The organism is Bradyrhizobium sp. JYMT SZCCT0428, assembly GCF_018131075.1.
Lineage (GTDB): Bacteria > Pseudomonadota > Alphaproteobacteria > Rhizobiales > Xanthobacteraceae > Bradyrhizobium.
On the sequence record NZ_JAFCLS010000036.1, the window covers coordinates 1 to 85,965 of the forward strand.

Here is an 85,965-nt window from a genome sequence, read left to right on the forward strand (position 1 = left end):
CGGTGGACGCTGGTTCACGTCTGACGACGGCGTGGGTTAAGCGTACGGCAAAACCGTGTGGTCCTGGCGCCCGTTGCAGGCGTCAAGCTGTCGGAGAAGCGCAAGCGGGAACGGCGGCGACGGAGTCAACCAAGAACTCGTCTCCGGGGAGATCACGGCATAAGCCGTAAAGCCATTGCGCAGGGAAGGCCGGGTGTTCTCCGCTGCCCTGTATGCTCGTGTGCAGCCTACTTAGTGCAAACCGCACACGAGACCGCGGGTGCAGCGCGCACCCGGTCTTCCCTGCGCCCTCTCATTTGGAGGGCAAGGAATTTCTGGCAAAGCTCGGGCGCAACGCGTCGCGAGAATAATTTTCGTCGTCCCGGCCTTGAGCCGGGACCCATACGCCGCGGCCCATCCGTTAGAGCGCCGACGTTCGATACCTTCCTAAACAACATCCGCCGCGGAGTATGGGTCCCGGCGTTCGCCGGGACGACGTCGAGTGAAATCATCCTCCCTTCACAAACCGCGCAAACGCCTCCGCGTAATCCTTATGCCAGCGCGACAGCGCCGGGCGGTTCTCGACGATATCGCCGGCGGCCCACAGCATGCGCCGCTCGTCGAGTTGCCGCGGCACGTCGTTGTCAGGGCACAGGATATAGAAATCGCCGGCATCGATGCGTTCAATCATGAAGTCGACGGTCTGCTCGGGCGTCCAGGCACCGTCAGGTTTCTCGGTGCGGCCGCGGGAGGTGAGGGCGGTGAAGACGTGACCGGGGATCATCAGGTGCGCGCTGATCCGGCAGCCTTCGGTGTTGCGCAGCTCATGCTGCAGCGCCTCGGTCAGCGCTTTCACCCCCGCTTTGGAGACATTGTAAGCGGGATTGCCGGGTGGCGTTGTAATGCCTTGCTTGGAGCCGGTGTTGATGATCAGCCCGGGCCGTCCGCGTTCGATCATGTGCGGCGCGAAAACCTGGGTGCCGTGGATGATGCCCCAGAGGTTGACATTGAGAATGCGCTGCCAGTTCTCCAGCGGCCCAAAGCTGTTGCTGTCGGGGCCGATGCCGGCATTGTTCATCAGGATGTCGGTGCCGCCGAACCGCTTCTGTACCGCAGCTTCGAGCCTGGCGACGTCCTCGAACCGGCTGACATCGACCTCGGCGGTCATCACATCGGCGTCGCCGCCCTTGGCGGCAGACGACAGTTTTGTGGCAGCCTCCGCCAGCCGCGCGGCGCCGATATCGGCGATACAAACCTTCATGCCGAGGCCGGCGAACCGCATCCCGGCCGCAAGCCCGATGCCGGACGCGCCCCCGGTGATCACGGCGACATGATTGGCGGACATGGCAGGGTGGGGCATGCAGACTTCCTCCGGACACAAATCGGGTTACACTACTTATCGGCCCAAATCTTCATCAGGACAATATCGGCACGTACGAACCGGCATGGCAGGTCTTCATTTCCCGTCCCGCTTCCGGCGGCTTATTCCGCTTTACGGTTCGGAGCCCAACGATATAGTTACTCAGATATAACGATCTTCATCACAATAACGGCTATCGATCCAAGGGAGTAAATACATGGCTGTATCACAGGCAATTCCGATCACGCGCCACCCTTATGCGGATGGTTCCTACAAAAAGATGCTGATCGACGGCCAATGGGTCGATGCGGCCTCCGGCAAGAAGTTCGAGACCCATAACCCGGCAACCGGCGAGTTGCTCGCTACGGTAGCCGAGGGCGATGCCGAGGACATCAACCGCGCGGTGGCGGCCGCACGCCGCGCTTTCGAGGGCCCGTGGAGCAAGGTCAAGCCGTTCGAACGGCAGAACCTGCTGCTGAAGCTCGCCGATCTCGTCGAGAAGAATTTCGAGGAGCTGTCGCAGCTCGATACGCTCGACATGGGCGCGCCGATCAGCCGCACCCGCGGTACGCGGCTGCGCGTGCTCGGCATGCTCAGGTATTATGCGGGTCAGGCCACCGCGCTGCATGGCGAGACCATCGAAAACTCGCTGCCCGGCGAGATCTTCTCCTACACGTTGAAGGAGCCGGTCGGCGTCGTCGGCGCCATCATCCCCTGGAACAGCCCGCTCACCGCCAGCGTCTGGAAGATCGGCCCGGCGATCGCGACCGGCTGCACCGTGGTGCTGAAGCCGGCCGAGGAGGCACCGCTGCGGCTGGCCGAACTCTGCATGGAAGCCGGCATTCCGCCCGGCGTCGTCAATGTGGTGCCGGGTTACGGCGAGACCGCGGGCGCGGCACTGTCCTCGCATTCCGGCGTCGACAAGGTCGCCTTCACCGGCTCGCATGTGACCGGGCAAGCCATCGTCAGGGCCTCCGCCGGCAACCTCAAGCGCGTGTCGCTGGAACTCGGCGGCAAATCGCCGGACATCGTGTTCGCCGACGCCGACCTCGATGCGGCGGTGCCGGGGGCGGCGATGGCGGTGTTCGCCAATTCCGGCCAGATCTGCAGCGCGGGGACGCGGCTGTTCGTCGAACACAAGATCTATGACGAGTTCGTCGGCCGCGTCGCCGAATTCGGCAAGAAGCTGCAGGTCGGCAACGGCCTCGATCCCAACACCCAGATCGGGCCGCTGGTGTCGGCGGAGCAGATGAAGCGCGTCTCCGGCTATCTCTCGATCGGTCAGCAGGAAGGTGCCAAGGCGCTGACCGGTGGTACGCCGCTGACCGAAGGCGCGCTGTCAAAGGGCTATTTCGTGGCGCCGACGGTGTTCGCCAACGTGCAGGACAATATGCGGATCGCGCAGGAGGAAATCTTCGGCCCGGTGATCTCGGCGATCTCGTTCAAGGACACTGATGAGCTGATCGCACGCGCCAACGCCACCACGTTCGGATTGGGCAGCGGCGTCTGGACCACCAATGTCAGCAAGGCGCACCAGGTGGCAAAATCGCTGCGCGCCGGCTCGGTCTGGGTCAATTGCTACCAGGCGATGGACCCGGCGGTGCCGTTCGGCGGCTACAAGATGAGCGGCTACGGCCGCGAGTCAGGCAAGCAGCACCTCGAGGAGTATCTCAACGTCAAGGCGGTCTGGATCAAGACGGGTTAGGACACTCGTCATGCCCGGGCTTGACCCGGGCATCCATCCAGCTTCGCAAGAAGATTTCTCGAAGGAGATGGATTGCCGGGTCGAGCCCGGCAATGACAGATCGGGCGCCTCACCCCGCCCGCTTCTTCCGGCCGATATCGCTGCGCAGCGCCTGCAACTCCTTGCGCGCCGCGCTCGCGGCGTTGCGTTCGATCTTGCGGTAGCGCTTAACCAGCGAGATGCCGAACGACGTCAGCACCGCGCCGCCGCCGTTCTTGCCGCCGGTCTGACGCTCGACGGCGGCCTGCCGGCAGATGCGGTTGATCTCGTCGACCAGATCCCATGCCCGCTTGTACGACATCTCCATCGCGCGGCCGGCGGCCGAAATCGAGCCGCATGTGTGGATGTTCTCCAGCAGCTGGATCTTGCCCGGCCCGATCCGGGCGTTGGCATCCAGATCGATGCGAACGCTGAGCGAAGGAAGCGATTTGGCACTCGATTTCGGCATGAAAATACTTGCTCACTACATCGGTTCGAGCGGGCTACCGCTTCGCTTTCAAAACAAAAGCTGCTCCAGTCTTTTACGGGCAAGCGGAACCGGTTACATACTCGTATGAATACGGATAAGTTGGAGTTCCACACCGGCATGAATTACCCATCATTGTTTTCCCCGCTGCAGATCGGTCCCTACCAGCTCAAACATCGTCTCGCTTTGGCGCCGCTGACGCGGATGCGGGCGGAAAAGCCCAGCCTCGCGCCGCGGCCGCTGAACGCGGAATATTACGCCCAGCGCGCGACGCCGGGCGGATTGCTGATTGCCGAAGCCTCGCCCGTGATGGCGACGGGTTTCGGCAGCCCCGGCGTCCCCGGAATTTATACCGAGCAGCAGATCGCGGGTTGGCGAGAGGTCGTCGATGCCGTTCACGCCAAGGGCGGCGTGATCTTCCTGCAGCTCTGGCATGTCGGCCGCGTTTCGCATTCCTCGTTCCAGCCCGGCGGCGTGCTGCCGGTGGCGCCCTCGGCGGTTGCGATCGCCGATCTGAAAACCGGGACGGCCGATGGCAAGGCGGTGCCTTACGAGACGCCGCGCGCGCTCGAAACATCCGAAATCCCTGAAGTGGTCGATGCCTACCGGCAGGCGGCGAAGAATGCGCTTACCGCCGGCTTCGACGGCGTCGAGATCCACGGCGCCAACGGCTATCTGATCGAGCAGTTCCTGCAGTCGCATACCAATCTGCGCACCGATCAATATGGCGGCTCCATCGAAAACCGCACGCGCTTTCTGATGGAAGTGACAGAGGCCGTGGCCGAGGTCTGGGGCGCGAGCCGCGTCGGCCTGCGGCTGTCGCCGTACGGCATCGCCAACGGCAGCGGCGAGCCCGACCCGATGCCGCTCTATAGCCATGTCGTGCAATCGCTCAATCCGCTCGGGCTCGCCTATCTGCATTTCATCGAACCGCGCTCCAGCGGCGCCGGCCGCGCCGAGGTCAACCATCAGAACGTGCCGTCGGCGATGGTGCTGTTCCGCCCCATCTGGAAAGGCGTGCTGATCACGGCCGGCGGCTTCACCGGCGAGACGGCGAATGCCGCGATCGCGGCCGGCCATGCCGATGCGATCGCGTTCGGACGGATCTTCATCTCCAATCCGGATCTGCCGCGCCGCCTGCAACGCGGCTTCCCGCTGACGCCCTATAACCGCGCGACGTTCTATGGCGGCGACGTCGCCGGCTACACCGATTACCCCGCGCACGACGAGTTGGCGCAGGCATAATACTCCACCGTCATTGCGAGCGAAGCGAAGCAATCCATGGAGTCACAAAGAAAGAATGGATTGCTTCGCTCTGCTCGCAATGACGAAACGTGAGGACCGAGCATGTTTCCCGAGCTCGAAGAAATCGAAAAGAAGAAAACCAAACCGGTGGCGGTGGGCAAACCCGCCGCCGGCCAATGCCTGTGCGGCAAAGTCTGCTTCGAGATCGATGTGCCCGCGCGCTGGGCCTGGCATGATCATACACCGTCGAGCCGGCGCGCGCACGGCGCGGCCTACGCGACCTATGTCGGAAGCTGGCGCAAGCGCTTCCGCATTACCAAGGGCAAGACCTCCATCACGCGCTATGAAGACAAGGCGACCAAGACCGCGCGCAGCTTCTGCAGCAGCTGCGGCACGCCGATCGCCTACGAGCGCCCGCGTTCGCCGCACATGGTCAACATTCCGCGCGCGCTGTTCACCGGCCGCACCGGCCGCCAGCCGCTCTACCACATCGCGATCGAGGAATTGCAGGAATGGGCCTACACCGGCGAACCGCTGGTGCCGCTGAAGGGTTATCCCGGCGTGGTCTGGCAGCGCTCGAAGAAGAAGAAACGCACTGACCGCGAGGGGATGTTCTGATCGCACGCTCTCCGACGCAGGGCAGCCATGACCGCGCTCCATTTGATCTCACCATTGCCGATCGTCATGATGGCGTGATCCCGAAAGGCCAACGAGCCGCGGGCAGGAGGAAATATGAAAAATCGCATTACCGGGCGCTCGGCCTTTCTCGCGCTGCTGAAGGATGAAGGCATCACGCATCTGTTCGGCAATCCCGGCACCACCGAACTGCCGATCATGCACGCCCTGAAGGATCATCCTGATCTTACCTATGTGATGGCGATGCAGGAGAGCCTGGTGGTCGCGATCGCCGACGGTTACAGCCGCGCCTCGGGCAAGCTCGTCGCCTGCAACGTCCACGTCGCGCCCGGGCTCGGCAATGCGATGGGTTCGCTGTTCAACGCGGCCTTCACCGGCACGCCGATGATCCTGACCGCGGGCCAGCAGGAGCAGGGCCACGGTCTGATGGAGCCGGTGCTGTATGGCCCGCTGGTGCAGATGGCGGAGCCCTTGGTGAAATGGGCCGTCGAGGTAACGCGGCTGGAGGATCTGCCGCGGATCGTGCGCCGCGCCGCCAAGATTGCGACCACGCCGCCGACCGGGCCGGTGTTCATCTCGCTGCCGGGCGACATCCTCAACGCCGAAGCCGGCATCGAACTCGGCCGCTCCACCCGCGTCGACACCCGCGTCAAACCATCGGACGAAGCGCTCGGGGCGTTGGTCGCGCGCATCCTGAAAGCCGAGCGGCCGGTCATCATCACCGGCGATGAGATCGTCAAGAGCGACGCGCTGAAGGAAGCCGCGCAGTTCGCGGAGGCGATCGGCGCGCCTGCTTATCAATGTTCGACGCCTTACGGCGCGCACTTCCTGTCGGAAAGCCCGTGCTTCATGGGCGCGCTGTCGCGCCTGCAAAAGCAGGTTCGCGAGGTGCTGTCGCCTTACGATCTGATGATCGTGCTCGGCGCCGATCCGCTGCGGATGTCGGTCTACAGCGAAGTCGACCCGCTGCCCGATGGGCTCGGGATCGTGCAGATCGGCCTGGTCGACTCGGATCTCGCCAAGAATTACGGCGCCGAGATCGCGCTCAAGGCCGACGTGAAGGAAACCCTGCGCGCGCTGGTGCCGGCGCTGAAAGCGGCTGGTGGAGGCGCGCTCGAGACACGTGCGAAACAGGGCGTGGCCGCGCTGGCCTCAAAGAACTGGACTGCGAAGCGCAAACCGCTGATCGAACAGATCTCGAAGGCCATCACCAAATCGCCGATCGATCCGGACTGGCTGGCGCTGCAGCTGGTCGAGGCGATGCCTGACAATGCGATCCTGGTCGACGAAGGCCTGACGTCGTCGCGGCAAATCCTGGCGCTGCGGCCGCACCGCGACCGCTACGGCTATCACGCGCTGGCCTCGGGCGGCATCGGCTGGGGATTGCCGGCTTCCGTCGGCGTCAGCCTCGCCAATCCCGAGCGGCCGGTGGTGTGCTATTCCGGCGACGGCAGCTCGATGTATTCGATCCAGTCGCTGTGGACCGCGGCCAACCACAAGCTGCCGCTGACCTTCGTGATCGTCAACAATGGCGGCTACCGCATCATCAAGCAGCGCCTGCTCGCCTTCCACGGCGACGATCATTATGTCGGCATGGACTTCGTCGATCCACCGGTGGATTTCACCGGGCTCGCCAAATCACTCGGGCTGGAAGCGATCAAGGTCACCGATCCCGGTGAGTTGAAGTCCGTGCTGGCGTCGGCGATTGGTCGCCCCGGCACCAAGCTGATCGAGGTGGTGGTGAGTAATTCGGTGAATTGACGTCGTTCGTCATTGCGAGCGAAGCGAAGCAATCCATCGTGCGGCAAAGGAAGTATGGATTGCTTCGCTACGCTCGCAATGACGGCGATAGAGCGTCGCTTCTACTCCGCCGCCGTCACCCGCACACCCGGCCGATACCGGCTCGCCGGATGCTGCGCCGTCAGCCGTGCGCGGCCCTCGCCGAACAGCTTCTCGCGCAGCGTGCCCTCGGCATACGCGCTCTTGTATCGTCCGCGCCGCGTCAATTCGGGCACCAGCATGTCGGCGATATCCTCGAAATCGCCGGGCGAGGTCGCGAACGCGACGTTGAGGCCGTCGACGTCGGTCTGCTCGAACCAGGCCTCGATATCGTCGGCGACCTTCTCGGGCGTGCCGACCACGACGGGCCCGGCGCCGCCGATGCCGACATGTTCGATGACTTCGCGCACCGTCCACACGCGATCCGAATCGGCGCGGGTGACGTTGTCGAGCGCGGTGCGGCCGGCGTCGTTCTGGACGTGGCGGACCTGCTGGTCGAGGTCGTAGCCGGAGAAATCGACGCCGGTCCAGCCCGACATCAGCGCCAGCGCGCCCTCGGGATTGATGTGCTTGCGATAGTCGGCGTATTTCGCCTTCGCCTCGGCCTCGGTGCTGCCGAGGATGATTGTCATCATCGAGAACATCAGGATCTCGGCCGGGTTGCGCCCGATCGCCTTGGCCTCAGCGCGGATCGCGGCGACACGCGGCCCGATGATCTTGGCCGACGGCCCCGACATGAATACGCATTCGGCGTGCCGGGCCGCGAACTGGCGGCCGCGCGGCGAGGTGCCGGCCTGGTACAGCACCGGCGTGCGCTGCGGCGATGGCTCGCTCAGATGAATGGCATTGAGCCGGTAATGATTGCCCTCATGCGAGATCGGATGCACCTTCGCAGGGTCTGCGAAGATGCCGCGCGCACGGTCGCGCAACACCGCGGCGTCCTCCCAGCTGCCTTCCCAGAGCTTGTAGACCAGCTCCATATATTCATCCGCGATCTCATAGCGGTCGTCATGCGCGGTCTGCTTGTCCTTGCCGGCGCCGCGCGCGGCGCTGTCGAGATAACCGGTCACCACGTTCCAGCCGACCCGCCCTTCGGTGAGGTGATCGAGCGTCGACATCCGCCGCGCGAACGGATAGGGCGGCTCGAACGACAGATTGCTGGTAACGCCGAAGCCGAGATGTTTCGTCACCGCCGCCATCGCCGGGATCAGCATCAGGGGTTCATTCGCGGGGGTCTGCGTGGCGTTGCGCAGCGCCGCATCGGGGCTGGAGCCAAACACGTCATAGACGCCGAGCACGTCGGCGAGAAACAGGCCGTCGAAACGCCCGCGTTCCAGCGTCCTGGCGAGATCCAGCCAATAGGGCAGGCGGTTATAGTCAAGGGTGCGGTCGCGCGGATGGGTCCACAGCCCGGGCGATTGATGCGCCACGCAGTTCATGGCAAAGGCGTTGAGCCGGATCTGTTTCTTCATGATGGTGGAACCTTGGGTATTCCCGGATACGCTGTCCGGTCGGGTGCCGGCTGTTGGCGGAAATTGTTGCATTCCGTGAGGCTTAGCAAGGCCTTATTCGGCCCGACGCATGCTACTTCCAGTAGATGAATTGTCTGGCTACACTAACCAGTGATACGTTCGCGAACGCAAAAGGAGAGAGCATGACGACGAGAGCCGACGCGATTGAAAATGTCCGTCAGCAGTTTCACTCCGGCGAGTTTCTCGCCGAGCTCAACCGCCGGGTCGGTTTCCCTACGCAGAGCCAGGAGCCGCTGCCGGGCGATCCCCTGCGCGCCTATCTCGTGGAAGGACTGCAGCCTGCCTTTGAAGAGCTCGGGTTCTCGACCCGGCTGATCGAGTCGCCGATCGGCAAGGGCCCGTATCTGCTGGCGGACTATCGGGAGGATCCGTCATTGTTGACGGTGCTCTCCTACGGCCATGGCGACGTCGTGGGTGGCATGGTCGGTGAATGGCGCGACAATCTCAATCCGTGGCAAACCACGACCAAGGGCGATCGCGTTTACGGCCGCGGCACCGCCGACAACAAGGGGCAGCACAGCATCAACATGGCGGCGCTGCGCGCCGTCCGCGAAGCCCGCGGCGGCAAGCTCGGCTTCAATGCCAAGTTCATCATCGAGACCAGCGAGGAGATCGGCTCGCCGGATCTGGCCGAAGTCTGCCAGTCGCTGCATCAGGAACTCAAGGCCGACCTGTTGCTCGCTTCCGACGGCCCGCGGCTTTCGGCGGATCGTCCGACCATCTTCCTCGGTTGCCGCGGCGGCGTTCGCATCCATCTCGACGTCAACCTGCGCGAAGGCGGCAATCATTCCGGCAATTGGGGCGGCCTGCTCGCCAACCCCGCGACCATCCTGGCCAATGCCATCGCCGCGCTGGTCGATCACCGGGGGCGAATGAAGCTCGACATCATGAAGCCGCCGCGCATCACGAACCAGATCCGCGCAGCACTGGCCGATGTCGAGGTCGAGCCGATGGCGGATGAGCCGCAGGTTTCCGAGAATTGGGGCGAGGATGGCTTATCAGCCGCCGAACGCGTCTATGCCTGGAACACGCTGGAAGTGCTGGCGATGTCATCGGGCAATATCGAGCAGCCGGCGAACGCGATTCCAGGCGCGGCTCGCGCCGTGCTGCAGCTTCGCTTCGTGGTCGGCACCGAATACGAAAAGGTGGTCGACGCTGTCAGGACCTATCTGCACGCCAATGGCTTTGCGATGGTTGATGTCAGCGGGCAGCAGAGGTTTGGCGCGTCGCGTACCGATCTGGACAGCCCCTGGGTCAACTGGGCGGCGAACTCGATCCGGCAGACCACCGGAAAGGCGCCGGCGATCCTGCCGAATATCGGCGGCTCGCTGCCCAACGGCGTCTTTGCCGAAGGGCTCGGTCTGCCGACGATCTGGATTCCGCATTCCTATCCCGGCTGCTCGCAGCACGCGCCGGATGAACACATCCTGCTGCCGGTCACCGAGGAGGCGCTCGCCATCATGGCAGGCCTGTTCTGGGATCTCGGCGAGATGCCGCGTAAATCGTGATGCCGTAATGGTTCGTGTGACGGAATAAGAACGATGCTGCGGCGCGAAATGGCAGTTTTCACGTATAAAATTTAGCTCAGCGTATCGTCAGGTGAAATATTGCTCTGTCGCCCGCGCGCAGCGCTCTCTAGGATCAGGGAAGCGCGATGCGGGGAAGGGCGGCATGAACGCGACGTCACCTAAGAAGAAGCCAACGCTGTCCGTCGTCGGGCAGCCGGCCAATTTCAACGCCATCCAGAAGGTCTGCGCGATCCTGCGTGTGCTGGCGCAGAACTCGCCGCTGCGGCTCACCGAGATCGCCGACGCCACCTCGCTGAACAAGGCGACGGCGCTGCGCATCCTCGGCTCGCTGATCGAGGAGGGCTTCGTCACCCGCGTGACCGGCGCAAAAACCTACGAGCTCGGCCAGGAGGCGAGGGTGATGGCGGTCAGCGCGCGCCGCACCGTCGACATCGCCGAGCTGGCGCAGCCGAGCCTGCTGCGGCTTTCGGAGCGGTCCGCCGATACCGCGCTGTTGTCGGTGCGCAGCGGCGTCGAGGCGCTGTATCTGGCGCGCTCCGTCGGCAGCCATCCGTTGCAGCCCAATTACCTGCAGATCGGCAGCCGCCGGCCGCTCGGCGTCGGCGCCGGCAGCCTTGCGCTGATGGTGTGGCTGCCGGATGCCGAGATCGACGCCATCATCGAGGTCATCATGCCGCGGCTGGCGAAATCGCCGCGCATCACATCGAAATATCTGCGCGAGCGGATCATAGCTGCCCGCAAGCATGGCCATACCGTGCAGATCGACGCCGCCCTTCCCGGCATGGGCGGGGTCGGCGTGCCGATCCGCGACGATGCCGGGCAGGTGATTGCGGCGCTGAGCGTCGGCGCCTCCAGCGACCGGATCAGGCGGCGCGAAACCGAGCTTGCGGAGATGCTGAAGAAGGAAGCGCTGATCCTGACACGGGCAATGGCGCAGCCGGCGAAGCCGGGCGCGCTGAAGGTGATCAAGCCGAGCTAGGGATCAAACCCCTTCATCCAGCGCGACCAGCTCGCGCTTCTTGCGCAGCGAGGGCAGCAGCGGTCCGACCAGCAGCACCACCGCAAGCGCCAGGCAGGTGGCCGAAATCGGCCGCGTCACGAAGGTCATCAGGTCGCCCTGGGAGAGGATCAGCGATTTGCGCAGGTTGTTCTCCAGCATCGGCCCGAGCACGAAAGCCAGCACCAGCGGCGCCGGCTCGTAGCCGAGCTTGCGCATGAAATAGCCGATCACGCCGAACGCGATCATGACGTAGACGTCGAACACGTTGTTGCTGGAGCAATAGACGCCGATGATCGTGAAAAGGACGATCAGCGGAAACAGAATGTTGTACGGCAGCTTCAGCAGTTGAACCCACATCCCGATCAGCGGCAGGTTGAGCACCAGCAGCATCACATTGCCGATATACATGCTGGCGACGATGCCCCAGAACAGGCCCGGGTTCTGGGTGATCAGCAGCGGGCCGGGCTGCAGCCCGTGGATCACGAACGCCCCCAACAATAACGCCATGACCACGTTCGGCGGGATGCCCAGCGTCATCAGCGGAATGAAGGCACCGCCAGCCGCGGCATTGTTGGCGGCTTCAGGTCCCGCCACGCCTTCGATCGCGCCATTGCCAAAACGCTCCGGCGTTTTCGACAGCCGCTTCTCCAGCGCGTAGGACGCAAATGACGAGATCACAGCGCCGCCGCCCGGCAGGATGCCGAGGAAGAATCCGAGAATGGTTCCGCGTGCGACCGGCCCGGTACTGGCCTTCCAGTCTTCCTTGCTCGGAAACAGCTGCGTGATCTTGGCGTTGATGATGTCGCGCTTGATGATCTGCTCGGTATTGAGCAGCACCTCGGCGACGCCGAACAGGCCCATCACCACGGGAACGAGGCCGATGCCGTCAATCAATTCAATCCGGCCGAAAGTCAGGCGCGGCTGGGCGGTGATGCTGTCCAGCCCGATCAGGCCAAGCACGATGCCGATGCAGGCCATCAGCAGCGCCTTCGCCATCGATCCCTGCGTGAGGAAGGTCAGCACCACGAGGCCCAGCGCCATCAGGCTGAAATAGTCAGCCGGCCCGAACGCAATCGCGACGCTGGCCAGTGACGGCGCCACCAGCATCAAGGCGACCAGCGCGAAGGTACCGGCGATGAAGGAGCCGAACGCCGAGATGCCGAGCGCCGGCCCGGCGCGGCCTTGTTTCGCCATCTGGTGGCCGTCGATGCAGGTGACGACGGAAGCAGCTTCGCCGGGGATGTTGACCAGGATCGACGTGGTCGAGCCGCCATACATCGAGCCGTAATAGATCCCGGCCATCATGATGATGCCGGATTCCGGCGTTCCCGACAGCGTGACCGGCAACAACAGCGACATCGCCGAGATCGGCCCGATGCCGGGGAGCACGCCGACCAGCGTGCCGATGAAGACGCCGATGAAGCAATAGACCAGGTTGACCGGCAACAGAGCGATGCCGAAACCGTGCGCGACGTTGATGAGCGTGTCCATATCGCGGTCAACCGATTTCAAAGATGCCCGAAGGCAGCTGGATCAACAGGAGGCGTTTGAGGACCCACCACATGCCGAGCGGGGCGATGACGGCGATCGGGATCGCCAGCGACCAGCGCACCGGATCGATCAGCCGCAACAGCAGCACCATCAACGGGATCGACGACAGCAGAAAGCCGAACGTATCAAGCGAGAAGGCGAATGCGGTGAGGCAGGCGATGACGATCAGCGGCTTGGTCCAGCGCGCATTCTCCCAGCGCGAACCGAAAGTCGGTCCGCCCTCGGTGAGCGACGCAACGATGATCGATGCCGCGAACAGACACATCAGGATGCCGGTGTAGAACAGCACGTAGCCGGAGCCGGGATCGTTGATGGTGCCCAGTTTCAGCTTGAGCCCGGACCGGATGACGAAAAGGCCGAGCCCGAGTCCGATCAACCCGCCCCACAATTCGGAATTGTTGAAGCGAAATTTGACGTTGCTGTTATTGCTCATGCTCGTGCTTTCAGATACGCGCTGTTGGTATCGTCACCCTGAGGTGGCGTAGCGCAGCGAAGCCCTCGAAGGGCGACGGTGCCCGAAACCATCCTTCGAGGCTCGCCGCAAGCGCGGCGAGCACCTCAGGATGACGATTATCCCTGCGGCGAGACCGATGCTACTTCTTCGCCAGCCCGAGCGAGTCGATCACCTTGCGTTCGGAATCGGTGACCTCGACGACGAACTTCTTGTAGTCCTCGGTGTTCTTGTAATTCGGCACCATATCGTATTTCGCGAGCGTCGCGATCACGGCCGGGTCCTCGATGGCTTTCTTGAAGGCGTCGTGCAGCTTGGCGACGATCTTCGGGTCCATGCCCTTCGGTCCGGCGATTCCGAACGGCGAGTCATAGACCATGGGATAGCCGAGTTCCTTCAGCGTCGGCACGTCGGGAAAGTTCGGCGAGCGCGCCGAGGTCCAGACCATCAGCAGCCGCAACTTGCCGGCGTCGACCAGCGGTCGCCATCCGGTCGAATCCGCCTGCAGCATGGTGTGCTGGCCGAGCACCGCGGCGTTGGTCTCCGCGCCGCCCTTGAACGGCACCTGCGTCAGCTTGATGCCGGCCAGGGTTGCGATCTGTTCCATGCCGATATGCAGCGACGTTCCGGCGCCCGGGGTCGCATAGGTCACCTTGCCGGGATTCTGCTTGGCGAAGTCGACGACGTCCTTCCAGGTCTTGAACTGCGATTCGGCATTGGTGGTGACACCGAAGGTATAGCCGGTGAGGTGGATGATGTAGGAGAAATCCTTGGACGGATCCCAGGATACTTCCTGCATCAACGGCAGACGGAACACGGTGATCGGTAGCTGTGCGATGGTGTAGCCATCGGGCTTGGCGGCGGCCGCCATGGTGGCCGGACCGACGGTGCCCCCGCCGCCCGCCTTGTTGTCGATCGCGATTGGCTGGCCGAGAATCTTGGAGGCGCTTTCGGCGATTGCGCGCATCGTGAGGTCGGTCGATCCGCCCGCCGGCCACGGCACGATCAGGGTGATCGGCTTGGTAGGATATTCCTGCGCGCCGGCGGCGGCGGAAATCAGCATGCCGACGGCGGCGACAGCGGACATCAAACGGCTTGGTCTCGACATCTCAAACTCTCCCTTGCGGCCCCTTTAAACAACGAGACCTCCTTGTTTTCTTTCATGCCCGCAATCTTCCCTGAAAACGCAGGAGAAGAAAAGCGTATTGGCAAGCTAACGTACGCAATTAGCTCAACAATTGGCTGGAATCGACATCTGCGACAATTAGCCTGTCGCAGCGTCCCGAGATACGGAATTTGATCGCAGTGGGTTGGCGGACGAAACCGGGAAACATCGCGCCGCGACCGGCCGTTTGAGCCATGGCGCAATCCGAGCGTTCGGCAGATCCTGGCCTACGATCAAGGTGGGAGTCGCTGTGTCTTGCGAAGGCCCAGGCTTTCAGGCCATCATAGGCTTGGTCGGACGGGGTGGTTCCGTTCAGTTTGCCAATGTGGGCATTGCAGGGAATCCTGCCTGGAGCGCATGAGTTCAGCTTCGAACGCAACCGACGCCGCGGTTATCAAGGCATTCGCCGCAATTCCTGCGCTTCTCGAACAGACGCCGGCGCTGATCGTTCGCGGCCGGTTTCTCGATTGCGAATGCCTGCTCGGGCCGACCGGCCATCCCTTTCACGCCTCGATCCGTGCCGGCCGGATCGTCGATCTGACGCCGGCGCCGGTGCTGATGCGGTCGTGGCGGTTTTCCTATCGGGCCTCGCCTGCGGCCTGGGCGGCGTACTGGCAATCCGAGCCGCGGCCGGGCTGGCATGACCTGCTCGCTTTGACCAAGCGCGGCGAAGCGGCACTTGAGGGCGATCTGCATCCCTTCATGGCGCATCTGCAGTATTTCAAGGACGTGCTGGCTTTGCCGCGGCATCATTTCGCGGTGGCTGCCTGATGAGCGGTTACGTTGAGCCGATGGTCGGCCGCTATGTCCATGTCGACATCGGCGGCGAAATGCATCGGATCTATTTCGAGGAGAACGGCGCCGGCATTCCGCTGGTGTGCCTGCACACCGCGGGCTCCGATGCGCGGCAATGGCGGTATCTGCTCGCCGACGAAGAGTTTGCGAAGAACTTCCGTATCATCGCCTTCGACATGCCCTGGCATGGCAAATCGAATCCGCCGGCCAGCTGGAACGGTGACGAATATCAGCTCACCACCGCGCGCTACACCGAAACCATCCGCGCCTTCTGCAAGGCGCTGCGACTGGAAAAACCCGTGGTGATGGGCTGCTCGATCGGCGGCCGTATCGTGCTCAATCTCGCGATCGACCATGCCGCCGAATTCCGCGCGCTGATCGGGCTGGAGGCGGCGGATTTCCAGGCGCCGTGGTATGACACCACATGGCTCAACCGCCCCGACGTCCATGGCGGCGAGGTCTGTGCGGCGCTGGTGTCGGGTCTCATCGCGCCGCAGAGCCCGCAAGCCTCGCGAGCCGAAACGCTATGGGGGTACAAGCAGGGCGGTCCGGGGATTTTCAAGGGCGATCTTTATTTTTATCGGGTCGATGGCGACTTGCGCGGCCGGGTGGAGAAGATCGATACTAAAGTATGCCCGCTGTTTCTGCTCACGGGCGAGTATGATTTCTCCTGTACGCCGGAAGACACGACGAGGACTGCTGCCGCTATCGGGGGCGCCAGTGTTACGATAATGGAGCAGCTTGGTCATTTTCCGATGAGCGAGAACCCCGAACAGTTTCGCCGCTACATTTCGCCGGTGCTCGGCGAAATCCTCGAACGATCGACTTAAACCACACAAGGAGTATTAAGTATGAACCGCAATTACATGATTGGTTACGCGCTGGCCGGCGCGTTGTGCGCCACGCCGGCGATGGCGCAGGAACTCACCGGAACGTTGAAGAACATCAAGGATACCGGGGCCATCACGCTCGGCTTCCGGGATTCGTCGATTCCCTTTTCGTATCTCGATGACAGCCAGAAGCCGGTCGGCTACGCCATGGACATCTGCTACAAGATCGTCGATGCCGTGAAGAAGGAGCTCAAGCTCGACAAGCTCGAGGTCAAGCTCAATCCGGTGACGTCGTCGACCCGGATTCCACTGCTGGCCAACGGCACCATCGATCTGGAATGCGGCTCGACCACCAACAACGCCGAGCGCCAGAAGCAGATCGCCTACACCAACACCCACTTCCTGACCGCGAGCCGCTACGTCTCGAAGAAGTCGAGCAAGATCAACTCGATCGACGATCTGAAGGGCAAAGCGGTGGTTTCGACATCGGGCACCACCAACATCAAGCAGCTGACCGAAGCCAATGCGGAGAAAAAGCTCGGCGCCAACATCATTCCGGCCAAGGACCACGCCGAAGCCTTCCTGATGGTCGAGACCGACCGCGCGGTAGCGTTCGTGATGGACGACATCCTGCTGGCGAGCCTGGTTGCCGGCTCGAAGGCGCCGGATGACTACGTGATCTCCAAGGACGCGTTCTCCAAGCCGGAGCCCTATGGCATCATGCTGCGCAAGGACGACCCGGCCTTCAAGAAGGTGGTCGATGCCGCCACGTCAGCGCTCTATACGGGCGGCGAGGGCCAGAAGATCTACGACAAGTGGTTCACCCAGAAGATCCCGCCGAAGGGTCTGAACCTGAATTCGCCGATGAGCTCGGAACTGAAGAACCAGTACGCCAAGCCGTCGGACTCGCCGGATCCGGACGCCTACAAATAAGCAAATAGATGCTTCTGCCCATGCAATGGCCCAACCATTGCATGGGTACGTTTCGGTAGCGCAGCGGACGGTAGGCCTTCGTGAATTATAATTGGAACTGGAGCATCTTCTTCGAGCCGGCCCCGGGCGGGACCGGCACCTATTTCCATATGCTGCTGACGGGACTGTGGCTGACCATCCAGACCGGAATCTTCGCCTGGATCATCGCGTTGATATTCGGCTCGATTGTCGGCGTGTTGCGCACGCTGCCGTCGAAGACCGCCTACTGGATCGGCTTCGCCTGGGTCGAGTTCTTCCGCAACATGCCGCTTCTGGTGCAGCTGTTCCTCTGGTTCTTCGTGCTGCCCGAATTGCTGCCGCGCAGCTGGGGACTGTGGCTGAAACAGATGCCCAATGCGCCGTTCTATACCGCGGCGATCGGGATCGGCCTGTTCATGTCGGCGCGCGTCGCCGTGCAATTGGGCGCCGGCATCGCCTCGCTGCCGCGCGGGCAAAAACAGGCCGCGACCGCGCTCGGGCTGACGACGTTGCAGGGTTATCGCTACGTGCTGCTGCCGATTGCGTTCCGAATCATCATGCCGCCGTTGACCTCGGAGTTCCTCAACACCATCAAGAACACGGCGGTCGCGATCACGATCGGCTTGATCGAACTGACCGGCCAGGCGCGGTCGATGCAGGAGTTCTCGTTCCAGGTGTTCGAGGCTTTCACCGCCGCGACCGTGATGTATCTTTTGATCAACATCATCGTCGTCACCGGCATGCGCTTCCTCGAACGCAGCCTGGCGATCCCCGGCTACATCACGGGGAAATAACCACATGTTCGCCAATTTCGATTTCGACGTCATCCGCCGTTCGCTCGGCTACCTGTTTCTCGACGGCATGGCGTTTACGCTGACGCTGACCGGGCTCTCGGCGCTCGGCGGGATCATCTTCGGCACGCTGATCGCGCTGATGCGGCTATCCGGTTTCAAAGTGCTTGGCCGGATCGCCGGGCTTTACGTCGACTTCATGCGGTCGCTGCCGCTGGTGCTGGTGATCTTCTGGTTCTATTTCCTGGTGCCTTATGTCGGGCAATGGCTGACCGGCGCGTCGCGCCCGATCAGCGTCGGCGCCTTCACCTCCGCGCTCGTCACCTTCATCATGTTCGAGGCGGCGTATTTTTCCGAGATCATGCGCGCCGGCATCCAGTCGATCTCCAAGGGCCAGCCTGCCGCGGCCAATGCGCTCGGCATGACCTACGCCCAGACCATGCGCTACGTCGTGCTGCCGCAGGCGTTCCGTAACATGTTGCCGGTGCTGCTGACCCAGACCATCGTGCTGTTCCAGGACACTTCGCTGGTCTATGTGCTGTCGATGCCGGATTTCCTCGGCGCCGCCAGCAAGGTTGCGCAGCGCGACGGCCGGCTGGTCGAGATGTACCTGTTCGCGGCGGTGGTCTATTTCACGATTTCCTGTGCCGCCTCGTTCGGCGTCCGGCGCCTGCAGGCGCGTATCAGTATTGTCCGTTAGGGAACGCGCATGATCGAAATCAATCACGTCAATAAATGGTATGGGCCGACCTTCCAGGCGTTGAAGGATTGCACGACCAAGGTCGCCAAGGGCGAAGTGGTTGTCGTGTGCGGTCCGTCAGGCTCGGGCAAGTCGACGCTGATCAAATGCGTCAACGCGCTGGAGCCGATCCAGGAAGGCGAGATCATCCTCGACGGCATCAAGGTCAATGATCCCAAGACCGACCTGCCGAAGCTGCGCGCCCGCGTCGGCATGGTGTTCCAGCATTTTGAGCTGTTCCCGCACCTGAAGATCATCGAGAATCTGTGCCTGGGGCAGGAGAAGGTACTGGGCCGGTCTCACGACGAGGCGATGGCCAAGGGCGCCAAGCTGCTCGACCGCGTCGGATTGAAGGATCATGCCAACAAATACCCGGCCGAACTGTCCGGCGGACAGCAGCAGCGTGTGGCGATTGCACGCGCGCTGGCGATGGATCCGATCGCCATGCTGTTCGACGAGCCGACCTCGGCGCTCGATCCCGAAATGATCAGCGAAGTGCTCGACGTGATGGTCGATCTGGCCCGCGAGGGCATGACCATGATGGTCGTGACCCACGAAATGGGCTTTGCCCGCAAGGTGGCGCATCGTGTTATCTTCATGGACCAGGGCGAGATCGTCGAGGATGCGCAGAAGGACGACTTCTTCGGCAAGCCGCGCAGCGACCGCGCGCAGAAATTTTTGTCGAAGATTCTGTCGCATTAAGCCCGACTGTCGGTCCCGTCATTGCGAGCGCAGCGAAGCAATCCATAGCGCCGCAACGGAGGGATGGATTGCTTCGTCGCTGCGCTCCTCGCAATGACGAAGATATGCAGTTGCGCTTGGTAGTTCCAAAATCATCGATCAAGCGCTAAGGATTCGCTTTATACTGTCCGCCGCACTCACGTCATCGCCCTCAGGAGACTTCGCTTGGAACAGATTGCTTACGTCAACGGTTCATTCGTGCCCATGGCCGACGCCAAGGTGTCGATTCTCGACCGCGGATTCCTGTTTGCCGACGGCATCTATGAGGTCGCGGCCGTGCTGGACGGCAAGCTGATCGACAATGCCTCGCATCTGGCGCGGCTGGAGCGTTCGGTCGGCGAGATCGAGCTGGCACTGCCCGAGACCATCGAGCGGATTCAGGAAATCCAGAAGGAGCTGGTGACGCGCAACAACCTCGTCAACGGCATGGTCTATCTGGAAGTGACGCGTGGCGCCGACACCGGGCGCGATTTTGCGTTTCCAAAGGACGTCAAGCCGACGCTGATCATGTTTACCTCCGTGAAAGACATCATCAACGCGCCGTCGGCCAAAACCGGCATCGCCGTGATCACGGTGCCCGATCTGCGCTGGACCCGCCGCGACATCAAGAGCGTGGCGCTGCTGGCGCAAGTGCTGGCGAAGCAGGCCGCAGCCGTGGCCGGCGCCGGCGAGGCCTGGATGATCGAGGACGGCAAGATCACCGAGGGCGGTTCGTCCTCAGCCTTCATCCTGACGCAGGACGACGTGCTGGTGACGCGGCAGAACGGCAGCGAGATCTTGCCGGGCTGCACCCGCAAGGCGGTGGTCAAGCTGGCCGAAGAGCGCCAGCTCCGGATCGAAGAGCGCGCGTTTACGGTGGACGAGGCGCTCGCCGCAAAGGAAGCCTTCATCACCAGCGCCACCGTGTTCGTTCAGGCGGTGGTATCGATCGACGGCAAGAAAGTCGCGACCGGCAAGCCCGGCCCGATGACCGATCGCCTGCGCGAAATCTATGTCGAGTTCGCCAAGGCGACCGCGGTTTAGGCGGCGCCACGCCGCCGCAGCCTTCGTTTTCACCGGGGTAAATGGCGCGGAGGCCGATGGCGATCAGCCTCACCGCCTCAGCTCTTCGAATTGTAGGACGACGCCCTGCGCCAGGCTGACGACGGCGATTGCCGCGATCAGCCGCTGCGACCATTGCCGGAAACTGGCGTCGTCGATGGCCTCGAGCAGGATTCGCGACAGCTGCGTTCCGAGCAGCGCCGCCACAATGGCGAGCACGATCGCGACCGGTGAAATCGTGCCGCCTCCGGCGAAAAGCGCGTGACCGAAATAGACCAGCTTGACCAAATGTCCGCCGGTGTTGATCGCGGCCTTGGTCGCGACGATCTGTCTGGTGCCGAGGTCGGAGCGCACGAAGAACAGGTCGAGCATCGGACCTGAGACGCCGCAGGTCAGGTGCAGCGCCGTGCAGAGGGTGCCGCAGCCGACGGCCTGCCGGGGGTCCATGACGTTGGGCGTCCATCGGGCCGGCAGTGCAAGCCCGACCAGGCTCACCAGGCCAATGAAAATTAGGGCCATTGGCTTGGTGGGCGTGACCGGCCCGAACGCGATGGCAAGTGCTGCTATCAGTGCGCCGGCGGCGTAGCGCGCCACGATCGGCCAGCAGATGTGCTGCCGCCAGAGCCAGGCGCGGGCGGCGTTGGAGGCGATCTGGGTGATGGCGTGCAGCGCCATTGCGGGCGCCAAAGGCATGAATGCCAGCAGCAAACCCATCAGGATCATGCCGCCGGCCATGCCGAACACCCCCGAAATGAACGAGGTGGACAGCACGGACGTGGCGAGCGCTGCGGCGAAAGGCACACTGATCATGGCGACCTCCATGAAATTCGATGGGCCTTCATCGCGGATTTGACAGCCGCCGCGCAAACGGGTTTATCTGACCCATAGGCTTAGGAAAACTTGGTCAGTCCGATGCGACGCCTGCCTTCGCTGAATGGATTGCGCGCCTTCGAGGCGGCTGCCCGCCATGGCAGCTTCGTCGGCGCCGCCGCCGAGTTGAACGTGACGCAGGCGGCTGTCAGCCGCATGGTGCGGCTGCTCGAGGAGCGGTTCGGCTTTCAACTGTTCGAGCGCCGGGCCAACGGCCTCGACCTGACGCCGCAAGGCAAGGCGCTGCAGCCTGGCCTGACTTCGGCCTTTGACGCCATCGCCGGCATTGCCGAGCAGGTCACGGCGATGCGCACCACGCCGGTGCTGACGCTTGGCGTCGGCCCCTCGTTTGCGGTCCGCTGGCTGATCCCGCGGCTGCGCGGCTTTTACGAACAGCATCCCGAAATCGACGTCCGGCTCTCGACCGGCGGCGCGATCAATCCGTTTCGCGACGACTGGACCTGCGGAATCCTGCTCGGCGACGGCAACTGGGCAGGCTACGAATCCGAATTGCTGTTTACGACAGATCTCTTTCCGGTTTGCAGCAAAGCGGTCGCGGCGCGCCTCACCAGTCCCTCGAAGCTGACCCGCCAAGACATGCTGCAGGTGTCGCACTCGCCGGAAGACTGGAGCCTGTGGCTCGCGGCGGCCGGGGTGAAGCCGCGCGGCAAGGTGCACGGGCCGAGCTTCGGCAATTACGCGATGGCGCTGCAGGCAGCGGTGGACGGGATCGGCGTGGCGATCGGGTTGCGCCCCTATGTCGAGGACGACATGGCGAGGGGGCGCCTGGTGGCGCCGTTTTCGATCACCATACCGAAGAAGCGGGCCTGGTATCTGGTCTATCGCCCCTTCCGCCGCGACGATCCCGGTCTGGCGGTACTGCGCGCCTGGTTGCTCGAATCATTGGGATCGAAACCAACATCTGCTTGATGGTGGTTTGTGGTATGTTCAAACATGCAATTCGCGCGCGATACAAAGATCCTGTCCGCCCTGCTGGCGCTTGCCGCATGCCTCGCTTTGTCGAGCCTGCCCGCCTTCGCGGGTTATCCCGACCGGACCATCAGGATCGTTGTGCCGTTCGCGCCGGGCGGCGGCACCGACGTGATCGCGCGGACGCTGGCGCAGGAGATGGCAAAAGATCTCGGCGCCTCCATCATCATCGAGAACAAGCCCGGCGCGGGCACCATCCTCGGCACGCAGTCGGTCGCGGCCAGCGCGCCTGACGGCTACACGCTGTTGATGGGGACCTTTGCCAACGCGGTCAATCCAAGCCTGAACGCGAAGCTGCCTTACGATGCGCATAGGGATTTTGCGGCGGTGGCGTTGATCGCGCGCTCCTTCAACCTCGTCGTGGTCAATCCGGCTTCGCCGATCAAATCGATCGGCGATTTGATTGCGGTGGCCAAGGCCGAGCCGAATAAATTGTCGTACGGCACCTATGGCACCGGCACCTCGGCGCATCTGGCCGGCGAACTGTTCAAGCACATGGCCAGGGTCAACCTGACCACCGTGCCGTACAAGGGCGCGGCGCCCGCGATCACCGACCTGCTCGGCGGACAGATCCAGGTGATCTTCACCACCGTTGCCAGCGCCGCTTCGCTGGTCGCCGCCGGCCAGTTGCGCGCGATCGCGGTGACGTCGGCCGAGCGCTCGCCGGCCTTCCCGGAATTGCCGACGGTGTCGGAAGCCGGTGTCGCCGGCTATGCGGCCGAAGCCTGGTACGGCCTGTACACGCCCGCCAAAACTCCGCGTGACATCATCGACCTCCTGAACAAGTCGGCCGCCAAGGCCGTCCAGTCGGAAGCGTTCAGGAAACTCGGCGTCAACGAAGGCCTCGTGATGGTGGCAGAGCCGCCCGAAGCGCTCGACCGCTACTTCAGCGTCGAGGAAACGCGCTGGCGCAAGGTGATCCAGGACGCCGGGATCAAGATCGAGTAGGTGTCCTACCGCTTGTCCGCCACGAACCGGTTACGCAGGGTGCCGATGCCGGTGATGTCGATCTCGACCACGTCGCCGGCCTTCAGATCCGGCGAGGCGCCGTCGGTGCCCATCCAGATCACGTCGCCCGGCCACAGCGTGAAATATTTCGTCAGCTCGACGATGAACGGCACGATGCCGAAGATCATCTCGTTGGTACGGAAGCGGCCGGTCTCCTTGCCATTGACGCGGATCGCGGTTTCCATCCGGTCGAGGTCGACATCGGTTTCGATCCAGGGCCCCATCGGCTTGAACGTGTCGGCGTTCTTGGATCGCCACAGCGAGCGATCGGCCTTCTGCCAGGTGCGTTCGCTGACGTCGTTGCCGATAGTGTAGCCGAACACGCAGGACATCGCGTTGGCTTCGGTCAGGTGTTTTGCCTTCTTGCCGATCACGACGACGAGTTCGCCCTCGTAATGGATTTTCTCGGTCGCAGTCGCCGGGATCACCACATCTTCATCATGGGCGATCAGCGCGTTCTGCGCGCGGTAGCCGATCTCGGGACGATCAGGCACGTTCGGAACCGTGCCGGCCTTGTCGGCGGCTTCCTTCAGATGCTTCAGATAGTTCAGCCCGACGCAATAGAACGTGCGCGGGATCAGCGGCAGTTCGATCTTCACGTCCTTGAGTGCATGGGTTTGCGCGCCGCGCTGCCATTCGCCGAACGGATCGCCGCTGACTGACATGACCTTGTCGCCCTCGACGAGGCCCCAGGATGTGTTGCCGGCGGCGGTGAATTTGAGCCAACGCATGAAATATCCTTTGCTTTATTCGGCTGCGGCCTGCGGCTTGGTTTTCCAGGCGCCGGCTTTGGTGCGCGGCAGACCGAGATTTTCGCGCAACGTCTTGCTGGCATAATCCTTGTGAAACAGGCCGCGCCGCTGCAGTTCCGGCACGACATGCTTGACGAAATCGGCATAGGAGCCGGGCACGATGGTGGCCGCGATGACAAAGCCGTCGCAGCCTCGCTCGACAAACATCTCCTCTAGCTTATCCGAAATCTCCTTCGGCCCGCCGACGATCGCGTCCTGCACCTGGCCGCGGCCGGAGAACGTGACGAAGTCGCGCGCACTGGGATTGGTCTTGCCTGAATTCTTGAGCACGCCGTCGCGAATGCCGAGGATGCCCTGCATGCTCTTGAGCTCTTCTGTTGTCAGGGGCTCATCGAGCGGCTTCGAGGCGAAGTCGTAGTTCAGCGCTTCGGCGAGCAGCGACAGCGCATCGATCTGCAGCGGCAGCTTGTTGATCACGGCCATCTTGTCCTCGGCCTCACTCTTGGTCGCGCCGCAGACGGGTGTGGTGAGGTTGCAGAGGAACATCTGGTCGGGATCGCGGCCGGCTTTCGCCGCTTCGTTGCGGACCGCGGCATAGCCCTCCTTGGCGGCGGCCACGTTGCGCGCGGCGGTGAAAATCACCTCGCCCCATCGTCCCGCAAAGCGCTGGCCGCGGCCGGACGCGCCGGCCTGGATGATGACGGGATGGCCCTGCGCCGAGCGCGGCACGGTGAATGGCCCGCGCGACTTGAAGAACTGGCCCTTGTGGTCCAGCCGCCTGACCTTGGCCGGATCGGCGAAGCGGCCGCTCGTCTTGTCCATGATCAGCGAGCCGTCTTCCCAGGTGTCCCAATGGCCGAGCACGACTTCCATGAATTCGTCGGCCCGGTCGTAGCGGAAGTCATGCTCGAGATGGGCATCCTTGCCCATGTTGTGGGCTTCGCCGTCATTGAGCGAGGTGACGACGTTCCACCCGGCGCGTCCGCCTGTCATCAAATCGAGGGTGGCGAAGCGGCGCGCAACGTCGAACGGCTCGAAATAGGTGGTGGAGCAGGTCGAGGCCAACCCAAGTTTCTCGGTGACCATGCCCATCGTGGTCAGCACCACGATCGGATCCATCTTCACGCAGCGGATGCCGTACTCGACCGTGTGGGCGTGGTCATTGCCGTAGCGGTCGGGCATCGCCAGCCGGTCGTCGAAGAACGCCATGTGGAATTTGCCGGCTTCGAGGATCCGGGCGATTTCCTGGTAGTAATCGGCCGACATCGAATCGTCGCGCGATTCCGGGTGCCGCCATGAACTCGGCAGATTGGTGCAGTTCTGCGCCTGCAGGAAGCCGACCATCGCCATTTGCCGTGTCATATCGTTCTCCCCAAATCGGCCAAGCGCGGCTTCACGTCAGATCGAGTTCGGCCGCGAGCTTGTACTCGCCGGCCAGCGCCCGCAATTTGTCCCAGGTCGCGTCCTCGATTTCGATGCCGGAAACCTTGCGCTGCTGCTCGCGGATATATTCGACCTCGCCCGGATAGAACACGCCGGTGGAACCTTCGGACGTTGGCGTCTCTTTCAGATAGCGCGCGAATTCGGCGACTTCCTTCTTGAAATCCTTCAGCGGCCGGAACGCCGCGACATTGAACACCGCCATGAAGCATCCGTCATTGTGGCGGCCGGTCGGCTCGACGCCGAAGCCCAGCCCGGTGAGCAGCCCGCACAACACCTCGACCATCGCGGCAAGGCCGCTGCCCTTGTAGCCCTCGCTGCCGCCGAGCGGCAGCAGGGCGCCGCCCTTCTTGTATTCCCTGGGGTCGGTGGTGTGCCGTCCCTCGGCATCGACGATCCATCCCTTCGGGATTTCCTCGTTGCGCGACACGGCCAGCGCAATCTTGCCTGCGGCGACGGCTGAGGTTGCCATGTCAAGATAAAACGGCGCGTCGAGGTCGGAGGGAACGGCGATCGAGATCGGGTTGGTGCCGAGCCGTGCCTCGCGGCCGCCGAACGGCGCCACGATCTTCGGCGAGCGGCCGGAGTCGGCAGTGGCAATGCCGATCATGCCCTCCTGCATCGCCATCAACGGATAGGCGGCGAGCCGACCGACATGGCTTTGGCGAAACACCGTGCAGGCGGCAACGTTGGCGGTCTTCGCCTTCTCGATCGTCAGCGCCATCGCCTTGGCGTTGACGTGAAACCCAAAACCCCAATGGCCGTCGATCACGGTCGTGGTCGGCGATTCCTGCACGATGGTCCACTTCGCCCCGGGCACGATATGGCCGGCCTTGACGCGGTCGATATAGGTCGGGATCGCGATGATGCCGTGGGAATCGTGACCGGCGAGGTTGGCGTTGACGCAGCCGACCGCGACCGCGTTGGCTTCCTCGTCCGATGCGCCGGCGGCCCTGAGCAGTGCCGCGCCGATGCGTGTGAGACGGTCGGCCTGAGCGATCGGCATGGGTTTCCTCATCGAATGCCCGCGAGCAGCGGGTCTTGCTTGTTGTTGTCGAAGCATGGTCTCAAAGCGGCGGCGGGAGAGCAAGGGCAGAATATCCGTACCGGGCATGCCCGTGAGGCGGGCTCGGCGGTTCGGATTTCATCTGACGAGAATTGGCAACCGCGCCGCCAGGGTCTTGGCCGCCGGAGGCACCGCGCCGCTGCCATGGCTGATAAATCGTGAACGGAACCGTAGTTCTTCGGAGGACGGCCTTGCGATGTTGGGCAGGTATTTACTCTGAATCGCATCTTCCGGCCGCCAATAACGACCGTTTAGGCCTCTCCCGCGCATAAAATTCCGTGGGGCAGCAGGCCCGCATTGTCTGCTGGGAGCTCGAGAGCCGTGAAGACCAGTATCGCGCGTACATTTGCAGCGTTGAATGCGACCAACGAAGCGATCCTGTACGCGAAATCGCCGGAAGAACTGTACGAAAAGGTCTGTGAAGCCGCTTTCTCCAGCGGGGACTTCCTGGCGACGGCCGTCTTTTTGCTCGACCCGGACACCAATCTGCTTCGGTTTGCCGCCGGCTTCGGCGAAGACACCGCAAGGCTGCCCAGCATCGACATCTCGATCCTGGCCGATACCCCGGAGGGCTCGGGGGTTTGCGGTCAGGCCTTTCGCGATCAGAAGCTCTGCATCAGCAACGATTATCTCAACGACGCGCATTCGCTGGCCTGGCGCCAGGGCGCCACTGCCGGACAGGTCGGCGCCGCCGCCGGGCTGCCGTTGACCTGCAACGGCCGCAGCATCGGCGTCTTCCTCGTCACGCGGCGCGAAGTCGGATCGATCGACGCCCCGGTCGTCGCATTGCTCGAGCGCATGTCGGCGAACATTTCATTCGCCCTCGACAATTTCGATCATGAAGCTGCGCGCAAGGATGGCGAGCGGACGATGCGGCGGCTGAATCGGATGTTCGGCGCCATCAGCGCGACCAACGAAGCGATTCTGCGCGCCAAGACCGAACAGGAGCTCTACCAGCGCGTTTGCGATGCCGCCGTTTACAGCGGAAAGTCGGTCGCGACGGTGGTCCTGCTGTCAGAGCCGGATTCGATCTGGCTGAAGTCTGCGGCCGGCACCGGCGAGAGCCTCGATCTGCTGACCCGGACGCGTTTCTCGATCGATGCCGACAATGACTACGGCAAGGGGGTTGCCGGCCAGGCGTTCCGGACCCAGCGGCTTTGCGTCAACCACGATATCACGTTGAGCCAAGTATGGCAGCAGGTCGGACGCGAGGCCGGCGTCGTTGCCTGCGTCGCCGTGCCCCTGATCAAGGCGGGGCAAAGCGTCGGCGTCGTGATGTTCTTTGTCGGCAAGGCATGGGCGGCGGATGAGGAGATCATCGCGCTGCTGGCGCGGATCGGGGAAAACGTCTCGTTCGCCCTCGAAAACTTTGAACGCGCCAACGCCAAGGCGAAAGCCGACGAACAGAAGGAGCGGTTGACGCGGATGTTCGCGGCGCTCAGCGCGACCAATGAAGCGATCATGCGGGCTAGGTCGCGCACCGAGATGTTCGAACTGGTATGCGCTGCCGCCGCACAGGGTGGACGCTTCAATTCGACCAGCATCCTCCTCGTCAGGTCAGACAGCGATTCCTTCAACATGGTTGCCTCGGCCGGGCCGACGGCGGAAAACGCCCGCCGTCTGAAGGTCTCGATCAGCGCGGCTGTTCCGGAAGGCCGCGGGGTTTGCGGGACGGCGTTCCGTTCCCGGCAGGCCTGCATCAACAACGATTTCCTGGCAGGCCCGCAAAACAATGCGTTCGATCAGGTGATCAACAACGATGGCGCAAGGTCAGGCGCCGCATTTCCGCTGCTGGTCGAGGAACGGATCGTCGGCGTGATGCTGTTCATTTCCTCCCAGGCGGACACGTTTACCGCGGAGTTTGCCGAGCTACTGCAACGGCTGGCAGACAATGTGTCTTTTGCGCTCGAAAGTTTCGATCGTGCCGACGAGAAGGCGAAGACCGAGCGCCAGAAGGAGAGCCTGACGCGCATGCTCGCGGCGCTCAGCGCGACCAATGAGGCGATCGTTCGGGCGGGATCACGCGACGAATTGTATCAACTGGTTTGCGAGGCGGCGGCGACCGGCGGCAGGTTCACCTCCACCACCATCGCGCTGGCAAAGCCCGGCAGCGATTTCATGGAAATCGCGGCCGGCGCGGGTCCGACCGGCCAGAGCGCGCGGCAGGTCACCCTGTCGATCAATGAAGCGCATCCGGAAGGCCGCGGTGTTTGCGGGATAACGTTCCGCTCGGGCCAGGCCTGTATCTTCAACGACTATCTTACCGATCCGCGCGCCGCGGCATTTCACGCCAAGGCCCGCGAACTCGGCTCCAGATCAGCCGCCGGCTTTCCGCTCTTCGTGCGCGGGCAGGTGGTCGGCGTCATGCTCTACGTCTCCTTGCAAAGGGACGCGTTCACGCCTGAATTCACCGAACTCCTGCAACGGCTCGCCGACAACGTGTCGTTCTCGCTGGAGACGTTCGAGCGCGCCGACGAGAAGGCGAAGACCGAGGAGCAGAAAGAACGTTTGACGCGCATGCTGGCGGCGCTCAGCGCGACCAATGAAGCGATCGTGCGGGCGACGACCCGCGCTGAGTTGTTCGATCTGGTGTGCCAGGCCACCGCAAACGGCGGCAAGTTTACCGCCACTTCCATTGCACTGACGAGAATCGACAGCGACTATCTGGACATTGTCGCGGCGGCCGGACCGACCGCTGCCAGTTCGCGCGAGGTGCGGGTGTCCGCCAATAAGGCCCATCCGGAGGGACGCGGGTCCACCGGCATGGCGATCCGCTCGGGCAAGCCCTGCATCATCAACGACTACCTCGCCGACCCGCGTAGCCAGGTGTTCCATGCGCGCGCCCGCAGGGATGGGACCCGTGCGAGCGCAGCCTATCCGCTGCTGGTGCGCGGGCGGGTCGTCGGCGTCATGATCTTCGTTGCGATCGAGAAGGATACGTTCACGCCGGAATTCTCCGAACTGCTGCAGCGGCTCATCGACAATGTATCGCTGGCGCTGGAGAACTTTGACCGTGCCGACGAGAAGATGCGGGCCGACGAGCGGATCGAATATCTGGCCTCGCATGACAGCCTGACCAACCTTCCCAACCGCGAGATGTTCAACGGGATGCTGCGCCGGACGATCGATGCCGCGGAGCGCCATCAGCGGTCGTTTGCGGTGCTATTCGTCGATCTCGACCGGTTCAAGGTCATCAACGACTCGCTGGGCCATGACGCCGGTGACATGCTGCTGGTGGAAATCGGAGGCAGGCTGCGTAGTGCGCTGCGTTCGAGCGACGTGGTGGCACGGCTCGGCGGCGACGAATTCGTCGTGATCCTGGAAGAGGCCGCCGAACCGCACGAGGTCGAACGCATCGCCGGCGGGCTCTTGTCCGTGTTAAGCCAGCCCTTGCAGCTCAGCGGCCATGAGTGCCACACTACGGCCTCGATCGGCATCGCGATGTATCCGTCTGACGGCGCCGACATGCAGACGCTGACCAAGAACGCCGACATGGCGATGTACCTTGCCAAGGAGGACGGCAAGAACAGCTTCCGCTTCTTCACCAGGGAGATCAAGGCGCAGTCGATCGAGCGTCTGACGCTGGAGAGCGCCCTGCGCCGTGCGCTGGAGCGCGACCAGTTCTCGCTGCACTACCAGCCGAAGGTCGATATGGCGAGCGGTCAGATCACCGGCGTCGAGGCGCTGTTGCGCTGGAACCATCCCGAACTCGGACTGGTATCGCCGGGGCAATTCATTCCTCTGGCGGAAGAAACTGGGCTGATCGTGCCGATCGGCCGCTGGGTTCTAACGGAGGCCTGTGCGCAGAACATGGCCTGGCAACGCCGCGGCCTGCGGCCGGTGACGATGGCCGTCAACCTGTCGCCGCGACAGTTCGCCGACGCCAATTTGCTGCATGACGTCGACGAGGCGTTGCTGGCAAGCGGCATGTCGCCGGTGCTGCTGCAGCTCGAAGTCGCCGAAAGCATGGTGATGCGCAACGTGTCGCGGGCGATCAAGGTGCTCGACGCGATCCAGAACCGCGGCATCCGGCTTGCAATCGACGATTTCGGCACCGGCTATTCGTCGATGTCGCTGATGAAGCAATTCCCGATCGACACCATCAAGATCGACCGTTCCTTCGTCCGCGATCTGCCTGTTGATTCAGAGGACCAGGCCATCACGCAGGCGATCATCAGCATGGGCAAGGCGTTGGGGATGACCGTCATCGCCGAGGGCGTCGAGACCATCGAGCAGCAGACGTTCCTGCGCAATCATGCCTGCGATGAAATGCAAGGCTTCCTGTTCAGCAAACCGCTGCCGCCGCAGCAGATGGCGGATATGCTTCGAACCGGGCCGCTGCTGGCCTCGCCGCCGCTGCAACCCGACGCCGGCGATGCGCGTGAATCGGCTTCGCCTTCAGGGCTGGAAAGCGCTGTCGTCTGACGGCTGCGCATGCAAATCACGCACGTCCGAATCCGTCGACCTCACCTTGCGCGAAAAGTCATAGGACCAGGGCTGGATCACCTGGCCAGCCAGGGAATGGAAGAGGATATCAGCGCCGTCGGCGTAAGTCGCGCCATCGGGCAAACCCAATCTGGCGCTCCAACGTGCCGGTAGCGCCTGGGCGATCTCCCGCACCTCGACCGCCGGCCCCCACCACCAAGCCGGAGCGGGGGGCCGGTCATCCTCGGCGAGCGCCCGCCACCGCCCAAATTCGACGACAACGCGCTCAAATTGCAGTTTTGCCGCCGGATGCATCGGAAGGTCCTGTTACCTTGCCAATGATAACTTCATCCGCAGCCGGCGCAATACGTGTCGGGGGTCACTGCCTGCCGTGTTGCCAGTGTGACGTCACATCCGCACCCGATTTATTGAGGTGAACGTGCTGGTCGACATGATCGACCCAATCCACCGGAATGAAGTGATGGTGCTGGCCGTCCGGCGAACTCTGTTTGGTCAGCTTGATCTTGTCGGATCCCTCAAGGTGATCGACCTTGCCGACCGTCTTCTTGTCGGACGAGATGACATCCATATGTTCCTTGATCTGCGAAGCGACGGCCATGTTGTGTCTCCGTTGAATGAACAGGCATTTGAAACGCGCCAATACCGGAAAGGTTGCTGAAGCCCATGGTTGTTGAACAAAATGTGCCCATGGGATTTTAACCGTTCGGTAACCATAGCTTCTCATAGCCCTGGTTCCGCGGGAAACGGGCGTCATTTCCTCGAAATTGATCGCTGCAATGCCGCTGCCGCTTCACTGCTTCGTCGCAGGATTCGATCGCCGGTTTGATCAGGCACTGTTTATCTTAACGGTGAAGCGTTGTTTAAAGCGCTAGAGCGATCATCTATTATATCATCCAGTCGGGATCGATCTCTATCGCCGGACCCACAGTACATCATGACAGGAAGTGGCGTGCTCAAAAACGTGGCCTTGATGACCCCGACCTATCGCGGCGACCTCGAGCGTTTCGAGTTGCTGTGCGAGAGCATCGATCGGTTCGTCAGCGGATACGAACGGCATTACGTTATCGTCAATGACGATGACGTGCCGTACTTCGCCCGGTTCGAGAATAGCCGTCGCACCGTGCTGCCGAGTTCGCGGTTCTTGCCGTCCTGGCTGCGGGCGTTGCCGCCGTTTGTCTCGCGCTCGGGGCGCAGAACGTGGTGGTCGTTCCGGTCGGGTCCGCTCCACGGCTGGCATATCCAGCAGCTTCTCAAGATCGCGGGCGCCCTGCACTTGCCCCATCAGCGTTACTGCATCGTCGATTCCGATAACACGTTCTTTCGTTTGTTCGATGTGGCCGCCTATGCCGGCGCGGATTTAACCCCGCTCTATGTCGACCGTCTGGCGATTCCGGCGGATAAGCCGTTGCATCCCGTCTGGGTCCGAAACAGCGATCGCCTGTTGGGCGGCAGCACCACCGCGTTCCCGGCCGACGACTATATCGGCAATGTGCTCGTCTGGGACAAGTCGACTTTGCGCGACATGACCGCCACGATCGAAGCCGTCACTGGAATGCCTTGGGCGGTGGCGCTCGGCAAGGCGCGCTCGTTTTCCGAATACATCCTCTATGGGTACTTTGTGAACCAGTCGCCGACCCACAGGGCGACGCACCGGCTGACCACGCAAAGCCTCGCGACTTCCTACTGGGAGCCGGATCAATTGGACGAAAAGGCTGTGATCGCCATGGTCGACAGCTCACCGCCCGAGGTCGTCGCACTCTGCATCGAGTCGTTCTCGGCCACCCCGGTATCGCTTATCCGCAAGGTCGCGGGTTTGTCGAACAACGACGCGCCGCTGCAGCCGCAAGGTCCCGCTTCGGCGCAAGGCGGGAACGCGGTCATGACCAGGGAAGCCGTCTGAGGCGATCGTTTTCGTTTACAACGCCGGACAGGTCCGTGAACGAAGTTAGTCGCCGGAATGGATGCACTGCGGCTATTTCTCTTCCGCTCCCGTCGAGGTCGCCGGACCTTCGCCCATGATCAGGAGAACGGCATCTTCATCCTTGGCGCCGTCCCAGTGCACTTGTTTGGCGAAATGCGTGACGAAACTGCCGGCCGGCATCGGCGTCGTGTTGGCGGGATCGAATTTCGGGCCTGAACCGACCCACCAGGTACCCTGCAGCACGACGATGTAGCGGTCGTTGGGATGGAAATGCGGGCGGCTGAAATGATTGCCCTTGGTCCATTTATTGTAGACCATATAGAAGCCCGGCTTGCTCGGATCGCCAACGACGACGGCACTTTGCGCGCCCGCGGCGTTGACCGGGCCCCAGGGAATCTGGTCCGGCAATTTGTAAGTGACGGCGGCAGGATTGAGTTCAGCCGCGGAGGAGATGCTGAGCATCCCGGCGAGAGCAAGGGGCGTCACGAGGTATCGCCAAAGCCGGTTGGTTGCCGTCATGGTTTGCTCCCTTCTGTCATGCGTGAGCTGAAATGCGCTCATCTGTGTTGCCGTGGATGTTAGCCGGTCTCGTTCCCACGGGGCAAGCCGCGGGCCTGCATGCGTGGCAGGCGAGAGACGATGATCCCGGATATACAGGGCAGCAGGGGCAATGCGGCTTGGACCGAGTGCACACTCACCCGTTTTTGAGTGGGTGAGCCTTCCTGTGCCAGGCCCAGGCGGTGCGGATGATGGTCGCTAGATCCGAATAAGCAGGGCGGAAGTGCAATGTCGCGCGGGCAGCGGAAGCGTCCGCGACCAGATAGGTCGGGTCGCCGGCGCGGCGTGGCTTGACGACGTGCGGCACTTCGCGTCCGGTCTCGCTCGCGATCGCTGCGAGAATCTCCCGCACCGAAAAACCCTTACCGGTGCCGAGATTGAAGACGCCGCCGGAATGCCCTTCCAGCAGGAGCTTCAGCGCCAGCACATGGGCGGCGGCAAGGTCGGTGACATGGATGTAGTCGCGGATCGCGGTGCCGTCCGGCGTCGCGTAATCGTCGCCGAATACCGCGAAATCCGGCACGTGACCCTGCAGCGCCATCATCGCGCGGGGAATGAGATGGGTTTCCACATCGCGCTGCTCGCCGATGCCGCCGGCGGGATCGGCGCCGCTGGCGTTGAAATAGCGCAGCGCGAACGATCCGAGCCCATAGGCTCCGCGATAATCCGAAAGCACGCGCTCGATCATCCATTTCGAGGCGCCGTAGGGATTGATCGGCACGCAGGGATAGTTTTCGGGCAGCGCCTTGCTGTCGGCATTGCCATAGACCGCGCCGGTCGACGAGAACACCAGACGGCTGCAGCCGGCCTCGCGCATCGCATCCAGCAGCGCCAGCGTGCCGGCGAGGTTGTTGACGTAGTATTTCTGCGGGTCGACCACGGATTCGCCGACCAGGCTCGACGCGGCGAAATGCATGACCGCGACGATGTCGTGCTCGGCGAAGGCGCGCGCCAGCGTGACCTTGTCGGCGATGTCGCCGGTAACCAGCGCGCCGGCGACGAAGCTGTGGTGGCCGGTCGAAAAATTGTCGTAGCAAACGGGAAGATAACCGGCCGCATCCAGCGCCCGGCAGCAATGCGAGCCGATATAGCCCGCGCCGCCCGTGACCAGGATGGCCGGACGATCGCTCGCCAGACCGGCGCCCATCAGTCCCGGGCCCGCTCGATGGCCGAAGGCCGGCTCTTGTTGAACAGCAGATAGAGCGCGCGCGGATTGGTGGTGAAATAGCGCCAGAACAGCCGGCGCGGTTCCAGCCAGATGCGCCAGGCCCATTCGAGTCCGACCGCCTGCATCCAAGAGGGTGCGCGGGCCCGACTGCCCGACAGGAAGTTGAACAGTCCACCGGAGGTCTTGATCACGCCGACCTTGAACAGGCGCGAGGTGTATTCCTCGACAAAGGCCTGCTCATAGGGAACGCCAAGCGCGAGCCAGAGGTAATCGGGCGCCAGCGCGTTGATTTCGTCGACCTTGGCCCGCAGCGCATCGCCGCGGAGGAAGCCGTGCGAATGTCCGATGATCTTCAGGTCCGGATAGAGCCTGCGAACGTTGGCGACGGCGGCGGCGTTCTCCGCCTCATCGGCGCCGAACATGTAGAAGGTCAATCCGGCCGCCTGCGCCTTGCGGGCGACGACGTGGAACAGGTCGGTGGTCGCGACGCGCTCGGGCAGCGGCGTCGACGATTTCAACCGCGACACCGTCACGAGCGGCTGGCCGTCGGCATTGATCAGGTCGGCGGAGCGAAACAGCCGGTCGGTCATCGGTTCGGTGGAGCAGCGCGCCAGCACCTCGCCATTGGCCGAGGTCAGATAGAGCGGGCGAGCGAGCCGGCGTTGCGGGAACACCATCTCGATCATGAAGTCCGCGGTCTGCTCGAGGTCGAGCACGGCAAGCCGCAGCCCGCCCAGTGTGATTCGGGGAACGCCGGCAGTAACGGCTCTCCCGAGGGGGTTTAAGCGACGCTCACGCATACTGTTTGTCTCGCTGACGGTTGACGGCCGTGGGGGTGAGTTCGTTGATGACGACACCGACCAACTTGCGCTCGGTCTCGCCGAGCGCGGTGATGATGTCTTCCATGCTCTCGTTGATGTCGAGCTTGACCGGCAGGATTGCGACCAGCCCATCGGTGGCGTCGAACAGCGCGTGGTCGGCCGGGCTCCACGGCATGGCGGGTCCGTCGAGGACCACCAGATCGTAGTCGCCGCCGATGCGCGCCTGCGCAATCGCCTTGCGGATGGTGTCGCTTGCCTTGGTATCCGAGGCCCTGAGGGCCGGCAGGATCGAAATCCCGTTCGCGCTCCTGATGGCGCGCGCAGCCTTGGCGCCGATATTGAGCCAGCCGAGACGGCCGGCCTCTTCCTTAGCCAGGTGGGCGACCTTGTTCGACAGCGTATAGGTCTTTTGATCGGCGTCGATCAGCAGCACCCTGGCGCCATCGCGGGCGGCCGAGAGCGCGACGTTAAGGGCTGCAATGCTGCGGTCCTCGCCATTGCCGGCGCCGATCACGGACATGACCGGCGCGCTGTCCTTGACCGCGCGCGTCGCCAGCGCGGTCCGGATTTCGCGCATGGTGTTGAGGAACGTCATCAGCGGGAAACCGGCGCGCAGCGTCGGCCAGCCGAGGCGGGCGACATCGAGGGTGCCGCCCGTCGCCAGGATTCCGCCGAGGGTGCGCACCACGTCCGATTCCTGCAGCCGGGTAATCGACGGCTTCGCGATCAGGCTGACGGCGGGCTGCGGTGTGCCCGACGGTTGCCTCGTGGCCGCAGGCGTCCGATTTTCCGCGGCTGATGAGGCCGATGTCCTGACCGGCGTGTTGGGTCGAACCGGGTTGGCGCCAGGCGTCAACCGCTCGACAGCGATGATCCAGGCGGCCGAGGCGAGCCCGCCCAGCATAAAGCCGATCATGGCGAACAAGGCCATCCCTGGCGGGAAGGTGCGCCGCTGCGGCACGGTGGCGTCGCCGATGATGCGGGCGCTCGAGGTGTTCAGGGTCTCCTGCTCCTCGGTCTCGCGCGAGCGCTTGAGGAACGACTGGTAGACGTCGCGGCTGGCTTCCACGTCGCGCTCGAGCTCGCGCAGCCGGACCGCGGCCTGGCTCATCTGGACGCTCTGGCGCTTCTGGGTTTCGAGCGCCTTGTTCAGGGAAGCTTCGTAATCCCGGGCGCGGGTCAGGTCATTCTTCGCCGCCTGCAGAAAACGATCGGTTTCCTCGCCGATGGTCCGGCGCAGATCCTCGACCTGCTTCTCCATCTGGCGCAAGGCGGGATGACGCGGCCCCAACTCGCTCTGCAATTCGGCCTGGCGCTTCCTGGCTTCGGCATATTGCGAACGCAGATTGGCGATGGTTGGCGATTGCAGCGCCTCGGGAATGGCGCCGGCGTCGGCCGATGTCTTGCGGCTGGCTGCGATCTGATCGTATTTGGCCTGCGCGTCGAGCGTCAGCGCCCGCGCCGCGGCAAGCCGCTGGTTGCTGGCGGAGAGCTGCTGATCGCTGATCAGCGTGTCCTGCGTGCCGACGAAGTTGTTCTGCGCCTTGTAGACCGCGAGCGTGTTCTCGGCGTTGCGAAGCCGTTCCTGCAATTCCGTCAGCCGGCTGGAAAGGTCGCTGGTGGCGCGACGGACCCTCGCGGCCTGCGATTGCGTGGATTCGGTCAAATAGGCCTTGGCGATCGCATTTGAGAGCATCGCCGCCTTCACCGGGTCGATCGACCAGACGTCGATGTCGACGATGAATGTCTTGTCGGTCTTTTTCACGTTGATGTGGCGGATCAGGTTTTCCAGCGCCGCCATCTCAACGAGCTTGCGCTGCTCGGCGGTCGGGCGCAGATCGATCCCGAACAGGCCGAGCAGCGTTCCGAACAGGCTTTTGCCGTCGCCGCCGCCGAATTCAGGGTCCTTCTCGAGATGGGTCTCGCGGATCACCTGCAACAGCACGTTGTTCGAGGTGATCACGCGCCCCTGGCTCTCGACCACCATCGCAAGGCCGGAAAGGTCCGGGGCGCGCGGCGTGAGTTCGCGATCGACCAGCTGCAATTCGCGGGGATCGACGTAGAGCTGGGCCGTTGCGGTGTATTTCGGTGTCAGGCTCTTGCCGATCGCCACTGCGATGCAGGCGCAGAGCAGCGCGGCCGAGGCGATCGCGATCTTCCGCCGCCACAGCAGTTGAACCAGATCGAGCACGCTGAAGCCGCCCAATGCCGACATTGCGGCGTGCCGGGGGTCAGGCTTGGCCTGGTTTATCGGCTCGTCATAGATAAGCATCGACCCCAGCTTCCATTCCAACTGCCGCACACATCGGCTGAGGGGTTACTCTTCGCCTTACGCCACGCGCGCGGGACTTCAACGCGCCAAAAACGCAACAGGGAAAATTAACCATACTCATTGAGGGACTATTCACCGAAATGGCAAACAAAGCGTTTATGCGCGGGCGCATCGCAATGCCTCCGCCATGGTCATAGCTGGGATTTTCCGGCGCGCGGCCGCCTCGAGGGCATGGTTGAGCAGTGCTGGCGAGCAGCCCCAGGGGCTCGGCTGTTCAGCGACGTCGTGGCCGTAGAAAATTAACCATCCGTTATTGGTTTCGGCATCGTCGAACAGACGTTCGATCCCGGCGCGGTCCATCTGGCCGTCGGTCAGCGGCACGGCGCGAAGAAGCTGCAAATCGACTGTGCCGCTGTTGATGCCAGGTTCGATGCTGCGGCAGGTCTGGAACTGGTCCTTGAGCTGGTTCTTCCGTCCAACCGATCCCAATCCGTAAGGATAGGCAAAAGTCTCGGTTTCGATCGAGGCGTCCAGCGCGCGGAGGTAGCTGCGGTTTCGCATGATTTCGTTGGCAAGGGCGGCCACGTCGAGATCGCTGGCGCGCCGGTGCGAGAATGTATGACAGCCGATTTCGTGGCCACGGCGATGCAGGGAAAGCAGGTCGTCGGCGTCGCCGGTTGGCCATTCCCGGGTTTCGCCGCCAATCAGGCCTCCCGATACATAGAAGGTGCCTCGCGCGCCGTGTGTTTCGAGCAGATCCGCACCGGTCGTAGCGGCGCTTTTCGGCAGATCGTCAAAGGTAAAGCTGACCATCGGCGTGGTGTTACGCATCTGGAAGGAATTGGCGTGCAGGTGCATCGCCAGCCGGTGGCTGACCTTCGCTTTCGCCTCTGAGAACATCGCGTTCATTCTCAGCGCTTCCTCAAGATCACGTGGTAGTCGCCGTGCCGCACGTCGGTCTTGCCGGGCAGGAAGACGTTCAACACCCTGGCGGCCGCGTCGATCAGGCTCGCGAACAGCGGCTTGCGCCGGCGCATCTCCGGATAGCGCGGGCTCTCATACTGCTTGCAATAGATCATCTGCAGCCCGTGCCTGTCGGCGAAGGTTTCCAGGTTCGCCAGCGTGACAAGCGGATGAAAGTGAGTCGGGAACGGCGCGCAGCCGGGCAGGCCGGCGTTCTCATCGCCGCGGATATGGCGGTAGAACCAGACGTGGAACCAGTGCGGCGAATATTTGGTGACGACGCCGGACAGCGACCCTGGATTCGGCGCGCCGATCAGGACCAATCCGTTTTTCTTTAGCGACTGGCAGAAGCCAAGCAGCGCCGCTTCCACATTGGGCACATGCTCGATCACGTTGTAGCAGATCACGAGATCGAAACTGTCGGGCGCGAAGCGATGGGTCTGGATGTCGCCGAGGATCGTCTCCTGTGCGTAATCATTGTTGCGGATCTGGTCTTCGTCGATATCGACCACGGTGACGTGGGCGCGCTTCAGCACGCTAAGCGGCAGGAAGCTGGTCGAGCCGCCGCCGGCCTCATAGATCTTGAGATCGGTCGCGGGCAGTTTGGCCTCGAGAATGCTGTGAACCGTGAGCAGGCTCTGCCGGGCCTCGCCGGGCGGCAGGTCGAGCAGCGACTGCGGATGCTGCGCGGCCGGCCGGTCGGCGGCGTCAGTGAAAGCCGATTGAAGGGGATTGAGGGCAAATGTCTTGGTCATTTGTTCTTATCCGTTGATGTTTGCGAATTTGGCCCGGAACATCGCGAAGCCGGTTTTCAGGCGGCCGCGAATCCGGGAGATGTCGAACAACCAGCACAGGGCCGCGTAAGTGATCAGTCCGGCGCTGGCCAGTACGGCGCAGGCGGTCAGATCAGCGACATGCAGGTTTCTGTCGAGTGCAGCGACGGCTAGCGCCATCACCAGTCCGGCGATCATGATCAGCGCCAGCCGGCCGAGCGGCAGCGGGACCTTGAACGCAAAGCGGCTGAGGATCAGCGCGCAGGAAAATCCGACCACGTCGGCGCCGAGCCGCGCCCAGGCCGCGCCGACCGTGCCGTAATGGCTGACCAGGACGTAGGACAGGATCACATTGGCCGCGATGATCGAGGCCGTGTTGATCAGATAAAACGAGTTGCGCCCGGAGAGCAGGAAGCTGGCGTGCAGGTATTGCTGGGTCAGGATCTGGAACACCACAGCCACCGCGATGATTGGCATGGTCTGCGCCGCCAGTTCGCGGAAGTCCGGCCCGAGAATGATATTGGCGACATGGGCGGAAATGACCGCAAAGCCCAGGCAGGCTGGCAGCGTGATGCTGAGCAGCAACTCGACACAGTCGGACAGATGCGATCGCACCGCCGCGTCGCCCTTGCTGGCATGAATCTGCACCGCCATCGGAAAGAATGCCGCGGCGGCGCTCATGGCCGGCATCATCAGGGTCTGCCGGACCAGATCGAGCGCGGCGACATATTTGCCGGCGTCCGCCGCGCCAACCAGATTGGCGATCATGAAGCGATCGGTGACGCTGGAAATCGCGAGCAGGGTAAGTGAAAGGGTGAGGGGCAGGCCGGTCTTCGCCAGCGCCACAAGGCCGGTGCCGTCGAATTTGACCTTGGTGCCGCGCCAGGCGGTGCGCGACTGCACCAGCACCGCAAGCAGGTAGGCGAGCGCGGACGACAGCAGCAGCAGGAAGCCGCTCGGGCTGACAAATGCCACGATAGCACCGAGGCCGAGCACAGCGACGGCGCGGACCAGCGTGGCCTTCATGACCGAAAGTGCCATCAGGCGGGCGCGAACCAGATCCTGGGTCAGTTCGAACAGCCCGATCGCGACGGAAAGCACCACCGCCGCCAGCGCCGCATTCGTATCCAGTCCAACCAGCCGTCCCAGGACATAGGCGATCGGCGCGGTGAGGCAGCAGATCAGGTAACCCGAGATCACGCGGCCGCGCACGTCGGCGCCGTCGTCACGGGCGTGTCCGCTCAGAATGAGATTACGGAACCAGCCGACGAGGAAAACGCTGATGACGGACGCAAAACCGATGCCGAGCAGATAGACGCCATAATCATGCGGCGAGAACAGCCGCGTGAAAATGAACACGCTCAATAGGCCCAGCAATGCCGAGAGGATATTGGCGGTCAGATTGATGCTGGCTTGCCCGATCAGCATGGCGCTGCGAGCCCCGCGGGATTGCCCGTGACTCCGCGCCCGAGCATGGCGTCGCACGACGCTATTCGGTTGACGTCGGAAATCTCGCTGGTGATGACGTTCAAGGCGGGCGCTTTCTGGACTCGGAATCCCTTTGCCAGACCATTGAGCAAGATCGGTGCCGGATGGTTCCGCCGGCGGTCGCGGCGATCCGGTGTGGTTAATTCTGCGTTTGGTTCACCGTCGAAAGCGGGTTAACCGCGCGCGGTAACCACGATGCCAGCGCAATTCGCGCGCGAAGCGGCGCTTTTGCGGAGTTGCCCGGATATTGCAGAGCGCGATCTCGCTTCGCCGATGTTCATCGCCATGAGTGCTCCCCATGACAGATTGCCCGCCATTCCAATCCAATTCTGCTGCGCCCGGTGAGGTCGCGGTGGCTTCAACCCGTTTCGGCACACCTTTGCTGTCCAGAGTGTCCGCTTTTGAAACGGTGAAGACCGGTCACGGTTACGGCAGTGTCGCGAGGGCTTAGCAGTGAAGTACCGCGCGGATATCGACGGGCTGCGGGCCCTCGCTGTGGTTCCCGTGGTTCTTTACCATGTCGGCGTACCCGGCTTCGCGGGCGGCTTCGTCGGCGTCGACATCTTCTTTGTCATCTCGGGTTATCTGATCTGCGGCATGATCGATGCGGATATCCGCAACGGATCGTTCTCGCTCGGAAATTTCTACAAGCGCCGGATCCTGCGAATCCTCCCCGCGCTGTTTGTGATGTTCCTGGTGACGAGCGTCTTCGCCTATATCTATTTCCTGCCGGCCGAATTGATTGGCTATGCAAAGAGCCTTGCCAGCGCCATCGGCTCGGTTTCCAACGCCTATTTTGCCCAGACCGCCGGATATTTCGATGCGCCGGCCGAAACAAAGCCTCTGCTGCACACATGGTCGCTTAGCGTGGAGGAGCAGTTCTACTTCATCGCGCCGTTGTTGATGCTTTTTGTCTATCGCTGGGTGCCGAAGCACGCCAAATTCTTGTTCGCGGTTGTCGCTGCGCTCTCGTTTGCGGCCGCCATCGCCATGAGCACGAGAAATCTCACCTTCACATTCTATCTCACGCCTTTCCGCGCCTGGGAGTTGGCACTGGGTGCGATGCTGGCGGTCAGATTCATTCCGGTGCCGGTAACCACATTCTGGAAGAACATTTGCGGCGGAGCCGGGATGCTGCTGCTGATCGGCGTGATCCTGCTTGGATCGGCGTCAGTGCCGCTTCTCTTGATGACGTCACTCGCCTGCCTCGGCGCAGCGCTGGTAATAGCTTCCAGCGAGAGCGGGGTATCGATGGCCGGACGATTGCTGTCGCTGCCGCCATTCGTCGCCATCGGGCTGATATCCTATTCGCTCTACTTGTGGCATTGGCCGCTGATCGTGTTCCAGCGCACCGACATGGTGTTCGGCGCGGAATCGGCGGCATCGACCACGCTGACGTTGATCACGCTGTCGGTGGGGCTCGCCTATCTGTCGTGGAAGTTGGTCGAGCTGCCGTTCCGTTCGATGGCGCGGGAGACATCGAAGGGTGCCGTCTTCGGCGCCGCGTCAGCGGCGATCGGCTCGACATTCGCGCTGTGCGCGCTGGTGTTCGTCGCGAGCGGCGCGCCATACCGCTTTCCGCAACGCGTCGTCGATATCGGTGCCTATCTTGCCTACGATTCGTCCGCCGCGTTCCGGACCGGGCGCTGCTTCATCTCGGCCAACCGCCAGCGGTTCGACGCGGAAACCTGCCTGAAACTGGATCCGATGCGGCCGAACTATCTGCTCATTGGCGACAGCCATGCCGCGCACCTCTGGTCCGGGCTGTCGGTCGCCATGCCGCAGGTGAACATCATGCAGGCAACTGTCAGCCAATGCCGTCCGGCTGTTCCAGCGGGGGCCCTGGTCGAAATGAAAGCCTGTCGCGATTTGATGGAATTCGCGTTCAACGATTTCCTCGTCAACAACCGTGTCGACAAAGTCCTTCTCTCCGCGTCATGGAAGGATGAGGATCTGCCTCACCTGTCGGCCACGCTGGATACCCTGAAATCCAGAGGGATCGATGTCATCGTGCTTGGACCGATCGTCGAATATGACGCCCCGCTGCCGCGGCTCCTGATCGACGGGATTCTCCGCGACCATCCTTCCCTTGCCAGCACAAAACGCACACCCGGAATTCGGGAGCGCGATCTTGCCATGAGCGCCTTGGTAAAGGCGCGCGGCGCGACTTATTCATCCGTCTACGATGCGGTCTGCCGGGATGGTCGTTGCGACGAGTTCGTCGAAGCCGATATTCCGATGCAGTTCGACGCCGGTCATCTCACCGACAAAGGCGCAGCCGAGGTCGGCCGCCGGCTGTCTGCTGTCTTCGGCAACAAATTGACAAGGACGTCTCATGTTTCGAACTGACCGCCCCGCGCCTCGCCGCCGGGTGGGCCTCAGGCGCCTGGTATTTTTCCTGGTGGCCTTTGTCTTGAGCCTGCTGTTGCTGGCCCGCGTCGACAGCAACGCCGCCCCGCGCGTCAATTCCAGCCAGGTCAATTCAAGTCCTGCGAAATTCGCCGGCGCCTTCGTTGATTGGGGTCCCGTTGGACGCGAGCATACCCTGCAGTCCTGGGAAAAATGGCTGAAACAGCCGCCATCGTCGGTGGTGGGCGTCGATTTCTACGGCCAGGCGAACTGGGAAGATTTCCACAAGCTGACCTGGGTTCCCGGCATCTGGAAGAAGCTCAACCCGTCGCGGAATGTCGTCTGGTCGGTGCCGCTGACCGTTCCGGGAACGCCGCTCGCCGACGTCGCTAATGGTCTGCACGACGGTGAGTTCGAGGCGGCGGCGCGTGCGATCGCCGATGCGCAGCCAAGGGCGATCATCCGTCTCGGCTGGGAGATGAACCTGTCGCAGATGGCGTGGTTCGCCAAGGATCACGAGGCCGATTATATCGCCGCGTTCCGGCGCGTGGTCGGGATCTTCCGGCGCCATTCCGACGCATTCAAGTATGATTGGTGTCCGGGATGGGGAACGCAGGACACGCCGGCCGACCTAGCCTATCCCGGTGACGATGTCGTCGACTACATCGGTCTGGATATCTACGATTTCAAGCATGAGGGCTCGCCGGAAGAGCGTTGGAACGCCTTCTATCTCAAGGCGCCGTTCGGCCTGGAATGGCACCGCGACTTTGCCGCTAGGCATGGCAAGCAGATGAGCTATCCCGAATGGGGCGTCGGTAATTTCGGCGACAATCCGTACTTCATTCAGCAGATGCATGACTGGTTCGTGAAGAACAGGAACAATATCGCTTACGCCGCCTATTTCGACGTCGACGGATTGTGGCCCACGCGGATCTCCAACGGGCAGTTTCCCAAATCCCAGAAGCTGTTCGGCAAGCTGTTCAGCCGCTGAGTCCGGCGCGTGAACCTGATTTAATTCAAACTTAACCCCGTCCATTAACCGTCGGGAACAATTCGCCACCACCAGGCATCCTGTCGGACCGGATATTGCAGCAATGCTCTTGTATCGTCTGGACCCATAGCAAACGTCATGCGCCAGAGTTTGAACGGATTGCCCGCCGATGGAAACCGCTTACACCATGCCGAACGCCGCCCGCGCCCTGGCGGCGATATCGCCGGCCCTCGATCCCTCATCGATCGGGATCGTCGTCTGCATTCCCTGCTTTCGCCGGCCGCAGCATCTGCGGCAGACGCTGGAATCGCTGGCCCGCCAGCGCACCGGTCACCGCTTTGCGGTTGTCATGGTCGAGAACGATGCGCTGCGGAACGAGAGCGTTCCGGTTGCGACCGAGTTCCTGGCATCGAACAAGTTTCCTGGTCTTTGCGTGGTCGAGCCGCGCCAGGGCAATTGCCATGCGATCAACGCGGCATTCGAGACGGCGCTGGCAACCTTCCCGGCAGCGTCGTGTTTCCTGATGATCGACGATGACGAAATTGCCTCGCCGGACTGGCTGGAGCGCATGATCTTGACGGCCGAGGCTACCGGGGCCGACATCGTCGGCGGGCCGGTGATGCCTGACTTCGATGACGCGCGAAAGCGCGGGCTGCGTCGTCACCCGGCCTTCGCCCCGGCCTACGACACGTCAGGACCGGTTCCGGTGATCTATGGTTGCGGCAACTGCCTGATCCGGCGCTCGGTGTTCGAGCGCGTCGACGCCCCGGCGTTCGATCTGCGTTTCAATTTTCTCGGCGGCGGCGACACCGATTTCTTCTACCGCTGCCTGCGCCTGGGCATGCGCTTTCACTGGGTGGCGGAAGCCACGATCAGCGAGACGGTGCCGCCGAGCCGGACCAAGCTGAGCTGGCTGATCAGCCGCGGCCTGCGGATCGGCGCGATCAATTATCACGTCCAGCGCAAGGCGACGCCGACACTCTGGCCGCGCGCCAGGCTGACGCTGAAATTGCTGGCGGCGTTTCCGCTGTCGTTTCTCCACGCCGCGCGAGCGGCCCTGACGGAGCGCGACCGCATCATTGCGATGCATCCGATGACGGTAGCGATCGGTAGCGTGCTGGCCGCAATCGGCATCGAACCTCAACCCTACAAGGCCTCGAAGATCACGTGAGCCAACTCGTCATCACGTCTCAGCTTCGTATCGTCGCAGGAGGGGTTTGGCGGCAGCAAGTGCTGGATGTCGTTCGCTGCGCCGCGTTCGTCGGAACGCTGGTGCTGGCATGGATTTCCTTGCGGCCGTTCGCCGATCTCGGCGACATACAAATCGGTGAAGTCAGTACCGGCAATGAGGCGCCGACCTATCTGGTGTTCGGCGGCCTTGCGGTGCTGATGATTACCCTCGCGGCGCGCAACAACATGCGCGGGCTCGCCACTTTGCTGACGCCGTCGTTCCTGCTGTTTGCCGGATGGATCTGTGTGACGGTGGTTTTGTCGGTCGATCCTGCCACGTCGATGCGGCGGTTCGTTTTGACGGCGTGCGTTATCGCCGTGACGTCGACCATGCTGCTGTTGCCGAAATCGCAAAGCGAACTGATGCGTTTGCTCAGCATCGCGGCGCTGATCCTGCTCGCGGTCTGTTACCTCGGAATCCTGCTGGCGCCGCAATTTGCGATCCATCAGGCAACTGACCCGCAGGAGCCGCTTCTTGCCGGCGACTGGCGTGGCGCCTTCGGTCACAAGAACGTGGCCGCGGGCGTGATGGCGATGCTGCTGTTCCTGGGGATCTACATCGCGCGTTCCGGCGCCCTTCTGTCCGGCGCGGTTATTATCGGCCTTAGTTCCTTGTTTCTATTTCATGCCGCCGGCAAGAGTTCGCTGACGCTGTGCTTCGCGGTGCTGCTTTTGACCTCGCTTACATCTGTGTTTCGCTCGTTCTGGGTGCGGGCGATCCTGCTCCTGACGCCGCTGCTGTTGCTGAACATGCTCAGCGTCGGCACCGTCATGAGTGACGGCCTGGCCGCGGTCGCCAAGCTGCTGCCGCTGGATTCGACCTTCACCGGCCGTACCGACATCTGGAATTTTGCGCTGGACGCGCTGCGGCAGCGGCTGGCAACCGGCTATGGCTTCGTGGCGTTTTGGGGCAGCAAGGCGTTCGAGGATTTGCCGGCGGGCAAGGAATGGGCCGCGTTCGCGGCGCACAGCCATAATGGTTATCTCGATACCGCGCTCGGCATGGGCCTGCCCGGCCTTACTCTGCTCATCGTGGTGCTGGTGATCTCGCCGCTCCGGAATTTCCAGCAGGCCGATCAGGGCGGCAATAACGGTCCGCTGGCGATGGCGCTGTTGCGCATCTGGCTGTTCGGACTTTATCTGTCGGCGATGGAGAGCTTCTTCCTCGACCGCGCCGATCCCCTGTGGTTCACCTTCCTGGTGGCGGTGTTCGGCTTGCACTTTCTGGCGCGTTTTCGCGTCAGGGAGTGAGGCTCAAAGCTGCGCGCGAACCGCGTTCGCGACGTCCTGCCACCACCCATCGAAATCGAACGCGGCCTGCACCGGCGGCCGATTCAGCGCGGCAACGATGCCATCGGCGTAGGCGTCCGCGCTCGATCCACGCGGCACGAGCACAATGGCGCCGCGATCGATCAATTCCTTGAAGCGCAGATGATGGTCGAATTCGTCAGGCAGCGCAGGGCCGGTCACGATCAGCGGCCGGCCGGCCTGCACGCAGGCAAGAACGCTGGAGCGGCGCGCGGTGAGCCCTTCATCGAGCGGATAACAGAACCCGTCGACCGCGCCGAACAGCCCGAACACTTCGTGATCGGAGGCGACGAAGCCGGATACGATCACATCATCGGCGATTCCGAGCTCGGTGGCGCGGGCATGGAATTCCTCCTCGACATTGTCGGTGCCGCGGATAAAGGAGCCGACATAGACGATCAGTGGCCGCAGCCCACGCTGCTTCAGGATCGCGCCGATCTCCAGCAGCGCATTGGGTTGCTTGGCCGGATAGATCGAACCGAAATGACCGATCACCAGCCGGCCGTCCTGCCTTGCCGCAACGAGACGCCGGCGCAACTCCGAATCCGCCATCCCTGCAGGCGCCTCTATGTTCGGCGGCAGCGGGGCCAGCACGCATTTTTTCGCGGTCCAGCCCACCAGGGAATCCTCGGCGAGTTCCCGCCGCACCAGCGGCGAGAACATGACGATGGTATTGGCGAGCAGGAGAGCCGGGATATAGGTGATCCGGCGCAGCCAATGCAGCCCGGCCCATTCGTGCTGAATCAGGACAGTTTTGCGCCGCCGCAGCCGCGCCATCGCCATCGCCAGCAGCGGTGTGAACATCACGCGCTTCCAGGCCACGATCGGAAAATTGCAGACCACGCTTTGGGCTGAGCCGACGGCGTGCCAGATATCGGTGAATGACCCTTCCGATCGCGTCAGGGTTAACGTCGTGCAGCTGCCGGGTTCGGCCTTTTCGATCCACTCGCCCAGCAATCGCGTGAATTGCCCGACGCCGCACTGCATTTGCGGTCCCGCGCCGAGAAACAGCGCCCGATATTGCGGTTCTGAAGCCATCGTGGGGGTCGCCGGCGCTCTCTCGGTTATGCCAGCGTTAGCCATACATCCCAGACCTTATCGTCCGGTAAGTGGGTGCGACACCCCTGCGGCATCCTTCTTGCCAGTTAGAGCGTGAAGGTTGTCCGGCCGTCTCATAACGGGACATCGGATGACCGACGGCGTGGCAGCCATCTGAGATTTCGGGACAGCGTGCAGGACGCAGCCGAAATCGGTCGTCATCCGGGCAAAAAATAATTTGGTCAAAAGGAGTTGGACGATGGCGGCAGATCGCATTTTCAGTAATTGGGACGAGACCCATTCGGTGCTGTGGGGACACGCGCCAATCCGGCTTGCGCACAACATGCACAAGTCGCCGTTGTTCTCGATGGATCATCTTGCCGCACTGATCGAGAATTATCCGCGCGAGCACTACAGCCTGATGCAGACCGGCGTGAAGGGCGACAAGCGCATCTGGCGGCACGGCGATATCGGCAATTTCAGCGGCCATCAGGTCATCGACGCGATTTCCAGGGGCGACCTCTGGCTCAACCTGCGCATGGTTTCGGATATCGACCAGCGCTACAGCGACCTGCTGGCCCAGATGTTCGCCGAAATTGGCGAGAAGGTCCCGCACTTCGCGCTGCCGCACCAATACAACGCCGGCATTCTGCTCTCGGCGCCAAAGGCGCAGGTTCACTACCACGCCGATCTTCCCGGCCAGAGCCTGATTCAAATCGCCGGCCGCAAGCGCGTCCATATCTATCCGTCGAACCCTCCCTTCGTGACGCCGAAGAACCTCGAGGACATCCAGCTGTTCGAGCTCGAACTCGATATGCCCTATCACGAATGGTACGATCGCTATGCGACCGTGCTCGATCTCGAGCCCGGGCAGATGCTGAACTGGCCGCTGAACGCGCCGCATCGCGTCGACAATCTCGGCACCGTCAACATCTCCATGACGGTGGGCTACGAGAACGAAGAGATCAGGCGGACCCGGATCGTCAATCTGGCCAACGGCCTGCTGCGCAATCGCTTCGGATACACGCCCAAAAGCCGTTCGCTCAAGGGGCCGGCGTTCTGGGGCAAGGCGGTGATGCAGAAGGCATTGCGCAACACGTCCTGGGTCAAGCGCGAGCGCAAGGCGCGCAACGAGATCGAATTCCGGCTCGACCACGACCACCCGGAGCAGGTGGTCGATCTTCCCAAGGCGGCATGAAGGCGGCTTGATCGTGACCACACTGACGAACGACGCGGCACGGCACGTGGGGCGCAACCGCACGTCGCAGGTTGCGGCGTTCTCCGTGGAGTTCGACGATTGGGATGCCGTCGCAGTCAACTGGGACGGTGCGTATCGTCGCGGACAGGCGACCATCTTCCAGCACGAAAAATGGCTCGCGGCATGGTATGGCGCGTTCGCCGGACAGCCCGGTATCGAGCCACTCATTGCAACCGTCAGGGACCGTGCGACCGGCGAAGTCGCACTGCTCCTGCCGCTGATCAGGCGCAAGCTGAAGCGCATCTGCGTCGTGGAGTTCGCCGACCTTGAACTGACCGATTACAATGCGCCGCTGCTCGGTCCGGCCGCGCCGCGCGAACCCAAGGCGGCGGCCATCCTGTGGCGCGAGCTGCGGCTGGCGCTGCGCCGGCTGCCTGGCGGCGCTGATCTCATTCGCTTCAAGAAAATGCCGCTCGATCTGCAGGGCGGGTCCAATCCGCTGGCGATGCTGGATGGCGCCGGGCCTTGCTCGCTGAACGGTAATCTCGTCACCACAGGCGAGGATTTCGATCAGTACAAGCGTTCGCTCAAGCGCGACGTCCGCAGGGTTCTCGAACGGAGCTGGCGCGCGTTTACGGCGTATCCCGCCGCTGCATTCAGGATTGCAGGAGAGAACGACGAAGCCTTGCGCGTTCTTGCCGCTCTGGATGCGCAACAGAGCGCCCGCATGCAACATCTCGGGGTGAACTTCATTCTCGGCGACGGGGCCTGCGCCGATTTTTATCGAAACCTCGCGCGTGATGGCCTCAGTGAAGGCTATGCCGTGTTGTCGGCGCTGATTGTCGGCGAGGAAGTCGTGGCGACCTTGCTCGGCGTTCGCAGCGGTTCGCGCTATGTCATGCTGCGGGTCAGCAATGCCGGCGACAAATGGTCGGCTTGTTCGCCGGGCCGGCTGGTCATCGAACGTACCATGGCCGCTTTGCACACAAACGGCGTGCGCGAGTTCGACTTCAGCGTGGGCGATTATGACTATAAGCGGCGTTTTGGCGTGACACCGCTGCCGCTGGTCGACATCAGCGCCGCCTTGAGCCTGCGCGGATTGCCCTACGCATTGCGCGACCGCGCCGTGCGCGAGCTGCGCAACTATCCGAAGCTCTCCGCCTATTTGAAGCGGGCGCCCGGTAAACCCTTGCCGCGCGAAGAGAACTGACGCTGTGGCAGAGACGACACGGTCGTGCAAATCTGTCACACTCGGCAGGATTGTGCGGTTGTTCTACCTGTGTTCCCAAGAGTTCATGATCGCCTTTACGGCAGCGGCGTATGCTGATGCTCGGGTCAAGGGCTAAAGCTGAATGCTTCCGTGGGGAGTGCCGACATGCCAGCCTATATCCACCATCACGACGACATCGAGCCGGCTTTCGTCATTTGTCCGAGCTGCATCGGGATTCCGATGTTTGTAAGGGACGTCGAGCCGCATTGGAGCATGGCGAAGATCGACTTCACCTTTGAATGCGCCGACTGCGGCGCAGAAGTTCGCCAGACCGTAGTCAAGCCAGAATTGCAGCATTAGCGCCGCTTCATTTCCGATTGGACTTGAAACTATATCGCGATCCCGTTTCGCCGTGATGGCGGCGCTTCCCGGCCTTTTGCCCATCGTGCGGAGCTTCCTGCAGGCGACAGCCTCGAATAGGATCGAGCATCGCAATGCCGGAAGTTGATCATGCAAGAGCGGTCGGAAAATCTGCATTCATTCTATGCCAGCCTTGTCTGCGCCGCAGCCAAGGTCCGGGATTCCCGGATTGAACAGGCTTTTCGCGCGGTCAAGCGCGAACCGTTTGTGGGGCCGGGGCCCTGGCTGATCACGCTCGGCGCGCATGATTACGTGACGACCCCGAATGATGATCCGGCGTTTATCTATCAAAATGCGCTGGTCGCGCTGGATAGCGCGCAACGTCTCAATATCGGAATGCCCAGCGCGCATGCCTATTGGCTCGATGCCTGCGAATTGATGGAAGGCGAGATTGTCCTGCAGGTCGGCGTGGGTACGGGGTACTACACAGCTATCCTCGCCCAACTCGTCGGATCGAGTGGTCAGGTTCACGCCTATGAGATCGACGAAAGCCTGGCGGATCGTGCGCGCGACAATCTGAAAGGCCTGCCGCAGGTAAAGGTTCAGCCCAAGTCGGGCATCTCGCCGGATTTGCCAGAAGCGGATTTGATCTACGTTTGTGCCGGTGCAGCCCAACCAGCCAAAGTGTGGCTCGATGCATTGCGTCCCGGTGGCCGGCTGTTGTTTCCGCTTGCGCCGGAAGGCGTGCTGGGAGGGATGCTGTTGGTCAGACGTCCCAATCATAGCGCGGTTTGGCCAGCGAGGTTCTTTGGCCGGGCCCAGTTCATCGGCTGTGTCGGCCTTCAGGACGAGGATGCCGGCCGCCGTTTGACGGAGACGTTTCTGCGCGACTGGGAACTCGTGCGGTCTCTCCGGCTCGATAACGCCGTCGATGATACCTGCTGGTTTGCGGGCGATGGCTGGTGGCTTTCAACGGCAGAAGCCGACGCAGCGAGCGAGAATTGACCTAGACCTGCCGCACCACGCCGGGTTGGCCCAAGTCGCATTCCAACGCCTCGCGATCCCATTTCGCCGAAATCGCCGCGGCTTCATAGGTGCTTTGCAGGAAATCCAGCAACGCCTGGTCGGGATCATCAGCCGTGCGCACGGCATCATAGGGCAGGATGAATTCGCCGAGCGCTTCGCTGAAGAACGCCGCGTCCGGCCGCACCTTCGTAGCGCGAAAGCCCGCAGGCTCCGGATAGGCATAGCAATAGAAGGCGGGATAATCGATCGCGCCGCTTCCCGGCCAGAAGCCGGCGCTGCTGACCTCGTGCGAATAGGCCTCGCAGGCGACGTCGTCGGACAGATGCGGTACGCCGCCGGGATGACGTGGCGCACGACGACCGGAGAAGCGGGTCACCGCCAGATCAAAGCTGCCCCAGAAGAAATGCACCGGGCTCGCCTTGCCGAGGAAGCCGGTGCGGAATTGTTTGAAGACGCGATCGCAGTTCACGAGGATCTGCAGAAAGCTCTTGATCGCTTCGGGATCGTAGGAAGCGTGGACGTTATCTTCCGAAAACCGGACCGGGTCCGGCAGTTCGTTCGGCATCTCGTCGATGGTGACGGAAATGTCCAGCTCGGTCAGCGTCATCATGGTGCCGGCGTAGAAGCTGGCAACCGATTTTCCCGGCAGCGCAAACTCCCGCTTCGCGCCATCGCTGGTCGAGATGCGCAGGACGTGATCGATGAAATCAAGATCGATCTGGAACGTTCGCGTGCCGTCCGGGACTGGCGACGTCGTCAGCCCGCGCGGAGTAACATAGAGCGCCACATGCCAGGAATGGTTCAGCCAAGGGGCCTTGCTCAACCTGATCTTGCCGACGATCTGGGTCCAGAGATGGAGCGTCGCATAGGTGTCACGCCACGCCGCGGTCGGCAATTCCGGCCACGGGGGTTGCGAAAGATTGCTCATGCCTAAACCCCGTATCGGTGAAAAGCGAATGGTGGATTCCGTATCACGAATCCGTCAGACCGATTTCACGATCTGGTGCATTCCGGACAGCGCCGCTGGCCGCGCGAGGCGCGGAAAAGGCTGCGGCACCACCAGCGCCGGGCAATCGCCTGCAGCGGACGGCGCACCAGTTGAGCCATAAAGAGTAGTTCGACCATTGCTAAATCCATCGTCCCTGATGGATAGCTAGGGCGGCAATCTCAAATGAGAATGCCGCCCATTTCGCATCAGCCATGCAATTTTTTCGCGGTCTCCGCGATCACGCGTCCTTGATAGCGCGCGCCGGCAAGCTCGTTATCGCTCGGCTGGCGGCTACCGTCGCCGCCGGTGATCGTGGTGGCGCCATAGGGCGCGCCGCCGGTGACTTCATCGAGCTTCATCTGGCCGGCAAAGCCGTAATTGAGGCCGACGATGGTCATGCCGAAGTGCAGCAGGTTGGTGATGATCGAGAACAGCGTGGTTTCCTGGCCGCCATGCTGGGTCGCGGTCGCGGTGAAGGCGCCGCCGACCTTACCGTGCAGGGCGCCCTTGGCCCAAAGGCCGCCGGCCTGATCGAGAAAATTCGCCATCTGCGAGGCCATCCGGCCGAAGCGGGTGCCGGTGCCGACGATGATGGCATCGTAATTGGCAAGTTCTTCGACTTTCGCGACGGGAGCCGCCTGATCGATCTTGTAATGCGAGGCCTTGGCGACCTCGGCGGGCACCAGTTCGGGCACGCGCTTGATATCGACAGTAGCGCCGGCTTCGCGCGCGCCTTCCGCAATGGCGTTCGCCATCGCCTCGATGTGACCGTAAGCGGAGTAATAGAGGACGAGTACTTTGGCCATGATGGTTCTCCTTTGAGTTGGTTTGACGTGAGCTGTTCGAGAGAAAAAATCGGTCGTCATGCCCGGCCTTGTGCCGGGCATCCACGTCTTTCTTGACGGTTAAGGCGTGGATGGCCGGGACGAGCCCGGCCATGACGGTGGAGGGTGGGTGACGATCAGGCCGCGTCGACGAGCACCAGTTCGCTATCTTCCAGTGCCGTAATGGTCAGCCTGGCCTCATCGCGGATCGCGGCACCATCGCGGGCGTTGACGCGCACGCCGTTGACTTCGACGCTACCCGCCGCCGGCACCAGATACAGATGGCGCGTCTTGCCGGCTTCGTATTCCGCGCTCTCGCCGGCCTTCAGCGTGGTGGCGAGCACGCGGGCATCGGCGCGGATCGGCAGCGCATCCTTGTCGCCGGCAATGCCGCTGGCGATGGTGACGAGCTTGCCGGAACGGTCCGACTTCGGAAAAGGCTTTGCCCCCCAGGTGGGTTGGCCACCCTTGGTGGTCGGTTCGATCCAGATCTGGAAGATCCGGGTGTTGGTCGGCTCCAGATTGTACTCGGCATGACGGATGCCGGATCCGGCGCTCATCACTTGCACGTCGCCGGCTTCAGTGCGGCCCTTGTTGCCAAGCGAGTCCTGATGGGTGATCGCGCCTTCGCGCACATAGGTGATGATTTCCATGTTGGCATGGGGATGGGCGGGAAAGCCGGTGTTCGGGGCGATCTCGTCGTCGTTCCACACCCGCAGCGAACCGTGACCCATATTGTCGGGGTCATAATGGCTGCCGAAGGAGAAGTGATGCTTTGCCTTCAGCCAGCCGTGATCGGCGCCGCCGAGTTTTGCAAAGGGTCTGAGTTCGATCATTGGAATATTCCTTTGAAACGTTTGCGAGGGGCCAGGCGCAACGCGCCCGGCTTCTGTTGGTTGGATTGGATCAGGCGCCGAAGCCGCCATCGACGTTGAGCACGGTGCCGGTCACGAACGACGCGTCCGGGCTGGTCAGGAACACGACGCCGGCCGCGATCTCTTCGGCGGTGCCGTAGCGCTGCAGTGCGTGCTGCGTACGCTGGGCTTCGGCGAAGTCGCCGCCGTCCTTCGGGTTCATGTCGGTATCGATCGAGCCCGGCTGCAGCACGTTCACGGTGATGCCGCGGGGGCCGAGGTCGCGCGATGCGCCCTTGCTGTAGCCGACGATCGCAGCCTTGGTGGCGGCGTAATCGGCAAGGCCCGGGAACGAGGCGCGGGTCGCAATGCCCGAACCGATGGTGACGATGCGTCCGCCTTCGCCCATCAGCTTCGAGGCAGCGCGGATCGCGGTGACAACGCCATGCACATTGATCGCGTCCTGGCGCGCCAGTGCCGCGGTGTCGGCGTTGGCATCATCGACTGCGCCGCTGACGGCGACGCCGGCATTGTTGACGAGAATGTCGAGCCGGCCAAAGTGCCTGGCGACGTCATTCACCAATTGCTCGACTTCAACAGTTGATGCCTGGTCGGCCTTGAAGGCGCGGGCTTCGACACCCTTGGCCTTCAACTCCTTGACGACAGCTTCGGCCTTGTCAGGGGAGGCGACATAGCTGATGGCGACGTTGGCGCCCTGATCCGCGAGGGCGCGGGCGCTGGCTGCGCCGATGCCGCGCGAGCCGCCGGTGACGAGGGCTACCTTGCCCGAAAGTTTCTTGGCCATTGGATTTCTCCGTTGCTTGAATTCCGATGGCCATTGGATATGCCTCCCGACGTGGTATATAAATAGAAACTATCGAAACACATTGTTTCTATTTATGATCTAATGGAAAGGCCGCCTGTGCCGGACATGCATATTTTCGACCGCCCAAACATCGGGAATCGGCCTCCTGGACCGAACCGCCGGGCGGCTTGCCCAGACTGATGCCAAGTCACTCGGGCGCGAGGCACCGGGGAAGGGCATTGCGCCGTCATTCGGGCCGCATGGAGGAGTTACGCATGAACGCCGTTCGCCGCGGAGTATTGGGATTGATGGGAGCGCTGCTAGTGGCGGGTCCATCGGACGCTGGCGGCCGCAAGCCGGCCTCGTCCGGTCAGGATGCCGCTGTGAAAGGGCGGCGATCGACGGTGAAACCACGCCACGTTGTTTGCTTCCTTGGCGGCGCGAACGGCCTGGCGAAGCTGTCGGACGCGGCTTCGATGGCCATCCGCGATTTCGCCACCGGCTTCAGCATCGATCAGACCTATTCTCAGGACAAAGCGGATCCGCGCATGACCCGTTCGTTTGGGGTTTCCTGGGATCGCGTGCATCCCAACGCCCGCTCCAGCGCCGATGAGGACGCCGTCGAAAATCACCAATCGGTGCTGTACGTGCTGGGCCCGCCCATGACGTCGGAAACCGCCATGGTAGTTTCCACCGGTGCCCTGATGCTCGTCCACCAGGTCATCAAGGCGGGGGCTACCGCCGTCAAGGGCGAGAGCGCCGGTGTCGCGCACGGCCTCGCGAGGTGGAACGAACTCATCCTTCAGGCCAGTGCCGCGCTGAAATCCGATGATGACTTCGCGTTGCGCCGCGTTTGCCGCCTGGCATTTGCCAAACGGCCGCTGGCATCGGACGATTATCTGGAAAGCGTCGGCTTTCACCTGGCAGGATTGCCCGAAGTGTTTGTGCCGAAGTCCCATGGCAGTGAGCGCGAAGCCGTCGCGACCATGGATGCGGTCGCTGACGAGATCGCGCGGCAAGGACTGGAGGCAACGCTCAAGTCGCGCCGCGCCAAACTGTCCTTCGAGTCCGATTGCGCGGAAGGCGATTTCAAATTCAATCCCTATGGTATCGTCAAGCTCGCATCCTGATTTCGGGCGAGGCCCGATCACTCTCATCCGACAGGCCGGCCGAATGGCGAAACTTCCGGATTTCGAAGCGCTCGCGATTTTCGCGAAGGTCGTGGAATTGCGGTCGTTTGCGGCGGCGGCAACAGAACTCGCGCTATCCAAGGCGACGGTATCGAAGGCGGTGAGCCGGCTCGAACAACGCCTCGGCGCGCGGCTGTTCAACCGTACCTCGCGGCGGCTCGCTTTGACCGACGCCGGCCAAAAGCTGGCCGAGCGCGCGACGCAGCTGTTGGTCGACGGCGAAGCGGCCGAGAACGAGGCGCTGTCGCAATCGACGGCGCCGCGCGGGCTGGTGCGGCTCGCGGTGCCGATGACGTTCGGGGTCAAGGCGGTGGCACCGCTGTTGCCGGAATTCCTGAGCCAGTATCCGGAAGTCTCGATCGACCTGCATCTCAGCGACGCGACGGTGGACCTGATCGGCGAGGGTTTTGACGCCGGCTTGCGCATCGCGCGGCTGCCGGATTCCTCCCTGATCGCACGGCGGCTCTGCGCGATGCCGCGCTACACGGTGGCGGCACCGTCCTATCTCAAGCGCCACGGCCGGCCGACGCATCCGATGCATCTCTCCCAGCACAAATGCTTCGGCTACGCCTATCTCTCGACGCCCGGTGTCTGGCACTACACCAACGCCGCAGGCGAGCAGGCCAGCGTGCGCCCGGCCGGGCAGCTCCGCGTCAACAATGGCGAGGCGGTGTTGCCGTCGGTGATTGCCGGCCTCGGCATCGCCGATCTGCCCGACTTCATCGTCGGCGATGCGATCGCCTCCGGCGAAGTCGAGGTGATCCTCAAAGGCTGGAAGCAGCCGGAAGGCGCGGTGCATCTGGTAACCCCGCCCGGCGGCCCGCGCCCCGCCCGCGTCGAGGTGCTGGCAGAGTTTCTGATGAAGCATTTTGCCAAGGGGAAGAAGAAAGCGTCCTGAGGCGGCGCGACGAACGGCGCCTTTGCCCATGGCATCGAGTTTCGGCTAGGCTGCCTCCCAACAACCAAAACAAGAACTCCGGGGGAAATGCCTATGAACCGACGCGAACTCCTGAAAGCCGCCGCCGTGCTGCCGCTGGCGCAAGCCGCGCTCTCGCATCCGGCCTTCGCGCAAGCCGCGTATCCCTCGCGCAATATCACCATGATCGTGCCGTTTCCGCCCGGCGGCCAGGCTGATCTGGCGGCGCGGCCGGTGGCGCAGGCGCTGGAAAAAATCCTCGGCAAGCCTGTGCTGGTCGACAACCGCGCCGGTGGCGGCGGCGGATCGGTCGGCAATGCGGCGGCGGCGCGCGCCGAACCCGACGGCTACACATTGTTGATGACGCTGTCGTCGCTGGCGGTGCTGCCGGAGGCCGACCGGCTGTTCGACCGGCCGGTGGCCTACGAAGTATCGCAATTCGCGCCGGTCGCGCGCGTGCTGGCCGACCCCACGCTGCTGGCGGTGCCGGCCTCGGCACCGTGGAAGACGCTGCAGGATTTCGTCGATGATGCCAAAAAGCGTCCCGGCCAGATTCCTTACGGCTCGTCGGGGCCCTATGGCACGCTGCATGTGGCGATGGAAATGTTCGCGGCGAGCGCCGGCATCAAATTGCTGCACGTGCCGTTTCGCGGCGCCGCACCTGCGTTGACCGCGCTGCTCAGCGGCACGGTGCAGGCGGTGGCCTCGGCGCCGGGCACGCTGAAGCAGCAGGTCGATGACGGCAAGATGCGCGTGCTCGCGAACTGGGGCGCGGCGCGTATCGCAAGCTTTCCCGATCTGCCGACCTTCCAGGAGCTCGGCTACAAGGACGTCGAGTTCTACATCTGGGCGGGATTGTTTGCGCAGAGCGCGCTGCCGGCGCCGATCATGACGCAGTTGCGCGGCGCGATGGCACAGGCGGTGAAGGCGCCCGAAGTGATCAGGACCTTCGAGACCGCCGGCAGTCCGGTCGCTTACATGGACGCGCCGGAATTTGCAAAATTCGTCGCCGACGACAGCGCGCGGCTGGTCGCCGCGGTGAAGAAGATCGGCAAGGTGGAGTAGCGGCCTGCCTCAGAATTCGCTGCGGATTGCGCCCCGCAATGTATGCCGGTCGAAGCCCGGTGCGAACGCGCCCTCGTAGGAGGCCTTGAACGACGTCGAGGCCGTCAGATCCCACCGCGCCTCGATGCCGGTGAGCGCAGTGGTGCGGGCGCGTCCGACGCCGGTGATCGCGAACTGGATTCCCGGCGCGCCTTCGAAAGCCGCAAGCATACCTGGCGCGTTGCCGGAAAACTCATGGCGCGCGCCGAGCGTGACGCCGAACTGCGCCGGAAGTCCATTGGCCATCACGGTCTGATGCATCAAGCGCAAACCCGCGGTGCCGAACAGCGCGTCGAAGTTGCCGGCCTGTACAATCTGATTCACGCCGGGGGCGCCGGTTTCGCTGAAGTCGTTTTGCCTTGTCGCGTACCAGTCGAGGTTGGCAAAGGGCTCGGCCTTGAAGCCACTGAGCTGGAACGGCCGCGCGATGCCGAACGTGGCGGCGAACGTGTTGGCGCGGGACTGGCCGGTGGCGGTTTCGCCCAGGAACGCGATCGCGCGCGAGGATTCCAGCGCCGCGAACGAATAGCTGATGGCCGATGCGACGTTGAATCCGTAGCTCTCGCCGCGCGCATAGAACCCGGCGTGGCCGGCATTGGCATCGATCCGGTCGGCGCGACTTGCCGACCGGATCTTGCCGGTCGATGCGCCGACTGCGAGGCCGATTGTGGCACCGGGGCTGTTCCACAGATCGACACCGAGCGCGGCGCCGCCGATGCTGGTGTTGGTGCCGAAGGCGATGTCGGTCGCCGCCACCTTGTCCCAATTGCCATAGCCGCCGAACCACACGCTCTGCACTGGCGCAGCGCGGCGCGCGCGAAGCGCCTTGCTGATCGGGTCCGCCGGCTCCGGCGCGTAGGAAGAGGCCGACATCCGCACGGTCTCGCCGCGCGACTGGGTACCGGCGTTCCACATGAAATTCTGGAAGGCGCCGGCTTGATCGGTGGTGAAACGGCGCCCATCTGCGTGAATCTGTCCGGCGAGATCGTCGAGGCCGGCCTTGATGCCGGGCGTGTTGAGCGCGGCGAGCGTGTTGATGGCGGTGGAGAGTGGGCCGGACACGCTGCCGAGCTGGGCCGTGTCAAGCGCGCCGGCCACGGCGGCCTGGTTCGGAGTCAAACCGGACACCGACAGCGTGCCGAAGCCTGCGATCTGCTGCAGCGTGAAATACGCATTGTTGGCATCGTAGCTGAGCTGCCCCGACACCAGCGGCGCGTTCAGCGGCGCCAGCGATGCGAAGGTTCCGGTGACGCCGCCGGCCGCGGTGACGATCGTGTATTGCGTGTTGGCAACAAAGCCGGTGCCGAGCGGCACGATCTGCACGGTGCCGCCATTGAGGGTCGCGGCGCCGGTCGCGGCGATCTTGTCGGATTGCCCGGCAGCGTTGATTTCGACCTGGTAAGTCGAGCCGGCGTTGAAGGTGACATTGCCGTTGACGTTGGTGGTGCCGATCGAATTGCCGGGCGCGACGGTGCCGCCATTGTTGACGACGAGGCCGCCGACCGTGCCGGTGCCGCCGAGATAGCCGCCGTTGACGGTGACGACGGACGGCAATGTGCCGTTCACGATCAGGCCGCCGGCTTCCACCGTCGTCGCGCCGTTGAAGGCGGTGGTGCCGGTCAGTGTCCAGACCGAGGTGCCGGTTTTCCGCAGCAGTTCAAACTCATCATACTGCAGGCCTGTGCCGAGATTGCCGAGGTTGAACGTCGCGCTTCCGTTACCGCCAAATCCCAGCGTGTCGGTGCCGGTACCGCCAAATACAAGCCCGGTGATGGCCGATCCTGGCGCCAGCGTGAGCGAGTCTGCGCCACCCGACAAATTGATCGCGGTGCTGCCGCCGCCCGTGATCGTGCCCGAATTGAAGACGGTGTCGATACCGGTCGATCCCGTGATTCCCACAGCGACGGTCCCGGAAATCGTACCGGCATTGTTGATCGTATTGCCGCCGGCGCTGAGAAAAATGCCGTCAAAGCCGATGACGGATCCGCCAGCGAGCACATTGATTGAATTTGAAGTCGATGTCCCGCCAACATATGCACCTTGCGCGCTGATGGCGTTACCGAACACAGTGCCGCCGACGTTGATGGTGTTGTTGCTGGAATCGAGAACGCCAATGGCAGGCCCGCCGATGCTGGTGGTCGCGACAAGACCTCCGGCTGCAATCGATATCGTGTTGCTGGCGGAGCCGTTGAGGATCAGGATTCCACTGCTGCCGGCGTGCTGAATCGTTCCCTGATCATTGACATTCACCTGCGATGAGGAAGTGTTTGACAGACTAACCGCCGAAAAGGCGGCGGCTGGCGTAAGCGAAGCCGGGGCGCCTCCCGTGCCGATATTGACCGTAACATTGGTCCTGCCCGTAGCGTTGATGTTGTCGGTGTTGCCCAGGCCGGTGCAAGTCGCCACATCGTTGGAATCGAGTGCGCCGATGGCGCCGGTGCCGACCACCGTGCAGGCGGCGTGCGCCGGGCCGGGTGCCAGCGCAAGCAGCCCCCCGAGCACGAGCGGCGCCAGCGGTGTGGTGACGAGCAGTCTGTTGCGCAAGTCAATCGGCATCACGGCGTTTTGGGCGCGGTCCTGTATTCCAGTCGGCATCGACAATTCCTTCGTGGCAGCATCCGAACTGCTAGCGGGAACGTCGCGGCGCTTCTTGGAGCTGCGCGAAACGCATTATGGCTGAAGGCGCAAGACGCCGGTTTACGCCGGCCTGTTGCGGCGATGTCACGGACGGGCGGGTCGGCGGCGCGACGGGTTGCCGCATCTAATGGACTACAGCGCAAATTTCCATGGTCTGGTGCGCAACTGTGCTGGAAGACGTTGCGCCGGGCAGCCAACGCGATATTGGTGTTCCGTTACACGAGCCTGGAGACGCGCGCGCCTATGGCGGCCGACAGCCAATCGACCCCCGGCGCGCCGCTGCTCGGCTATGCCGGCGACCCGCATGGGCCTGCCTATGAGATGTGGCGGGAGGAGTTTTGCCGCCACGTGATAGCGGCCGATCTTTCGCCTCTGTCCGGCGGCGCTTTTCGCTGTGACATCACGCCGTTGATATTGCCGCAGGCAACGATATCCTTCTGCAACGGCACGCCGATCAGATTTACGACGCTTGGCGCCAGCGACGATCTGGCGTTGCTGATCGCGCCGGATTCGCCGTTGCACGCCGTCATGGGCCGTCGCGCGATCGAAGTCGCGCCGCTGGGCATGAGCCTTGGCGACGCCTCCATCAAGGGCGCGTTCATCTCGCAGCTCGAGGAGGGCAACTTCAAGTCCGCCTTGTTCAACCGCAAGACGCTGCTGTCCTACTGCCCCGATGCGCAAGACAGCATTGCGCGGCCGCTCGATCATAACCCCGCGCTCACAGCGCTGCTGCATCGATATTACGACTTCGCGGTTCAGCACGCCCCGGGCCTCGATGCGATGGCGCAGCATGCCGTTTCGCAACATTTGATGGATTTGCTGGTGCTGGTGCTCGGCGGCAGGCGCGACGCCACCGAACTGGCGAAACAGCGCGGCCTCGCCGCGGCGCGGCTGGAAGCCATCAAGGCCGACATTCTGGCGCGGCTCGGCGACGGCAGCCTCACGCTCGCCGACCTCGCGCGGCGCCACCGCGCCAGCCCGCGCACCATTCAATTGCTGTTCGAGCGCAGCGGCGCCACGTTCTCGGAGTTCGTGCTGGAGCAGCGGCTGCTGCGGGCGGCAAGGCTGCTGCGCGATCCGCGGCACCGGGCGGGCAAGGTGAGCGATATTGCCTATCGCCGGATTCAACGATGTCTCGTATTTCCACCGGTCGTTTCGCCGGCGCTTTGGCATGACGCCTCTGGAAGCGAAGGCGCAGCAGGTGGAAACGGATATAGACGAACGGTTGCATGGGCCCGGGACACGTAAATGACGCACGAGAAATCCTCGACCAGCCACCTGCCTCGCCTGGGGTATCGCGGCGACCCCTGTGGACCAGCCTATGACGCCTGGCGGGAGGAGTTTTGCCGCCGCGTGATGTGCGGCGATGTGGCGCCGCTCGCGGCCGGGCCCGTGCGATGCGACGTGACCGCGGTGCCGCTGCCGGGCCTCATGATGTCGGGGGCCGCAGGCTCGCCGATGCAATTCGTCGCGACCGGTGCCGACCGCGACAGCGCGCTCGCCTTCGTGCTGGCCACGGCCGCGCCGATGCGCATCACGGTCGGCGGCCGGTCGGTCGATCTTGAACCGATGGGCACCGGCCTTTCCGATGCGGCCCATGAAGGTGCCGACGTCTCGCAACTGGCCGAAGGGCGCTTCAAGTCGCTGTTCATCGAGCGCCGCACGCTGCTCGCCTATTGTCCCGATGCGGAAGATCGCATTGCGCGGCCGCTCGCGCCAAACCCCGCGCTCGCGGCGATGCTGCACCAGTATTATGATCTCGCGGTTCAGCATGCCCCGGGTCTCGACGCCCTGGCGCAGAGTGCCGTCTCGCAGCATCTCCTGGACCTGGTGGTCCTGATGCTGGGGACAGGACGCGACGAGACCGAACTGGCGAAAGACCGCGGCCTTGCGGCGGCTCGGCTGGAAGCGATCAAGGCCGACATTCTGTCGCGCCTCGGCGACGGCAGGCTGACGCTCGCCGACCTCGCGCAGCGCCACCGCGCCAGCCCGCGCTCCATCCAGATGCTGTTCGAGCGTGCTGGTACCACGTTTTCGGAATTCGTGCTGGAGCAGCGGCTGATGCTGGCGGTACGGCTGCTGCGCGATCCGCTGCGCCGGGCGAGCAAGATCAGCGATATCGCCTATCTCGCAGGTTTCAACGATGTCTCGTATTTTCACCGGTCGTTTCGCCGGCGTTTTGGCATGACGCCGCTGGACGCGAAAATGCGGCGCCCGGAAAAAGAGTAGCATCACGTGGCGATGCGACGTTGCGCAGTCGGGGCGCTCATGACGCGCTTCCGCGATGGCCCTGAATATCGGCGGTGTAGGGAACTCCCTTCACATTTTTTTGTCTCAGCGAACGCTGGCTGGCCGCATTCATTGGAGAGTTTGGGAGCGGTGCGAGTTGGAACCCGCATCGCCACAGCACTCGAATGAAAGGACCGGACATGAAACGAGCGGACCCGGCCGCGCCACGCATTGTGCTCAGCCTTGCCCTTGCGATCGGAAGCGTTGGCGCCCTGCAATCAACAGCGTTCGCCCAGGAGTATCGTGGAACCTGGGAACAACAGATGGCCTGCACGCCGGACGTCTGGCGTCTCTGCAGCGATCAGGTTCCGGATGTCAGCCGGATCGTGGCATGTTTGCGGCAGAACACGCCGCAGCTCTCGAATAATTGCCGCGCGGTATTTGAATCGCAGGCGAATGCGCAACAGGCACCGGCCGGCCGGGCGCCACAACAGCAAATCGCGCCGCGCGGCCGCGCAGCACCACTGGCGCAGCCCCAGCCGTTGCCGCCGAGACCCTACTATCAAGACGACGACGATTAGAGCGTTTTCGAGCGAAGTGGATACCGGTTCGCGTGAAGAAAACGCGTCAAAACAAGAGTCTAGAGCCCCGTTCCGATTCCATCGGAACGGAAAAGGCTCTAGGCCGTCGCGTCGCTTTCGGTTTTGACCTCGCAGACATCGACCCATTCGGCCGAGGTCAGTTCCGCCATACGCGCGGGTGTGATGCGCACCGCGCTGTGGGTCGAGCCCGCGGCCGGAACCACGATGGCGAACGCCTTTAGCGACACGTCGCAATAGACCGGAAGCGGCGTCTTCAATCCGAACGGACAGACGCCGCCGACTTCATGGCCGGTGATCTCGGCGACCTCGTCTAGCCCGAGCATTTTCGGCTTGCCGCCGAACAGCGCCTTCACCTTCTTGTTGTCCATCCGCGAGGTGCCGGCCGCCACGATCAGCACCACGCGTTCGCCGATCCGCAAGCTGAGCGTCTTGGCGATTCGCGCCGGCTCGACGCCATAGGCCTCGGCCGCGAGCACGACCGTTGCCGAACTCATGGTGGATTCGATCACCGAAATTTCAGGCGCCTTCTCGGCAAAGAAGGCGCGGACGGATTCTAGGCTCATGGGTCAGGACTTTCGGGTAGAGCGTTTTCCAGCGAAGTGGACACCGGTTCGCGTCAAGAAAACGCGTCCAATCAAGAATCTGGAGCCCCGTTCCGATTTCATCGGAACGGGGCTCCAGCTACCAACTCGGGCAATTCGGCGAGCGCGTGGATGCGATGGTCGGGCTCGAGCCCGAGCTCGTCCATCTGGGTGCGGATCGCCTTGAACATCGTGAGCGGCGGGACGAGATCGGCTTTGCTGCAGGCCTGCGCCATCGTCTCCGGCGTCACCCGCTCGATCCAGGCAACGTTGAGGCCGAACGCCTTGGCGCCGCAGGCGTCCCACGGGTTCGAGGAGATGAACAGGACCTCGTGCGGCGGAATGTGAAGCGTGCTTTCGATCAAGGCGTAGGCGTCCGGGCTCGGTTTGAATATTTTATTGGCGTCGACGCTGATGGTGGCATCGAGTACGCGGTCGAGGCCACTGTTCTTCACCAGCGCGTCCAGCATGTCCGGGCTGCCGTTGGAGAGAATGGCGAGCTTCTTGTCCCTCATCGCCGCGAGCGAGGCAAGCGCATCGGGATAGAGATCGAGATGCAGGTATTTGTCCATGATCCGATCAAAATTAGCCTCGTCGTATTTCAGGCCGAGGCAGCGCAGCGTGTAGGCAAGGGATTCCCGCGTCACATCAGAGAAATCCTCATAGCGCCGCATCAGGGAGCGCAGCCAGGTATATTCCAGCTGCTTGATGCGCCAGATCTGGGTGATGATTTCGCCGTAGCCGGGAAAGGCCTGTTCGGTGACTGACGCCACCGACTGGATGTCGTAGAGCGTGCCATAGGCATCGAACACGACGGCTTTGATATTCACGTGACTTACTCTCTCCTGCCAATCGTTGCGTCGAGGAATTCGCGGAGCGCGACGATCGATTGGTCTGTTGCTATCTGGTTGAATTCGAGATGGCGCCCCGAAAGCTCGGCCGGTATCGCGACGTTGGGTACGTCGAAGCCGTGATGGGCATCGGGATAGACGATGAGCTTGATCGGCGCGCCCTGATCCTTCTGCCTTGATATCCCCCAGGCGTCCTGACCGTCCACCATTTTGCGGCACTCTTCGGCAGGAGTCACGTCATCGCGTTCGCCGATCAGGATCAGCGTCGGCACCGTCATGCCGCCCTTGAAGTGACGGCACGGTGGATAGAATGCGATGGCCGCATGAAACTTGTTTGGCGATGCCTGTTCCAGGAAGCCATGCTCGACAGACGTGAGAGCCACCCGGCCACCATTCGCAAAACCCAGCACCGCAATTCGCGCAGGATCGACCAATGGATGGCGCGCCAGAAACTTCAGGGCCCGGTAGGCATCCAGGATCAGATCCTGCGGGGGATTTTCGCCGCAGCTCTTCAGGCCGCGCGGGCCGAGGCTATCGACGGTGAGCGTCACATAGCCCCAGGATGCGATCCGCTTGCCCCAGCGCTGGTCCAGCCGTCCCCAATTGCCATTGCAGCTATGCAGCAACACGACGGCGGGCGAGGGGCTCGCGCTGCTTGCTTGCCGCAGGTAACCCTGCAGCGGATGCGAACTGGCGAGCGGGCTCTCGATTTCGACGGCGATCGGCGGCGATTCAGCCGCGAGGCACTGAACGATGCTTGCCATCGAGATCGCGGCGGCGAGGACAGCGATTTTGGCAAGTTGGGTCACTGGCCACCATCTCGTTCAACCGTCCGCCTGCGAAGCGAACGCCCCTTTATATACCCAAAATCTTCCGCGCGTTGGCCTTCAGGACCTTGGGCCGGATCTCGTCGCGGATGTCGAGCTTGGCAAAATCCGCCAGCCAGCGGTCCGGCGTGATCACAGGCCAGTCCGAGCCGAACAGCATCTTGTCCTGCAGGATCGAGTTGATGTAGCGCACCAGGATCGGCGGGAAATATTTCGGCGACCAGCCGGACAGGTCGATATAGACGTTCGGCTTGTGGGTCGCGACCGACAGCGCCTCTTCCTGCCAGGGGAACGAGGGGTGGGCGAGGATGATCTTCAGGTCGGGGAAATCAGCCGCGACGTCGTCCATGTACATCGGGTTGGAGTATTTCAGCCGCATGCCCATGCCGCCGGGCATGCCGCTGCCGACGCCGGTCTGGCCGGTGTGGAACAGCGCAATCGCGCCGCCCTCGTTGATCGCCTCATAGAGCGGGTAGGCCATGCGGTCGTTGGCATAGAAGCCCTGCATGGTCGGGTGGAATTTGAAGCCGCGGACGCCGTATTCCTCGATCAGCTTGCGCGCTTCACGCACGCCGAGCTTGCCTTTGTGGGGATCGATGCTGACGAAGGGGATCAGGACGTCGAGATGGTCGGAGGCGACTTCCAGCATCTCGTAATTGTTGTAGCGGCGGAAACCGGTCTCGCGCTCGGCGTCGACCGGGAAGATCACGGCCGCGATCTTCTTGGAGCGGTAGTAGGCCGCGGTTTCCGGAACCGTCGGCGGATGCTTGTGCGGCGACTTGAAATAGTCGGCCATCTGCGCCTGGAAATCGTCATAGCCGTCGTCGCCATGCATGCCACAGGGCTCTTCGGCATGGGTATGGATGTCGATCGCCACGACGTCGTCGATATTGGGCAGCGTGAGCTTGGCCATTTGGGGTTCCCGGCGGCTTGATTTTTCGGTCTGGGAAATTGATTATACTATATAACAAATTCCGCAAGGCGGCAGAATCAAAGATCGCGGAAAAACAGGGAGGATGGCATGGCCCAGGCGGAAGCCTTCGAGACCGATTTCTGGAAAGACGCCAATTTGCGCAAGGCCTGGGACGGCATCGTGCCCGGCGCGCCGCGCGCGACCATCCCCTACACGCTGACCAGGGAGGCGATCGAACTCTACTGCAGATCGGTCGGCGAGGATCACCCGATCTATTTCGACGAGGCTTACGCCAAGACCACCCGCTATGGTGGTCTGATCGCGCCGCCCTCGATCCATATCCTGCTGATGTTTTCCTGCACGCCGGCGGACGACTGGATGCGCTCGCCCGGCACCGTCAATGCCGGGCAATCCTGGAGCTACAACATTCCGGCGCGGCCGAACGACGTCATCACATTGCAGGCCCGCGCGCTCGACAAGTTCATCAAGCGCGAACGGCTGTTCGTGGTGCACGACAACGTCTTCTTCAACCAGCATGGCGACGTGATCTGTTCCGGCCGCGGCTGGACCATCCGGCCCGAATGAGCGGAGAGCATCATGACCACCAGCTTTGAAACTCTGAACGCCGGCGACAGCATCGACGGGCCGAAATTCGCAGTGTCGCGCGAATCGATCAGGCTGTTTTGCGATGCCTCGCTCGACTACAACCCGCTGCATCTCGACGACGACTACATGAAGGGCAATTTCGGCAAGACCAATTTCGGCGGCATCATCATGCACGGCATGAACAATTTCGGGCTGATCTCGCGAATGCTGACCGACTGGGCCTATCCGGCGGGCGCCATCCACCGCCGGCTGGAAACGCGATGGGTCAAGCCGGTGAAGCCCGGCGACACCATCCAGCCGACGGGAATCATCAAGTCCAAGCAGGTGACCAAGAACTCGCGCTGGGTGCTGATCGACGTCATGGTGCGCAACCAGACCGGCGAGAAGGTCGCCACCGGCGAGGCGATGGTCGAGTTTCCGAACTAAGGAGCGTGCTCACGGTTCGGCAAACGGCTGCACCGGCGCGCCTCTTACAATTCACCGGGCGCGGCCCAGAGCGGCACATGGCCGGCGAGCTTGTCGAGCAGGCGTTCGAACGCCTTGCGCTCCGGCTGCGTCAGGCACGCAAGCATGTTGCGCTCGCGCTCGCGCAACGCCGGTATGTACTGCGCATAGAGCGCGCGGCCGGCCGGTGTGATGAACAGGATCTGGCGCCGGTTGTCGGTGCTGTCGGCTTCGCGGCGCAGCAGTTTCTTCTTTTCCAGCGCGATGATCCCGCGGCTGATATTCGCCTTGAGGTGGCCGGAATATTCGCAGATGTCGCTCGCGGTCACGCCCTCGCGAAAATTCAGGAAGATCAGCGTGACGATCTCGGGGCGCGTCAGGCCGAACTCCATCTCGATCTTCCGGAATGAAGGCTCGCGGTAGAAGTTTAGCACGTAACCCATCTTGTAGGCGATCTTGATCTCGGTACCGCCGAGGATTTCGGCGACCGCGCCGGCCGCACCCTGAAGCGCGGTGCGGGCCGAAGCGGCCTTCGGTCTAGATAGTCTTATATGTGACTTTTTTAGTCTCATCTGTGACTTTCATCTTGCATCAGAATCGGTGCCACCTTAGCATTGCCGGACAACAAGAAAGATCAATGCGAGCAATAGGGAGGGTGGCATGGACGCCGTGCCGGCCCAGCGAGAATTCATGCTTTGGTCATGGGACAATGCGCCGCCTGCGTTCTACGCGGGAACCGCAGCTCACCCAATCTATGTCGATTGCGTCCGTCCGACTGAACGTGTGCCCGGTAAGCCGCCTGTCGTCATGGTGCATGGGGGCGGCCATACCGGCGCCTGCTATCTGGCGACGCCGGACTTGCGGCCGGGCTGGGCGCCGCGCTTCGCCGCCGCAGGCCGCAGCGTCTTCGTGCCTGACTGGCCGGGCCACGGCCGCTCGCCGATGGGGCCGGACTTTGCAAGGCTTGGCACGCAAGACGTCGCAAGCGCGCTGCTCGGACTTCTGGAGCGGGTGGGACCCGCGGTGCTGCTGGTGCATTCGGCCAGCGGACCGATGGCGTGGTGGATGGTGGAGCAGCGCCCCGATCTGGTGGCAGCCGTCGTCGCCATCGCACCGGGACCGCCCGCGAACCTGCTCGCAGACCTGCCCGACGATCCAGCCGCCATTCTGAAGCTGCGCGATGACGCCCGCGCGGGCTACCCGGTCTATTCCGGGGAGGACAGCCCCGTGTGGTTCGGCGCCGAATTCGCCGCCGCCTATTGGGCCAACGCGCCGCGGTTTCCAAGCCAAGCCTTCGAGAACTACCGCCGCTCGATCGTCCCGGAGAGCGCACGCATCCTCAACGAACGCTTCAACATCGGCGGACGCGGCTTGCGGATCAGCGATCCCTCCAGCCTCAAGGAGCACCGGATTCTGATCGTGACCGGCGATCACGACGCGCGCCATCCCCGCGAAGTGGACGAGGCGACCGCCAAATATCTCGGCGCGGAGTTCGTATGGCTGCCGGAGCGCGGCATCCGCGGCAACGGTCACATGATGATGATCGAGGACAACAGTGACGACCTCGCCGCGATGGTTCTCGGCTGGCTCGACGCCAACAATTGCTGACGCAAGACCAGCAGAAAAAGACCACCGGAAAACGCATGCGGGAAGGAAATCCAAGATGAGGCTGAATGCACTCGGCGTTGCACTCCTGGCCGCATTGCTGCCGGCTGCGGCACAGGCACAGATCAGCGGCGATGCCGTCAAGCTCGGCGTTCTCACCGATCTTGCCGGCGTGACGGCCGATATCACCGGCAAGGGGTCGGTTGCCGCCGCCGAGATGGCGGTCGAGGAAATCGGCGGCACCGTGCTCGGCAAGCCCGTGCAGGTGATCTCGGCGGACCACCAGCACAAGGCCGACATCGGCCTCTCGATCGCGCGACGCTGGTTTGACGTGGAGGGTGTCGATGCGATCGTCGACGTGCCGAACTCGGGCGTCGCGCTCGCGGTGCAGAATGCGGCGCGCGAGAAGAAGCGGATCGCGCTCTATTCCGGCGCCGGCACCACGGCGCTCACCAACGAACAGTGCTCGCCTTACGGATTCCACTGGACCTACGACACCTACGCCGTGTCGCACGGGACGGCCTCGGCGGTGGTGAAGGCGGGCGGAACGTCCTGGTTCATCCTCGCCTCGGACTATGCCTTCGGCCACCAGCTCCAGGCCGATGCGACCAAGGTGATCGAAGCCGCCGGCGGCAAGGTCGTGGGCGCCCTGCGCCATCCGCTCAACACGGCGGATTTTTCCTCCTTTCTGCTTCGCGCGCAGTCCTCCGGCGCGAAGGTCATCGGCATCGCCAACGCGGGTAATGACACCACCAACACGATGAAGCAGGCCGGAGAGTTCGGACTTGTGCAGGGCGGTCAGAACCTCGCCGCGCTGATCTTCTTCCTTCAGGACGTCCATGCCCTCGGCTTGAAGGCGACACAGGGCACGTATCTCACCACCGCGTCCTATTGGGACATGAACGAAGCGACGCGCAGGTGGTCGAAGCAATTCATGGCGCGGACCGGGATGATGCCCTCGATGCTGCATGCCGGCGTCTACGGTGCGGTTCGCCACTATCTCAAGGCGATCGCCAAGGCCGGCACCGACGATGCCGATAAGGTCGCAGCCGAGATGCGCACGATACCGGTCGACGACGTCTTCTCGGAGAACGCGCAGATCCGCGACGATGGCCGCGTCACGCGCACGATGTATCTCGCGCGGGTGAAGAAGCCGCAGGAATCCCGCTACCCTTGGGACTATCTCGAGATCGTTCGCTCCATTCCGCCCGAGGAGACGGTGTGGCCGCTGTCCGAGAGCAAGTGCCCTTTGGTCAAGAACCCGACCCGCTGAGGCCTTCAGATTCGCCCGCGCGAGGGCCCCATCCTACTTTGCATGGGGTTGTTTTCGCGATTTTGTGTCCGGGTCCCTAACTCTATTCGTTCGGGACGCCCGTCGAGCCGCGTGTCGTCAGCTTGCTCCCGGCGGGCTGTTTTGCGAGATGCGCGCTCGGCGCCACGACGTCGCTGGCGAGGCCCAGCCACGCCAGAACGCGAATGGTGAGCCAGGTGTTGTCCATCTCCCACCAGCGATGACCATGGCGCGCCGATCGTGGGTCGGCGTGATGGTTGTTGTGCCAGCCTTCGCCGTTCGAGATCAGTCCGACGATCGTGTTGTTGCGGCTGTCCTCGTCGGTCTCATAGTTCCGGTAGCCCCAGACATGCGTCACCGAATTGACCGCCCAGGTGATGTGCCAGACCAGCACGGTGCGGACGAATACGCCGAACAGGAGAATGCTGAGGCCGGTCTGCGTTGCGTCGGCCGGCGTTGCGCCAAACAGCCAGGCCACGGCGAATCCGGCGGCGAAGAACAGCGGCATTTGAATGAGATTGATCCAGATCAGCCAGTTATGGCGTTCCAGCGCGACATAGAAGCGATCGCGCAAAATGTCCTTGGCGTAGCGCTCGTAGATCCCGAGCCGCGACAGCTCCGGCTGATGCACCAGGATCCAGCCGATATGGGCCCAGAAGAAACTTGCCAGCGGGCTGTGTGGGTCCGGCTGCTGGTCGGCGAACTGATGATGCCGGCGGTGGATCGCGACCCAGCGCGCGGGCGTTTCCTGCAGGCAGGACATCGCGATCACCACCATCGCGTGCTCCAGCCATTTCGGGCATTTCAGGCCGCGATGGGTGAGCAGCCGGTGGTAGCAAAGGTTGATGCCGAACAGCCCGCACAGATGCGTGCCTACGATCGCGACGATCAGGCCGCTCCAGCTGAAATAGCCTGGCAGCAACGCCAGCAGTGCTAGGGCGTGGTAGGCGCCGATTCCCAGAATGTAGGGCCAGTTGAGCTGATACGGCAGCACGCCGGCCGGCAGTAGCAGCCTTGGGGGCAGGTTAATCGGGGCGTCAGGGATCAGCACCGCAGTCTTGACGGTCGGCCGGGGAGCGGTCGTCATAAGGAGGCTAGTTCCATTCTGCGGGGAGGCGTCGTCGGCGACCCTAGGGAGCGATTCCTCTTATACGCTTCGCGCTGGCACCGGGGTCCAAATTCTGGGGCTAATTGACGCTGGATTCCCGAGAAAAATCGCTGGAGAATCAGTCAAGTAGCGGTTCCACCCGCCGGGTCGCCCGGATTTCGCAGGGTTGATTGACATTCTCCCCTGCGATGGCTTAGAAACCGCCCCGTCCCGGGCGGTATGGCCGCTGGCGGGAAAAATCTCATTTTGCCACTTTCGGGTAGCGCAGGTTCGGCCTCCATCACGGCCTTTCAACGCATCAGGATTGTCCCATGAAGGTCCGTAACTCGCTGAAATCGTTGCGCGGTCGCCACCGCAACAATCGCCTGGTCCGCCGCAAGGGCCGGGTCTACGTGATCAACAAGGTGCAGCGCCGCTTCAAGGCCCGTCAGGGCTGAGGTCGGCTTTTCGCCCTTAGATTCCGTCCCGCTTCACAGGTCTTTGACGACTTGCTGCTTTGCAGCGCGTTTTTGTGCGTCTAGACTTGCTCCATGGCTTTGAGATTCCTGCAAGCGCCTAACTGCCGGATCGCGATCCTTGTCGCCGCTGTCATGACAGCCGTGCCGGTGATGGCGTTTGCTCAGAACGATCCCCGGATCATCCCGCCGCCCAAGCAACAGAAGAAGCTGCCGGAAGCGCCGAGCAAGCTGCCGAAGGTCGGTGCCGATCGGACGCGCGGTCTGGATTTCCTGTTCGGCGCGCTGAAGGCTGCGCCGGATGAGGCCAGCGCCAAGCATGTCGAGGCGCGGATCTGGGCGCTGTGGATGCAGACCCCGAGCGATACCGCGGCGCTGTTGATGGTGCGCGCCAAGGCGGCCATGGACGCGCAGAAGGCCGACGTCGCACTCAAGCTGCTGGATGCCGTGGTCAAGCTGCGACCCGATTATGTCGAAGCCTGGAACCGGCGCGCGACGCTGTATTACCTGAAGAACGATTACGCCCATTCGCTCGAGGACATAAGGCAGGTGCTGGTCCGCGAACCCCGCCATTTCGGGGCGCTGGCCGGGCTCGGCATGATCATGCAGGACATCGGCGAGGAAAGGCGTGCGCTGGAAGCGTTCCGCAAGGCGCTCGCGGTCAACCCGTACCTCGAAAAGGTGCCGGAACTGGTCAAGACGCTGACCGAAAAGGTCGAAGGCCGCGATATCTGATTCAATCAGAGTAGCTGTGCTCCGTCGCGGTTAACCCTGTTTCCGGACAGGCCGGAACGTTTCCCGCCAACGCATTATTATCGGCCGTCAGCTTGTCAGGAGCGAAGCCATGAAATCATTGCTGCTGGCCGGCGCGGTGATTGTCACTGCCGGCACGAGCGCTTTCGGCGCAGACTATTGGGTGGTCGGCGACCGCGCGTCCAACAAATGCGAGATCGTCACCAGCAATCCAGTGATCAACGCGCAGGTCGGCGGAAATATCTGGTTCGGCAGCGGGCCCTATCGATCGCTCGACGATGCCAAACTCGCACGCACGACCCTCAGCGCTTGCCCGAAGGTAGAACAGCCTTCCTCCGATGCGGGGGATCAGGACAAGTCGGACTAAACAAGTCGGACCAAATCAGGCTGAAGCGTTTTCAAGCCAAGCGTATGCCCTCGGACTTGATCCGGGGGTGGATACCGGTTCGCGTAACGTCCTAATGCAGCACGTTGCTGCCGCGCGCCATGCCGTCGAGGCCTGCCGCCGCGTAGAACTGCGCCAGCTCCGCTTCCAGCTGTTCATTGACCAGCAGCAGCGCCTTCAGCGCGCCGCGCATGTCGCCGTTGCAGGTCGCTACGATCTGGTCGATGGCCGCTTCGCTTGCGTCGGAAATCATGGGTAATCCTCCGATTGTACCGTGGAACAATGTGTGGTCTTCGCCTGCGTTCCTGTGAATTTTGGGTACAAGTTTCAGGTTTCGGCCACACCTCGATCAAACACGTCGACACATGGCGAAAGTGTTAGCGTGACTGTATAAAAAGCCCAGTGACGGCAGTATGACCCCGCTATCCACAGGGTTGGGCGGACTGTGGAGAACTCCCGAAACCCGCACCCATTCCGGCCGTATCTCGTTGGTGCCCAAGATCATTCGGACATTTTCAATGGTGGTAGCGATCGTCGTGGCGGCGCTGGTGATCCTGGCGTTGGTCACGCAGGGTGGGGTGTGGCTGACGCAGCGGGCCCATCCCGCCCAGGGCAAGATGGTCGAGGTTGCCGGCGCGACCCTTCATATTGTCGATATCGGCCCGCGCGATTCGGCCAGCCCTCCGATCGTGATGCTGCATGGCGCCAGTTCGAACCTGGAGGTAATGCGCCAGCCGGTGGGTGACCGGCTTGCGAAAAGCCATCGGGTGATCCTGATCGATCGTCCCGGCCACGGCTGGAGCACGCGCGCCAATCTTGAGGATTCAACGCCCCAAATTCAGGGACGGATGATTGACGAGGCGCTGGCCAAGCTCGGCATCGGGCGTGCGATCTTGGTGGTGCATTCCTGGGCGGGCGCGCTCGGCGCGCGCATGGCGCTGGATTATCCGGAGCGCGTCGCCGGCATGGTGATGTTGGCGCCGGTGGCCTATCCGTGGCCGGGCGGCGTCGGACGCTACAACAAGATCGTTGCGACGCCCGTGATCGGCCCGTTGCTGGCCTATACGATTACGCTGCCGCTGGGCAAACTCCTCATCAATTCCGGCGTCCGCGGCGTGTTTCTGCCGCAACCGGTACCGGATGGATATGTCGAAAACACCGCAAGCTCGCTGCTGCTACGCCCGCGCGAGTTTCTCGCCAATGCGCGCGATCTGGTGACGCTGAAGGCGGCCGTCGCCGAGCAGTCGCCGCGCTATGCGAATATCAAGGCGCCGATCACGATCATCACTGGTGATATCGACAAGACGGTGTCGACCAACATCCATTCGCGGCCGCTGGCGGCTACCGCTCCGGGCGCCAAACTGATCGTGCTGCCCGGGCTCGGTCACATGGTTCAGAACGCGGTGCCTGATCTCGTGATCTCCGAGATCGAGGCGATGACGGGCAGAATGGCGCAGAACACCGCGGCCGCTGCGAACTGAAGCGTTTGTGAGCGAGCATGCCCTGGGAGCTTAGCCGGGGGCGGATAGCGGTTCGCGTCAAGAAGACGCGTCAAACCAGAAGCGGGAGCTTCGGCTCTGATTCAATCAGAACCGAAGCTCTGCAATCGCGATAATGGACGGCCGCTACTTGGTCTTGCCGTCCTTGTCGTATTGCACAAGGAACGCCCAGAGGTCGTTGGCTTCTTTCTCGTTCTTGATGCCGGCGAACACCATCTTGGTGCCGGGAATCTTCGCCTTCGGCTCCTTGATGTATTCGAGGAACACATCCTTGCCCCAGGTAATGCCGGAATTCTTGTTGGCCTCCGAATAGGAGTAGCCCGCCGTGGTGCCGGACTTGCGGCCGTCGAGCCCGTTCAGCTCCGGCCCGACCTTGTTCTTGGCGCCTTCGCCGATCGCATGGCAGGCCATGCATTTGTTGAACGAGGATTTGCCGGCGGTGACGTCCTGCGCCAGCGCGCCCGACACGGCCATCAATGAGGTGACAACAACCAGCGTACCCAAGATCGGTGTTTTCATGTGGTGCTCTTCGTCTCTTTCCCTAGAGGTCGATTGCTTTTGGCAGGCTCGTTCGGATTGGACAAGCCACGAAACTTTGACAGGTTCCGGCATCGCAGGCTTGCCCGAGAGCGAACTCACGGTTTTGGGGGAAGGCAATGCGACATTGGTGTGGCCTACCCAAATGCGTCCAGACGTGCTTGATTTACCGCGACAAATCGATAACGCGCTAGGCCCTGGAGGAAACGCATGGCCATTTTGATGCCGGCTTCCGATCAGGCCGTTCTGGATCGCCGCGACGCCATTGTGGCGGCATTGCGCACGATCGTGCCGGGCGAGGGCGTGATCGACAGCGCGGCCGAAATGATCCCTTACGAGTCCGACGGCCTGATGGCCTATCGCCAGCCGCCGATGGTGGTGGTGCTGCCCGACTCGACGGAGCAGGTCTCCAAAGTCCTGAAATATTGCTTCGAGCAGGGCATCAAGGTGGTGCCGCGCGGCTCGGGCACCTCGCTGTCCGGCGGCGCGCTGCCGCTGGCCGATGGCGTGCTGCTGGGCCTCGGCAAATTCAAGCGGATCCGCGAGATCGATTTCGACAACCGCGTGGTGGTGACCGAACCCGGCGTGACCAATCTCGCCATCAGCCAGGCAGTGGCGCATGCCGGTTTCTATTACGCGCCCGATCCCTCGTCGCAGATTGCCTGCTCGATCGGCGGCAATGTCGCGGAAAATTCCGGCGGCGTGCACTGCCTGAAATACGGCATGACCACCAACAACGTACTGGGCTGCGAAATCGTGCTGATGTCAGGGGAAATCCTGCGCATCGGCGGCAAGTCGGCCGAGAACGCAGGCTACGACCTGATGGGGATCATCACCGGCTCCGAGGGCCTGCTTGGCGTCATCACCGAGATCACGGTGCGGATCCTGCAGAAGCCGGAAACCGCCCGCGCGCTGATGGTCGGCTTCGCCGAGGTCGAGGCCGCCGGCGAATGCGTGGCCCGCATCATCGGCGCCGGCATCATCCCGGGCGGCATGGAGATGATGGACAAACCGGCGATCCACGCCGCCGAGGCCTTCGTCCATGCCGGATACCCGCTCGATGTCGAGGCGCTCCTGATCATCGAACTCGATGGCCCCGGCGTCGAAGTCGATGAACTGATCGGCCGCGTCGAGACCATCGCCAAGGGCTGCGGCTCCACCACGCTGCAGATTTCCACGTCGGAAGCCGAGCGCAACCTGTTCTGGGCCGGCCGCAAGGCGGCGTTTCCGGCGGTGGGCCGGATTTCCCCGGATTATCTCTGCATGGACGGCACCATTCCGCGCGGCGCGCTGCCCAGGGCGCTGGCGCGCATCCGCGACCTCTCCGCCAAATACGATCTGCGTGTCGCCAATGTATTTCATGCCGGCGACGGCAATCTGCATCCTTTGATCCTCTACGATGCCAACCAGCCCGGCGAGATGGAGCGGGCCGAGGCGTTCGGCGCCGATATCCTGCGCTGCTGCGTCGAGCTCGGCGGCGTGCTCACCGGCGAGCACGGCGTCGGCATCGAGAAACGCGATCTGATGCCGGAAATGTTCAGCGAGATCGACCTCAACCAGCAGCAGCGGCTGAAATGCGCGTTCGACGCCCAGGGCCTGCTTAATCCCGGCAAGGTGTTTCCGACCCTGCATCGCTGCGCCGAACTCGGCCGCGTGCACGTGCACGGCGGCCGGCTGGCATTTCCCGAACTTCCCCGATTTTGAAGCAGGCGCACGTGGACACCCCAAGAGTACGTGACGCCAAGGACGTCGAGCAGGTGGTGCGGGCGGCGATCGCCAGCGAGCAGCCGCTGGAGATCATCGGCCATGGATCCCGGCGTCTGGTCGGCCAGCCGATGGCGACCAATGCCGTGCTCGAACTGTCGGCGCTGAACGCGGTCACCGCCTATGAGCCGAACGAGCTGATCATCACGGTGCAGGCGGGCGCGCCGCTTGCCGATGTGCTGTCGCTGATCGACTCTAAGAACCAGCAATTCGCGTTCGAGCCGATGGACACCTCGGCGCTGCTCGGCGTCTCCGGCGCCGGCACCATCGGCGGCATGATCGGTGCTGGTCTGGCCGGCCCGCGCCGCATCAGGGCTGGCGGCGCCCGCGACCACCTTTTGGGGGCGCATGCGGTGTCCGGCTTCGGCGACAGTTTCAAAACCGGCGGGCGGGTGGTGAAGAACGTCACCGGTTACGATCTCTGCAAATTGCTGGCGGGGTCGTGGGGCACGCTGGCGGTCATGACGGAAGTGACGCTGAAGGTGATGCCGAAACCCGAAAGCGAACGCACGCTGGTGCTGCGCGGGCTCGACGATGTCACCGCCAACCGGGCGATGACGGCGGCGCTGGGCTCGCCCTACGACGTGTCGGGTGCGGCGCATCTGCCGAATTCCGCGTTCCGGTCCGCGGCCGGCGCCTTGGCCGGGCTCGGTGCGCCGGGGCAGGCGACGACCCTGCTGCGGCTGGAAGGTATCGAGGCTTCCGCCGCCGACCGCGCCAGCTCGCTCGGCAAGACGCTGGCGCCGTTCGGCGCCGTGGAGGTGCTGCATGACGCTGTTTCGGCCGCGATCTGGAGTTCGATCCGCGATGTGCTGCCGTTTGCCGCCCAAGGCGCGCTGGGGGCGTGGCCGGTGTGGCGGATCGTTTGTCCGCCGGCGTCCGGCGGCGCGCTCGGGCAGCAGCTTGCGCGCGACACCGGCGGCGACGTGATCTACGATTGGGGCGGCGGGCTGATCTGGGCGGCGTTGCCGCCCAAGCCGGACGCGCAGGCGGCGCTGCTGCGGGCGCGCGTCGATGCCGCCGGCGGCCATGCGATGCTGGTCCGGGCGTCCGAACTGGTGCGGCGCAATGTCGACGTGTTCCATCCGCAATCCGGCGGCGTGGCCGCCTTGAGCGAGCGCGTCCGCCTGAGCTTCGATCCCAAGAACATCCTCAACCGGGGCCGCTTGCTGCGGGCGGTCGCGACATGAAAACCGAATTCTCACTCGCTCAACTGGCCGATCCTGACATCGCTGAAGCCGACAAGATCCTGCGCGCCTGCGTGCATTGCGGGTTCTGCACTGCGACCTGTCCGACTTACGTGCTGCTCGGCGACGAACTGGATAGCCCGCGTGGCCGGATCTATCTCATCAAGGAGATGCTGGAGAAGGACCGCCCGCCGACCAAGGAGGTGGTCAAGCATATCGACCGCTGCCTGTCCTGTCTCGCCTGCATGACGACCTGCCCATCGGGCGTGAACTACATGCACCTGGTCGATCAGGCGCGGGTCAGGATCGAGCGGGATTATTCCAGGCCGCTGGGCGAGCGGGCCTTGCGCGCGGTGCTGGCCTTTGTGCTGCCGCGGCCGGGTCTGTTCCGCGCCAGCATGATCATGGCGCGGCTGGGCCGGCCCCTCGCTGGCCTGTTGCCGACACCGAAGACCGCATCGGCGACGCCCACCCTGCTGCGGCGGATCAAGGCGATGCTGGCGCTCGCGCCCGGCAGCCTGCCGGCGCCGGGACCTGCCGCCGGCAGTGTTTTCCCGGCCATTGGCGACAGGCGGGGGCGGGTTGCGCTGCTGCAGGGCTGTGCCCAGCAGGTGCTGGCGCCGCGCATCAACCAGGCTGCCATCAATCTCCTGACGCGCCACGGCATCGAGGTGGTGCTGGTCAGGGACGAACAATGCTGCGGCGCGCTCACCCATCACCTCGGGCAGGACGGCGACGCACTGGCGCGCGCCCGCGCCAACGTCACGGTCTGGCAAAGCGAAGCGGAACAAGGTGGCCTCGACGCCATCCTGGTGACGACGTCGGGCTGCGGCACGGTCATCAAGGACTATGGTTTCATGCTGCGTGAGGACCGCGAATTCGCCGGCCCCGCTGCACGAATATCCGCGCTGACAAAGGATATCACCGAGTATCTCGCCGGCATCGATCTGCATCCATCGAGCCAGCAAGGCGACGTCACCATCGCCTATCACTCGGCTTGTTCGCTGCAGCACGGACAGAAAATCACGCACGCTCCGAAAGAATTGCTTTCCAAGAATGGATTCGTGGTGAAAGATGTGCCCGAGAGCCATTTGTGTTGCGGTTCGGCGGGGACCTACAACATTCTCCAGCCTGACATTGCGAGCAGATTGCGCGATCGCAAGATCGCCAATATTGCGACAGTCAAACCGGACATGATCGCTGCGGGCAATATTGGGTGCATGGTGCAGATTGCCGGCGGTACGTCAGTTCCTGTGGTGCACACGATTGAGCTTCTCGATTGGGCGACAGGAGGTCCAAAACCTGAATTGAAGGGGCCGGGACTGACAAGGCCGACATTGAACTAATCGATCGGCCGACTATTCGAGCGCTCGACTGACACGACCAGCGGCAACAGGAGGACCACGATGGCTAAAGCGAAGAAGAGCAAGAAAAGCAAGAAGGCCAAAAAGGCCAAGAAGGCGGTAGCGGCGAAGAAGAAATCTGCGAAGAAGTCGTCGAAGAAGGCCGCCAAGAAGTCGGCAAAGAAATCGGCCAAGAAGGCTTCGAAGAAGAGCGCAAAGAAATCCGCCAAGAAGGCAGCGCCGAAGAAGGCTGCCAAGAAAGCTGCCAAGAAAGCCGTGGCGAAGAGCCCGGCGAAGAAAAAGAAAGCCGCCGCCAAGCCTGCTGCGCCCAAGCCGGCAGCCCCGGTGGCGGCTCCGGCGCCAGAGCCCGAAGCTGCGCCCGCTCCGAGCTGGGCAACGCCGAGTTCGGAGTCATCGACCCCGTCATGGGGCTCCGGCTCGTCCAATGGCGGCGATCAGCACTAGGTCGTACGCTGCCCGTCAAGGTTGATTGATCGGAAAGCCGCAGCGTCCACCGCTGCGGCTTTTCTCTTGAGGCCGACCGGCTGATCAATTTCACCACGGGATTCTACGGAGACTGTTGATTCGGCCGCGGTTCAGGCAAGCGGGAGCTGACCCCCTTGTTTTGCCGGTTCCAGATGTCGCCTGCCGGACACGAAGACCGCCAAACTTGTTGTGGGAATGCAACACCCACTGACAACATTTTCCGAAACAGGCGGAACGCCTAAAAAGGCGGCAGATGATTGTCTTTTTTGCTTCACGCCCATGACCGCAAGTCCCAGATTGCAATTACTGAATTTGGTTGCAGTCGGTTATCGCTCGCCCTGGGGGGCCACCGGAACGGGACTGTTCTAGAAGGTGATGGGGATCGTCATGAAGAAACTGGCTTTGTTAGCAACGGCGCTGGCAATGGTATCGGCTCCGGCTCTCGCGGCAGACTTGCGCGTCAAGGCTGTGAAGGCTCCGCCGCCTGTCGCATTCGATCCCTGGGATATCGCCTTCGGCGCCGGCATCACCAACGATTACATCTTCCGCGGCATCACCCAGTCCAACCACAAGCCGTCGGTCAACGCCTATTTCGAGCCCCGCTACAACGTCACCAAGGACTTCCAGCTGTACGTCGGCCTGGGCGCTGCCAGCATCTCGTTCCCCAACCGTGCAGCCGCTGAAGTCGACGCCTACGGCGGTGCCCGCCTGACGGTTGGCGCCTTTGCCTTCGATGTCGGCGCCTGGGGCTACATCTATCCGGGTGGAACCTGCCAATACGGTGGCGGCGCTGTCGCCGATTTCGCCGGCGTCCCGCTCAGCCCCGAATGCCAGGCTAACACCCTGCTCAATCTCAACGTGCTCAAGAAGGACGTCAGCTTCTTCGAGGTCTACGGCAAGGTGAACTACACCTTCAACGACAACTTCTCGCTGGGCGGCACCGCTTATTATACGCCGAGCTTCCTCAACAGCGGCGCCGAAGGCACCTATGCTTCGATCGTCGGCAAGGCGATCGCGCCGAGCGCCTGGTTCGGCACCAGCGGCCTCGGCATGTACGTGTCGGGTGAGTTCGGCCGCCAGTGGCTGGGCACGTCGGACTCGTTCTACGGCACCCTCGCGTTCCCGAACGGCATCAACTACGCCGACTACAACACCTGGAATATCGGCATCGGCTTCACCTACAAGGTGTTCACGCTGGACTTCCGTTACTCCGACACCAACCTGTCGAAGGGTGATTGCAACGCCTTCACCAGCGACTTCACCGCTCGCGGCGAAATCAACGCCTTCACGGGAACCAACGTCACTGCGATCAATCCGTCCGGCGTGGGTTCGAACTGGTGCGGCGCAGCCGGCATCGTCAAGCTCTCGGCTGACCTGACCGCGCTGACCAACCTGAAGTAATATCTTCTTCGCGAAGATCTGGGGGCGGCAGAGCGATCTGCCGCCCCTTTGCATTTGGGGCGGCTGTGATGCAATGGGATTGGCGGCGCATCGCGCGCGCGACCTATCGCCGGACACGCGGAGCCGGTGCAGCCGCGCGCTGATCGGCGCCATGTCGCCAGCGCTATCGTGCTATCAGGCTTACGCCGGCTGGGCGCTGACCGCTTCCCGCAACGTGAAACGGTCGCCGTCGCGGACCATGGCGACATGGCGCTGGTGGAAGGCCTCGAGCGTCGAGCGGTGGCCGATCGAGACGATGGTGGTTTGCGGCAGTTTCGAGCCAAGCAAATTGTACAGCGCGGCTTCCGAGGGTTCGTCGAGCGAGGCGGTCGCCTCGTCGAGGAACAGATATTGCGGCGCGTGCAATAGCGCGCGCGCCACCCCGAGGCGCTGCTGCTCGCCAAGCGAGAGCATCCGGTTCCAATGCGATTCCTCCTCCAGCCGCCCGGCAAGCTTGGGCAGGCCGACCTCCGTGAGCGCATCCCTGACCCGATCGGCGCTGAAGGTTTCGGTTGCGCCGGGATAGGCGATCGCCCCATGCAGCGATCCGATCGGAAAGTAGGGCCGCTGCGGCAGCATCATGACAGACGCGCCGTCCGGAATGGCGATCGAGCCGCTGCCGAACGGCCAGATGCCGGCGATGGCCCGGAACAGGGTCGACTTGCCGGAGCCCGACGGGCCGGTGAGCAGCGTACGTTCGCCGCCGCGAAGGCTTAAGGCATCGGCCGAGACCAGCGCCGTGCCGTTGGGCAGACGCAGCGTGAGCTCGCGCAGGTCGATCGCCGTGCCGCCCTGAGATGCCACGAGGTCGATCGATTCGCTCGATTTTTGCAGCGCCGTGGCGCTCGCGATGGCTGCTTCAAACCCGTCGAGACGGGCGACGATGGCGCGCCAGTCGGCCAGCGTGCGGTAGATCGTGACGAAGATCGACAGCGCCGACTGCACGCTGCCGAACGCGGACGCGGTCTGGGTCAGGCCGCCAAGCTGGACCTTCTTTTCGAAGAAGGCCGGCGCCACCAGGATGTAGGGAAAGATCACCGCGGCCTGCGAATAGCTCGCGGTGAACGTGGTCAGCCGCTTGGTCCGGCTCATGATGCCGTACCAGTTTTCGATCACATGGTGGAAACGCGCCCAAAGCCCCAGGCGCTCCGCGCGCTCGCCCTGCAACAGCGCGATCTGCTCGGAGTTCTCCCGTGCCCGAACCAGGTTAAAGCGGAAATCGGCCTCGAATTGCTGCTGCTTGAAATCAAGCCGCACCAGAGGCGAGCCGATCCATTGCGTCAGCGCCGTGCCGAGGATGGCGTAGATCAGCGCGCCCCAGACCAGGTAGCCGGGGATGGCGTACTCCTTGCCGAACAGGTGCAGGGGGGCGGCTGCCGACAGGCCCCACAGGATGATGACGAAGGAGAGCAGCGTCACCACCGAATTCAACAGGCTGAGCCCGATATCCAGCGTCCGCTCGACGAACAGCCTGACGTCATCGGCAATGCGCTGGTCCGGATTGTCGGCGGCGTCGCCCTGCAATTGCATGCGGTAGTGATTGGCGCCGTGCATCCATTCGCCGAGATAGTGCCGGGTCAGCCAGCGCCGCCAGCGAATCTGCAGCCATTGATTGAGGTAGAGCTGGTAGACGGCAAGCACGACGGCGCAGCTCGCCAGCAGGCAAAAGACGCCGATCTCCCTGACGAAGACGTCCCAATTGTATTCCTGCAGCGCGTTGAAGAAGCGATTCTGCCACTGGTTCACGAGGACGTCGATCGCGACCAGCGCCAGTTGGATCGTGATCACGGCAGCGAGCAGCGCGCGGCCGGCCCATTTGTCCTCGGAACGGAAATAGGGAGCGGCGATCCGCCATACGGTCGCGAGCGTCGAGCGGATGCTGTTCACAGATTGTCGTCTCCGGGAGGTGGCCTTAAAGGCCTGAAGGAACAGAAGAATCAGGTTTTCTGGACTAAAGTAGCAGATTTTATAGCCTGCGGCGGCTTGTCGCAGCTACCGGGTTGACCCTAGCATGGCTGTCACGGCGAGGGGCGGGGGACCTCTGGACTTCGCGAGGTTGTGAGCGGGTTTCGGCGGCTGCCGAACCAGCAGTCGATCGCGCGGATGAAGAGCACGTTTCCGCAGGCGCCAGGCACACCGGACCGTCCACACGGCCGGGTGCCCAATAATAAACCGGGGAGAATCCGAACATGTGGGATCAAGTCTACAATCCGCTGGGCAACGCGACCTTGTCGACGCTCGCCGCTGCCGTGCCGGTGGTCACGCTCCTGGTGCTGATCGCCAGCGGCAAGGTCAAGGCGCACATCGCGGCCATCATTGCGTTGATCGTCGCCAACATCGTCACCATTGCCATCTACCACATGCCCGCGGGCATGTCGGTCCGGGCATCGCTGCTCGGCGTGGTGGTAGGCTTCTTCCCGATCGGCTGGATCGTCCTCAATGTTATTTTCCTCTACCGCATCACGGTCGAGACCGGCCGCTTCGAATTGTTGAAGCGCGCCATCGGCGGGGTCACCAACGACCGTCGCCTGCAATTGCTCCTGATCGCGTTCGCCTTCGGCGCATTCTTCGAGGGCGCGTCCGGTTTCGGCACGCCGGTTGCGATCACAGGCGCGGTTCTGATCGGGCTCGGCTTCTCGCCGCTGGCGGCCTCCGGCCTGTCGCTGATCGCCAACACCGCGCCGGTGGCCTATGGCGCGCTGGGCACGCCGATCCAGGGGCTGGCCTCGGTCACCGGCCTCGATCCCTATATTCTCGGCGCGATGGTCGGCCGGCAATTGCCGCTGTTCTCGCTGATCGTGCCGTTCTGGGTGGTGTGGGCCTTTGCCGGCTGGAAAGGCATGAAGGACGTGTGGCCGGCTATCCTGGTCACCGGCGTCTCGTTCGCGATCCCGCAATTCGTGATCTCGAACTACATCAACCCCTGGATCGTCGACATCGGGGCTTCGCTGATTTCGATGGGATGCCTGATCCTGTTCCTGAAAGTGTGGCAGCCCAGGGAGCTCTGGTTGTCGCCCGCCCTGCGCGGCAAGGATGAATCGGCCGCGACCATGACGACGCCGAAGCCGATGGACAAGACGCCGCTCACGCAAAGCGAATTGTGGAGCGCGCTGCTGCCATGGATCATCGTCTGTGTGGTGATGCTGATCTGGGGCAATGGCGGTTTCAAGAGCTGGGCGAATGCCAGCTTCGTCTGGAAATATCAGGTCCCCGACCTGCACAATTTGATCAACAAGGTGCCCCCGGTCGCCGCCAGGCCGACACCGGAAGCCGCGCTGTTCGACTTCACCTATCTGTCGTTCACCGGCACCGGCATGCTGATCGCCGCGATCGTTTCCGGTTTCCTGATGAGCTTCTCGCCGGCGAGGATGATTGCGGAATACGGCCGCACCATCAAACTGTGCGCGATCTCGCTGATCACGATCTCGGCGATGCTGGCGATCGGCACGCTGACGCGGCTGTCCGGCGTCGATGCCACGCTCGGTCTGGCCTTCGCTGCAACCGGCGTGCTCTATCCCTTCTTCGGCACCTTGCTCGGCTGGCTCGGCGTGGCTCTGACGGGATCGGACACCGCCTCCAACGTGCTGTTCGGCAATCTGCAAAAGATCACGTCCGAACAGCTGGGCCTGTCGCCGATCCTGATGGCCGCCGCCAATTCCTCCGGCGGCGTGATGGGCAAGATGATCGACGCACAATCGATCGTCGTCGCCTCGACGGCGACCAACTGGTACGGCCACGAAGGCTCGATCCTTCGTTATGTATTCCTGCATTCGATCGTGCTGGCGTGTCTGGTCGGCGGGCTGGTGACACTGCAGGCTTATGTCTATCCGTTCACGTTGATGGTCCTGCAGTAAGGCGCAACTGAACGTCCGGAGATGTCGTCCCTGCGAACGCAGGGACCCATACCGCGTGATCCCTCTGTGAAGCTCAGTGGCAGAGACCATTCGCAAAACCGCTTCCTGTGGTTATGGGTCCCGGCTCAAGGCCGGGACGACGGCGGTGTTTGTTGTGCCACCATCATACAAAATGCAGTTTCGCATTCTCGCGACGCGATGCGCCCGAGGTTTGCTGGAAACTTCCCGCTCTCTCGTAGAGAGGGCGCAGGGAAGACCGGGTGCGCGCTGCACCCGCGGTCTCGCGTGCGGTTTGCACAAAACAAAGTGCACACGA

Annotated in this window: 80 protein-coding genes; 44 read left to right on the top strand and 36 right to left on the bottom strand. The window is 63.0% G+C overall.

Annotation, left to right across the window (positions count from 1 at the left end):
* Positions 1-487: 487 nt before the first annotated feature.
* On the bottom strand, positions 488-1,339 hold the full coding sequence (locus JQ575_RS30280; protein WP_212036855.1) for an SDR family NAD(P)-dependent oxidoreductase: 852 nt from the start codon (positions 1,337-1,339) through the stop codon (positions 488-490).
* Positions 1,340-1,556: 217 nt separating this feature from the next.
* Between JQ575_RS30280 and JQ575_RS30285 the strand changes: the two genes are divergently transcribed.
* On the top strand, positions 1,557-3,044 hold the full coding sequence (locus tag JQ575_RS30285) for an aldehyde dehydrogenase family protein (RefSeq protein ID WP_212036856.1): 1,488 nt from the start codon (positions 1,557-1,559) through the stop codon (positions 3,042-3,044).
* 109 nt (positions 3,045-3,153) lie between these two features.
* Here the strand turns inward: JQ575_RS30285 and JQ575_RS30290 are convergent, their stop codons facing one another.
* Positions 3,154-3,531 carry a winged helix-turn-helix domain-containing protein gene (locus JQ575_RS30290; RefSeq protein WP_212036857.1) on the bottom strand — a complete coding sequence of 126 codons (378 nt, stop codon included), beginning with the start codon at positions 3,529-3,531 and terminating at the stop codon, positions 3,154-3,156.
* 138 nt (positions 3,532-3,669) lie between these two features.
* Here JQ575_RS30290 and JQ575_RS30295 point away from each other — a divergent pair, with 138 nt between their 5' ends.
* From JQ575_RS30295 to JQ575_RS30305, 3 genes are all read left to right on the top strand, one after another.
* Complete coding sequence (locus JQ575_RS30295) at positions 3,670-4,794, top strand: alkene reductase (protein WP_212036858.1); 1,125 nt, start codon at positions 3,670-3,672, stop codon at positions 4,792-4,794.
* Positions 4,795-4,896: 102 nt separating this feature from the next.
* Positions 4,897-5,412, top strand: a complete 516-nt coding sequence (locus tag JQ575_RS30300) for a GFA family protein (protein ID WP_249166988.1) — start codon at positions 4,897-4,899, stop codon at positions 5,410-5,412.
* A 114-nt stretch (positions 5,413-5,526) separates the two neighbouring features.
* Entirely contained in the window at positions 5,527-7,191 is a 1,665-nt protein-coding gene (locus JQ575_RS30305) for a thiamine pyrophosphate-binding protein (protein WP_212036859.1), read from the top strand.
* 101 nt (positions 7,192-7,292) lie between these two features.
* Here the strand turns inward: JQ575_RS30305 and JQ575_RS30310 are convergent, their stop codons facing one another.
* A complete protein-coding gene (locus JQ575_RS30310; RefSeq protein ID WP_212036860.1) occupies positions 7,293-8,681 on the bottom strand; it encodes an LLM class flavin-dependent oxidoreductase in 1,389 nt (462 codons plus the stop codon).
* A gap of 182 nt (positions 8,682-8,863) precedes the next feature.
* On the opposite strand from JQ575_RS30310, the gene JQ575_RS30315 reads away from it, so the two are divergent.
* Complete coding sequence (locus tag JQ575_RS30315) at positions 8,864-10,249, top strand: M20 family metallopeptidase (RefSeq protein ID WP_212036861.1); 1,386 nt, start codon at positions 8,864-8,866, stop codon at positions 10,247-10,249.
* Between the two features lie 163 nt (positions 10,250-10,412).
* On the top strand, positions 10,413-11,249 hold the full coding sequence (locus JQ575_RS30320; protein WP_212036862.1) for an IclR family transcriptional regulator: 837 nt from the start codon (positions 10,413-10,415) through the stop codon (positions 11,247-11,249).
* A 3-nt stretch (positions 11,250-11,252) separates the two neighbouring features.
* Here JQ575_RS30320 and JQ575_RS30325 read toward each other — a convergent pair whose 3' ends face one another.
* The 3 genes from JQ575_RS30325 to JQ575_RS30335 all read right to left on the bottom strand — a co-directional run bounded on the left by JQ575_RS30325 (position 11,253) and on the right by JQ575_RS30335 (position 14,380).
* Positions 11,253-12,761 (bottom strand): tripartite tricarboxylate transporter permease, encoded by a 1,509-nt coding sequence (locus JQ575_RS30325; protein WP_212036863.1) that lies wholly within the window; start codon positions 12,759-12,761, stop codon positions 11,253-11,255.
* A gap of 7 nt (positions 12,762-12,768) precedes the next feature.
* On the bottom strand, positions 12,769-13,254 hold the full coding sequence (locus tag JQ575_RS30330) for a tripartite tricarboxylate transporter TctB family protein (protein WP_212036864.1): 486 nt from the start codon (positions 13,252-13,254) through the stop codon (positions 12,769-12,771).
* Between the two features lie 160 nt (positions 13,255-13,414).
* Entirely contained in the window at positions 13,415-14,380 is a 966-nt protein-coding gene (locus JQ575_RS30335; RefSeq protein ID WP_409364839.1) for a tripartite tricarboxylate transporter substrate binding protein, read from the bottom strand.
* A gap of 414 nt (positions 14,381-14,794) precedes the next feature.
* On the opposite strand from JQ575_RS30335, the gene JQ575_RS30340 reads away from it, so the two are divergent.
* From JQ575_RS30340 to JQ575_RS30370, 7 genes are all read left to right on the top strand, one after another.
* Positions 14,795-15,208 carry a hypothetical protein gene (locus JQ575_RS30340; protein WP_212036865.1) on the top strand — a complete coding sequence of 138 codons (414 nt, stop codon included), beginning with the start codon at positions 14,795-14,797 and terminating at the stop codon, positions 15,206-15,208.
* Entirely contained in the window at positions 15,208-16,062 is an 855-nt protein-coding gene (locus tag JQ575_RS30345; RefSeq protein ID WP_212036866.1) for an alpha/beta fold hydrolase, read from the top strand. Before JQ575_RS30340 ends, JQ575_RS30345 begins: the two co-directional genes overlap by 1 nt.
* Before the next feature lie 21 nt (positions 16,063-16,083).
* On the top strand, positions 16,084-16,995 hold the full coding sequence (locus JQ575_RS30350) for an amino acid ABC transporter substrate-binding protein (protein ID WP_212036867.1): 912 nt from the start codon (positions 16,084-16,086) through the stop codon (positions 16,993-16,995).
* An 80-nt stretch (positions 16,996-17,075) separates the two neighbouring features.
* Positions 17,076-17,807, top strand: a complete 732-nt coding sequence (locus JQ575_RS30355; RefSeq protein WP_212036868.1) for an amino acid ABC transporter permease — start codon at positions 17,076-17,078, stop codon at positions 17,805-17,807.
* Positions 17,808-17,811: 4 nt separating this feature from the next.
* A complete protein-coding gene (locus tag JQ575_RS30360; RefSeq protein ID WP_212036869.1) occupies positions 17,812-18,504 on the top strand; it encodes an amino acid ABC transporter permease in 693 nt (230 codons plus the stop codon).
* Positions 18,505-18,513: 9 nt separating this feature from the next.
* Positions 18,514-19,245, top strand: coding sequence for an amino acid ABC transporter ATP-binding protein (locus tag JQ575_RS30365; RefSeq protein ID WP_212036870.1), 732 nt, complete (start codon positions 18,514-18,516; stop codon positions 19,243-19,245).
* A 204-nt stretch (positions 19,246-19,449) separates the two neighbouring features.
* On the top strand, positions 19,450-20,307 hold the full coding sequence (locus JQ575_RS30370; RefSeq protein ID WP_212036871.1) for a D-amino-acid transaminase: 858 nt from the start codon (positions 19,450-19,452) through the stop codon (positions 20,305-20,307).
* Positions 20,308-20,376: 69 nt separating this feature from the next.
* Here the strand turns inward: JQ575_RS30370 and JQ575_RS30375 are convergent, their stop codons facing one another.
* Positions 20,377-21,135 carry a sulfite exporter TauE/SafE family protein gene (locus JQ575_RS30375; protein WP_212036872.1) on the bottom strand — a complete coding sequence of 253 codons (759 nt, stop codon included), beginning with the start codon at positions 21,133-21,135 and terminating at the stop codon, positions 20,377-20,379.
* Positions 21,136-21,237: 102 nt separating this feature from the next.
* On the opposite strand from JQ575_RS30375, the gene JQ575_RS30380 reads away from it, so the two are divergent.
* Positions 21,238-22,125, top strand: coding sequence for a LysR substrate-binding domain-containing protein (locus tag JQ575_RS30380; RefSeq protein ID WP_212036873.1), 888 nt, complete (start codon positions 21,238-21,240; stop codon positions 22,123-22,125).
* Between the two features lie 24 nt (positions 22,126-22,149).
* Positions 22,150-23,133, top strand: coding sequence for a tripartite tricarboxylate transporter substrate binding protein (locus tag JQ575_RS30385; protein ID WP_212036874.1), 984 nt, complete (start codon positions 22,150-22,152; stop codon positions 23,131-23,133).
* A gap of 5 nt (positions 23,134-23,138) precedes the next feature.
* Here the strand turns inward: JQ575_RS30385 and JQ575_RS30390 are convergent, their stop codons facing one another.
* From JQ575_RS30390 to JQ575_RS30400, 3 genes are read right to left on the bottom strand one after another with little or no spacing between them, the layout of a single operon-like run.
* A complete protein-coding gene (locus JQ575_RS30390) occupies positions 23,139-23,924 on the bottom strand; it encodes a fumarylacetoacetate hydrolase family protein (RefSeq protein WP_212036875.1) in 786 nt (261 codons plus the stop codon).
* A gap of 15 nt (positions 23,925-23,939) precedes the next feature.
* The gene (locus JQ575_RS30395) at positions 23,940-25,307 is read right to left on the bottom strand and encodes an LLM class flavin-dependent oxidoreductase (RefSeq protein ID WP_212036876.1); all 1,368 of its coding nucleotides are present in this window, start codon (positions 25,305-25,307) and stop codon (positions 23,940-23,942) included.
* 31 nt (positions 25,308-25,338) lie between these two features.
* On the bottom strand, positions 25,339-26,391 hold the full coding sequence (locus JQ575_RS30400; protein ID WP_212036877.1) for an Ldh family oxidoreductase: 1,053 nt from the start codon (positions 26,389-26,391) through the stop codon (positions 25,339-25,341).
* Between the two features lie 381 nt (positions 26,392-26,772).
* Between JQ575_RS30400 and JQ575_RS30405 the strand changes: the two genes are divergently transcribed.
* Positions 26,773-30,876, top strand: a complete 4,104-nt coding sequence (locus tag JQ575_RS30405; RefSeq protein ID WP_212036878.1) for a GAF domain-containing protein — start codon at positions 26,773-26,775, stop codon at positions 30,874-30,876.
* Here JQ575_RS30405 and JQ575_RS30410 read toward each other — a convergent pair.
* Together JQ575_RS30410 and JQ575_RS30415 are read right to left on the bottom strand one after the other, a co-directional pair.
* Positions 30,850-31,191 (bottom strand): hypothetical protein, encoded by a 342-nt coding sequence (locus JQ575_RS30410; protein ID WP_212036879.1) that lies wholly within the window; start codon positions 31,189-31,191, stop codon positions 30,850-30,852. The genes JQ575_RS30405 and JQ575_RS30410 overlap by 27 nt on opposite strands.
* Positions 31,192-31,255: 64 nt before the next feature.
* Complete coding sequence (locus JQ575_RS30415; protein WP_212036880.1) at positions 31,256-31,495, bottom strand: DUF2171 domain-containing protein; 240 nt, start codon at positions 31,493-31,495, stop codon at positions 31,256-31,258.
* A 351-nt stretch (positions 31,496-31,846) separates the two neighbouring features.
* Here JQ575_RS30415 and JQ575_RS30420 point away from each other — a divergent pair, with 351 nt between their 5' ends.
* Entirely contained in the window at positions 31,847-32,797 is a 951-nt protein-coding gene (locus JQ575_RS30420) for a DUF6492 family protein (RefSeq protein ID WP_312016050.1), read from the top strand.
* A gap of 72 nt (positions 32,798-32,869) precedes the next feature.
* Here the strand turns inward: JQ575_RS30420 and JQ575_RS30425 are convergent, their stop codons facing one another.
* From JQ575_RS30425 to JQ575_RS30455, 7 genes are all read right to left on the bottom strand, one after another.
* Positions 32,870-33,337 carry a cupin domain-containing protein gene (locus tag JQ575_RS30425; protein WP_249166990.1) on the bottom strand — a complete coding sequence of 156 codons (468 nt, stop codon included), beginning with the start codon at positions 33,335-33,337 and terminating at the stop codon, positions 32,870-32,872.
* 175 nt (positions 33,338-33,512) lie between these two features.
* Positions 33,513-34,523 carry a UDP-glucose 4-epimerase GalE gene (gene galE / locus JQ575_RS30430; RefSeq protein ID WP_212036882.1) on the bottom strand — a complete coding sequence of 337 codons (1,011 nt, stop codon included), beginning with the start codon at positions 34,521-34,523 and terminating at the stop codon, positions 33,513-33,515.
* Positions 34,523-35,344, bottom strand: a complete 822-nt coding sequence (locus JQ575_RS30435) for a WecB/TagA/CpsF family glycosyltransferase (protein ID WP_212036883.1) — start codon at positions 35,342-35,344, stop codon at positions 34,523-34,525. Before JQ575_RS30435 ends, galE begins: the two co-directional genes overlap by 1 nt.
* Positions 35,337-37,637 carry an exopolysaccharide transport family protein gene (locus JQ575_RS30440; protein WP_212036884.1) on the bottom strand — a complete coding sequence of 767 codons (2,301 nt, stop codon included), beginning with the start codon at positions 37,635-37,637 and terminating at the stop codon, positions 35,337-35,339. The genes JQ575_RS30435 and JQ575_RS30440 overlap by 8 nt, the downstream gene beginning before the upstream one ends.
* A gap of 156 nt (positions 37,638-37,793) precedes the next feature.
* Positions 37,794-38,546, bottom strand: a complete 753-nt coding sequence (locus JQ575_RS30445) for a polysaccharide deacetylase family protein (RefSeq protein ID WP_249166991.1) — start codon at positions 38,544-38,546, stop codon at positions 37,794-37,796.
* A gap of 2 nt (positions 38,547-38,548) precedes the next feature.
* Positions 38,549-39,355: a bifunctional 2-polyprenyl-6-hydroxyphenol methylase/3-demethylubiquinol 3-O-methyltransferase UbiG gene (locus tag JQ575_RS30450; protein ID WP_212036885.1), complete on the bottom strand. Its 807-nt coding sequence runs from the start codon at positions 39,353-39,355 to the stop codon at positions 38,549-38,551.
* A gap of 6 nt (positions 39,356-39,361) precedes the next feature.
* Entirely contained in the window at positions 39,362-40,801 is a 1,440-nt protein-coding gene (locus JQ575_RS30455) for a lipopolysaccharide biosynthesis protein (protein ID WP_212036886.1), read from the bottom strand.
* 513 nt (positions 40,802-41,314) lie between these two features.
* On the opposite strand from JQ575_RS30455, the gene JQ575_RS46210 reads away from it, so the two are divergent.
* From JQ575_RS46210 to JQ575_RS46215, 4 genes are all read left to right on the top strand, one after another.
* Positions 41,315-43,210, top strand: coding sequence for an acyltransferase family protein (locus tag JQ575_RS46210; RefSeq protein ID WP_212036887.1), 1,896 nt, complete (start codon positions 41,315-41,317; stop codon positions 43,208-43,210).
* The gene (locus JQ575_RS30465; protein WP_212036888.1) at positions 43,197-44,201 is read left to right on the top strand and encodes a glycoside hydrolase family 26 protein; all 1,005 of its coding nucleotides are present in this window, start codon (positions 43,197-43,199) and stop codon (positions 44,199-44,201) included. Before JQ575_RS46210 ends, JQ575_RS30465 begins: the two co-directional genes overlap by 14 nt.
* Positions 44,202-44,370: 169 nt before the next feature.
* A complete protein-coding gene (locus tag JQ575_RS30470; protein WP_212036889.1) occupies positions 44,371-45,372 on the top strand; it encodes a glycosyltransferase family 2 protein in 1,002 nt (333 codons plus the stop codon).
* The gene (locus tag JQ575_RS46215) at positions 45,369-46,682 is read left to right on the top strand and encodes an O-antigen ligase (RefSeq protein ID WP_212036890.1); all 1,314 of its coding nucleotides are present in this window, start codon (positions 45,369-45,371) and stop codon (positions 46,680-46,682) included. Before JQ575_RS30470 ends, JQ575_RS46215 begins: the two co-directional genes overlap by 4 nt.
* A 3-nt stretch (positions 46,683-46,685) precedes the next feature.
* On the opposite strand, the gene JQ575_RS30480 is transcribed toward JQ575_RS46215, so the two are convergent.
* Positions 46,686-47,777, bottom strand: coding sequence for a glycosyltransferase (locus JQ575_RS30480; protein ID WP_212036891.1), 1,092 nt, complete (start codon positions 47,775-47,777; stop codon positions 46,686-46,688).
* Positions 47,778-48,036: 259 nt separating this feature from the next.
* On the opposite strand from JQ575_RS30480, the gene JQ575_RS30485 reads away from it, so the two are divergent.
* Together JQ575_RS30485 and JQ575_RS30490 are read left to right on the top strand one after the other, a co-directional pair.
* Complete coding sequence (locus JQ575_RS30485; protein WP_212036892.1) at positions 48,037-48,975, top strand: hypothetical protein; 939 nt, start codon at positions 48,037-48,039, stop codon at positions 48,973-48,975.
* 13 nt (positions 48,976-48,988) lie between these two features.
* Complete coding sequence (locus JQ575_RS30490; RefSeq protein ID WP_212036893.1) at positions 48,989-50,185, top strand: GNAT family N-acetyltransferase; 1,197 nt, start codon at positions 48,989-48,991, stop codon at positions 50,183-50,185.
* 132 nt (positions 50,186-50,317) lie between these two features.
* Here the strand turns inward: JQ575_RS30490 and JQ575_RS30495 are convergent, their stop codons facing one another.
* Complete coding sequence (locus JQ575_RS30495; protein ID WP_212036894.1) at positions 50,318-50,629, bottom strand: hypothetical protein; 312 nt, start codon at positions 50,627-50,629, stop codon at positions 50,318-50,320.
* Positions 50,630-50,695: 66 nt separating this feature from the next.
* Between JQ575_RS30495 and JQ575_RS30500 the strand changes: the two genes are divergently transcribed.
* On the top strand, positions 50,696-51,550 hold the full coding sequence (locus JQ575_RS30500; protein ID WP_212036895.1) for a protein-L-isoaspartate O-methyltransferase: 855 nt from the start codon (positions 50,696-50,698) through the stop codon (positions 51,548-51,550).
* Between the two features lies 1 nt (position 51,551).
* On the opposite strand, the gene JQ575_RS30505 is transcribed toward JQ575_RS30500, so the two are convergent.
* The 4 genes from JQ575_RS30505 to JQ575_RS30520 form a co-directional block, all read right to left on the bottom strand.
* Positions 51,552-52,499 carry a DUF5996 family protein gene (locus tag JQ575_RS30505; protein ID WP_212036896.1) on the bottom strand — a complete coding sequence of 316 codons (948 nt, stop codon included), beginning with the start codon at positions 52,497-52,499 and terminating at the stop codon, positions 51,552-51,554.
* 266 nt (positions 52,500-52,765) lie between these two features.
* Complete coding sequence (gene wrbA / locus JQ575_RS30510) at positions 52,766-53,365, bottom strand: NAD(P)H:quinone oxidoreductase (protein ID WP_212036897.1); 600 nt, start codon at positions 53,363-53,365, stop codon at positions 52,766-52,768.
* A 155-nt stretch (positions 53,366-53,520) separates the two neighbouring features.
* Positions 53,521-54,219 carry a pirin family protein gene (locus JQ575_RS30515; RefSeq protein ID WP_212036898.1) on the bottom strand — a complete coding sequence of 233 codons (699 nt, stop codon included), beginning with the start codon at positions 54,217-54,219 and terminating at the stop codon, positions 53,521-53,523.
* Positions 54,220-54,289: 70 nt separating this feature from the next.
* A complete protein-coding gene (locus tag JQ575_RS30520; protein WP_212036899.1) occupies positions 54,290-55,042 on the bottom strand; it encodes an SDR family NAD(P)-dependent oxidoreductase in 753 nt (250 codons plus the stop codon).
* A 275-nt stretch (positions 55,043-55,317) separates the two neighbouring features.
* Between JQ575_RS30520 and JQ575_RS30525 the strand changes: the two genes are divergently transcribed.
* From JQ575_RS30525 to JQ575_RS30535, 3 genes are all read left to right on the top strand, one after another.
* Positions 55,318-56,172 (top strand): hypothetical protein, encoded by an 855-nt coding sequence (locus JQ575_RS30525; protein WP_212036900.1) that lies wholly within the window; start codon positions 55,318-55,320, stop codon positions 56,170-56,172.
* Between the two features lie 43 nt (positions 56,173-56,215).
* Positions 56,216-57,130, top strand: coding sequence for a LysR family transcriptional regulator (locus JQ575_RS30530; RefSeq protein ID WP_212036901.1), 915 nt, complete (start codon positions 56,216-56,218; stop codon positions 57,128-57,130).
* A gap of 93 nt (positions 57,131-57,223) precedes the next feature.
* Positions 57,224-58,213, top strand: coding sequence for a tripartite tricarboxylate transporter substrate binding protein (locus JQ575_RS30535; protein WP_212036902.1), 990 nt, complete (start codon positions 57,224-57,226; stop codon positions 58,211-58,213).
* Positions 58,214-58,222: 9 nt separating this feature from the next.
* On the opposite strand, the gene JQ575_RS30540 is transcribed toward JQ575_RS30535, so the two are convergent.
* Together JQ575_RS30540 and JQ575_RS45025 are read right to left on the bottom strand one after the other, a co-directional pair.
* Positions 58,223-60,847, bottom strand: a complete 2,625-nt coding sequence (locus tag JQ575_RS30540; protein ID WP_212036903.1) for an autotransporter domain-containing protein — start codon at positions 60,845-60,847, stop codon at positions 58,223-58,225.
* Positions 60,848-61,021: 174 nt separating this feature from the next.
* A complete protein-coding gene (locus JQ575_RS45025; RefSeq protein WP_249166992.1) occupies positions 61,022-62,017 on the bottom strand; it encodes a hypothetical protein in 996 nt (331 codons plus the stop codon).
* On the opposite strand from JQ575_RS45025, the gene JQ575_RS45030 reads away from it, so the two are divergent.
* From JQ575_RS45030 to JQ575_RS30555, 3 genes are all read left to right on the top strand, one after another.
* Positions 61,998-62,141, top strand: coding sequence for an AraC family transcriptional regulator (locus JQ575_RS45030; RefSeq protein WP_249166993.1), 144 nt, complete (start codon positions 61,998-62,000; stop codon positions 62,139-62,141). The genes JQ575_RS45025 and JQ575_RS45030 overlap by 20 nt on opposite strands.
* Positions 62,138-63,118 (top strand): AraC family transcriptional regulator, encoded by a 981-nt coding sequence (locus JQ575_RS30550; protein WP_212036904.1) that lies wholly within the window; start codon positions 62,138-62,140, stop codon positions 63,116-63,118. The genes JQ575_RS45030 and JQ575_RS30550 overlap by 4 nt, the downstream gene beginning before the upstream one ends.
* 200 nt (positions 63,119-63,318) lie before the next feature.
* Positions 63,319-63,699 carry a hypothetical protein gene (locus tag JQ575_RS30555; protein ID WP_212036905.1) on the top strand — a complete coding sequence of 127 codons (381 nt, stop codon included), beginning with the start codon at positions 63,319-63,321 and terminating at the stop codon, positions 63,697-63,699.
* Positions 63,700-63,797: 98 nt separating this feature from the next.
* Here JQ575_RS30555 and JQ575_RS30560 read toward each other — a convergent pair whose 3' ends face one another.
* The 4 genes from JQ575_RS30560 to JQ575_RS30575 form a co-directional block, all read right to left on the bottom strand.
* On the bottom strand, positions 63,798-64,283 hold the full coding sequence (locus JQ575_RS30560; protein WP_212036906.1) for a YbaK/EbsC family protein: 486 nt from the start codon (positions 64,281-64,283) through the stop codon (positions 63,798-63,800).
* A 98-nt stretch (positions 64,284-64,381) separates the two neighbouring features.
* Entirely contained in the window at positions 64,382-65,131 is a 750-nt protein-coding gene (locus JQ575_RS30565; RefSeq protein ID WP_212036907.1) for a haloacid dehalogenase type II, read from the bottom strand.
* A 5-nt stretch (positions 65,132-65,136) separates the two neighbouring features.
* Complete coding sequence (locus JQ575_RS30570; protein WP_312016051.1) at positions 65,137-65,961, bottom strand: dienelactone hydrolase family protein; 825 nt, start codon at positions 65,959-65,961, stop codon at positions 65,137-65,139.
* A 46-nt stretch (positions 65,962-66,007) separates the two neighbouring features.
* Entirely contained in the window at positions 66,008-66,892 is an 885-nt protein-coding gene (locus tag JQ575_RS30575; RefSeq protein ID WP_212036908.1) for an amidohydrolase family protein, read from the bottom strand.
* 108 nt (positions 66,893-67,000) lie between these two features.
* Between JQ575_RS30575 and JQ575_RS30580 the strand changes: the two genes are divergently transcribed.
* A complete protein-coding gene (locus JQ575_RS30580) occupies positions 67,001-67,477 on the top strand; it encodes a MaoC family dehydratase (RefSeq protein ID WP_212036909.1) in 477 nt (158 codons plus the stop codon).
* A gap of 12 nt (positions 67,478-67,489) precedes the next feature.
* Complete coding sequence (locus JQ575_RS30585) at positions 67,490-67,924, top strand: MaoC family dehydratase (RefSeq protein WP_212036910.1); 435 nt, start codon at positions 67,490-67,492, stop codon at positions 67,922-67,924.
* Positions 67,925-67,968: 44 nt separating this feature from the next.
* Here the strand turns inward: JQ575_RS30585 and JQ575_RS30590 are convergent, their stop codons facing one another.
* Positions 67,969-68,514, bottom strand: a complete 546-nt coding sequence (locus tag JQ575_RS30590) for a MarR family winged helix-turn-helix transcriptional regulator (RefSeq protein WP_249166994.1) — start codon at positions 68,512-68,514, stop codon at positions 67,969-67,971.
* 88 nt (positions 68,515-68,602) lie between these two features.
* On the opposite strand from JQ575_RS30590, the gene JQ575_RS30595 reads away from it, so the two are divergent.
* Together JQ575_RS30595 and JQ575_RS30600 are read left to right on the top strand one after the other, a co-directional pair.
* Positions 68,603-69,550 carry an alpha/beta fold hydrolase gene (locus JQ575_RS30595; protein WP_212036911.1) on the top strand — a complete coding sequence of 316 codons (948 nt, stop codon included), beginning with the start codon at positions 68,603-68,605 and terminating at the stop codon, positions 69,548-69,550.
* A 55-nt stretch (positions 69,551-69,605) separates the two neighbouring features.
* Positions 69,606-70,820, top strand: a complete 1,215-nt coding sequence (locus tag JQ575_RS30600) for an ABC transporter substrate-binding protein (RefSeq protein WP_212036912.1) — start codon at positions 69,606-69,608, stop codon at positions 70,818-70,820.
* A gap of 82 nt (positions 70,821-70,902) precedes the next feature.
* Here JQ575_RS30600 and JQ575_RS30605 read toward each other — a convergent pair whose 3' ends face one another.
* Complete coding sequence (locus tag JQ575_RS30605; protein WP_212036913.1) at positions 70,903-71,925, bottom strand: fatty acid desaturase; 1,023 nt, start codon at positions 71,923-71,925, stop codon at positions 70,903-70,905.
* Positions 71,926-72,257: 332 nt separating this feature from the next.
* Between JQ575_RS30605 and ykgO the strand changes: the two genes are divergently transcribed.
* The 3 genes from ykgO to JQ575_RS30620 all read left to right on the top strand — a co-directional run bounded on the left by ykgO (position 72,258) and on the right by JQ575_RS30620 (position 73,521).
* Entirely contained in the window at positions 72,258-72,383 is a 126-nt protein-coding gene (gene ykgO / locus JQ575_RS30610) for a type B 50S ribosomal protein L36 (protein WP_002718645.1), read from the top strand.
* Positions 72,384-72,476: 93 nt separating this feature from the next.
* A complete protein-coding gene (locus tag JQ575_RS30615; RefSeq protein ID WP_212036914.1) occupies positions 72,477-73,136 on the top strand; it encodes a tetratricopeptide repeat protein in 660 nt (219 codons plus the stop codon).
* A gap of 109 nt (positions 73,137-73,245) precedes the next feature.
* Positions 73,246-73,521 (top strand): hypothetical protein, encoded by a 276-nt coding sequence (locus tag JQ575_RS30620; protein ID WP_212036915.1) that lies wholly within the window; start codon positions 73,246-73,248, stop codon positions 73,519-73,521.
* Between the two features lie 91 nt (positions 73,522-73,612).
* On the opposite strand, the gene JQ575_RS30625 is transcribed toward JQ575_RS30620, so the two are convergent.
* The gene (locus JQ575_RS30625; RefSeq protein WP_211993733.1) at positions 73,613-73,792 is read right to left on the bottom strand and encodes a hypothetical protein; all 180 of its coding nucleotides are present in this window, start codon (positions 73,790-73,792) and stop codon (positions 73,613-73,615) included.
* Positions 73,793-74,057: 265 nt separating this feature from the next.
* Here JQ575_RS30625 and JQ575_RS30630 point away from each other — a divergent pair, with 265 nt between their 5' ends.
* Entirely contained in the window at positions 74,058-75,020 is a 963-nt protein-coding gene (locus tag JQ575_RS30630) for an alpha/beta fold hydrolase (RefSeq protein ID WP_212036916.1), read from the top strand.
* A 144-nt stretch (positions 75,021-75,164) separates the two neighbouring features.
* Here the strand turns inward: JQ575_RS30630 and JQ575_RS30635 are convergent, their stop codons facing one another.
* Positions 75,165-75,557 (bottom strand): cytochrome c family protein, encoded by a 393-nt coding sequence (locus JQ575_RS30635; protein ID WP_192738960.1) that lies wholly within the window; start codon positions 75,555-75,557, stop codon positions 75,165-75,167.
* A 228-nt stretch (positions 75,558-75,785) separates the two neighbouring features.
* Between JQ575_RS30635 and JQ575_RS30640 the strand changes: the two genes are divergently transcribed.
* The 5 genes from JQ575_RS30640 to JQ575_RS30660 all read left to right on the top strand — a co-directional run bounded on the left by JQ575_RS30640 (position 75,786) and on the right by JQ575_RS30660 (position 81,756).
* Complete coding sequence (locus JQ575_RS30640; protein WP_212036917.1) at positions 75,786-77,279, top strand: FAD-linked oxidase C-terminal domain-containing protein; 1,494 nt, start codon at positions 75,786-75,788, stop codon at positions 77,277-77,279.
* Between the two features lie 11 nt (positions 77,280-77,290).
* On the top strand, positions 77,291-78,529 hold the full coding sequence (locus JQ575_RS30645; RefSeq protein ID WP_212036918.1) for an FAD-binding protein: 1,239 nt from the start codon (positions 77,291-77,293) through the stop codon (positions 78,527-78,529).
* Positions 78,526-79,872, top strand: a complete 1,347-nt coding sequence (glcF, locus tag JQ575_RS30650; RefSeq protein WP_212036919.1) for a glycolate oxidase subunit GlcF — start codon at positions 78,526-78,528, stop codon at positions 79,870-79,872. The genes JQ575_RS30645 and glcF overlap by 4 nt, the downstream gene beginning before the upstream one ends.
* A gap of 60 nt (positions 79,873-79,932) precedes the next feature.
* Positions 79,933-80,334, top strand: coding sequence for a histone (locus JQ575_RS30655; protein WP_212036920.1), 402 nt, complete (start codon positions 79,933-79,935; stop codon positions 80,332-80,334).
* A 408-nt stretch (positions 80,335-80,742) separates the two neighbouring features.
* Positions 80,743-81,756 carry a TorF family putative porin gene (locus JQ575_RS30660; RefSeq protein WP_212036921.1) on the top strand — a complete coding sequence of 338 codons (1,014 nt, stop codon included), beginning with the start codon at positions 80,743-80,745 and terminating at the stop codon, positions 81,754-81,756.
* Positions 81,757-81,936: 180 nt separating this feature from the next.
* Here JQ575_RS30660 and JQ575_RS30665 read toward each other — a convergent pair whose 3' ends face one another.
* Positions 81,937-83,682, bottom strand: coding sequence for an ABC transporter ATP-binding protein/permease (locus tag JQ575_RS30665; protein ID WP_212036922.1), 1,746 nt, complete (start codon positions 83,680-83,682; stop codon positions 81,937-81,939).
* Positions 83,683-83,984: 302 nt separating this feature from the next.
* Here JQ575_RS30665 and JQ575_RS30670 point away from each other — a divergent pair, with 302 nt between their 5' ends.
* On the top strand, positions 83,985-85,649 hold the full coding sequence (locus tag JQ575_RS30670; protein WP_212036923.1) for an L-lactate permease: 1,665 nt from the start codon (positions 83,985-83,987) through the stop codon (positions 85,647-85,649).
* Positions 85,650-85,965 lie beyond the last annotated feature (316 nt).

Bases quoted from the DNA above. Each gene is read 5' to 3' on its own strand.
- JQ575_RS30280 (WP_212036855.1), bottom strand. From the start codon at position 1,339: ATGCCCCACCCTGCCATGTCCGCCAATCATGTCGCCGTGATCACCGGG.
- JQ575_RS30285 (WP_212036856.1), top strand. From the start codon at position 1,557: ATGGCTGTATCACAGGCAATTCCGATCACGCGCCACCCTTATGCGGAT.
- JQ575_RS30290 (WP_212036857.1), bottom strand. From the start codon at position 3,531: ATGCCGAAATCGAGTGCCAAATCGCTTCCTTCGCTCAGCGTTCGCATC.
- JQ575_RS30295 (WP_212036858.1), top strand. From the start codon at position 3,670: ATGAATTACCCATCATTGTTTTCCCCGCTGCAGATCGGTCCCTACCAG.
- JQ575_RS30300 (WP_249166988.1), top strand. From the start codon at position 4,897: ATGTTTCCCGAGCTCGAAGAAATCGAAAAGAAGAAAACCAAACCGGTG.
- JQ575_RS30305 (WP_212036859.1), top strand. From the start codon at position 5,527: ATGAAAAATCGCATTACCGGGCGCTCGGCCTTTCTCGCGCTGCTGAAG.
- JQ575_RS30310 (WP_212036860.1), bottom strand. From the start codon at position 8,681: ATGAAGAAACAGATCCGGCTCAACGCCTTTGCCATGAACTGCGTGGCG.
- JQ575_RS30315 (WP_212036861.1), top strand. From the start codon at position 8,864: ATGACGACGAGAGCCGACGCGATTGAAAATGTCCGTCAGCAGTTTCAC.
- JQ575_RS30320 (WP_212036862.1), top strand. From the start codon at position 10,413: ATGAACGCGACGTCACCTAAGAAGAAGCCAACGCTGTCCGTCGTCGGG.
- JQ575_RS30325 (WP_212036863.1), bottom strand. From the start codon at position 12,761: ATGGACACGCTCATCAACGTCGCGCACGGTTTCGGCATCGCTCTGTTG.
- JQ575_RS30330 (WP_212036864.1), bottom strand. From the start codon at position 13,254: ATGAGCAATAACAGCAACGTCAAATTTCGCTTCAACAATTCCGAATTG.
- JQ575_RS30335 (WP_409364839.1), bottom strand. From the start codon at position 14,380: ATGTCGAGACCAAGCCGTTTGATGTCCGCTGTCGCCGCCGTCGGCATG.
- JQ575_RS30340 (WP_212036865.1), top strand. From the start codon at position 14,795: ATGAGTTCAGCTTCGAACGCAACCGACGCCGCGGTTATCAAGGCATTC.
- JQ575_RS30345 (WP_212036866.1), top strand. From the start codon at position 15,208: ATGAGCGGTTACGTTGAGCCGATGGTCGGCCGCTATGTCCATGTCGAC.
- JQ575_RS30350 (WP_212036867.1), top strand. From the start codon at position 16,084: ATGAACCGCAATTACATGATTGGTTACGCGCTGGCCGGCGCGTTGTGC.
- JQ575_RS30360 (WP_212036869.1), top strand. From the start codon at position 17,812: ATGTTCGCCAATTTCGATTTCGACGTCATCCGCCGTTCGCTCGGCTAC.
- JQ575_RS30365 (WP_212036870.1), top strand. From the start codon at position 18,514: ATGATCGAAATCAATCACGTCAATAAATGGTATGGGCCGACCTTCCAG.
- JQ575_RS30375 (WP_212036872.1), bottom strand. From the start codon at position 21,135: ATGATCAGTGTGCCTTTCGCCGCAGCGCTCGCCACGTCCGTGCTGTCC.
- JQ575_RS30380 (WP_212036873.1), top strand. From the start codon at position 21,238: ATGCGACGCCTGCCTTCGCTGAATGGATTGCGCGCCTTCGAGGCGGCT.
- JQ575_RS30385 (WP_212036874.1), top strand. From the start codon at position 22,150: ATGCAATTCGCGCGCGATACAAAGATCCTGTCCGCCCTGCTGGCGCTT.
- JQ575_RS30390 (WP_212036875.1), bottom strand. From the start codon at position 23,924: ATGCGTTGGCTCAAATTCACCGCCGCCGGCAACACATCCTGGGGCCTC.
- JQ575_RS30395 (WP_212036876.1), bottom strand. From the start codon at position 25,307: ATGACACGGCAAATGGCGATGGTCGGCTTCCTGCAGGCGCAGAACTGC.
- JQ575_RS30400 (WP_212036877.1), bottom strand. From the start codon at position 26,391: ATGCCGATCGCTCAGGCCGACCGTCTCACACGCATCGGCGCGGCACTG.
- JQ575_RS30410 (WP_212036879.1), bottom strand. From the start codon at position 31,191: ATGCATCCGGCGGCAAAACTGCAATTTGAGCGCGTTGTCGTCGAATTT.
- JQ575_RS30415 (WP_212036880.1), bottom strand. From the start codon at position 31,495: ATGGCCGTCGCTTCGCAGATCAAGGAACATATGGATGTCATCTCGTCC.
- JQ575_RS30425 (WP_249166990.1), bottom strand. From the start codon at position 33,337: ATGACGGCAACCAACCGGCTTTGGCGATACCTCGTGACGCCCCTTGCT.
- galE (WP_212036882.1), bottom strand. From the start codon at position 34,523: ATGGGCGCCGGTCTGGCGAGCGATCGTCCGGCCATCCTGGTCACGGGC.
- JQ575_RS30435 (WP_212036883.1), bottom strand. From the start codon at position 35,344: ATGCGTGAGCGTCGCTTAAACCCCCTCGGGAGAGCCGTTACTGCCGGC.
- JQ575_RS30440 (WP_212036884.1), bottom strand. From the start codon at position 37,637: ATGCTTATCTATGACGAGCCGATAAACCAGGCCAAGCCTGACCCCCGG.
- JQ575_RS30445 (WP_249166991.1), bottom strand. From the start codon at position 38,546: ATGAACGCGATGTTCTCAGAGGCGAAAGCGAAGGTCAGCCACCGGCTG.
- JQ575_RS30450 (WP_212036885.1), bottom strand. From the start codon at position 39,355: ATGACCAAGACATTTGCCCTCAATCCCCTTCAATCGGCTTTCACTGAC.
- JQ575_RS30455 (WP_212036886.1), bottom strand. From the start codon at position 40,801: ATGCTGATCGGGCAAGCCAGCATCAATCTGACCGCCAATATCCTCTCG.
- JQ575_RS30465 (WP_212036888.1), top strand. From the start codon at position 43,197: ATGTTTCGAACTGACCGCCCCGCGCCTCGCCGCCGGGTGGGCCTCAGG.
- JQ575_RS30470 (WP_212036889.1), top strand. From the start codon at position 44,371: ATGGAAACCGCTTACACCATGCCGAACGCCGCCCGCGCCCTGGCGGCG.
- JQ575_RS30480 (WP_212036891.1), bottom strand. From the start codon at position 47,777: ATGGCTTCAGAACCGCAATATCGGGCGCTGTTTCTCGGCGCGGGACCG.
- JQ575_RS30485 (WP_212036892.1), top strand. From the start codon at position 48,037: ATGGCGGCAGATCGCATTTTCAGTAATTGGGACGAGACCCATTCGGTG.
- JQ575_RS30495 (WP_212036894.1), bottom strand. From the start codon at position 50,629: ATGGGCAAAAGGCCGGGAAGCGCCGCCATCACGGCGAAACGGGATCGC.
- JQ575_RS30500 (WP_212036895.1), top strand. From the start codon at position 50,696: ATGCAAGAGCGGTCGGAAAATCTGCATTCATTCTATGCCAGCCTTGTC.
- JQ575_RS30505 (WP_212036896.1), bottom strand. From the start codon at position 52,499: ATGAGCAATCTTTCGCAACCCCCGTGGCCGGAATTGCCGACCGCGGCG.
- wrbA (WP_212036897.1), bottom strand. From the start codon at position 53,365: ATGGCCAAAGTACTCGTCCTCTATTACTCCGCTTACGGTCACATCGAG.
- JQ575_RS30515 (WP_212036898.1), bottom strand. From the start codon at position 54,219: ATGATCGAACTCAGACCCTTTGCAAAACTCGGCGGCGCCGATCACGGC.
- JQ575_RS30520 (WP_212036899.1), bottom strand. From the start codon at position 55,042: ATGGCCAAGAAACTTTCGGGCAAGGTAGCCCTCGTCACCGGCGGCTCG.
- JQ575_RS30525 (WP_212036900.1), top strand. From the start codon at position 55,318: ATGAACGCCGTTCGCCGCGGAGTATTGGGATTGATGGGAGCGCTGCTA.
- JQ575_RS30530 (WP_212036901.1), top strand. From the start codon at position 56,216: ATGGCGAAACTTCCGGATTTCGAAGCGCTCGCGATTTTCGCGAAGGTC.
- JQ575_RS30535 (WP_212036902.1), top strand. From the start codon at position 57,224: ATGAACCGACGCGAACTCCTGAAAGCCGCCGCCGTGCTGCCGCTGGCG.
- JQ575_RS30540 (WP_212036903.1), bottom strand. From the start codon at position 60,847: ATGCCGACTGGAATACAGGACCGCGCCCAAAACGCCGTGATGCCGATT.
- JQ575_RS30550 (WP_212036904.1), top strand. From the start codon at position 62,138: ATGACGCACGAGAAATCCTCGACCAGCCACCTGCCTCGCCTGGGGTAT.
- JQ575_RS30555 (WP_212036905.1), top strand. From the start codon at position 63,319: ATGAAACGAGCGGACCCGGCCGCGCCACGCATTGTGCTCAGCCTTGCC.
- JQ575_RS30560 (WP_212036906.1), bottom strand. From the start codon at position 64,283: ATGAGCCTAGAATCCGTCCGCGCCTTCTTTGCCGAGAAGGCGCCTGAA.
- JQ575_RS30575 (WP_212036908.1), bottom strand. From the start codon at position 66,892: ATGGCCAAGCTCACGCTGCCCAATATCGACGACGTCGTGGCGATCGAC.
- JQ575_RS30580 (WP_212036909.1), top strand. From the start codon at position 67,001: ATGGCCCAGGCGGAAGCCTTCGAGACCGATTTCTGGAAAGACGCCAAT.
- JQ575_RS30585 (WP_212036910.1), top strand. From the start codon at position 67,490: ATGACCACCAGCTTTGAAACTCTGAACGCCGGCGACAGCATCGACGGG.
- JQ575_RS30590 (WP_249166994.1), bottom strand. From the start codon at position 68,514: ATGAGACTAAAAAAGTCACATATAAGACTATCTAGACCGAAGGCCGCT.
- JQ575_RS30595 (WP_212036911.1), top strand. From the start codon at position 68,603: ATGGACGCCGTGCCGGCCCAGCGAGAATTCATGCTTTGGTCATGGGAC.
- JQ575_RS30600 (WP_212036912.1), top strand. From the start codon at position 69,606: ATGAGGCTGAATGCACTCGGCGTTGCACTCCTGGCCGCATTGCTGCCG.
- JQ575_RS30605 (WP_212036913.1), bottom strand. From the start codon at position 71,925: ATGACGACCGCTCCCCGGCCGACCGTCAAGACTGCGGTGCTGATCCCT.
- ykgO (WP_002718645.1), top strand. From the start codon at position 72,258: ATGAAGGTCCGTAACTCGCTGAAATCGTTGCGCGGTCGCCACCGCAAC.
- JQ575_RS30615 (WP_212036914.1), top strand. From the start codon at position 72,477: ATGGCTTTGAGATTCCTGCAAGCGCCTAACTGCCGGATCGCGATCCTT.
- JQ575_RS30620 (WP_212036915.1), top strand. From the start codon at position 73,246: ATGAAATCATTGCTGCTGGCCGGCGCGGTGATTGTCACTGCCGGCACG.
- JQ575_RS30625 (WP_211993733.1), bottom strand. From the start codon at position 73,792: ATGATTTCCGACGCAAGCGAAGCGGCCATCGACCAGATCGTAGCGACC.
- JQ575_RS30630 (WP_212036916.1), top strand. From the start codon at position 74,058: ATGGTGGTAGCGATCGTCGTGGCGGCGCTGGTGATCCTGGCGTTGGTC.
- JQ575_RS30635 (WP_192738960.1), bottom strand. From the start codon at position 75,557: ATGAAAACACCGATCTTGGGTACGCTGGTTGTTGTCACCTCATTGATG.
- JQ575_RS30640 (WP_212036917.1), top strand. From the start codon at position 75,786: ATGGCCATTTTGATGCCGGCTTCCGATCAGGCCGTTCTGGATCGCCGC.
- glcF (WP_212036919.1), top strand. From the start codon at position 78,526: ATGAAAACCGAATTCTCACTCGCTCAACTGGCCGATCCTGACATCGCT.
- JQ575_RS30655 (WP_212036920.1), top strand. From the start codon at position 79,933: ATGGCTAAAGCGAAGAAGAGCAAGAAAAGCAAGAAGGCCAAAAAGGCC.
- JQ575_RS30660 (WP_212036921.1), top strand. From the start codon at position 80,743: ATGAAGAAACTGGCTTTGTTAGCAACGGCGCTGGCAATGGTATCGGCT.
- JQ575_RS30670 (WP_212036923.1), top strand. From the start codon at position 83,985: ATGTGGGATCAAGTCTACAATCCGCTGGGCAACGCGACCTTGTCGACG.